The following is a 115343-nucleotide window of genomic DNA, read 5'->3' on the forward strand; positions in this document are numbered from 1 at the left end:
TTCCGAATTTATGACAAATCTGAGGGTAAAACCAAGAATGATTACTTTATGGATATGTTAAGTGAAGTACTTAGTTGGGGTGCAAAGATTCAATTTATTACAGGTGATAGTTGGTATTCATCGACTGGAAATCTAAAAACCATAAGAAAATATGGTATTCGATTTATGTTTGGTATCGACTGTAACCGTAAGGTTTCCCCAGAAAAAGGACAATGGTTTCAACTGCGTTTATTGCCAGATTTTCATCAGGGTCAAGTGGTCTGGCTCAAAGATTTTGGCTTTGTACAATTATTTAAGACTCAGTTAAAAGAACAGCAGAGGTTTTATATTGTGCATCAAGATGAAGATGATTTATTGTCCTTTGAGGGTTTTCATGAATTACATTCAAGTCATTGGAAAATAGAGCAATATCACCGAGTGATTAAACAGGTTTGTCATATTGAAAAGTTTCAAGTAAGACGATCTAAACTGATTTTGAATCATATTTTTGCAGCCTTGATGGCCTACGTCGAGATACAAAAGAACCAGTTTGAGCGGATCTTTGAAAATGTATATCGTTGGCAGAAGAAATTATTTAGACCAATCATCAAAGACTTCATTGATGACTTTATTCTCGATAAAAATCATCTCCTACCACAGAGAATCTATAAATAATAGTGCGTAAGTCCTAAATTCGTTGGCGACTAAAAGGAATGTACCATTATTTGCTTTGATTGCTTCAAGGCGTTCTTTTTTCTGGTGGCTTATTGGGTCTACTCCTTTAGCGAGTTGTTCTCGATATTCCATTGTTTTCAAGCGAGCGTATGCTAAAGTAATTTCGGGATATTGACCGATTGTGAGCATTTTTGCTTTAGTAAGAAATCGGTAGCGATAACGCCAGAATTTGCTACCAGATGGGCGGATTTCTATACAGAGTCCTGAATGATCAGCCACGCGGTATAATTCTTCACGTGGTTTTAAGCTTTTGATTTTAAGATCGTTTAGCATATGTTGTGAGTAACGGTATTTTTGAAAGTGCTTACTCACAATCTTACTCACAAAAATTGGTAATTGCATGTATCACATTGTTATGGAAAGTTAGAATAAAAATATATTTAAATCAATTGGATAGATTGTAATGTAATTTGTATTTAGTGAAGGTTAGATTATTAATTGGCATGATGTAATTAAATCTTCTTCCTAGATTAAAAAAAATCCCTGCTAATGCAGGGATTTTTTTTATTTAGAATTTATAATGACTTATCGAAATAAAATAATCATCCATGTAAAAAATATAATCGCAAGAGAAACAAATTGAGCAGCACTGCCCATGTCTTTTGCATTTTTAGAAAGTTGGTGTTTTTCTAAAGAAATACGATCAACTACAGCTTCAATTGCTGAATTAAATAGTTCAACAATAATTGCAAGCAAACAAACAGACACCATGAGTGCTTGTTCTAGGGCTGAGACATCAACAGAAAAACTGATTGGGATCAAAATTAAATTAAGCAAAAGGACTTGTCTAAAAGCGGCTTCATGGCTAAATGCAGCTTTAAACCCTGCAAGGGAATAGCCTGTTGCATTAAAAATACGTTTGATACCACTTTTGCCTTTGTAGGGAGAGTAAGGCGTCATAATAAAACTGCTTATGAAGAAAACACTACTATTATAAAATTAAAAGTAAGACAGAGGATTGGCAATAAGTCGCATGATTGCATCAAAAATGTAGTGTTTCTCGACATTTTAACTGGAACTTTCAGATTTGATTTGTCAATTTCCTTTGCGCTAAGGATAATAAGCACATACAAATCGATGGAAAGAATTGCATGAAAATTATCGCAGATGAAAATTTGGCATTTACCGATTATTTTTTTGCAGATTTTGCTGAAATACAGCATAAAGCAGGGCGCACCTTGACTCATAATGATGTCCAAGATGCCGATGCACTTTTGGTTCGCTCGGTGACTAAAGTGAATCATGCCTTAATTGATCAGACCAAGCTTCAATTTGTAGGCAGTGCGACAATTGGTACAGATCATCTTGATATTCAAGCTTTGGAACAGCAGCATATTGCATGGAGTAATGCTGCGGGCTGCAATGCGCAAGCCGTTGCTGAATATGTGATTACTGCTTTATTGCATTTGAATATCGACTTATTAGAACAAGAGAAAGCTTTTACATTAGCAATTGTTGGCTTAGGCAATGTAGGGAGTCGACTCGCAGTGATGGCTCAATTGTTGGGCTGGAATGTGATTGGCTATGACCCTTATGTGCAACTCGCTGGCATTGAAAATGTATCCTTTCAGGAGTTGTTAAAACAGGCTGATGCGATTTCAATTCATGTCCCTTTAACCTTAGCTGGTGATTATCCAACACAACATTTGTTTAATGATGCTACGTTTGCTGCAATGAAAGCATCCGCAATTTTGATTAATAGTGCGCGTGGTCCAGTGATTCAACAATCTGCATTGATGAACGATATTAAAAAAAATAATCGTAAAGTTGTCTTGGATGTCTTTGAGTTTGAACCAGAGATTCCAGCGCAATTGCTGGATTTATTGGCTTTAGCCACCCCACATATTGCAGGGTATAGCCTTGAAGGAAAAGCGAGAGGAACACAGATGATTTATGAGGCATTTTGCGATAAATTTTCTTATGAAGCCTCAAAGCGTTTTGAGAGTCAATTGCCTCAGGTGGAACAATATTTCGGGCAGCAGGATTTAAAAGCTGTGCTTAAACAACATCTTACTCAGATTTACGATCTTACTGAAGATGATAAACAATTAAGAGCTTGTGTTCAAAATGCTAAAGTTGAACAAAAAGCATTTGATTTACTTCGTAAAAATTATCCTTTACGCCGTGAATGGGCGGCACACGGTGGACCAAAAGTATGAGCCAAGATATGAAATCCTATCAACCGACTTGTTCTATTGAGGCATTAAAAGCACGTGCAGAGATGTATCAAAAGATTCGTCAGTTTTTTGCTGAGCGTAAGGTATTAGAGGTTGAAACACCTGTTTTGTCTCAAGCTGCTGTAACCGATGTTCATTTGGCATCTGTACAAGTACAACGTCATATTCATGGCAAATTAAATACTCAATACTTACAGACTTCACCTGAATTTCCAATGAAACGTTTATTGGCCAGTGGTAGTGGAGCAATTTATCAAATCTGTAAAGTATTCCGTGATGATGAGCATGGGCGTAAGCATAATAGTGAATTTACCATGCTGGAATGGTATCGACCTGGTTTAGATTTAAAAGGTTTAATGCATGAAACAGCAGATTTACTAGAAGTGTGTTTGGCACATCGTTTTGGTGAAGTCCGTCCGTATATTTTGAGTTATAAGCATGCTTTTCAAGATCGTTTAGGTATTAATCCTTTACAAGCGAATTTAAAGCAACTTAAAGAAACTGCGAATCGTGTAGGACTCAATCTTGATTTAGGAAATGATCGCTTGGGTTATATGGATTTATTGTTTTCGCATTTCGTTGAACCAAGTTTAGGCTTTGATGCACCTGTATTTTTAACTGATTTTCCGCCTGAAATGGCATCGTTGGCTAAGGTGAAAACAGATGAGGATGGTGAATTAGTCGCAGCACGCTTCGAGGTATACATTGAGGGTTTAGAGCTTGCCAATGCCTATGATGAGCTTTTAGATGCCAAAGTTTTAGCTGAACGTTTTGACGCCGATAATATCGAGCGTGCTCAACAAGGATTACCTGTTATTCCAACGGATCAACACTTGTTAGCAGCTTTACCACACATGCCAGAATGCTCAGGGATTGCACTTGGAATTGATCGTTTACTGATGGTTGCGATGAATAAGATGAAAATTGATCAAGTGATTACTTTCCCAGCGGAGATTGCTTAGAAACTTTCATCTTTACATGCTTATAAAAACTGCATCAATAATTGAATTAACTCACTTTGTCGATGCGTTTTGGTTTTCTTGAAAATCGCTTGTAGATGTTTTTTGACAGTATCAGCCTGAATATCGTGTGAGAGAGCAATTTCTTTAGTGGTTTTACCCTCAAGTAATTGCTCACATATTTTGTGTTCTACAGGTGTGAACATAAAAAGCTGAGTACATATTTCTCGTTGATATTTAGGTTTATGTTTTAAACCAGAAAATGTGGCGAGTAAAACTGGACGTAGACCAAAAATCTTGTGTGTTTTTTCTGGACTTAATAAATCCAGTGTTAAGAATAAATGATCATCAATCATCATAATTTTACTGCGTTCAGCGTAGCTTAAGTCATGATGGCGTTTATGTAGGCGTTCTAGCTCAATCAGGTTTAACTCAAATTGTTGTTGGCTACTTTCATTGAATGCAAAACGACGTTGTTTGATTTGGATCAGTTTACTATTTTCCAATAGCTGTTTTGCTTCTGTATTCAATTCAAGAATATCGCCATTCAAATTAATAATCGCAATGGGCTGATTCATTTTTTGAATTAATTGGGACCCGAGTAAGGTCATTGTCGAGTATTCAAAATGATGTCGATATTGTTGAATTTTTTGCTGTAGTATCGGTAATAATTCATAAATCGGTTGTAATTCAGAACAACTCAAAGCACCTCGTTCGGGGCTAGTCAAAAATGAAAGTATGATACAAACTTTATGATCATAAAGAATTTGTATTGCTGAACAAAAACGTAAATTTAGAGGTTTTAATACTTGTTGATAGACTTGAGTTTGAAGAATTTCATCTTCTGTGAAATGTTGAAAACAATGCATCCAACCTTGCATTGGAGCCACTAACATTTTGTTTAAGCGAGGATCATCATCTATATCTAAACGAATTTGTTTTAGTGCGGCTTGTTCAAGTTGATGTTCATCAAAATCAACGCCATGATGAACACTAAAAGATAGCGCTTGTACTTCAAGATCAACGGCGAGTAGTTGAGAGGCTTGTAGATTAAAATGTTGATTCAGTTGTTCTAATAAAATAATCCAATCATCAGCATGCTGCACCTTATTCAAGATTTCCATGACAGTGCTTTGTTGGCTTAGATCCATTCAAAAATCCCATTAAAATAAATAGAATACATTTCCATGTAGTTTATATGGGTTTTGATGAAATGAAATCAGTAACTGAAATATATTCTAGTTTTATTTATACAATTTGATGAGATGAATTATTTGAAAGAAAAAATTGAATAAACTTTATCATTTGATGAAAATGCCTAAGCCCTATCAAAGCCTAGGCGAGATTGAATTTAACAACGTCCTTTTTTAGCCTGTCCTGGAGGACAAAAATCACTATGACCATCATGGTGGTTGTCTGGATCAACAATCACACTGCCATGAGGAGTATGCACGGCACAGGCCGATAAGCTAAATGTGATTAAAGTACTGAAGCAAAGCAGTATTATTTTCATCATTGCATCCCCTTTTTATTGCTTTCCCATTTACTTTAAATTGATCCTCACTTTTCGACTAGCGTAATGACGCATGTTTTTAATAGAGATTTGTATCATTCGACTGTACGTAAAATAGTTCTAAATCCCACATGGGTTGCTGCCAAATCAAATTCTTGTGGATAACGACTACTGTTTCGATAGCGTGCGCAAAAGTTGGAGGCACATAGAAAAGAACCGCCTTTGAGTACATATTGCGTTGCGGTGCTGTTTTGTTGACGAAGTTCCGCATAATTGCCCATGTGCTGATCATGTGCGCCGTGATAAGCAGAAGAGGTCCATTCCCAGACATTACCAATCATATCGAATAACTTAAAAGCATTGGAAGCATAACAGCCGACAGGCGCTACACTTTGGAAATGATCTTCAACCGTATTATCGAAAGGAAATTCACCTTGCCAATAATTGGCTTGTGGATGTTGATGCGTATCTTGTGGCGCTTGGTGTAAAGGAGTATCACTTTTCGAACCTGCTTTGGCGGCATATTCCCATTCTTGCTCTGTAGGTAAGTCCCGACCTAACCAAACGGCATAGTGTTCAGCATCATTTTTAGTGACATAGCGAACAGGTTCAGACGGTAATGGAGGCTGACCCTGAGCACCATTCGGCGTTTTCCATGTGTAATCTGATTTCAGCTGCCACCATTGTTTTGGGTTGTTCACATCAGGTGAAAATACTGCAGCCTGTTTCTGCTTTTCTGCATCAGTGATATAGCCTGTGGCTTTGACAAAACTGGAGAATTGAGCAACTGTCACCTCGGTTTGGTCAATCCAAAAACCTGTTACTTGGCGTTGTGCTTGGCCAAAATTCAATTCATCAGGGTAGGCTAAGTTTGAACCCAGTTGAAATGAACCTTCAGGAATCCAGACCATACCTGCAGTTTTACTGTTTTGCCATGCCTCAGGTAAGCCCGAATACTGTTGGCATTGCTGTAATGAGCCCAATGGAGCTAATGTGCTGTTTTGTGTATGTGATTGAGTGGCAGCAGGCTTAACTTTGCTACAGCCTGTCACGAGGGACAGACTGATCAGTGAAACTAAAATGCATACCCATTTCATTTAAGGAAATATTCCTTAACCCCATTTTGCTGGGTATATTGATTATATACATTTATCAGCTCTTGTAATTTGGCCGGATTATCTTGAGCAAGGTTTTGCGTTTCGCCTCGATCATTTTTGAGGTTATACAATTCCCATGCACCTGTTCCGAGTTCTGATTTACCTTGTAATGCAATTTTCCAGTCCCCTTGACGGGCATATTTACTGCCATGTAATTCATCGGCAAAGCTAAAGTTAACGGGGCGGATCGCTTGCACTTTATTGTCGAGTACAGGTTTCCATGAATAGCCGCTTGGCGTATTGATTTGACGGCCTTTGTATTGACCTTGTGGGACGGCAATATTTGCGTAGTCGAGCACGGTTGGGAACACATCCAAGACTGAGGCAAAACCATGATGCATGGCTTCGGCTTTGCTTTGATAAGGGAGCTTCACAATTGCAGGTGCGGTGGTTGCACCTTCACCTGCAGTATCTTTCCATAGATGGAATGGCGCAGCACTGACTTCTGCCCAACGTGGCCCAACATAGTGATAAGAATTTGATGTTCCTACGTTATTGACGCTGTTATCAAAACCAGCTTCGGCACCGTAATTGCCACGGATAAAGCCTTCTGCACCATTGTCTGAGACAAAGAAGATTAATGTATTGTCATATAGATTATTGCGTTTTAAATATTGAATCACCCGACCGATATTGGCATCCAGATTTTCGACCATGCCTGCATAGATTTCCATTCTGCGTGCTTCTAGCATTTTTTGCTCGGTTGAAAGTTCATTCCACTTGCCATATTTTTGCGGTGCATTTTGCGTGGCAATTGGTTCAGCCGCAGTAAAATTCGCTGGAATTAAGCCAAGCTGTTTTTGACGGGCAATTCGCGCATCGCGAATCACATCATAGCCTGCGTCATAAACACCGCGATAACGATTGCGATATTCAGCGGGTGCTTGTAAAGACCAATGCGGCGCGGTGTAAGCAGCATAGGCAAAGAATGGCTTGCCTGAGTTTTTACCTGACTCGATATAACTGATCAATTTGTCTGTGAAGTAATTGGTAGAGAAGAAATCATCGGGTAAGGATGAAATCGGAACTTGTTTGCCGTCTTCCGTATACGTCGCATTACGCTTATAGGCACTCGGTGCTTGTTTAAAATGTAGGTCTAAGCCTTGCAATAACGTAAATGAGTGATCGAATCCTTTAGCATGTGCGTTGGTTGCATCGGTCAAGCCTAAGTGCCATTTACCGCTGATATAAGTTCGATAGCCATTGTCTTTCAATACTTCTGCAATAGAGAGTGAACGTTCATTTAAATAGCCCTCATAACCGGGTTGACCTTTTAGATGCTCAGGTGTGAGTTCAGCCATTGCACCAATCCCAGCTAGATGATGGTCAGTTCCCGAAATCAATTGTGAGCGTGTCGGTGAGCAGGTCGGGGCAGTATGATAGTCCGTTAAAATACGACCTGCTCGGGTCAGTTCATCAATATTGGGTGTATGAATTTCCCCACCAAAAGCGCCTAAGTCTGAATAGCCTAGGTCATCAGCCATAATGAATAAAATGTTGGGTTGCTTCTTGGTTTCAACCACAGTATTTGAATGATCAGAATCATTGCTGCAAGCTGAAATTGACAAGCTAAATAATGCAATAGAAAGTGTGCTAAAGAGACGATTATGAGACATTAGGATCGACTTAATTTTATAGAAGAATTATGACGAGTTTAGAGCGATGATTTTTATGATAAAAATAATTAAAATTTGATTGTTAATCTTAAAAAAAGAAAAGCCCCAAAAAGGGGCATGTATGATAAAAATTAAAATGGTATTTGAGTGAGTTGATTTAAAAAGTGCGGCAGCACTTTAGGTTCTAATAAAATTGTCATGACCACACCATACGCTGCTCCCCATAAGTGAGCACTATGGTTGATATTTGTGTTGCCTCTTTTGCCAGACCAAATGCTATAAGCGACATATAAAATGGCAAAAATAATGGCTGGAACGGGAATAAAGAAAACGAAAATGAGCTTCCATGGTTGAAACAGAATATAAGCAAATAACACTGCAGAAACAGCACCAGACGCACCTAAACTTGCCCAACGAATATCATGTCGATGTTTTAAATAGCTTGGTAAAATTGCTGCAATTAACCCACCTAGATAAAATAAGACAAAGCCTGTGTCATAAAAAAACTGACGATAAAAGCTTTCAATAATATTGCCAAAGAAGAACAGCGTGATCATGTTAAAGAGTAAATGAGTACCATCAGCATGAACAAAACCATGTGTAATAAAGCGGTCATACTGCCCACGTTGCAGTGCAGGTGGCCAAAAAATTAAACGATTCATCACCGTTTGATTTGAGAAGGCTAACAAGGAAATGGCAACTGTAATGATGATCAGTGTCACAGTATGACTAAAGGGTAGATGTAACATAAATGTTTTAAAATTGATCAGTGTCTCAGCAATAATGCCATTAAAAACTTAATAAACAATGATCTTGCATAGAATTCCTACAAAAATGGTTGATTTTTTTTTATTACACTCCATCTTCGGTTAAGATAACGACATCAGCTTGAGGAATATTGTTATGTCGACTGAGAACACCAACACTGCCATTGCAGAAGAAATCCCAAACCTTTTGATTACTCCATCTGCGCAAGAGTATTTAAGTGATTTATTATCAAAGCAAAATACTCCAGGGATTGGCGTTCGTGTTTTTGTAGAACATCCAGGTACACCGCGTGCAGAATGTTGTATGGCATATAGCGCACCTGATGAAGTAGTACCAACAGACTACAAACAGGAATATCCTGATTTTCCTGCTTATGTTGATGCACCATCCATTCCATATTTATTAGATGCTGTCATTGACTACAACAAAGACCGTTTTGGTGGTCAATTAACTTTCCGTGCACCAAATTCGAAAGTGCCGCGTGTTGGCCCAGATGCGTCAATTGAAGAACGAATTACCTACATTTTACAATCTGAGATCAATCCAGGTTTAGAGGGTCATGGCGGTAATTGTAGTTTAGTCGAAGTGAAAGATGATCCAGAGCATGGTCTTACTGCTGTATTGAAATTTGGTGGTGGTTGCCAAGGTTGCTCAGCAATTGATGTTACCCTTAAACAAGGTGTTGAAACGACTTTACAACAGCATGTCCCAGAATTAAAGCGTGTGGTTGACCAAACTGATCACTCTCAGTCAGAAGGTGCGTACTTCAAGTAATAAAACTTGAAATTTATTGCATTATAAAAGCCCTGAATAGGGCTTTTTTTATTGTTTATTTAATCAAAATTTATTTAATCATTATGTTCCATGAATGTGTGTTCTAAATTAAATAATGAAAATAAAAATAATAATTATTATCATTTATATTGAGTTTTATTGTTTCTTTGTTAGAATCTAGCGTACTTTTTAGCAAATCTTATGATTTATCTTAATGAGGTGGGAATATGTCTAATAAAATAGCACGCCATACATTACTCGCGACTTCAATTCTGAGTGGCATGATGGCGTTTGCATATGCAGCAGAAACTACAGTTAATCAAAGTGGATTGGTTGAAAAATCAAATGAAAATGATGTTGTTAAACTGGAGGCAATTGTTCTAACAGCAGAGGAACAAATTAAACAATCTCTCGGAGTTTCTAAGATCACTGCCGAAGATTTAGAAAAAATTCCAGTACGTAATGATATTTCTGAATACGTTCGTCGTATGCCAGGCGTTAACTTAACAGGGAATAGTGCAACAGGTCAGCGTGGAAATAATCGTCAAATTGATATTCGTGGTATGGGGCCTGAGAATACACTCATTTTGATTGATGGAAAGCCTGTGTCCTCACGTAACTCTGTACGCTATGGTTGGAAAGGAGAGCGTGACACACGGGGAGATTCAAATTGGGTGCCAGTAGAAGCAATCGAGTCTATTGAGGTTTTACGAGGTCCAGCAGCAGCTCGTTATGGTTCTGGAGCGGCGGGTGGTGTAGTCAATATTATTACTAAGAAAGTAACGAATGAGACACATGGCTCCGTTGAGCTATATACCAATCAACCTGAAGATTCCAAAGAAGGCGATTCTACTCGAGCAAGTTTCAATCTAAGTGGTCCAATCATTAAAGACATTTTATCTTATCGTTTATATGGTAATTACAATAAAACTGATGCAGATGCAGTAGATATTAATAAATCAATTGGCAGTCAGGCTGCTGGTCGAGAAGGGGTTAAAAATAAAGATATTGCTGGGCGCTTAGCTTGGCAAGCAACTGATGAACAAACAGTATTGCTTGATATTTCTTCTGGTCGCCAAGGTAATATTTATTCTGGAGACTCTCAATTAAATTCAAATGCAGAAACCGACCCAATTCTTTCTCAACTTATTGGGAAAGAAACCAATACCATGTATCGAGATAGCTTGGCGCTAACTCATGAGGGAGATTGGGATTGGGGCAAAAGTAAATTGGTTGCGCAGTATGATAAAACACGTAATAAAAGACTTCCAGAAGGTTTAGCAGGAAGTGTTGAAGGAAAAATTAATAATTTAAATGATCGTGTTACATCTAAACTAGACACGTTAAGATTAAATGGCGAGCTAAATATTCCACTTGAATATTATCTGCCACAAGCATTGACCTTGGGTGTCGAGTGGGTGGAAGACAAATTCACTGATCAGACCTCTACAACACAAGGTAAGGATCAAAGTGGTGCTGGCTATGGCGATCAGCTTGCTAAAGGTGATCGTAGTAAAATGGAATCACGAATTGCATCGGCATATATTGAAGATAACTTCAAAGTTACAGATATGACCGATGTTGTGGTCGGTTTACGTTTTGATGATCATAGTAAATCAGGCTCAAACTGGAGTCCAAGTTTAAACATAACGCAAAAATTAAATGATCATTTTACTTTGAAAGGGGGGATTGCCAAAGCCTATAAAGCCCCGAATATGTACCAAAATGCTGAAGGTTATTTATTAAGTACCAATGGTAATGGTTGTCCTGCAAATATTGCTTCGCGCTGTTTATTACAAGGTAATGGCGATTTAAAACCAGAAACTTCAATCAACAAAGAAATTGGGATTCAATTCCAAAAAGATGTTGTGAATGCCAGCTTAGCTTGGTTCCGTAATGATTATAAAAATAAGATTGTTGCTGGAACAGACATTGTTGGGACTGTGAATGGTTCAAGTACAAATGCAAACGGAGGGGTTACGCAAACGACTTGGAATATTCTTCGTTGGGATAATACACCAGAGGCATTGATTCAAGGGTTTGAAGGGAGTTTAGGACTAGATTATGGCAATATCCGCTGGACCAACAATTTCACTTATATGATGGACTCTAAGGATAAGAAAACAGGAAATCCTTTGTCACTTGTTCCAAAGTATACGATTAACTCAATTTTCGATTATGACATCACGGATCAATTGGATGTGAATTTTGTTTACACTCAATATGGTCGTCAAAAATCACGTCAATTCGCAGAAAATAGGATTGAAGCAGGTGTGGGTTCAGGTGGTACAAGTAGTGCGATTAAGCCAAGTGATGTAAAAAGTTATAGCTTAGTCGGTTTAAATATGGGCTATAAATTTAACAGCCAATTCAGCACTCGTCTTGGTGTAAGTAATTTATTTGACAAACAAATTTTAAGAGATAGTAATTCAATCAGTCAAACATACAACGAACCAGGTCGGGCTTATTATGCAAGTTTAAAATATTCATTCTAAGCAAACGACGATAAAACAAGGCACTTTAAGTGCCTTGTTTTTTTAGTATTTCATGGACTTGTTCTGAGTAATAAAATTTTTCTAGATGTGCGCGTGCTCGTTGTCTTAAATACCCAGTTTGAATCACTTGCTGTAGCACGGGTGTAAGTAAATTATTCAATTCATTCTGAATTAAATCTTCATCAATATTTAGATCACGCAGTAACAAATCGAAAGTTCTCTCTTGGTTTCTTGCGTACCATGCATAGACCCCATCATGAATCTGCTGTTTCAAGTAAGGCGTTTGGCGAATATGATCCCAAATTTCATGACCTAATCCCACAGTTTGAGGTAGGTCTTGGACTTCAAAGTAATTTCGCAATACTGAAATCGGCATCAGTTTGATTTTATGCCAAAGATTTGCTTGGAAGTGATAGAGCTTGTCATCATTAAAATGTTGATTCAAAACTTTTTCGCTCATTTGGCTAATTTTTAAAATATTCTTTTGCAAATAATGACCAATCGTTTCATTCAGGTTGGAATCCGTAACGGTTTCTAAAACGGATTTTCCCATTTTCATGAAATGTCCTACGCCAGGAACGCGTTTAGACATGACCGAATTATCTAAGTAATCTTGGATGGAGTGTTGTATAAGCTGCGTAATCAAGGCTGAAAAGGCTGGATTATTGACGATAGTTTGAATTAAACGTTGCCGATGTCCAGCTTTTCCTGCGACGTATTGTGCAATTGAGTCGATGGTTAATACAGGCATAACCTCTTCAATTGTGGTGCTATCGTTCAGCGGATGAATCAATGCAAAACGAATATGCTCAGCAATTTGCTCAATGAGAAATGGACTGGCGGGCGTTGCAAGAATTTGCTTTTCGATCAGTTTAAAAATCTGTTCAAATGACCAAATATGTTGTAGCTGTTGCAACCGTAACCAATGATAGAATTGCTTAAACTCATATTGAATGGTTTCTGATTGTGAAAACTCTTGATCTAAAAAATCAAGTTGCGCATCAATTAGCTGTTCTATCATTGGATGTTTAGACATAAAACCTCAAATTCTTACTAAACTTATGGAGATGGTGCAGTTGCAGGCTTTTGTGTCTGGATTTTGCTCAAGAAAGGTAGATATTGTTGAACCACCAATTGATCTGCTTCCAAAATTGGCATATGTCCCACATTATCTAAAATCACAGGTGCTTGCGCATTTTTCAATAATGATTTTAACTCAGGTGCCACTTCGACATTAATAATTTTATCTTGCTTGCCCCATAAAATCAGGGTGGGTGCATCAATTGATTTTGCAAGCAGAGCAAAAGAATCAGGAGTAAACAGTTTATTAAGTGCGATCAATTGATCCACTATTTTTTGAGTTTGCTCAACTTGACCAATCATCATTTTTTCCTGTGCTTGAGCAATTTCTTTTGGAATAAATGGCGGAGCATACATCGCCTGTTGCATCAAGAAATTAAAGTCACCTTTTTTACTGACGATCATGTTTTTCAAATGTTTCGGATCTTTTAGATAAGGCGTTGTTGCTGCTTTGTACACACCAGCAGCATCGACCAAGAATAGGCTTTTCGTTTCAAAAGGATATTGACCTGCGTATAGCATTGCAATCGATCCACCAAGTGAGTGACCTGCAATATGTGCTGGCCCTGTCAAATTTGCGGCTTCGATAAAACGACGTAATTTTTCAGTCACATTAGGAACTGAATAATCAAAGTCTTTAGGAACTTGCGTTTCGCCACTCGCTGGTAAGTCAGGGATAATAACATGGTAATTTGCGGTTAATGCATGTGCGACACGATTCCAGTTATCACGACTACCTGCTAAACCATGAATTAAAATAACAATAGGTTTTCCTGCTTGACCACCTTCACTATATGACCAGCTAATATCTCCTACTTTTAATGTCTTGGTCTGTAAGCCAGCCCAAGCACGTTCTTGTTGTAATACATTTTGGAAACTCATTTCTATTTCAGCAGCTTGAGTAGAACTTACAGCAATTGTTGCTAAGCTGAATGAGAGCAAAGTGGCAGTGATCGTTTTTCGGAATGGTGTTGAAAACAGTGTTTTGGTCATGATTGTTCTATCCTTGATTTATTTTTAAACCAGTTGATTATTGTAGAAGTTTGGAATGCAGTCATTTGCATAATCTACAGATGTATGGAAATTCTTGCCAATAAAATGATTAATTTTCCATTATTTTTCTTGATATCAGGACACTCAATTGTCTGAGAGTTTTTATTTTTGTCAGTGACAATCTAGCATACTCACATTAAACTAGTTTTTCATGTCAATCATAGATGGATGTACGCATGCTCACCGCTCAAGAAGCCTTAGAACGTTTAAAATCTGGTAATGCTCGTTTTGTTAAAGGGGAAATGACCCAGCAAAAATTGCTCACTCACCAAGAGCGTGCTGAAATGGCAAGTGAACAAAATCCTTTTGCTATCGTCTTAGGATGTTCTGATTCTCGAGTGCCTGCGGAAATGGTATTTGATCAGGGGTTAGGTGACTTGTTTGTTATCCGAGTTGCTGGAAATATTGTTGCACCCTCTCAGGTTGGTAGCGTTGAATTTGCTGCTGAACGTTATGATTGTGCTGTGGTTGTTGTATTAGGACATAGTCATTGCGGTGCGATTCAAGCAACGATTGATACACTCAAACATCCGGATCAAGCACCATCTTCAAACTTGATGTCAATCGTAAATCGTGTACGCCCATCTGTTGAAATCTTAATGCAAACTGAGTTAAAGGATGATTTGAAAAAATTGTCTGCGCATGCAGTACGTTCAAATGTATTTGCTTCAGTGAATCAGCTACGTCATGGCTCAGCTGTATTAGAGGGTTTGATTGAAAAAGGCAAAATGATTGTTGTTGGCGCAGAATATTCGCTTGAGACAGGTGAAGTGACATTCTTTGATTTTTAATTAAAATCTCAGACTCTAAAAAATAAGAGGTGCCTAAAGGGCACCTTTTATGTATGGATAAGCTAAATTTAATAGAATAGGTTGAGCTTTAGCATTTGGGTGAATTTGATCGTTTTGAATTAAATTTTTATGTCCAGCGATCCCTTCTAAAAAGAAAGGCAATAGCTTGACCTTATATTGCTGGCTTACAACTTTATAATTTTTTTCAAAAGCGCTGCTATACGCCGTCCCATAATTGGGTGGTATTTTCATGCCAAATAGTAAAACAGAAGCTTTCTGCTTTTGGCTGAGTTGTACCAATTGTGCTAAATTTTTTTGAATCATTTGAGGGGGTTGACCTCGTAAGCCATCATTTCCACCTAACTCAATTACAACAATTTCAGGCTGATAAGTTTGTAATAATTTAGGCAATCTTGCCAAAGCACCACTTGTAGTTTCACCACTGACGCTTGCATTGACCACTTTATGCTGTTTCGGATACTGTTGATCTAAACGCTGTTGTAATAGGTTTACCCAGCCTTGTTTGGCATCTATGCCATAACCTGCACTGAGACTGTCACCCAAAATTAAAATAGTCTTTGCTGATGCGAAAGCGGGTAATGAGCAAATCGTGATGATTCCAAATGTTTTGGATAGCGAAAATAAAACTTTAGATATTTGCATTGCACTTTAAATTTGTCCTAAAGGATACGTGACATGATGCCACAGCCGATTATTTCTGCCCAAAAAGTTACACAAAATATCCACATTAATCAGCAAACATTAACCATCTTAAAAAATATCGATTTAGATATTTATCAGGGGGAACAGATTGCGATTACAGGTCGTTCAGGTTCTGGAAAATCCACTCTATTGGGTATTCTAGCAACACTTGATCGACCAAGTATGGGCGAATTGTGGGTCTGTGGACAAGCGGTGCATACTTTAACTGAAGAGCAGCGTGCTCAGGTTCGTTTAGAAAATATTGGTTTCGTGTTTCAATCTTTTCAGCTTTTACCACAGCTCAGTGCACTCGAAAATGTGATGTTACCCTTACGTCTTCAGCCTGATTTCAATTTTAGGCAAGCTGAAAGTAAGGCATTGCAATGGCTAGAGCGTGTTGGATTAGTTCGCCAAGCACAGCAAACGCCTAAAGTTTTATCGGGTGGTGAGCAACAACGTGTTGCGATTGCTCGAGCCTTAATTGCTGAGCCTAAGATTATTTTTGCAGATGAACCGACAGGTAATCTGGACGGGCAAACCGCAGCAGAAATTGAGCAACTGTTATTTGATTTAAACAAAGAACTCGGAACAACTTTAATCCTTGTAACGCATGATCAAAATTTAGCAGCCTTGTGTCAACGGCATGTCAAATTGCTTGATGGTCAAATCCAAGAAATTGTAAAAGTGCAGGAGGGTGTATGAGTTCAGTTCTCAAACCACTACTTTTGCAAAGTTTCCGCACAGGAGGGTTATATTTACTGATTATTGCCCTGTCTTTAGCTATAAGTGCCACCACCGCATTAAAATTTAGTAATACTCAAGTTCAAAATGCCGTTTCATTGCAAGCTGCCGAAATGCTCGGTGCAGATTTAGTTCTGTCTGATAATGACCCTATCCAATCAAAGTGGGTACAAAATGCCCAACAACTTCATCTAAAACAGACACCTGTCACTTTGTTTGGATCAATGGCACATACCCAAGACCAATTTGTGATGGTCAATGTCAAAGCTGTCGATGAGCATTTTCCACTGCGTGGTAAATTAGAGATTCAACCGAGAGCGAAATCTATTCAACAAGGTGAAGTTTGGTTAAGTCCAAGAGCAATTGATCTGTTAAAAGTAAAACTGGGGGATCAGGTTGCAATTGCTGATGGAAAATTTAAAGTAACAGGCATTATTGAGCATGATTCTAATCAGGAGTTGGGCTTTTCAGGTTTTTCACCGACCGTGATTATTCATCAAGCAGATATTGCGAAAACAAATGCTATTCAGGTTGGGAGTCGGATTGATTATCGATTATTAATGGCAGGTGAGCCAAAACAAGTTGAAACATTTAAGACCATCTTTAAACAAGAAACCAAGCTTGAAGCTGATCCACATAATCAACAAGCAGAGAATAGTGAACAAAGCACACTGAAACTACGTGATGCGAGTCAGTCCAATACCCGTTTGATGAAACCTATTGAAAATCTGGATACCTTTCTACAGCTTGCCAACCTCTTAACCATTCTATTGTGTGGGATTGCGATTGCTTTAACCAGCCAACGTTATGTGCAACAAAATCAGGATCATATTGCTTTGATGCGTTGTCTCGGTGCGAGTAAACGACAGATATTAGTCGCTTATATGATATTGCTTGCGATTGTCAGTGCCTTATCAATTGTGATTGGAAGCTTAATCGGAATCGCGTTGGGATACGGTTTGTTGCAATTGATGTTGCAACTGATTCCACAATTGCAACTCAGCTTTGCTATTGCTGATTTGCTTATGGCATTACCCATTGCAATTTTTACCAGTGTCATGGTGCTGATTGGTTTCATTTTGCCAAGTATTTGGGAATTATTGAATACGCCACCGATTCGTGTCATTCGTCAGCAAGAGCGTTCACGTAAGTCCTACATGATGATGTTTAGTGTCGGTATTGTGAGTTTGGTCATCTTTAGTTTGGTGCTGAGTGATAATTTAAAATTAAGTTTATTGGTCTTATCTGCCATATTAGTACTTTGTGTGACTCTATTTGCTGTGATTTGGTCATTACTGAGAGTAATTAAGCAGTTGAAACATCCCTTATCTGCTTATGTTCGAATCCCACATCAGACAGCCTTGCAAATCACAGCGCTTGCATTAGGTCTCAGCTTAATAACAGTTCTAAGTGTTTTAAGAACGGATTTATTAGAGCGTTGGCAGCAGCAATTGCCTGAAGGTACACCGAATCAGTTTGTCTACGGTCTACCACCATTTGATATGCCACAGTTCAAACAACAGCTTGAGCAGAATAAGTGGCAATCAACACCTCTATATCCCAATATTCGGGGACGCTTGATTGCTAAAAACGGTCAGGCTTTCAGTACTGAACTGATTCAACAAAATAATTCCTTACGCCGTGAATTGAATCTAACTCAAGCGGAGCGTTATCCAAAAGATAATCTGATTACTCAAGGGAACCCAAAGTTCACCCAAGTTGGGCAAGTGTCGGTAGAAGAAAAATTGGCTACTGAATTAGGGATTAAAGTGGGGGATCAACTGAGTTTTAGTTTGCCTGAAGGATCATTGGATGCCAAAGTGATTAACCTACGTTCAGTTGAGTGGGAGAGTTTTAGTCCTAATTTTTTCTTTATTTTTTCGCCCAAAACCATGGATGAAAATGCAGGAAGCTATTTAGGTAGTTTTTATGTCCCTACTGCGGATCAGCCGAAAATGGTACGCTTGATTGAACAATTTACCAATACCGTATTTATTGATGTGGGGCGTGTATTAGATGAAGTGAAACGCTTAATGAATATATTGGTTCAGGTGGTGACAGTACTGGCAATATTGGTTGGTTTGTCAGGTATCTTGGTTTTAATTGCATGTTTGAATGTTTTAATGGATGAGCGCCGTAAAGAAGTGGCGTTATTACGATCTTTTGGTGTCGCAAAAAATAAATTAAAACAGATGCTCAGTTTAGAAATTGGTTTTATTGGCTTGGTGGCAGGAATTGTAGCATGTCTTTTTGCTGAAGTGATTAGTGCGATTGCCAGTTACAAGATGCAAATGGCAATCCAATTTCATCCTGAAATTTGGTTAATTTTACCGCTCAGTATGATGCTGGTATGTATGTTGATTGGTCGATACCGACTCAGTTATTTATGTGATATTCCACCTTTACAAAGTCTGAGAGAAATTAATCAATCTTAAAAGCTTAACTGGTTTTGGCGCAGGATTTCATTCCATAGAGAATTAAGTCCTGTGCTTAACTCATTACAGTAAACATAAAATCCGAGCGTTAATAAACTACCTAAAACCAGTGCAATGATTTGTAAGATAACTCGATGTTGAGTTTTATGACTGAAATACCAAGAGCCTGCAAGTAAAGCACCCATGATCATTCCACCGATATGTGCTGCATTATTAATACCTGAAACAGTAAAACCAAAGGCAAGGTTAATGCCCATAATTAATAATAATGACTTGTTATCTAACCAAAAACGTTGTTGGGGTAAAGGTGGAAATAAAGAAACCGTTGTGAGCGCAGCACCTAAGCCCATCACTGCGCCAGATGCACCAGCACTGATATGTGGCAGTAATTTGGGATCGAAATGTTGTAATAATTCATAGCCGTCACGAATACTGAGATAACTGGAAAGAACGCTACCCATTAAACCCGCGAGAAAATACAGCGCAATATAATAACGACGACCAAAAAGTGGTTCAGCAACACTTCCAAAAATATACAGTGCCCACATATTCAGCATTAAATGGATTAGACCGAAATGGAAAAACATACTGCTAAACAGACGTTCAGGCTGTCCAGAGAAGGTGAGTGGTGTAAAATCTGCTCCCCAAGTAATTGCATCCATAGGGGAAGGGTCGGTAATATTCACACCTGAAAGAATTTGCCAGCCAAATAAACCAACATTGATGGCAATTAATAATGCTGTAAACCACCATATCTGTATTTGCAACTTTTGAGTAATTTGTGGTGGAGTGGTTTCAGTCATATGTTTATGCAAGTTATTACGATATAAAAATAGCTTAGCATGAATTTGTTGCCCAAGGAGTGATGCGCTTTAATGAAAGCCTTTTTAGCACGTGCAGTAATGTTGATTATCGGTATCATTCTTCTCATTCAGCTTTGGATTTTTAGTAGCTTGGTGTGGTGGAGAACGCAGCCTGTTGAAACAACGATGTTTATGCGTTGGGATTACCTGACTGACTTTAAGCCAATTCAACAAGACTGGCGTGATTATGATGATATTAGTGATAACTTTAAGCATGCAATTTTGGCTGCGGAAGATGCCAAATTTATTCATCATCATGGTTTCGATTGGGCTGGGATTCAGTTTGCATTAGAGCGTAATAATGAAAAAGGGGAAGTCGTTGCAGGCGGTTCTACGATTTCTCAACAGCTAGCAAAAAACTTATTCCTTTATAATCAGCGTTCATTTATTCGTAAGGGGCAGGAAGCTGTTGCTACATGGATGATGGAACGTATGTGGTCAAAACGTCGAATTTTAGAGGTTTATATGAATTCGGTCGAGTTTGGTCAAAATATCTATGGTGTTGAAGCTGCTGCACAATTTTATTATGGTAAGAGCTCGAAAAGTTTAACACGTGAGCAAGCTGCTTTTTTAGCTGCTTTACTACCAAATCCTAAGTATTATCAAGACCATCGCAATGATCATAAGTTGCAGTTTCGTAAGCGTGTGATTTTAAGGTATATGAATAGTACACAAATTCCACAATAATTCAGATAAATAAAAAAAAGCTCAATATTTTTGGGCTTTTTTACCAAATTGACATAATTTTGCAGCATACTTAAACCGTGTTTTGATGAATGATAAAGCGACAAGGTTCAGTATGAATACTGCAGTGACGACAACAACGCCAACAGAATATACTTATAATGATCGATATATAAATCGTGAACTTTCTATTCTCGATTTTCATTTACGCGTACTTGAGCAAGCAGTTGATCCTCTCCACCCATTATTAGAAAGAATGAATTTCCTGCTTATTTTTTCAAGAAATTTAGATGAATTTTTTGAAATTCGTGTTGCAGGAATGATGGAGCAATTAACTTTAGGCAATGAAAGTCGTACACCAGATGGTTTGACCCCTAAGCAAGTGCTCGATCAAATTTCTAAAACAGCACATGCTGCGATTGAACGACAATATCGTATTTTAAATGAACAAATTTTACCAAAATTGCGTGAGGAAGATATTTGCTTCTTACGTCGTGGCGAATTGACCCCAGCACAATCTGCATGGATTAAAAAATACTTCCAAGAACAAGTTGCGCCTGTTTTAACACCGATTAGTCTTGATCCAGCACATCCATTTCCACGTTTAGTCAATAAAAGTTTGAACTTTATTGTCACGCTGGAAGGTAAAGATGCTTTTGGTCGTCAGATTGATCTTGCTGTAGTGCCTGCGCCTCGCTCTTTACCTCGTGTGGTTCGTTTACCCGATGAGCTTACGGATGGTAAAGAACATCATGTCATGTTATCTGCGATTATCCATGAACATGTTTCAGATCTATTCCCAGGTATGACGGCAACAGGTTGTTATCAATTCCGTGTGACGCGTAATGCCGATTTAGCCTTAAATGAAGATGTTGAAGATTTAGCAAAAGCTTTAAAAGGTGAGTTAAGTTCACGTCGTTTTGGACGTGCCGTTCGTTTAGAAGTTACGCATAATTGTCCAAAGCATATTTATGAATATTTGTTGGATGAATTTGATTTAGAAGAAGAACAGCTTTATCGCGTAGACGGTCCTGTAAATTTGGCTCGATTACTTTCTAATTTTAAACGTCCACATTTACGCTATGACTCGCATACGCCAGTGGTTCCAAAAGTATTCAAGAAGACTGAAAGTATTTTTGCTGCGATGCAAAAGCAAGACATTTTATTGCATCATCCATTTGAATCATTTGCGCCTGTAATTCAATTATTGCGTGAAGCAGCACGTGATCCGCAAGTTTTGGCAATTAAACAAACACTTTATCGTAGTGGTGCAGATTCAGAAATTGTTCAAGTTCTTGCCGAAGCGGCTCGCAATGGTAAAGAAGTCACTGCTGTGATTGAGTTACGTGCTCGTTTTGATGAAGAATCAAATATTGAAGTTGCAAATGTATTGCAAGAAGCGGGTGCCGTAGTTGTTTATGGCATTGTTGGTTATAAAACGCATGCCAAAATGATTTTAGTGGTACGCCGTGAGAATAATAAATTAGTACGTTATGTACATTTGGGTACAGGGAACTACCATGCCACGAATGCACGTATTTACACCGATTATGGTCTAATGACTACAGATAAAGATTTGTGTGAAGATGTACATCGGATTTTCCAAGAGCTTACGGGCATGGGGAAAATGGCAAAACCGAAAAAGTTATTGCATGCACCATTTACATTACATGCTCAACTAATCAACTATATTGATGAAGAAATTGCGAATGCCAAAGAGGGTAAATCGGCGCAGATTATTGTAAAAGTGAATGCGTTAACCGAAGTCCAACTGATCAATAAATTGTATGAAGCATCGCAAGCAGGTGTACAAATTGATTTAATTATTCGTTCAATTTGTTGCTTACGTCCGGGTCTCCCGAACTTGTCAGAGAATATTCGTGTTCGCTCAATTGTGGGAAGATTCTTGGAACATACACGAGTTTATTATTTTAGTAATAATGGTAATCCTCGTATTTATTGTTCAAGTGCAGATTGGATGGATCGTAATTTATTTAATCGTGTAGAAGCATGTTTCCCGATTGAAGATTCTGCACTGAAAAAGCGTATTTATCAATTAGGTTTAATGAATTATTTAAAAGACAATCAGCAAGCTTGGTTATTACAAGGTGATGGTGTCTGGGATCGCGCTAAACCAGCTCAGGGTGAGGAACCGCACAACGCGCAACACACATTACTTGATGCGATTAAATAAATCTAAAAAACCGACCCTAAGGTCGGTTTTTTGTAAATATAGATTAGTTGGTTTTAATTTCTAAGACCAACTGATTGACTAAATCGGCAGCTTCCAACTCTCTAATTTGTGCTACATTGCTCCCCGCCCAAAATGCGCCATAACTAAAATCTTGGTGGGTATTTGCAATACTCATGAGTTGTTTAGCTAGATCATAAGTATAAGGATAGGCTGGCGTTTGAGGTCGATTTGGTGAGTCAATCAGTATGTGCCAAGTCCCTACTAAACCGCGTGCTGGACGACCTGATAAGCTTGAACTGATCTGTGTAATAGATTGACTGAATAAAGCTTTTCGATAGGCTGCATTCGCATTGGAACTTTTACATTGCACAAATGCCGTACCCAATTGAACAGCAGCAGCACCTAATTTCAACATCGATTTTGCTTGATCACCATTCATAATACCGCCAGCAGCTACGACAGGTAATTTACAATGTGTTGAGAGCAGTTGCACAAGATCACTGGTTTTAATGGCTGCATCAAAAGTTTGATTAAAAATACCTCGGTGTCCTCCAGCTTCAATGCCTTGAGCAATAATAATATCAATACCCGCCGCTTCGATTGCCTGAGCCTCAATGAGATTGGTTGCAGAAACCATGGTGATAATTTCAGCTTGTTTTAAGGCTTCAATTTGATGAGGGTGTGGAATTCCAAAATGAAAACTCACAGCTTTGGGGCGAGTTTCAAGTACAACGTTCAGGAAATCATTATTATCTAAAAAGCTTGGGTAGATACAATCCAATTCAGTCGGAGGTTCTGCTCCGAATTTTTCAAATTCAGGACGAATATAATTAATCCACTGTTGAGCAACTTCTGGATCGAGTTGTTCTGATTGATGGCAGAAAAAATTAACTTGAAAAGGGTGGTCAGTCAGTTCTTGAGTTTTAATAATTTGTTGTTTTGCTGTCTCTGCTGAATTTGCCCCAAGTCCCAAAGAACCTAAAGCACCTTGATTAGAAACTTCAGCAGCAAGCTCTGGTGTTGATACACCAGCCATTGGAGCAAGGAAAATAGGATGTTTTATTTCTAATAATTCTAAAATTGACATGATTTATATACTCTTTAGCTTTTCTATCACCATAACGTAAAAACAAAAAGCCCTGCAAATAATAATCAGTATTTAATTATTGAATACTAATCTTTTAAAATACCGAGTCACACAGAAATTAAATGCCAGTCACATGGAACAATGAGCCGACCCAACTCGAAAATGCCATGGCTAAAATGCCCCATAAGGTAATACGTAGACTACCTTTTAGCATTGATGTTCGAGCAAAATAACTGGATAACGCTCCCAATAATGCGAGTGAGACGATACCTGTAATTAAAACTGAGCGAGCGACCCATGAACTTGGGCTGAGTAAAATGGCAAGCATAGGAAGTACAGCACCACATGAAAAGGAAGCAGCAGAAGAGAGCGCTGCTTGAATCGGATTCGCAGCAGTATTTTCATGTATGCCAATTTCATCACGGGCATGTGCCCCAAGTGCATCATGTTCTGTGAGTTGTATGGCAACTTCATGTGCCAATTCAGGTTTTAGACCTCTCGAAATATAAATTTCAGTCAGTTCTTTCAATTCTGCATGCGGATTTTTTTCAAGTTCAGTTGCTTCAAATTTTAAGTCTGATTTTTCAATATCTTCTTGAGATTTTACCGAAATATATTCTCCAGCCGCCATCGAGGTTGCACCTGAGATCAGTCCAGCAATACAGGTGACCAAGAGTGTTTGCGAACTCGCACCACTGGCTGCCATCCCCATAATTAAACTTGTGACAGAAATAATGCCATCATTTGCGCCGAGCACGGCAGCACGCAGCCATCCTGAGCGTTGTATGACATGAAGTTCTTGATGGTATGACAAAGACATAATGGCTCTCTTTTTATATATGTAAACGTAATTATTGGGGCAAATAGATGAATCATTATGAGCAGAATTTTATGACGATTCATCAACTTAACTTACTTATAAAGTAACTTATTTTAACGATAGCAGCATAGTGATTTAGTTATTATATGTGAATAGTTTAACATTTTTATAGGTGTGAAATTGATTTTGTATAAGCTATCGAGTTGGTATTTTGAGTTGAGATCGGCTTTATTGCACCAATATTTAAAAATGCGCCTGCAACCAATAATAAAATTAAAAAAATCCAACTGCTTCTGTAACTCGCAGGTAACCATTCATAAGCAACGATACCCATAAATATTTGAGCTGCGATAGTCCATAAGATGAGTGCTGATGCTGGATTATTTTGCATAGCTATTTTATTTTAACGAATTCTTTTCTGATTAACTTAACACCATATTAATCTGGTTTTTGATTGTTTTATGTTGTTGGTTTGATGAACTGTTTATTTGTGCGATTAAAAAATGATTACTCAGCAAATTTATAGCCTTGGTGAAGGCTATAAATATGATTTGAAAGCTTCGATCGCGCGTGCTCGGCTAGTTTTAAGATCAACAATTGGTTTCGGATAATTGAGATTTTTTGATAAATATTTTGCATAAGGTTCATGTATGATTTGCGCATCCAAATGCGCAAGTTCTGGTACCCATTTACGAATATAGTCTCCATTGGAATCAAATTTTTGTGATTGACTAATTGGATTAAATACTCGGAAATAAGGGGCAGCATCTGTGCCTGTAGATGCACACCATTGCCATCCACCATTATTTGCCGCTAAGTCACCATCGATTAAATGTTGCATAAACCATTGTTCGCCAATGCGCCAATCAATCAATAGATTTTTAGTTAAAAACATAGCGCAAATCATACGAACTCGATTATGCATCCAACCTGTTGCGAGTAGCTGACGCATACCAGCATCTACAATTGGAATACCTGTTTGCCCTTGTTGCCATTTTTCTAGATTAACTGGATCATCGCGCCAATTGATATTTTGGGTTGCTGCTTTGAAGGGTAAATGTTTGGAGACTTGTTGAAAATCAAATAATATATTTTGATAAAATTCACGCCATAATAATTCATTCAACCATGTTTGTTGTCCTTCGGACTGGATAACAAAATCACCTTGTTGATGTCTAAATGCTGCTTGAATGCACTGACGAATTGAAATAATTCCAATATTTAAATAAGCAGAAAGTTGACTAGTTCCTTTAACCGAAGGGTAGTCCCGTAAAGCGTTATATTGAATAATTCGTTTTTCAACAAACTGATTGAGTAGGTTTTTCGCATGTTTTTCACCCACTCGCCATTCACTCGCATTTTTGTCTTTAATTTTGTCAGCATAGTGATTTTGGATGTGCTGTAAATCTGTTTGGTGTAGCTGACAAAAATCAAACTCTAAGGTTGCTTGGATTTCTGGGATTGGATAACACTGAGGTAAACCGAGTTCCAAGCGCTGATAGCAACTTTTTTTGAAAGCACCAAAAACTTGATAGGGTAGATTCGATTGAGTTCGAATACTTGCAACTGGAAACAGCGTTCGATCTTGAAACAGTATCAGTTGTTTTTTTTGACGATTTAAACTTTGTTGTACTTCATTATCGCGTTTGAGTTCATTGAAGCCAAATTCAATATTGGCATACACATTTTCAAATGGTAATTTTTCTGCGAGATCAACAAAAAACTCCGCAATGTCATCCCAAAGAGACACAGTAAATATGAGTAAAGGGATCTGTAGTTTGGAAAGTTCTGTTTTTAGCTCTAAAAGTTGGCGCAAATAAAAATCAATTTTAATATCCGCATCATCATGACGTTGCCATTGTTCAGGTGACAGAATACAAATCGCTATACATGGACCATTCTGACGGGCATGCCATAAAGCAGCCTGATCACGGACGCGGAGGTCTTGGCGGAACCAGATTAATTGATAAGTATTTGACATAGCAATTCTATAAAGTTCTTTAAAAATTATTATTTATATTTTATAGGTGCTTATGTGAAGAAAAAGCAAAGCCGAAGCTTTGCTTTTTTATCTAATTCAAAAATGAATTAGTGGTGGTGACCACCTGCACCGTGAACATGACCGTGATCTAATTCTTCTTGACTAGCATCACGGATTTCTACGATTTCAACTTCGAAAGTTAAGTCTTGACCAGCAAGAGGGAAGTTTGCATCAACAATAACGTTGTCGCCTTCAACTGCTTTAACAGTTACGATTTGAACGCCATCATCAGTTTGAGCTTGGAATTGCATACCCGCTTGGATATTGTCTACACCTTGGAACATTTGAGCTGGAACTTCTTGTACGAGGTCTGGGTTATATTCGCCATAACCTTCAGCAGCTGGAACAGTTACAGTAAATTTTTCGCCTACTGTTTTACCAAGAAGAGCATTTTCTAAACCTGGAATGATGTTGCCCGCGCCGTGCAAATATGCAAGTGGTTCACCTTGAGATTGATCAAGTGTTTCACCCTCAGCGTTTGTTAAAGTGTAGTGGAATGAAACCACGTGGTTATTTGCAATAGCAGTCATGTTGTTTGATCCATTCAATCAATTTAGGTGTACATCATAAAGTGAAAAATAGATTTTGTTGACTATTTTCCACTTTTTGAAACTATTTCGTTATAAATGGGAACGAAATAGAAAATTTCAACTCAATACAGTTTAATTTTTGGACGTACACGACGTGTCAGAAAATCTTTCATGGTGAGCATTCCTGCTTGAGTATAACCATGAATATTGGCTTGATGTAATCGATACAAAGACACATACATTGTTTTGGCAATAAAACCTTGTACGCTTACATCACCAAGTAATTCTCCAACAGCCTGATTACGGCTTAATGAAACCAAAGAGCCTTTATCACTGAAATTGAACATAGGTTGAGGTGAACCAGATAAACGAGCGGCCATAGCATCTACCAAGAATGTCGCTTGTTGGCTTGCGACCTGTGCACGTGGTCCTAATGGAGGTTGACGTGCATCAAGCTGACAATTTGCACAATCTCCAAAGGCAAAAACATTTGGATCTGAATACGTTTGTAATGTCGCATAGACCATTAAACGATTAATTTTATCGCGTTTAAAATCTGTAAATGATTCTAAAACTTTGGGCGCTTTGACACCTGCCGCCCATACGGTAATGTCTGAATGCAAAACTTGACCGTTGCTAAAATAGACATTTGATTTATCGACTTTTTGCACTTGATGTTGCGTCAGAATGTCGATGCCCATTTTTTGTAATTGTTTCGCGCTATGTGCAGCTGTTTTTTCATTGAGCGCAGGCAAGATACGATCTGAGGCTTCGATCAAAGTAATTTTAACTTGCTTTGGATTAATTTTCTTTAACCCATAACGATAAAAATTCTTCGTGGTTTCAATCAGTTCAGCCGCTAATTCAACACCTGTTGCACCCGCACCCACGATACCAATATTCAAGGCACGTTCAGTTGCTTGGTTTTGCGCTTCAATATAAAGATGGAACAAGTCCTGTTGGAAAATATCGGCTTGTTTGCGACTATCTAAGAAATGACAATTTTCACGTACACCTTCAGTTCCGAAGTCATTTGAAACTGAACCAACAGCTAATATCAGTGTGTCGTAGCTAAGACTCTGAATAACAGGAGTATGTTCTTTAGAAAGTTGAGGAGGTGAAATCGTAATTTTTTTTTGATCTTTATTTACGTTGATTAAGGTTCCAAGGATGAACTCAAAATCATGTTTTTCTGCGTGAGCAAAATAATTGGTTTGTTCTTCGTGAGGATTTAGTGAGCCAGCGGCAATTTCGTGTAGGAGAGGCTTCCATATATGCGTGAGATTTTGGTCGATTAGGGTAATTTTGGCTTTCTTTTTCCTGCCAAAACGTTCACCTAATTGTGTTGCAAGCTCTAAACCACCTGCGCCACCACCCACAATCACAATATGATGTAAGGTTTTGCTCATGATTAACCTAATTATTTTTGTGAAAGGATGGTTGGATTATGCCATCCTTTTTTCAACATTGTATGGTTAATCTTGATAAAAATAGTAGGTTTTTTTATCCTTGATTTAAAGGATAAATTTTGGCAGCTTTGACATCATTTGTTGAAAAAAACGAGAATAAGTTTGCAAACCAAATCATAATTTTTTGAAAAATATTCGCTTCCTCAATTTCCACGTTATTTTCAATTTGTAGGCTACGAATTAACTGATTATTTTGATAAACCGTCACTGTGGCCAAATTCATGACTTGCGTCAATGGTGCTGTTAAATGCTGTTGATTGAGTTTGATATTGACGTGTGTTTTTGTCGTTTCAAGTGGTTCAATGGTTTTGATTTGCTGGTTTGTATCAAGCAAATGTATACGTTGTGTGAGTAAATCAAAACTATTTAAATCAATTGGTGTCGCTTGATCGTATAAAGATGTTGTTACGATAGTGGGTTGTTGAGTTTCAACTTTGAAAATTTTTAAAGTTGATTTGATGACAGGAAGTTCAGCAATTAGCTTTTGCTTTGGAATCACTTCTTCATCGCGTGTGTATGTATACGCTAAATTCATTAATTTATGCGCGACTTCAGCCCGTTTTACCGCACTTGGTGTTCCAAGTACCACTACAATCAAACGACGCTTATCAACATGTGGATTTAGAGTAGGGCGCTCAGCGGTTAAAGCCAAGTTGTAACCTGCCGCCTTGGTATAACCTGTTTTTAAACCATCTGCTGTTGGATCCATTTTTAATGCAAGATTTGTTGCACGGTGGAAACGTTGGTTATAGCTAAAACTTGGCATTTTTGAATAATGTAAATATTCAGGTGTCTCTTTTACGATCGCTTTTGCTAATAGACTTAAATCTGCTGAAGTTGAGTAATGATCTGTCATGGTGATACCCGCAGGATTACTAAAATGGGTATCTTTCATTCCTAAGGCTTGGGCTTCTTTATTCATTCGTGCAACGAACTGTGGAACACCACCTGAAATTTTTTCAGCAAGCGTAACTGCTGCATCATTGGCAGACATGACAATCAATCCTGCTAAAAGTTGATCAACAGAAATTTGTTCACCAGCTTTTAAATACATTTGGGATTCATCCCACATGACCGTGCTCACCACAGGTGTTGCGGTTAATACCTCTTCCTTACGTAATTTACCTGCTTCGATTTCTTTCAAAGCAATATAAGCCACCATCATTTTGGTGAGCGATGCAGGCGAACGTTGAACATGACTATTATGTTCAGCAATGATTTGACCTGATTGAGCATCTACGATCGACCAAGCTTGCGCTTCAACCGTTTCAGGAGCGATATTAAGTAAATTGGCATGTACTAAATTGGCACATAACAGACTAAACAACGTAAAGAGCGAGAGGAGAAATTTCAAGAGAACACCTAGTGCAGCCGATCCAATGGCATGGAAAGCGAAAAAAAGCATGCTATGACTTTTTTGTTGCAGAATCCAGCAACTTTTGCCAACAATTAAGACATCTACGCATGACTTTGTAAAAAAATGCTAAGCTGTGTGAAACTGTTCCTATTTTTATGATCTAAAACTATGTTGCACTATCAAATTGAGTTTGACGATTATCGCCAACATCTTATTCATGTCACACTTCGTTTCCTTGCTAATCCGAACCAAGAACTTTGGTTACCGACATGGATTCCTGGCAGTTATTTGATTCGAGAGTTTTCAAAACATATTGAATCAGTAAAAGCATCTGATGAAGCAGGGCGGTTACTTAGTATTAAGAAAACGGAAAAGAACCGTTGGCAATTATTCAATACAGATCATGAATTGATTACGGTTGAATATGATGTGTATGCTTATGATTTGTCGGTAAGGGGTGCTTATGTTGATCAAACTCGCCTATATGTAAACCCTGCTTGTGTTTGTTTAGGTTTAATCGATCAAGAACAATCACCATGTGAAGTTGAAATTTTCTTACCGCATGAATTAAAACATTTTCAAATTGCAACAGGTTTAACTGCTAAGAGTTTGGTGAAAGGACGCTATACTTTAAAGGCAGATAACTACGATCAGTTGATTGATAGTCCATTTGAGTTGGCAGAGCAAAGCCGTTTTAGCTTTGAAGCAAATGGTATTCCGCATGAGTTTGTGATTTCAGGTAAACACAATACAAATCTAGAGCGGTTACAAACTGATATTCAGCAAATCTGTCAGACTGAAATTAAGATGTTCGGTTCTGCACCCTTTCAAAACTATACCTTTATGACTATGGCAACGGGCAATAGTTATGGCGGTCTAGAGCATTGTAATAGCACCAGTTTGATCACACCACGTGATGATTTGCCGAAAGTAGATGAAGCTGAAGAACCGTCTAAAGATTATCAGCGTTTCTTAGGCTTATGTAGCCATGAATACTTTCATTCATGGTTAGTTAAATTTATCCGTCCTGAAAACTTTACGAATTATGATCTACATAAAGAAGGCTATACGAGCTTATTGTGGATTTTTGAAGGCTTTACTTCTTATTATGATGATTTAATTTTATTACGCAGCGGCGTTATTTCTCAAAAATCCTATCTGGATTTACTTAAAGCACAGATTGAGCGTTATTTGCAAAATCCAGGGCGCTTTATTCAGTCTGTGTCAGAATCAAGTTTTGATGCATGGATTAAATTCTATCGTCAGGATGAAAACTCAAATAATGCAGGAACAAGTTATTACAACAAAGGTAGCTTAGTTGCGCTTTGCTTAGACTTGGGCTTGCGTTTACGTGGTTCAAACTTAGATGCCTTGATGCGCCGTTTGTATGAAAATACCCAAAAGGGCATTCAGGTCAATGAACGCACGATTTTTGAATTGTGTAATGAATTGACTGGGGATAACTGGATTGAACAAATTAATCATTTGATCAATACCACTGATGAATTGCCATTGGATCAACTATTCCCAGAGTTTGGTTTGAGCTATATCGTTAAAAATAACAAAGCATTACCTTTTGGCTTAAAAGTGCTAGATAAAGCTGACGGTGTTATCGTGCAAAATGTTCGCCGTGATAGTGCTGCTGCGCAAGCAGGTTTGTCTGCTAACGATGTCATTATTGCGATTGATGGTATCAAAGCATCAGAAAAGTTGTTGGCGAAGTATGCAAAACAAAAAGGCTCATTTATAGTTTATGCATTCCGTCGCGATGAGCTCCTACAGTTTGAGCTTCATGCTGGAGAGAATCCTCTGAATTCGGTTGAGTTAAAAGTTGAAGATCAAACCAAATTAGAGGTTTGGTTGAAAGGTTGATGCAATTGATAGCGTTGTACGCACCGTTAGCATAAATTATTGTGTGAATGAGGGAACAGATTCAGTTTCCCTCATTTGTATATCAAAATTTTAATTAAGATTTTTGAAAATAATTAGTTACCACGATAAGTTGAGTATCTATAAGGATTTATCAAAAGTGGAATATGATAATGTTCAAGATTGCCATCCACAGAGAAAATTACAGCAACTTCTGGGAAAAATGAGCTTTGCTTATTCTTTTGGAAGCATTCATCTGTTTTAAAAGTGTAAATGAAACTTGAGTCGAATATTCGTACGGACTTAAACAATTTATTATGGTTAAGCATTTTATAAAATATTTGGCAGAAATGAATCTGCAAATAAAATTTTAAAAAATGTAGGGTTTAATCGTACGGAAGTACTCAAGCATTGGTATTTCGTAGCGAAATGTCAATATCACGATATATTACATTGACTGAGAAGTAATCAACGCTGATACTCTCATGTTTTATTTAAGCTAACCGGTTCCTTGGTCACAAAGCGTAAGCTTTATACCATTATTTCGTAGCGAAATGTCAATATCACAAGATATTGCGTTGACTGAGATACGTTGAGGACTGATACTCTCAGACCTTAATCAAGCAAACCGGTTTTAATGGACTGGGCCAAAAGCTCGTTCATGAAAAACTCAACCAAACACAAGGGGCTATATATGGCTGGTGGAAAGTCAAAAATCATTTATACACTGACTGATGAGGCGCCATTGTTGGCGACCTATTCGCTACTGCCGATCATTGAGACCTTTACTAAGCCAGCTGGCATAGAAATTGTCAAGAGTGACATTTCTGTTGCAGCACGTGTGCTTGCGGAATTTTCGGAATACTTAAGCGATGAGCAGAAGGTAAGCAATAACCTTGCTGAGCTTGGTCGCCTTACTCAAGATCCAGATACAAATATCATTAAACTGCCAAATATCAGTGCTTCAGTTGCTCAGTTAACAGCATGTATCAAAGAATTGCAGTCTAAAGGATATGCAATTCCTGATTATCCAGAAAATCCAACAACGGATGAAGAGAAAGAACTTAAGACACGTTACGGTAAATGTCTTGGTTCTGCTGTAAACCCTGTATTACGTGAAGGTAACTCAGATCGTCGTGCGCCTGCTGCTGTAAAAAATTATGCGAAAAAGCATCCTCATTCAATGAGTGAGTGGAAACAATGGTCACAAACGCACGTTTCGCATATGGAAGAAGGTGACTTCTACCATGGCGAGAAATCAATGACACTTGATCGTGCGCGTAATGTGAAGATGGAGTTAATCACGAAGAGCGGTGAGACAATCGTTCTCAAGTCTAAAGTTGAGCTTCAAGATGGTGAAGTGATTGACTCAATGTTCATGAGCAAAAAGGCATTGTGTGACTTCTATGAGAAGCAACTTGATGACTGCCGTGAAGCTGGTATTTTATTTTCATTACACGTAAAAGCGACCATGATGAAAGTTTCACACCCGATCGTTTTCGGTCACTGTGTGAAAATTTACTATAAGGATGCTTTTGAAAAACACAGTAAGTTATTTGATCAGTTAGGTATTAATGTCAACAATGGTATGGCAGGCCTTTATGAAAAGATCGCAACTTTACCAACTTCACTCCGTGAAGAAATCATTGAAGATTTACATGCTTGCCAAGAACATCGCCCAGCATTAGCTATGGTTGATTCAGCGAAAGGGATTGATAACTTCCATTCTCCAAACGACGTGATTGTAGATGCATCTATGCCAGCTATGATTCGTGGTGGTGGTAAAATGTGGGGTGCCGATGGTAAACCCTACGATTGTAAAGCAGTCATGCCTGAATCAACTTTCGCACGTATCTACCAAGAAATGATCAATTTCTGTAAGTGGAATGGTAATTTTGACCCACGTACGATGGGTACAGTACCGAACGTTGGTTTGATGGCGCAAAAAGCTGAAGAATACGGTTCACACGATAAAACATTTGAAATTCCTGAAGCGGGTATTGCGAACATTACTGATTTAGACACTGGTGAAGTGTTGATGTCTCAGAATGTAGAAGAAGGCGATATCTGGCGTATGTGTCAGGTGAAAGATGCACCAATTCGTGACTGGGTAAAACTTGCGGTAAGTCGTGCTCGTAACTCTGGTATGCCTGCGATTTTCTGGCTTGACCCATATCGTCCACACGAAAATGAGTTGATCAAGAAAGTTGAAAAGTATCTAGAAGAACATGATACAGAGGGTCTTGATATCCAAATCATGTCACAAGTGCGTGCAATGCGTTATACGCTTGAACGTGTAGCACGTGGTTTAGACACAATCTCTGTGACTGGTAACATCTTACGTGATTATTTAACTGACTTGTTCCCGATCATGGAATTGGGTACTTCAGCGAAAATGTTATCAATCGTTCCGTTAATGGCGGGCGGTGGTATGTATGAAACAGGTGCAGGTGGTTCAGCGCCGAAGCATGTTCAGCAGTTAGTTGAAGAAAACCACTTACGTTGGGATTCGCTTGGTGAGTTCCTTGCGCTTGCAGTATCTTTAGAAGAGCTTGGTCTTAAAGAAGATAATGCACGTGCGAAGTTACTTGCAGAAACTCTTGATCAAGCAACGGGTAAATTGTTAGATAACGATAAGTCTCCATCTCGTCGTACGGGTGAGCTAGATAACCGCGGTAGCCACTTCTATTTAGCAATGTATTGGGCTGAAGCGCTTGCTGCTCAAAACGAAGATGCTGAATTGAAAGCGAAGTTTGCTCCTCTTGCAAAAGCCTTGGTTGAAAATGAACAAAAAATTCTTGCTGAATTAAGTGAAGTACAGGGTAAAGCAGCTGATATTGGTGGTTACTACGCTGTGGATCCAGTAAAAGTAAATGCAGTAATGCGTCCAAGTTCAACGTTTAATGCTACGCTTGAAACGATTTAAGTTTTAATGCAGAACTAACAAACCTGTTGGTAATGTAAAAATACCGATGCGAAAGCATCGGTTTTTTATTTGATAAATAAGATATTTTTAAATTTGATTGTTTTTTAATGATCTATTTAAATTTAAATAAAACATCAATTTAGAATTAATTTCTTGAGGGTGTATGAATAAGAGAAGTTTAACTATTGGGATTGTTGTTACAGTAATTTGCATTGCAATTATTGTATGTATTTATCTTTTTACTGGCTTAGAGCATCCGAAGTCTTTGAATGAGTTTGGAGATTTCTTAGCTGGTGTTTTTGCACCAGTTGCTTTCTTTTGGTTGATTTTAGGGTATATGCAGCAGGGCAAACAATTAGAGCAAAATACCAAAGCTTTAGAGCAACAAGAAAGAGCACTTCAACTTCAGATTGATGAGATGAGACAAGGGATAAAACAGCAAGTTGAATTAGTTCAACTTCAACGACAACAACTTGATGAACAGCATAGGACGCTCGAACCAAGATTTATTATTTCTCAATCTAAAGTAAATTCTCCTGTATATGGCAGCAGCACAGATCCTAAGATAGATATTAATCATAATGTAGTATTTGTTGTGATCAATTATACTTTAGACAATTTGGGAGGAGATGCTTTTAATTTGAGAATAACTCACCCGAAGACTAATGAGATTTTTGAAAAAATTAGTAACGTAAAAGCATCTACATCTGAAGAAATTAGATTTGAATTAGCGCAATTTCAATTAGATCAATTAAATCAAAAAAAAGAGTTGGAAGATTCATTAGATTTCTTTTATGAATGTAAAAATGGGCGTTCAGTAAAATATGAATTACTTATCCATGTATATCAAACCAACCATCCATTTTATGGTGTAAATCTCTTTTTGAAGAACGTTGATTTGTAAAAAATAAAAATGCATTAATTAAAAAAAGCCCATCTTCATGGGCTTTTATAAGTATCTAAACTTTAACGACCATTACGGCTACGCCCACGAGGTGCTTTAGTATTTGGACGAGTTGTACCATTGGTCTTACGACGTGGTTTCTCACTTTCATCCATTTGCCAAATACGCTTTGTACCTGACTTTTTCTTGTTCGGATCTTTTTTATCACCTTCTTTCTTCTTCTGGTGCATGGGTTTACCGCCCGTGCCGCCTGGTTTTTTAACATACGAGCGAGAACGATACGGTTGATCTTCAGGTAAATCTTTAAAATCAGGATAAAGCAAAGGCTCGATTTCAGTTTGCTCACCTGGTTGTAAACCTAAACGAACCAAATCAATTGCACCAATTTTAGTGCGAATTAAGCGTAAAGTTGGAAAGCCAACCGCCGCTGTCATACGACGTACTTGGCGATTACGACCTTCACAAATTTGTAGCTCAATCCAACTTGTTGGGATGTTAGCGCGATAGCGTACAGGTGGATCTCGGTCCCATAACCATTCTGGCGCATCTACTTTCACTGCATTAGCAGGTAACGTCATGCCATCAGCGAGTTCAACGCCTTTACGCAATTGCTCTAATGCCTCCTCAGTTACATCACCATCGACTTGAGCAAGGTAGGTTTTAAATTTTTTATTTGCAGGATTTGTAATGTATTGATTCAGACCACCATGATCCGTAAGGAACATAAGTCCTTCTGAGTCAAGATCAAGTCTGCCTGCCAGACGTAAATCTGGATCATGAATAAAGTGAGAAAGTGTAAGGTGTGCTTCATCCTCACGGAACTGTGACAAAACGTCGAAAGGTTTGTTGAATACAACTATTTTCATATGAGTATACTGCTTTGGCTATGGGCGGCATCATAACAATAAAGGTTTCTATTTAATGGGAAAATGTTGTTATTTCCCGTATAAATCTCAAAAAAACCTGTTTTGAACTAAACTGTTTCATGCAATAAAAACGAAAGTATGCCATAGAAGGCATAGTGATAATCGCTAAATACATGAGGGAGAACCTGCAAAATGGGTTATCAGAAGATCGTGGTTCCTGCCGATGGTGACAAAATCACAGTAAACGCAGACCTGTCACTGAATGTTCCAAATCATCCAATCATCCCTTTTATTGAAGGTGATGGTATTGGTGTGGATATTACACCAGCTATGAAAGCAGTAGTAGATGCTGCGGTGTTAAAAGCTTACGGTGGCAAACGTTCGATCGAATGGATGGAAGTCTATTGCGGTGAAAAAGCAGATAAAATTTATGGCACTTATATGCCTGAAGAAACCTTCGAAGCTTTACGAGAATTTATTGTTTCGATTAAAGGCCCTTTAACCACACCTGTGGGTGGTGGTATTCGTTCACTGAACGTTGCTTTGCGTCAAGAGCTTGATTTATATGTTTGCGTGCGGCCAGTCCGTTGGTTTGAGGGGGTTCCTTCACCTGTTCAACATCCTGAACTTACGGATATGGTGATTTTCCGCGAAAACTCAGAAGATATTTATGCAGGGATTGAGTGGAAAGCAGATTCAGAAGAAGCTAAAAAAGTGATTAAATTTCTAAAAGAAGAAATGGGCGTAACAAAAATCCGTTTTGATGAAGGCTGTGGAATTGGGATCAAACCTGTTTCTAAAGAAGGGACACAACGTTTAGTACGTAAAGCTATTCAGTTTGCGATAGATAATGATAAACCTTCTGTGACGTTGGTCCACAAAGGTAACATCATGAAATACACCGAAGGTGCATTCAAAGAGTGGGGCTATGAACTCGCAATAGAGCGCTTTGGTGGTGAACTACTTGATGGTGGGCCGTGGGTTAAAATCAAGAATCCTAAAAATGGTAAAGACATCATTATTAAAGATGTGATTGCCGATGCATTCTTACAGCAAATCTTAATGCGTCCAGCAGACTATTCTGTTATTGCGACGCTTAATTTGAATGGTGACTATATTTCTGATGCGCTGGCAGCAGAAGTTGGGGGAATTGGCATTGCACCGGGCGCCAATATTGGCGGTGCGATAGCAGTTTACGAGGCAACACATGGAACAGCACCAAAGTATGCGGGGCAGGATAAGGTTAATCCTGGTTCAATTATTCTTTCTGCTGAAATGATGTTACGTGATATGGGATGGGGCGAAGCTGCTGATTTGATTATCAAAGGTGTTTCTGGTGCAATTGAAGCGAAAACAGTAACGTATGACTTTGAACGATTAATGCCGAATGCAACCCTATTGCGCTGTTCTGAATTTGGTCAAGCCATTATTCAACACATGGAAGATTAAACAAAGCTGAGCTAAAGAGAAGGGTGTTTAAGTAACGCCCTTTTTTGTCGGCATTTTTTTAGTTCTATTATATTGTTTGTTAATATCGTTCTTTCATAGTGTATTTCACATGATTTTTAAACGTATAAATATGCACTGTATCGTAAATTTAGATAAATCTGTATCTATGTTTTATCGGCTAAAAGTTCAAAATAGTTGAAAAATATTTAGAGTCTGTTGCTATGAAAATGTATCAAGTTGATGCTTTTACCCAAGTATTATTTAAAGGCAATCCAGCAGCAGTCATTGTCTTAGATGAATGGTTGGATGAGTATCTCATGCAAAATATTGCATTAGAGAATAATCTTTCTGAAACGGCTTTTGTTAAAAAGATTGATGAGACAAATTATGAAATTCGTTGGTTTTCGCCAACTGATGAGGTCGCTTTTTGTGGACATGCGACACTGGCAAGTGCATTCGTATTATTTAAAGATTTTACAAGAATAAAAACCATTCAATTTCATGTGCGTGAGTTGGGAATTTCTGTCGTTAGCCAAGCAGCAGACGGCAAGATTAAAATGAATTTCCCTATTCGAAAAGCTAAACTTGTATCTGAATATCCTCAGGAACTTCGCGATGGTTTAACCAAGCCATTTAAAGCAGTTTATCTGAATGGTCAGGCGTATATTGTTGAATATGAAACAGTCGCTGATGTATTAAACGAGCAACCTGATTTTGAAAAATTAAAGCAATTAGGCGCATTACGTACCGCAATTACTGCATCTCAACCTGATGTTGCTATTACAGCAAGAGGTGAAGGTCAGTTTGATTGTGTATCTCGCTATTTTGCTCCTGCGATTGGGATTAATGAAGATCCTGTTACGGGTTCGATTCATACCGCAATTGCGCCCTTATGGGCTGAAAAACTTGATCAAACTCAGCTTATCGCATATCAGGCATCAGTTCGAGGTGGGGTTTTAGAGTGTGTTATTGAGTCTGAGGATCGTATTGAAATTTCAGGTTATGCAAAACTGTATATGCAAGCTGAACTGACGATCTAAATTTTAACTAAACCGCTATAAAAACATAGAAAAAAGCTGTTTAAATACACAGCTTTTTTCAAAACATAACTATTAAAAATTTAAACCATTATCTAGTATAGCTTGTTGTTTTTATTTAAATCACCAAAAAACTCGGATAATCTATGTTAATGCGGTTTAAGCAGCTTACTCTCTCACTTTGTTTGATCGGGTTGAGTGCAACGTCTTGGTCTCAGACAGTACTCGTAAAAAGTGAAAAAAATATTGAAGAATACAAATTAGATAATGGTTTCAGAGTTATTCTTGCACCAAATGATAAAGAAAATAAAGTCTATGTAAATACAGTATATTTAACAGGCTCTCTTAACGATCCTAAAGGGAAAAGTGGTCTTGCTCATTTGCTCGAACATTTGGCATTTAAAGGCACACAAAATGTAAAAGGTGAGGAGTTCCAGCGTCGTTTGGACCAATTCACTTTAATGACCAATGCCAGTACCGATTATTACTCAACTAAATATTTAAATATTGTTCGTCCTGAAAAAAATGCACTGAATGAAATTCTATACCTTGAGTCTGAGCGTATGGATAGATTAGTGCTACAAGAAAAATTTGTTCCATCTGAAATCGAAATCGTAAAACGTGAACGTGAAATTCGTATGGATCAACCGTTTGCAGTATTGATGGATCAGATGTGGAAAGCGGCTTATGGCAATCAATATTTAGGTCGATTGCCGATTGGTGATTTGCCTGAATTAAAATCTATAAAAATGAATGAACTAAATCAGTTTTATAGAACATGGTATGCACCAAATAATGCTGTGATGGTCATTTCTGGAAAATTTGATAAATCAGAAGTATTAAATAAAATTGATCAATATTTTAGTCCGATTCCTGCACGTACTGTACCTGCACCTGTTCAAGTTCCAGTCTTAGATTCTAGTAAGATTGAGCAGCGAAAATTCACGGTGCAAAAGGGTAGTGATCTTGCTAAATTCCACATTTATATGAATGGAAAAAATACGCAACTACAACCAGCATTAGCACTTGCACCAGCACTTTATACCATGCAGCCTAGTGGTACGTTGTATAAGAGCATGGTAGAAACAGGATTGAGTACAGCTGTTCAATCAACGACATGGTTGGACCAAGATTTTAATATGGTCTTTATGGGTGCGGTGTATGCGCCGAATCATGATGCAAAGAAAGTTGATGATGCGTTGATTGATGGTGTTGAGAATAGCCAATCATTTACCGACGCAGAATTACAACGTATCAAAACTATTACTCAAAATACCGCTGATACGATTGCAAATGATGCCGTTGCTTTGGGTTCTCGCCTTAGTGATTATGCAGTGTCTTCACACGGACAATGGGATCAATACTTCAAAGATTTACAAGCCATTCAAGATTTAAAATTAAATGATGCCAATCAAACATTAAAACAGTTTTTAGTATCATCGCATCGTATTTCGGGAGATATTCAGCCTACGCCTGAAGATCAAAAGAAAGCGATGACACTCAAGGCACAAGATAAACCTAAAACCTTAGATCAAAGTGCCGAAAAGCCTGAACCTTTGAAAGATGTTGCCATTTATCGACAAGAAGTCACTCAATTTGTCGCACAGTCTGCGCAGCAATTGCAAAAAAATGAGCAAAAAATTCAACGTGGTGAATTAAAGAATGGTATTCGCTATGCTTTATTCCCAACCACAACACGTGATGACAAAACCTATGCCACGATTAGCTTAGATTTTGGTACAGAAAAATCACTGTTTGGTAAAGGAGTGACCTTAGATTTAACCAGTTATTTGATGTTGCGTGGTTCCCAAAAACATACACTGCAAGAAATTACAGATAAAGCGATTGCTGCAAGTGGTGGTGCATCTATCACTTCAAATGGTAATGGTTTAACAATTGGGATTCAGGCAAAAAAAGATAAGTTTGAAGATTTTTTAAACTTTATTATCGATGTGATGAAGCAACCTAAATTTGCACAATCGGAATTTGATTTAGCAAAAAATCAAAGTTTATCTGCATTAGATCGACCTTATACTGAACCTGCTGTAGTCGCATCTATGACTTTGGCAAGATTACTCGAAACCTATCAACCAGGTGATTTGCGTTATCACTTTGAACCAGAGTTTGCGAAGCAGCAGTTAAATGCGGCTACGCAAGCACAGGTGAAGCAATTCTATGATCAATTCTTTGTGACAGATCATGGTCAAATTGCTGTGACAGGTGATTTCGATCCGAAAAAAATGCAAAGCATGCTACAGAAAGCATTTGGACAGTGGAAAACGAAACAGCCGTACCAAAAAATTACTTCTCCTTATGTTTCTTTCAAAGCTGAAAAAGTCCATGCACTATCCGAGCAACGTGAGTTTGGTAGCTATCAAAGTATCCTGACGATTCCAGTAGGGGCTTATCATCAAGATGCTCCCGCACTCATTATCCTTAGCCATATTATGGGTAACTCGCAATTGTCTTCTCGCTTGGCGCAGGAATTACGTGAGAAAAATGCGCTTGTTTATGGATTTGGAAGCAACCTTGATCTAGATTCTGATACAGATAGTGGATCAATTAGTATTACTGCGAATTATACAGCTGGTCGTTCTGATCAAGTTTCTCAATCTGTTCATAAAGTATTAACTGATTTGCTAAGCAAAGGTGTGACTGAACAAGAGGTTGAAGCAGCCAAAGCCGATATTATGAAGAAGCGTGTGACTTCATTAGAAGATGAACGAAATATTCATAGTATGCTTACGGGTCAATTAGAGCGAAATAAAACCTTGATGGATCGTGCTGAACGAGATCAAGCACTTGCAAAGTTGAGTAAGGCAGATGTAGATGCTGTAATTAAAAAATACATCAAATTGGATCAGTTTGTGGAAGTGATGGCTGACCAATATGGTAAAGCCCAAGACTTAAAATAACAGACCAAAAGAAAGCCACCATTAGGTGGCTTTCTTTTTACGTTTAGATTATTCGTGATCGTGTTTATGCGTATGAAAATCTTCATTTTTACGAAAGCGTAAGTAATTTTCAAACTGCTCACAATATTCGTCAAAGTTGTCTTCAAGCATCATTTGAAACTGTTGCAATAAATAAGACATCACCTGTTCTTTGGCATCACGCATTTCATTGCCATCTTTAAAATTATTTGCTGCAACCCACGTATTAAAACGAGCTGTTGCAAATAACATGGCAGCGCTGACTTGTCCGCGTAACTCTTCTGGTTTGGGTTGCTGTCCTTTTTGTGGGCGACAAAACTCATTGGCTTGTTTGATAAATTCATCTGCTCGCTCAAAAAATATCGCATTTAAAGCTTCTTCTTCTGTCACATCAGTGGCATTAATTTTTTGAGACATGATTTTTCCCAACAACAAATAAGACACGATATTATAGACAAAGCCTTGTGGAAACTAAACCTTTGGCTTAATCTAAAATAGCCTAAGTAATTAGAATAATCACTATGCAAGATGCGATTGCAATTCAAAGCCTTAAAACGGATATCGCTTTACTACGTCAACATATTCATCCACCCCAATATTTAGAGCATGTCGAAGGTTTGCCGATTTATTATGGTTTAAAGGACGAGGTCGATGAATACTACCAACAATGGCAACCTTTGATTGAAAGGGCGCAGCAACTCTGTCAGCCTTTTATGGAGGATGATGTCGTTGATGCGATTCATTTACCGAGCCATCTAAATTTGCCACTGTTTTTCTTTCATGTAGATCGTATTCGAATTAATAAAACACGGGCTAAAGAATCTAAGACTTTTCGTGGCGTAGCGGCTTTGCTCGAAAAATGTGGAAAATTTGAGACCGATCAGATTTTTGCGATGCAGGAATGGTTGGGGAGTGATGATACTGCGGCTTTGGTGGCACATCGTGAGTTTATTGATTTACGAACTTATGTCTTTCAACATGGACAAAGTGAATATACGCGTACCCGTTTTTATATGAATGGCGTGATTTTAAGTGTTGAGCCGCATTTTAAATTGGTAGATGCGCGAGATAAGCCACGTAAGCAGCGTAATGATAGTTATAGTGATCCGATTGCTGATAATGGGACATGGAAGATTTTTGGGAAATATCGATAGAATTTGATAGTTTCTTATCCAGTCAAGCTTTTCATCCCCCTCTTTTCAAAGAGGGGTTAGGGGCGATTTACACTGATCAGTATGTGGGTTTGAGTAGAGATTGCTATTTCCAGAAAATATCTTGAGCCGATAAATGCTGTAACTTTTTATTAGCTTTCTTTGCGACATGCGGCTGCTGTGCCTTAACCCAACCTAAAGCAAATAAAAATTGTGATTGTTCTGCTGCCTGTTGTTCAAAGACCTGTTCTGCCACAAAGAGATCATTATAAAAACCTAAATATTCTTGGATTGGTTCTAGTTTATTCAGAAATTGCTGAACCTCTTTTTCAGGATAAAGCCTAGAAATAAAATCGATGCAATAACGCAATTGCTTAATACGCTTACGAGTACGATGTTGTTTTTCAACTGTAAGTGTAGAAAACTGAGTCGCGTCCATTAAAATTTTATGAAAAAGCTTGCTCAAACTTTTAGCCACTTGTTTAGATAATTTTGATTTCGATTTATCTCCACAATATATAAAACTAAATAATGATAAGAATAGCTGTGTTGTTTTAGCTCCGCTGAAAAGCTTGGCGATATTGGAATCTATTTCAGCATCAATAGGAAATTCAAAATCACAGCTTTGTTTTATAAGCGGAATCACAGAATCCTGAATTGCATCGTGATCACGTAATTGCCCCAAAGCCTTAAAAAGTTCTGCTAATTCATTTTCCCAAGTTGGATCAATCTGTGCTGACCAATTTGAAAAATGTTTTAAAGCAGAACGTAAGCGACGCAAGCCGACACGTGCTTGATGAATATGATCGGCTTCAGCAACACCATCGGCAATTGCGGCAGCATTCGGCAATATGTGGTTTAAGGTATTTTCGACGATCAGTTTAAGCGACTGTTCCGCGCTAAGTTCAGATTCTAAATTGAGCTGTTTGGCTTTGGTCGCAGGAGAAACACGTTTGCCAACTGCGAGTAAATTACCACGTTCTGCTTTGCTACGCACATCAAGCCATAATTGATATTTATCTACCCATGTCTTGGTAAAATCAATTAAGTCCTGAGCGGAACCTTGTTTGAGTTCAAATTCAACTTCACAGATTTTCGCCTGATCTTTGCCTGTACGAATTTCGCCATCATCCAGACACACTTCAATCTGTGAATGATTAAACTCAAATACATGATAGCTACGCTGCACATCAGTTTGAAACTGCAATTCTAAATCAGCAGGTGAATCACCCAAGATATCACGCAACACATTTTGAACGGTCTGGTTATGCTGATAAAGCGATAAATCCAGTTCAGGTTCCTGTTCACATTTACCCAATACAATATCTTCTTCAATCCGTTGTAGATGATTTTTACTGGCGGCTTTAAAGGTTTGTACCCAATGCTCACCTTCTTGGCGTAAACGGATAGCGACATAGTTTTTGGCAAGTAAGCGGTCAGCGGTATCATAATATTTGGCTTGGAGCTGAATTTTTTGCGCTTTTTGCTTATTCAATATTTGTAAAACACTTTTTTTCTTAGATTCAGGAAGTTGAAATTTAAGCTCTATTTCCATGATGTTATGACTCCTGAGCGCAAAGAATGATAAATATAAAATGAGTATAACGGGTTGACCTCAAGAATGATTGATGTGTGCTTAAAAAACATGAGGGTTTAACTTGGTAAACTATACATACTCATTAGGAGTTTACCATGAGCAAGAAACAGAAGACTTACACCGCAGAATTTAAAGCTGAAGCCATAAAAGCCATTGAAGAGAACCAAGGTAATGTATCGGAATCCGCTAGACAACTTGGCATTTCAATGCAAACCCTTTCGAACTGGAATAACAAAGCAAAGGCTGGAACTTTAGCAGGTACAAAACAGCTGAAATGGAACATGAGTTTTTAAAAAAGGCAGCAGCGTACTTTGCCAAAGAAAGTCAGTGAGGTACGCCTATATGAAATCGCAAAGCCACTTATTTCCGATTATTTTAATGGCTCGATTACTTCGTGTATCCGTTTTTCGCTTTTATGATTGGCTAAAGCGAGGCATGAGTAAAAGATCAATTCAGCGAAATCAGCAGACAATTTTGGTCAAAATAGCCCATGAAGAAACCAAACAAAGCTATGGCTATGTTCGATTAACCAAGCATTTACAAGCGCAAGGTATCAAAATAAGTACGTATGCTGTGCGCCAAATAAAAAAATCAAATCAGTTGTATTGTAAGCGCCATAAGCGTTTCAAAAGAACCACGAACAGTGATCACAACCGTTCTATTTATGACAATTTACTCAAGCAACAGTTTTCAATGACGAAGCCTAATCTTGCGTGGTCGAGTGACATTACCTACATTTGGACGGCTGAGGGCTGGTTGTACTTGGCAGCTGTCAAAAATCTTTACACGAAACAGGTTGTTGGCTATAGCTTAAATGAGCGCATGACAGCCAAGCTTGTTTGTGATGCATTGAATATGGCTATTCGCAATCAGAAACCTACTAAAGATCTCATTGTACATTCAGACAGAGGCAGCCAATATTGCAGTAATGAATATCGAAACTTACTTGAGAAATTTGATTTTCAGGGTTCAATGAGCAAAAAAGGCGACTGCTTTGATAATGCACCGATAGAGAGTTTCTAGGGCATACTCAAAAATGAACTAGTCCATCATCGCAACTACAAAACAAGGAAAGAAGCCAAAGCGGATATTACAAAATATATAGAGTTATTTTATAACCAGCGAAGAATTCAAAAAGGCTTGGATTTTAAGACACCAAATTAAATGGCAGAAGACTTTTATCGGTTAGCTGCCTAGAATCTCCGAAGTGGAAGTCTCCTGCTAATTCAGCACACATTACTTTAGATGGGCTTTGTTGCATAAATAAATTTTATCCCCATACATGTTAGATGAATACAGAATCAAAAAGCCGATACAAAACAACGAACTGGTCTGAGTACAATCAGGCTTTACGTCAACGGGGTGCTTTCACCATTTGGTTTGATCCCCAAATGCAATGGTCTGCAACACCTACTGGAAAAAAAGGACGTCAACCTACCTACACTGATATAGCAATTCAATTTGCCCTGACGATACGAAACCTGTTCCAACTGGCTTTACGCCAAACACAAGGTTTCATTCAAAGCCTTTTTCAAATGGCTCACCTCGACTGGAATGTTCCAGACTTCTCAACATTGAGTCGGCGAGCAGATAAGCTCCAGCCACTTCTACATAAATCAGCAAAAAATCCACAGGAAGACTTGCATATTTTAGTTGATAGCACAGGGATCAAAGTTACAGGTGATGGGGAATGGGTGCGTAAAAAACATGGCGTAAACCAACATCGTCAATGGCTGAAATTACATCTTGCGACAGATGCAAACAGTGGAGAAATACAAGCGGTTGAAGTCACGACCTGCCAATATGGTGATGCTGAAATGCTCCAACCTCTTTTAGATCAAATTGATGAACCCATTGCATCTGTCAGGTGATGGTGCTTATGACACAGTGAATTGTTATGATGCGATTTTGAAACGGCAAGCAAATGTAATTATCCCTCCTCGTTCCAATGCTGCTTTATGGGCAGAAAATGAAATTGGTAAAGCAAGGAATCATCCAGTACAAAGCTGTTGGGACAGGGGTCAAAAGCAGTGGAAACGAGATATTGGTTATCATCGACGATCTAGAATAGAGGCTAAAATGTTTGCCTTGAAACGACTTGGACAAGGTGTATCTAGTCGATGCTTTAATCGTCAGGTGGTTGACTTGCAAATAAGAGTCGATATTTTGAATAAATTTACTCAACTTGGTACAGCTAAAACGGTGGCTGTTGCATAAATATCTGAAGATTAGAACAACTCTACCTTTCGTCTATTTGTCCAACAAAGCCGATTTATACCTCATTTGGGGAATAGACAGCTCTTAAATTTTCTTTAATGCTAAAGAATGGCAATATAAGCAAGGAGATTGCTATGAAATATTCATTATTAAGTGTTTTAGTTGGAAGTTTATTATTGAGTGGTTGCGGTGGCGGGGAAGAAGAGAGCAAGTCATCAGTAATACAAGAACCGACAAAACCAATTGCTGGGTTAACAGCAAAAAGCTTTATTAGTACAGATAAGCAATCTGCATCTGTACAATTAGAAAGTAAAAATGGTTCAAAATTAGATTATTTGATAGATCAGACAGCGAATGGGAAGATGATTACCCAAGCGGTTACAACAGAAAAAAATGGAACGACAACCCGAACTTTATTTGATCCTTCTGGAAATATTGATCGGATTGTTGATGAAAAGACAGGCAACTTTATTCAATTTTATTGGCAATCAAATCGTTTAATTGTTACGAATCATGATAATAAAGGTGTATATCAAAGCGGCAGTGTGGTGAGTTATGATCAAAATGGTAAATTAGGGATAGCTCCTATTGTTGGAACGCCAAGTTTTACAGGACAAATTGTTGGACAAGTCCAAAGTTCGGACCCAGGTGCGTATACTTTAGTACCTAAAAATCAAATTGATGACTTAAAATTAATTACAGGTGATTTTCAGGCATTACCTGATGAGATGCAGGAAATTATCAAGGCTGATGCTTTAGTTCCTTCTGCAAAAGCGAAAGCAGTAAATAGTTTAGATACTGACAATGCATTTTCGTGGATTAATGAATCGTGGAAAAATAGTTTTGCTGAACAGACTCAACAAAATCGTAGAGGTCTATTGACAGGATTAGTTTTAGGTTCTGCCTGTGCTGGTTTTGTGCCTGGTTGTCAGGCTGTTGGTGTGGCTATTGCAGGAACAAGTGCTGCAATGTTAATAGGTGGTTTTACTGCACAGCAAGGTGGTCTAAGAGTCATTAATGATGTAAATACAGATGTTGGTTTGCCGCCTGTTGCTGAAGGCTTAAATTCCAAACTGAATCGTTTCCGTGATTCATTAATTAATGCTTGGCAACAGGGTACTAATCTGGTTGAGGCAACTAAGGGGGCAATACAAATAATTATTGATAAAGGCTTAGATAAATTGCCTACCTATACAGATGTATTGAGTACATCTTCCACTAGCGTTGTTGCATTACAAAATGAGATAGATAAAGCAACATTGCCTACTGCACAATCTGTTCCTATCGTGAATACGCCAGTATCAGGGATTTTAGCAAATAATAGTGGTCAGACTTATTCTTTGGATGGAACAGTTGGGGTTACGGGGCAAATAAATGTAACAGGACAGCAAAATAATGGCAGCCAGCTTGTAACTTTACAGGGAAATTTAACGAATAATACAGTCACAGGTACATACAAGAATAATGGCGGAGATACAGGGACTATAAGTGGTCAGAATGACACATTAGGTCAATGTGCGACCCAACAACAATCTGGTGGTCAGGGGTCTTTCTCTTATGCTTATAATATGGGGGCTGGCAAGGGTGATGTTTCAGTTTCGTATTCTATGTATAGTATTCCAGACCGCATGGATGTCTTTACACTAAATAGTGATAAAAAAGTTCAAGTATTTACTACCGATGGCTTAGTATCGGGTAATGGTTCAGGAACTTTTCAGGTTGCACCATATACGACTGTTTTTATTAGTATGACAGCACCAAGAAGTGGAACAGTTTGGGATTTTGAACTAACGTGTCCAACTAGTAATAGTTAATTTGATATCTTAAAGATAGGGAGTTTTTTAGAAACTCTCTATCTTTAAAGTGGAGCATGATTTTAGAAATAAAGTTTATCATTTTGATCAATGTGCATCATTTATTACTGTACAAAGTATAAAGTAATTTTGCAGATCTTGCGCCATTAATCCCATTTTTATTAATGACAGTAATCTAATGAAAGAGGCTGAATACTTTGTATAAATATCATATGGCTTTGATGGGTATCTTATGGAGTATTGCTCAAATAAGCTTTGCACAGATAAGCCCCCAACCTCGTATTATTAACGGAAATATAGCATCTGAAGCACAAATTCCTTGGCAAGTTGCACTCATAACTAGTCCTTTAGACCCTTATCAATCCTACATTTGCTCAGGAAGCTTAGTTGCAGATCGTTGGGTGGTGACAGCAGCACATTGTATTGAACCACTCGAAAAACAAAACAGTGATTATTATATTTTGATTGGCGCACAAAATTTACAAAGTATTCAATTAGGACAAATTATTAAAGTTAAAAAGGGGCATATGCATGAGAAATATAATAATCGTATTTATGATAACGATCTTGCACTATTAGAATTGGAAAGTGCTGTCGATTTTATAAAATGTGGTAAAAATTGCCAAACAATCGATATTATTAATCCAACTTTAGAAAAACAAAATGCATTGATTGCGAGTATGACGCAAATTGCAGGGTGGGGCGTATTAGAGGATTGTGACAATAGTCAATCTCTAGTTTGTCAGCATTACGCAGGGCAAATGATGAGAAATCCTGCGCTGTATCCAACCACTTTAAGATATACCACGCTAAAATTAGCCAATTGTCTATCTTCATCATTATATAGCGCGCAACAAATCACTCAGAATATGCTTTGTGCAGAATCACCGATGCAAGACAGTCTTACAGATGCTTGTTATGGTGATAGCGGTGCAGGTTTAACGATAAACAATTTAGAAAAGCCATATCTGCTTGGGATTGCAAGTTGGGGTGTCGGTTGTGCCAAGGTGGGTTATCCTGGTGTTTATACGCGAGTTACAAATTACTCTGATTGGATAAACAACTATCTGCATCCAAGTACTATTCCAGAACAAAAAACTAGCCAAACAAATCAATCAGGTGGTGGAAGTGTCGGTATTTTCATGATTTTATTATTCGTAATATTAGCAATTACACGTGGGCGTTTTATTAAAAGTGCGTAATATTTTTGCTTTATACTTTAATACATGAAATTGATGAGTTTGAACTATGCGCGGTCTTTATCTGATTACCAATGATGATCCCCTCCAATTATTATTAGAAAAATTAGATGTGGCTTTGGCGACGGAGAATATTGCTATTTTACAATATCGCCGTAAAAAAGTGGCAAGAGTAGCTCAACCATCCGAAGTGCAACAAATCAAAGCACTTTGTGAAAAATACCAAGTTCCATTTGTAATTAATGATGATTTAGCTTTGGCAGAACAATTTGGTTTAGGTGTACATCTTGGACAATCTGATGGTGAAATTATCGATGCGACTGCACGTCTACCAGAGGGTGTGATTATTGGGCGCACTTGCTTAAACTCCTTAGAACTGGCTGAAAAGGCAATTGCTGAAGGTGCAACTTATGTGGCCTTTGGCGCAGTCTATGCCACTTCAACTAAACCTGAAGCAGGTAATGTTGGAATTGCAGTCATTCAACAAGCAAAGCAGACGTTTGGAGTACCAATATGTGCCATTGGCGGTTTGACCGTTGAAAATTCCCAAGTGGTCATCGAGGCAGGAGCAAGCCTTTGTGCGGTAATTAGTGATATATTAGGGCGATCAACAGCCGAAATTCCTGCTCGTGTAAATGCATGGGCAAAGTTATTTGCATAATTTTTTGCATCGTTTCGACATTTTATTCTTCGATTCTAGGTTGAGTCTTTTATGAGTTTATCTCCAAAGCAAGAACAGTTATTTAAACAAGCAAATAAACATATTCCAGGTGGTGTCAACTCACCTGTACGTGCATTTAACGGTGTTGGTGGTACGCCTGTCTTTATCGAAAAGGCCAAAGGTGCGTACTTGTGGGATGTTGATGGCAAGCGTTATGTGGATTATGTTGGTTCATGGGGACCAATGATTTTAGGTCATGCACATCCCGATATTATCCAAGCGGTACAAACCGCAGCAGAAGATGGCTTAAGTTTTGGTGCACCAACAGTATATGAAACCACTTTGGCAGACACCATTTGTGAGATTATGCCTTCAATTGAATTGGTACGAATGACCAGTTCAGGAACTGAAGCGACTATGACCGCGATTCGTTTAGCGCGTGGTTATACTGGACGTGACAAAATCGTAAAATTTGAAGGCTGTTACCATGGCCATTCAGATTCGTTATTGGTGAAAGCAGGCTCAGGTTTACTCACTTTAGGTGAAGGTGAGCCAACTTCAAAAGGTGTACCTGCTGATTTTGCAAAACATACCTTAACGTTGCCATATAACAATATTGAAGCTTTAAAAGAATGCTTTAGTAAGTTTGGTCATGAAATTGCAGGGGTCATCATTGAGCCTGTGGCGGGAAATATGAATTTGGTGACGCCAATCGATGGCTTCTTACAAGCGATTCGTGATGTTTGCGATGAGTACAAATCGGTATTCATTATTGATGAAGTGATGACGGGTTTCCGTGTTGCTTTAGGTGGCGCACAATCTGTTTATAAGGTAAAACCAGATTTAACGACTTTAGGAAAAATTATTGGTGCGGGCTTACCTGTCGGTGCTTTCGGTGGTAAACGTGAAATCATGGAATGCATCGCACCTTTAGGCGGTGTTTATCAAGCAGGTACATTGTCAGGGAATCCATTGGCAATGCGTGCTGGTATCGCGATGTTTAAACATCTACGTGAACCTGAATTTTATGACAAGCTTTCGGCACAGTTAGCGAAATTGCTTACAGGTTTACAAGCTGCAGCAGATGAAGCGGGTATTCCATTTAAAACTCAGCAAGTCGGTGGCATGTTCGGTTTGTATTTCACCGATCAAGAGGACATTACCAGCTTTGATTCGATGTTAGCGTGTGATGTTGAAGCATTTAAGAAGTTCTTCCATGGCATGTTAAAGCGTGGTGTGTATTTGGCACCCTCGGCATTTGAAGCTGGATTTATTTCATCTATGCATTCAGATCAAGATATTGCAGAGACCATTCAAGCAGCAAAAGAAACTTTTGCAGAGATGAAGGGCTAAGATATAAAAAGCAAGCACACCACTGAGAGTGCTTGCTTTACAAAAATTACCAATCTCGTGTTGCTATAAGCTCTTCTATATCTGCATCAGCAAACCCGTAAGCACCAGCAATCACATCAAAATCATGCGCAATTGCTTCTCGTGCTGCCGTTTCGATTTCACTTTCTTTTTCCCAAAACTCTTCTTGCAGCTCATTAAATTGGTCAGTTGTTGCATGAGTCAAAACATAGAGTTCTGCCAAAGTTTTGGGCTGTGTTAGCTCAATTTTTTGACAAAGTGCGATGAGAATATTTTCACCTTTTTTCACCAAATCATCAGGGAAGTATGAATCTTCATACATATCTGTTAAGAAAGCATAATTTGCCATTTTCTCATTTTGAAGTTGCATATTTTTCTCTCAATATTTTAAGGTGATTTGATATTTTCTATATAAAAATAGCGAGATAGTAAAATTAAATCGCTAAACTCAATCTTATACTCGCAGTGTTATGTGCAATGCTGACAGGTCAATGTTGGTTTAAGTTACTTTATTTTTTGTAATTTCGATATTTATATCAAATCAAATTTAAAAAACTTTATTTAAAACTATTGAGTTCATGGTGGCATACACCATTTAGAGAAAACGATCAGTATTATTTGGGACTTAAATGTGAGTCATTCTAAAAAATAACCGAGTTAGCTAAAATTTGATTGTAATTTCTCTCCAAGCTTTTTATGATTGCCCGCTTGTTTTCATCCAGTCGTTGGAAGGTACGCTTGAGTAATTTTCTAAATGAACATTTGATTCATCGTGATGAAGATTTTATGGTCATCCATAAACCTGCTGGGCTTCTGACAGTGCCGGGGAAAACACCCGATTTACAAGACTGTTTGATCAATCGTTTATTAAAATTAGAACCGAAAACTTTACTCATTCATCGTTTAGATCGAGATACCTCAGGCATTTTGGTGTTTGGTTTATCCAAATTTGGACAGAGCAAAATTTCACGTCAATTCCAAGACCGTCAAACCTCAAAAATTTATCAAGCTTTGGTTGCTGGTCATTTAGAGGGTCAGGGCACAGTTGATATTCCTGTGATTTATGATCCAAGTCGTCCGCCATTACATATCGCTGATGCAGCACATCACAAACCTGCATTAACCGAATGGCAAGCCATTGAGCATTTCGAAATTCAAGGACAAGCAGTAACCCGAGTTAAATTGATTCCGATTACAGGCCGTTCACACCAACTTCGTGTGCATATGCAATATCTAGGTCATCCAATACTAGGAGATACCTTATATGCAACTCCTGAACAGCAACAGCTTTATGCACGTTTGTGTCTTCATGCAACACAACTTAGCTTCACTCATCCTAAAACAGGCACTCAACTCAGTTTTGACTACCCAGTGCCGTTTTAATCGTATTTTTTTTATCAAACTAGATGTAAAGCGCGATATTTCAGTCAGCTTTATGTCAAAATATTGAGCTTATTTGGTGATTCATTTTCACCATAATACCAAATTTAAAACTACATAAAGTAGCTTAAACTTTCATCAGTTTAAGGCATACAATATGTGGGCTAACATGAAAAAAGGTGGAATAAATTGCAGCAGTTTGCTATTGGTCAACGTTGGTTATCAGATACAGAAACTGAACTAGGTTTAGGCGTTCTTATTGATGTGGATGAACGTTCTATCAGCATTTTATTCCCCAAAAGTGATGAAACTCGTGTCTATGCACGTAACAATGCACCTTTATCTCGTATCATTTTCAATGTAAACGATGAAGTGCAAGATCAAGAAGGCACCAAGTGGATTGTTGAAGCAATCGAAGATCGTCATGGCGTGCTGCGTTATGATGTCGTTCGTAGCCTAGAAAATGGCGAACAAGAACGTAAGTCATTGAACGAAACCCGTATCGGTGCACAAATTCAGCTATCAAAACCTTTAGAGCGTTTGTTAGCGAGCCAAATTGATTATAAAGAATGGTATGACCTTCGTATTGAAGCAATGTTATTGCAAGCGAAAATGTATACCAGTCCTTTACGTGGTTTTTTAGGTGCGCGTGTTGGCTTGATTCCTCACCAGCTTTATATCGCACACGAAGTGGGTAAACGTTTTGCACCACGCGTATTGTTAGCAGATGAAGTCGGTCTTGGTAAAACTATTGAAGCGGGTCTCATTATCCACCAACAACTGAAAACAGGTCGTTCAGAACGTATCCTGATTTTAGTACCTGATTCATTACAGTATCAGTGGATGATTGAAATGCGTCGTCGTTTCAATTTGCAATTCTCCCTGTTTGATTTAACACGTACCGCTTCGATCAAAGAACATGATCCTGATCTCAACCCATTCCTGACTGAGCAATGCATTATTGCCAGTGTCGATTTAATGGTTGACCATGATGATTTGCGTGAGCAAGCAGTCGAAGCAGGTTTTGATTTACTTGTAGTCGATGAAGCACACCATTTAATGTGGAGTGAAGAAGAAGGTGGTAATGATCGTTATGATCTTGTCGAAGAGTTGGCTGAACAAACAGCGGGTGTCTTACTTCTTACGGCAACGCCTGAACAACTCGGTGTTGAAAGTCATTTTGCACGTTTACGTTTACTTGATCCTCAACGTTTTAGTAGTTTGGATCGTTTCCTTGACGAAGAAGAACAATATCAGCAAACAGCTAAAGTGGCTGAAGTCTTAATGTCAGATGAAGCACTGACTGAAGAACATCTTGCTGCTCTGGATGGCTTATTGGGTCATCGTATTGATGATCAGCCTGAACAGCGTATGCGTGCGATTCACGAGTTGTTAGACCGTCACGGTACTGGTCGTATTTTATTCCGTAACACACGTGAAGCGATTCAAGGTTTCCCAGGTCGTGATTGCCAGCCAGCGCCTTTACCAGCACCAGAAGACTGGTCATTTGATGGCAAAATGCGAGAGCAAATGTGGCCAGAAGAAGGTCAACTCGATGGTGCTTGGATGGAAAATGATCCTCGTGTGCCATGGTTGATGGAAGTTCTACGCAAAGATTTAAAACATAAAAAAGTCTTGTTGATTGCACGTAGTGGACCAGTAGTTGAAGCACTTGAAAATGTATTGCGTTTACATGCAGGTATTCGTACTGCCATGTTCCATGAGGGCATGAGCTTATTGGAACGTGACCAAGCTGCGGCATACTTTGCCGAAGACAGTTACGGTGCTCAGATTCTTCTCTGTTCGGAAATTGGTTCAGAAGGACGTAACTTCCAGTTTGCCAGTGACTTGATCCTATTTGATTTACCTGCAAACCCTGACGTACTTGAACAACGTATTGGTCGTTTAGATCGTATTGGTCAGGAAAATCGCATTCAAATTCACGTGCCATATTTGATCGGTACAGCGCAAGAGCGTATGTTCCGTTGGTATAATGAAGCATTGAATATTTTCAGCAGTATTTCTCCGACGGCGCAAACGCTGCAAGAGAACTTTATTGTTGAATTGAAAGACTGTTTATTGGCTGATCAAGGTCAGACGTTTGAGGATTTACTTGAAGAAGTGAATGTACAACGACAAGCTTTGGAAGCTGAGTTACAAGCGGGTCGTGATCGTTTGCTTGAGTACAACTCTTGTCGCCCAGTCGTTGCGCAGGGCATTGTACAAGCACTTGAAGACTATGATGACAACACGACTTTGCCAATGTTTGTGAAGCGTTTCATGTCATCGACCAATATTGACTTTGATGAGCAAAGCAATGGTACGGTGATCATCAAACCAACGGATCAAATGCAAGTTCAAGGCATTACCTTGGACGAAGAAGGCATGACAGCAACTTTCTATCGTGATCAGGCTCAAATCCGTGAAGATGCACAATATTTGACCTTGGAACACCCATTTATTGAAAGTGTGATGGAAATGATCCGCACACAATCATTTGGTAGTACTAACGTTGCATTACTCAAATCGAATGCGTTAAAACAAGGTTCGGTCTTACTCGAAGTTTGGTTTAAGGTCGATGTAGTTGCACCAAAAGGGTTGAACTTACCGTCAAGTTTGCCTAAGCAATTGATTCGCGTATTACTGAGTGAAACAGGTCAAGATTTATCTGCCAAGATCGATCCAAGTATTTTACGCCCATATTTGCATCATCTCGATGGCAATAGCTGCCGTCAAGTTGTGAAAGCTCGTCGTGATGTAATTGAACAGCGTTACGCACAAGCTTTAGATATTGCCAAAACCTCGTTGCCTGAATTGATGCAACAAGCCAAAGAGCATTATGGCAGCAAATGGCAATATGAAATTGACCGTTTAACTTATCTTAAGCAATTTAACCCAAGTATTCGTCAAGATGAAATTGAGCGTTTACAAAAGTTCCAGAAAGAGGGTCTAAGCTTATTAGATGGTCTTTCTGTGACTCCAGAAGCGATTCAAGTCTTAGTTGTAGTTAAACCATAATTACGACTGATGTAATAAGAAAGAGGACCAATCGTCCTCTTTTTTATATCGTGAATATACTTAATTTTGATCGATATTGGCTTCTAAGAACCATAAATATTGATCCAGATCTTCGAGTGCTGCATGGATAATATCTTCAGAGATTGGATCTTTAATTTGCTCGATTGTATCTCGAAGATGATTTGCAACGACACCATAACGATCAGCCAGCTCTTTTAAGTGATCTTGCACTGCATGGATTGCAATAGGATAAGGCTTAAGATGCGAACTTTCAGCAACCGTTTGGGTTGTTCCGAGCGCTGTTCCACCAATCTGTACCGCACGCTCTGCGACATTGTCTAAATGGGTGATCAATGAAGTACGGAACATATCTAACATTTCATGTACCGCAATAAAATTACTACCCCGCATATTCCAATGCGCTTGTTTGGTAAGCAATGATAGATCAATAAGATTTGCAAGAATTTGATTTAAAATTTTAACGGTGGCTTCTTTGATAGAATCATCTAAATTATTACGAGTATATACTTTCAAAGCCGCTGCTGAAGAATTCATAGTTACCTCATTCAATTATAATGTAATGAAACATCGTGAATAAAAACCATTCTGTTCTAGCTTAAGTGCAGAATGCCTGAATGAATGTTTTAATTCGCAAGGCTTTTGTAATTTTCCTTATCATCATTTTTCTTTTTATTACTTTGCTAAATCAGTCGCAATGATAAATTGATCTATTGAATCTGAATAGCCTGAATATAATTCAGATCAAACCAGCATCTTTGCATTCTAATTTAATGTAAGCGTAAAAAATCGGTGCAACGATTAAGCCACTTAATCCGAAAATCGATTCAAAAATGAGCATAGCCAAAAGTACTTCCCATGCACTTGCATTAATTTTTGTACCAATGATTTTTGCATTTACGAAATATTCAAGTTTATGAATGATGACTAAATATGCTAAAGCGATGGCTGCTACTGAGAGTGAAATGGTTAAGCCAGCCATAATAATTAAAGTATTAGAAATTAAGTTACCAATAATAGGTAAAAGACCAAAAATGAAGGTCAAAATAGTCAGTGTTTTAGCAAAAGGTAAATGGATATGGAATAGAGGCAAAACGATAAAAACAAAAATGATAAATAGTGCTGTATTGATTAAAGAGATTTTTACTTGAGCAAAGACGACATTTTTAAATGAAATCGAAAGCTTCTGAATACGATGTAAAATAGCAGCTTTAAAGACAGGTTGTGGTGCGTGCTGCTTAAAGTTCTGAATTGAAACCAAGATACCTACAATTAAACCGATCAGCATGGTCGTTAAGTTATGCAGAATATCGGTACCTGTATTTTTAACAATCGAAATATTATTCTTGATGAAGGACAAAATCTGATTCTTGATATCTGCAACACTATGAGGAAGATAACCAGGGACATATTGACTCATTTCAGCTTGGAATTTAATGAGAGTTTGATCAATCTTAAAGTTAAACGAGTTAAGACCTGTTCCTTTTAAATCATAGATCACAAAGCTAATTAAACTAGTAATAAAAAATCCAATCAAAAATGTGGTCAAAATTCCAAGAATAATACTGATAAAGATACGCGCACGTTGTCCATCAATATGTTTTTCAACAATTGAGCTTAGACTGTTAATAATTTCGAAAATCAAGAAACCTGCAAAAAAACTAGGCAACAAATGCAGGGGAATGACCATCATTAAAAATAAAAACATCAGAATAAAACTGGCGATGATACTTTGACGGTCATTGAGAAGGATCATGATCTGTATGCCTAAATTTGCTTATAGTTATGATAAATGACAAAGATATATCCCAAATGAAGATAGTCTATGCTGATGAAATTGCTTAATCAATTTCCATTTTATCGAAATGACGGGCACCTTCTAAAATCATACGAATCATTACCATGGTTTGCTCTGCAACGTCAGTTCGTTGTTCAGCAGGTAAATCAATCACTTTTGCACCCATATTGAATACCAATTGGGTAATCGCTTTAGCTGCAATGTCAGCATGACTGATTTTACTATTATTCATTTGTTCTAGGCGAATCAGGTCTTCTTGTAATTCTTGCTGAAAGAAATTTAGCTGACGGTCTACAGCGAGTTTATATGAGGTTGAGCCCGTATATCCTTCGCGTAATAATAAGCTGAGATAACCTTCATCGGCATCGAGCTGTTGAATGAAAACTTCAACTGAACTTCGAATAATGCTTTGCTGCATAGATGCCTGCAAACGCGCTTCGCGAATGATTTTACGTAATACCAAACCTGCACGATCGATGAGAGCGATAGCTAGTTCATCAATATCTTTAAAATGTCGATAAAAACTATTCGGTGCAATGCCTGCTTCACGTGCTACTTCACGTAAGCTCAAAGATGCAATACTTTTTTGTGGGCCAATTAAATTCAGTGTCGCCTGAAAAAGTTCTTCTTTGGTAATGGTTGCTTTTCTACCAACCGAACGTACAGGAGATTTCATAGCAATGACATCTTGTTCATTTAGTGAGTCATGACCGAGCGGTAAAAAAGTAGAAGATTGAACCATTATTTTCAAAATATAAGTAAGCTACTCGGGATTATAGCGATTGTCTGACTACTTGGGAAATGTAAATTCCTATACGAATATATATACAAATATATATACATATGTATAATAATTAAAAATGATCAGAGTTCCCGCTCATGCAAGCAGTCGAAAAGAGAATTTCTCTATTCAATTCAATAGCCCAAAGCGTAATTACGAACCATGATGCCAATTTTTGGCTACAAAAAATCAATCCACTGTGGTCTTTGAATCAATCACTCGCTAAAGTTGTAAAAAAACAAACGGTAGCTAAAGATACGGTAAGTCTTATTCTGCAATGCAATCGTCATGTACAACGCGGCGCAGCAGGACAACATCATCCTATCACTGTTGAAATAGCAGGGCGTCATTACGAACGCACGTATAGCTTGATGCAATTAGATGCAGATCATCTCTGTTTAACTGTCAAAAAAGTTGATCAAGGTTTGGTGAGTTCATGGTTGGTTGAGCAAGCTAAAGTAGGGGATATTGTCTATTTAGGGCAACCTTATGGCGATATGCAGCAGCATATTCAAACTCCTAACCTGTTATTACTTGCAGCAGGTAGCGGCATTACGCCGATGCTGAGCCTGATCGAAAGTTTGAGTCAAATCAAACAGTTTTCGACGACATCTGTACAGTTGATGTATTGGGTGAAAACTCAGGCCGATGCAGCCTATGCTGAATATTTCAAAGAAACAGCGGAAAACTTTCCTCATTTCAGTTATCAAATTTTTTATACCCAAGAACAAGATCAACGTTTGAACCAGAGTTATGTTGATCAAATTTCAGCTTTAAATGAAACCACTGTATATGCCTGTGGTCCATCGGGTTTTGTGAGTACAGCAGAAAAATTATTTTCTTGTGCTGCTTTGCTTCAAACTGAGGCTTTTAGTTTAAGCCAATTTGATGTGGATGCTTCGGAAACTGGTTTTATAAATGTGAGATTGACTCAATCGAACAAAACGGTTGCGATACCTAAAGGGCAATCCATTCTTTTTAGTTTAGAACATCAAGGGATTAAACCTAATCATGGTTGTCGTATGGGCATTTGTAATAAATGCGCCTGCACTAAAGCGCAAGGCTCAACGAAGAATTTGTTGAATGGTTCAGCGAATCATGAACCAGCTCAACTATTAAAAATTTGTGTAAATTCCGCTCAGTCTGATCTAGTGATTGATCTATAAATGAGAAATTAATTATGAATATGCCTGTTAAAATTGAATATTTTAAAAATCCTAAAAATCGTGATTTAACTGCTTCAGAATTAGAAGCTTTTGCTCGAGAATTAGATCAGATCAAGCAAGAAGTATTAGATGACTTAGGCGAAAAAGATGCGAAGTATATTCGCCGTGTTTATTCCTCAATCCGTTATAGCAGCTTACTCGGACGAGCTTTGTTGTTTGCAGGATGGTTTCCACCAGCATGGTTGTTAGGAACGGGGCTATTGGGTTTTGCCAAAATTATGGAAAACATGGAGTTAGGTCATAATGTGATGCATGGACAATATGACTGGATGAATGATCCAAAATTTAATGGTCAGACTTACGAATGGGATACCGTTGGAACCTCAGATAATTGGCGTCAAACGCATAACTACAAACATCATACTTATACCAATGTGAAAGGTATGGATGATGATGTGGGTTATGGTGTATTTCGTTTATTTCCCGAACAACGTTGGACAAAGTTTACTTTAATTCAACCGATTTATATTGTGCCATTCAGCTTATTATTCCAGTGGGGAGTTGCGATTCAAAATCTTGAACTCGGCAAAGTGATTTATAAGCGTAAATCAATGACGCAATTTAAACGAGAATGGCAACCAGCACAGAAAAAAATAGCGAAGCAACTTTTTAAAGATTATGTGTTTTTCCCATTGATTGCAGGGCCATCGGCAATCCCTGTTTTTACTGGAAATCTGGTTGCCAATGGTATTCGGAATATCTGGACATTCAGTATTATTTTCTGTGGTCACTTTACCAAAGATGCAGAAGTGTTTCCTAAAACAGTGCTGCAAGATGAAAGCCGTGGGCATTGGTATATGCGCCAGATTCGTGGTTCATCCAATTTGACTGGCTCGGAAGCATTTCATATTTTGACGGGACATTTGAGCCATCAAATTGAACATCATTTGTTCCCAGATATTCCCGCTCGCCGCTATCGTCAAATTGCACCGAAAGTTGAAGTGGTTTGTAAAAAATATGGTTTGAATTACAACAATGCCAGCTTTGTAAAGCAATTTGGTGAAGTTGTCGGACGTATTTTTAAATATGCCTTGCCGTTAAAAAAATAAATGTTAGGGGAGCGTATGCGATACGCTCCTACGATTTTATTTAAACTGAATCGACCCATTGGCACTGACAGTAATTTTCGATTCACCAGCCGCCATGTCTTGTGCTGGAGCTGCCTCAGCCATCGCAAATTTTGCCATACCGCCACGCATCATCGGTTGTGGGAAGTAGTTGCTGGTATTCAGGTTTAAACTGACCAGATTATATTGCGTTTTATTCCAAGCCTGAGTAATCGCTTGTGCACGTTGCTGAAAGTTTTTAGAAGCTTCAATCATCAGTTCATTTTCAACTTTTTTACGTTGTTCGTCAGATACGCTAAAACTAATCGATTGAGTCTGAAAGCTCTGTTGAAGTTCACTAATCAACTGGCTTGCTGCTTTAAAGTCTTTACTTTCAATTTGGATTTCTGCGCGCGCTCGCCATTCTTTTAACTTATTATTATCATTGTCATAAATAGGGTAAGTGCTTTGAGCACCTGTTTCGACTTTTACTTGTGTGTATTTACGTGAAATAGCTTGCGCTTGATTCATTAATTGATTGATTTGATTCGAAAGCTCTGCGGGTTGCTTATTGCTTCTTTCAATATAAAGCACAGCACGCATTTCATCATTGGCAACTTGGCGTGCTGCATCTGCTTGGATATTCACAATATTATAGTTCAAGTTTTCAGTCTCATGAGCAAAAAGGCTTGGGCTAAGTGCAGCTCCGATCATTAATGTTGTAAGTGCTAAAGTACGCATAAAAAATTCCTTAAAATTTGGTATTAAACATTTATTTTTACAACTTTCATATTAAAAAGAACTGATGTTGAACTTCTGCAGATTTTGTGGTGTCTTTGTAATATATTAACAGTGTTTTGCAACAGGAAAATTAATTAAAAAATATTTAAAATTAAATAACTAACTTTAAGTATTTGACCATTTATCTAAAAAAATTAAGGCTGTTAAAAAAAGCTTACTTTCTTTCGCTTGTCACATAGTATGATGATAATTCATCATAGTTATTGGAATGAAGCATTTTTTCAATACTATTAGATGAATGTCAGGCATAAAAAGAGTTTATTTTATTTCAAAATTAGGTATCATCTCGCACCTAGTTGAAAGATATAAAACCTTGTGTCTGCACTAGATTCTAAAAAGCACCGAGTCAAACGACCGCAAGTCACCAGACTTATTTCTTTTACCCATATCAGAGATGGTAATTCGATATGAGCGTTACTTCCGTAAACCCTGCCGCTAATGCATCCAACGAATATTATTTGACTCGCCAAAGTCAGATGGAATCAAATGTTCGTAGTTATCCACGTAAATTACCGTTAGCGATAGCGAAAGCACAGGGCTGCTGGGTTACAGATGTTGAGGGTACTCAATACCTCGACTGTTTAGCTGGGGCAGGAACATTGGCTTTAGGTCATAATCATCCTGCGGTGATTCAAAGTATTCAAGATACATTGGCAAGTGGCTTGCCTTTGCATACTTTAGACTTAACGACTCCTTTAAAAGATGCTTTTACTGAAGCACTTTTGGCTTACTTGCCAGGCGGTAAAGAAGAATATTGCCTACAATTCTGTGGACCATCTGGTGCAGATGCTACAGAAGCGGCGATTAAACTCGCTAAAACATATACTGGTCGTAGTTCTGTGATCAGTTTTTCAGGTGGATACCACGGTATGACTCATGGTTCATTGTCTATGACAGGTAACTTGAGTGCTAAAAATGCCGTGAATGGTCTTATGCCTGGCGTTCAGTTTATGCCATATCCACATGAGTATCGTTGCCCACTTGGTTTAGGTGGTGAAGCGGGTGTTGATGCTTTGACTTACTTCTTTGAAAATTTCATCGAAGATGTTGAAAGTGGTGTAACGAAACCTGCTGCTGTGATTCTTGAAGCAATTCAAGGAGAAGGCGGTGTCGTAACTGCACCTGTTAAGTGGTTACAAAAAATTCGTGAAGTGACTGAAAAGCACAACATCGTTTTAATTTTAGACGAAGTTCAAGCTGGTTTTGCACGTTCAGGTAAAATGTTTGCCTTTGAACATGCAGGTATCGAGCCTGATGTTGTGGTGATGTCAAAAGCTGTAGGTGGTGGTTTACCATTAGCCGTGCTTGGTATTAAGCGTAAGTTTGATGCTTGGCAGCCAGCAGGTCACACGGGTACGTTCCGTGGCAATCAGTTGGCCATGGGTACAGGTTTAATGGTTCTAAAAACTATTTCTGAACAAAACCTAGCTCAAAATGCGCAAGAGCGTGGTGACTTCTTACAAGCTGAATTCAAAAAGTTAGCTCAAGAATTCCCATGTATCGGTAATGTCCGTGGTCGTGGTTTGATGATCGGCGTTGAAATCGTTGATGAGCGTAAACCAGCTGACCATATGGGTTCACTTCCTGCTGATGCACAATTGGCTGCGGCAATTCAAACCGCGTGTTTCAACAACAAGTTATTGCTTGAGAAAGGTGGTCGTAACGGTACTGTAATTCGTTTACTTTGCCCACTTATCATCAATCAAGATGAATGTGTTGAAGTGGTTGCACGCTTCAAAAAAGCGATTGCAGAAGCTTTAAAAGCAGTACGAGGCTAATCCATGGTTGATTTTGCAGAACATCGTAAAGCGTTACTCTGCAATGATGCACAATCCATTGCTGACTATCAGTCAGCAATGGGCGAAGCGGTTAAAGCCGTTTCAGCATGGTTGCAAAATGATAAAATGTACACAGGTGGAAGTATTAAAGATTTGCGTGCAGCAATTTCTTTTAATCCATCAAAAGAAGGTTTAGGTGTACAACAATCATTACAACGTATGGTTGAGCTTTTCCTCAACAAAAGTTTAAAAGTACATCATCCACACTCACTTGCACATTTGCATTGCCCAACGATGGTGATGAGCCAAATTGCGGAAGTGTTAATCAATGCAACCAACCAATCTATGGATTCCTGGGATCAAAGCCCTGCGGGTTCATTGATGGAAGTTCAACTTATTGATTGGTTACGCCAAAAAGTGGGCTATGGCGCAGGTCAAGCAGGTGTGTTCACTTCTGGTGGTACACAGTCAAACTTGATGGGTGTGTTACTGGCGCGTGACTGGTGCATCTCAAAAAACTGGCAAGACGAAAACGGCAAGCCGTGGTCAGTTCAGCGTGATGGTATTCCTGCAGAAGCAATGAAAAACGTCAAAGTCATTTGTTCTGAAAATGCACACTTCTCTGTGCAAAAGAACATGGCAATGATGGGTATGGGCTTCCAGTCTGTTGTCACTGTTCCTGTGAATGAAAATGCACAGATGGATGTAGATGCGCTAGAAAAAACCATGGCACATCTTCAGGCTGAAGGCAAAATCGTAGCATGTGTGGTAGCGACAGCAGGTACAACCGATGCGGGTGCGATTGATCCGCTTAAGAAGATCCGTGAAATTACCACCAAGTATGGTTCATGGATGCATATTGATGCGGCTTGGGGTGGTGCACTGATTCTTTCCAATGACCATCGTGCAATGTTAGATGGTATTGAATTATCCGACTCAATCACACTTGATTTCCATAAGCATTATTTCCAAAGCATTAGCTGTGGCGCTTTCTTGTTGAAAGACGAAGCAAACTATCGCTTTATGCATTATGAAGCAGAATATTTAAACTCTGCTTATGATGAAGAACATGGTGTACCTAACCTTGTATCTAAATCATTACAAACGACACGTCGTTTCGATGCATTGAAATTATGGATGACAGTTGAAGCATTAGGCGAAGAGCTTTATGGTTCAATGATTGATCATGGTGTGAAACTTACACGTGAAGTTGCTGACTATATTAAAGCAACAGCGGGTCTTGAATTGTTGGTTGAACCACAATTCGCTTCAGTTCTGTTCCGTGTAGTACCAGAAGCTTATCCTGCTGAATTTATCGATAGCTTAAACCAAAACGTGGCAGATGAATTGTTTGCTCGTGGCGAAGCGAATATTGGTGTAACCAAAGTGGGTAATGTTCAATCATTGAAGATGACCACTTTAAGCCCAGTTGCAACGCTTGAAAACGTTCAAAACTTGCTTGCACTTGTGTTGGCAGAGGCTGATCGTATTAAAGATGCAATTGCTGCAGGAACTTATGTTCCAGCGATTGACTAATCGATTTGCTTTCTAAGAGAAAGGCACATTCATGTGCCTTTTTTATTTTTTAGTCTGTGAGATTGAGCTTAGAAAGATTTAGTTCATATGAATATACCTTTCATTTAATCTCAAGTAATTTTCGGAATAGCTTTAGATAGACGTGTAAATGGCTATTGGAAACCTGATTTTATTTCATTTAGAACCAAGTCGACGGATTAAAACTAATATTACATAGACATTTGTCATATAGTTTTCATTACTAAGGCTGTCAAATTTGTATTTCTAGTTTGATTTCTTATATGTCGTGTTTTAAGTAAAAAATTATAAATTACAATCATTAAGATAATTTTCTTTTGCTATTTTTATCAAAAAATTCATTTCTTTATGACTGAAAATTTTCAAATAAAAAATGATCATCATAAAAGCGTCATAAAGTTGTCACTTAATTGTCATATTATCTCCTCAAAATGCAGTTAACTAAAGTACAACACTTGAATTAAAAAGAGTTGTAAATCAAATTGTATAAATGAGAGAAAACAGAATGCGCTTAAATCCACGTCATATCGCAATTGCATTAGCTGTATCTGGAGTAGCCGTAGCAACAACTGCGAATGCAGCTCGTGATACGATTCAAATCGCTGGTTCTTCAACTGTATTACCATATGCAAGTATTGTTGCTGAAGACTTTGGGAATACCTTCCCGCAATTTAAAGCACCCGTTGTTGGTTCAGGTGGTACTTCAGGTGGTTTAAAGCAATTCTGTCAAGGTGTTGGCGATAATACCATCGATATTGCAAACGCTTCACGTAAAATTAAAGATTCTGAGCTTGCTGCATGTAAAAAAGCAGGCGTAAATCAAGTTCAAGAAATCAAAATTGGTTATGACGGTATTGTATTTGCGTCTAACTCAAGAAAGGGTGCTTATAACTTAGATCCAGTACATGTATTTACTGCATTAGCTGCACAGCTTCCTTCAGGTGGTAAATTGGTTCCAAACCCATATACACGATGGAACCAAATTGATGATGACTTACCAAATGAACCGATTACTTTAGTTATTCCAGCAACAAACCATGGTACGCGTGAAGTGTTCCAAGAAAAAATGGTTGAAGCGGGTTGTGAATCATTTGCTTATTTCAAAAACTTAGATAAAGAAGCTCAGAAAAAAGCGTGCTCTACATTCCGTAAAGATGGTCGCGTAATCGAAATCGCTGGTGACTATACAGAAACTCTTGCTCGTTTAAAAACTTCTCCTAATGCAGTGGGCGTATTTGGTTTAGGTTTCTATGACCAAAACCGCGATAAATTACGTGTTGCGACAGTAAATGGTGTATTACCTTCTGAGAAAACAGTTTTAAGTGGTCAATACCCAGTATCTCGTGCACTTTACTTCTATGTGAAAGGCGAGCATTTAAAATCAATTAAAGGTTTACCGCAATACGTAGAATATTTCTTAAATAAGAAAGCTTCTGGTAAAGGTTCTAAATTAGAAAAAGCTGGCTTGATCAGTATGAGCGATAAAGAACGTGCAAAAGTTCTAGCTGATTTCAAAGCGGGTAAAACAGTTAAGTAATATTGTTAAAAGGGAGGCTGGTGCGACTTAGGTTCATCAGCCTTTTTGTCTAACTAAGTTTTTTCAAATGATGAAAATTGAGAAAACAGTGGAGATTACATGAATCTGCTACTTATCGGTGTGTTATTAGCCCTTGTGGCAATTGCATATCAAATCGGGCTGAGCAAAAGCCGTAACCTAGCAGGTAAGGGAAACAACTCAGCAACTTTGCATTCACGTCCAGGTTATTATGGTGCGTTGGTCGCTTTGTGGTGTGGTGTTCCTGCTTTTTTAATTTTGATCATTTGGAATTTGGTCGAACCAAGTGTCCTTCAACATATTATTTTTAACAATATTCCAGCATCGGTCAGTGCAACTTTAGATGAAGCAAGCCGTGAGGTTTTAATCGATCGTGTTCAAGCGATTGCGTCTGGTTTTGGGGTTACAGATCATCCAGCAGCTTATGAGCTAGCAGCTGCACAACAACTTGCTAAATTTGAAACCATAGGTTCTTTTGCAAAATTGGCAATCGTAATTAGTGCTGGTTTAGCAGGTTTAGTTTGGGCAAAACGTCATGTGAGTCAGCAATTTCGTGCTCGTAATCATGTTGAAAAAGCCATTAATGTTGGTTTGATCCTATGTTCTGGTGTAGCGATTCTCACAACGATTGGTATTGTACTGTCAATGTTGAGTGAAGCATTACATTTTTTCCGTTTTGTTAGTCCAGCAGATTTTTTCTTTGGCACAGAATGGAATCCAGGTTTTAGCACGTCAGGTAATGCAGAGGGAAGTTACGGTATCTTGCCATTAATTTGGGGTACTTTAATGGTCAGTGGTATTGCGTTATTAGTTGCAGTACCAGTGGGATTGATGATTGCGATTTATCTAGCTGAATATGCATCTCCAAACTTACGCTCTTGGGCAAAACCAACAATTGAAGTATTAGCGGGTATTCCAACCATCGTTTATGGTGTATTTGCTTTAATGGTCATTGGTCCATTCTTCAAAATGATTGGTGAAAGTGTTGGTATTGATATTAATGCAACAAGTGCACTGACTGCGGGTTTTGTCATGGGGATTATGATCATCCCATTTGTTTCATCGCTTTCAGATGACATTATTACTCAAGTTCCTCGCGCGTTACGTGATGGTTCATTGGGTTTAGGTGCAACCAAATCAGAAACGATTCGCCAAGTTGTATTACCAGCAGCATTACCGGGTATTACAGGGGCATTTCTACTTGCAGTGTCTCGTGCCGTAGGTGAAACCATGATTGTGGTACTTGCAGCAGGGAACAGTCCATTATTGCATGCAAATCCATTTGAAGCGGTTTCAACAGTGACTGTAACCATTGTTAAACAGTTAACTGGTGATACAGATTTTGCGAGTCCACAAGCATTAGTGGCATTTGCACTTGGTTTAACTTTGTTTGTGATTACTTTGGGTTTAAACATTATTGCACTATATATCGTGCGCAAATATCGTGAGCAATACGAATGAGTTCAAATACATCTCCTCTGGATCAGAACGTATTTGATCCACAAGTAGCTGCTGAACAACGTGAGCAGCGTAAAGCAATCATTCAAAGCTCTCTAGCAAAGCGTCATCGTAAAGAAAAGGCATTTCGCTTTGCAGGTTTCTCTGCGGTGATGATTGGTCTTGCATTTGTTGCTTTACTGTTCGTTAGTATTTTAGCAAAAGGTTTGCCTTCATTTTGGCAAAATAGTATGACCGTTCCTGTGTATTTTGATCCTGCAATTATTAATGTAGGAGCAAAGCCAAAGCAGACTGCTGGTGAGACACCTGCTCATTTTGAAGAGCGCTTTGTGGCTTGGCAAACTGAAATGGGCATGGTGGATTGGGACGCACTTATTGTTAATGGTATTGTGGCTAAAGATCCAGCACTTGAGTCACAACGTGATTATTTGAATAGTTTGTACACGAGTTCAGAAGCCTATCGTTTACGTGACATGGTGCTTGAGAATCCAGCATTAATTGGTACTAAAGAAGAGATTAAATTCTTAGCGGACGCCAATGTGGATGTGTGGTTAGCAGGTAATATTGATCGTTCTTTACCAGATGACCAACAGCAGCTTGATCCAGAAGTTCGTCAACTTGCAGATAAACTAAAAGCAAATGGTATTATTGAAAATACATTTAATACGAATTTATTTATCAGTCCAGACTCTCGTAGCTCACCAGCAACCAGTGGTTTAGCGGGCGCGTTTATGGGTTCGTTATTCATGATGTTGATTGTAATCTTGATTTCAATTCCAATCGGGGTTGCAAGTGCGATTTATCTTGAAGAATTTGCGCCTAAAAACATCATGACTGACATCATTGAAGTCAATATCAACAATTTGGCTGCTGTACCTTCGATTGTATTTGGTCTACTCGGCGCGGCGATTTTTATTGGTTGGATGCATTTACCATTGTCTGCACCGTTGGTTGGTGGTCTGGTACTCAGTCTCATGACTTTACCAACCGTGATTATTACCACACGTGCTTCATTAAAAGCTGTGCCACCTTCAATTCGTCAGGCAGCGCTTGGCTTAGGTGCATCAAAAGTTCAAACAGTGTTCCATCACGTATTACCATTGGCATTACCGGGTATCATGACAGGATCAATTATTGGTGTTGCACATGCTTTGGGTGAAACCGCACCATTACTATTAATTGGTATGAGTGCTTTCGTTGCGAGTGTTCCAGCTACGCCACTGGATCAGGCAACAGCCTTACCTGTACAAGTTTATTTATGGCAGGGAAATGAGTTACGTAACTTCTTTGAAGGACGTACTGCTGCTGCGATTATTGTGTTACTTGCATTAATGATTGGTTTAAATAGCCTTGCAATTTGGCTTCGTAAGAAATTTGAAGTGCGTTGGTAGTTGAGGAGAGTACAATGAATACGATTGATATTATGAACGCCGTAGAAAAGGATAAGTCAGTGAATCCACAGCAAACAGAATTTACTTCATCTGAAGCGCCAGTTCAGCAATCGAATACTGCGTTTGTTTCTCAGTTTGAAACAGCTTCATCGAATAAAAAGCCAAAAGTAAATGATGTGAAAATCAGTACCAAAGATGTTCATGTTTATTATGGTGAAACTGAAGCAATCAAAGGTATTGATATCGATATTTATCAAAATGAAGTGATTGCATTTATTGGACCATCGGGTTGTGGTAAGTCAACATTCCTGCGTACCTTAAACCGTATGAATGACACGATTGACAGTTGTCGCGTGACTGGTAAAGTAACACTCGATAACCAAGATATTTACGATCCAAATCTTGATGTAGTGTTGCTGCGTGCTCAAGTGGGTATGGTATTCCAAAAGCCAAATCCATTCCCGAAATCAATTTTTGATAACGTTGCTTACGGACCAAAACTGCATGGTTTAGCACGTGATAAATATGACTTAGAAGAAATTGTTGAAAACAGCCTACGTAAGGCAGGCCTGTGGGATGAGGTGAAAGATCGTCTCAGCCAACCTGGTACTGGTTTATCTGGTGGTCAGCAACAGCGTTTATGTATTGCACGTACCATTGCTGTAAGTCCAGAAGTCATCTTAATGGATGAACCATGTTCAGCACTGGATCCAATTGCGACCGCAAAAATTGAAGAGTTGATTTCAGAACTTTCTGAACAATATACCATTGCAATCGTAACTCACTCGATGCAACAAGCTGCACGTGTATCTGATCGTACTGCTTACTTCCATTTAGGTGATTTGATCGAAGTCAATTCAACTGAAAAAGTCTTTACTCAGCCTGATCATCAATTGACTGAAGCTTATATTACGGGTCGTTTTGGTTGATTCTTGCTGAATAAATTAAAGAGCCTTCGGGCTCTTTTTTTATGAGATAGATGAAAATGAATCTATTTTGCAAAATCACTATTGAATTTTTATTCAACAGGCCACATCTTAGTCGAATAAAGCCGAACTTATAGAGCACTTACTTTATGTTATTCCATTTACCTAAATTTCCTGCTGAAATTCGTATTAGTCATTTAAATGCGCGTGTGAATGAACAAAGAAAAAGAATTGCACAAACAACAGCATCTCGTTTGGAATTACTACAACTCGTTCAACAACTTGCTAAAGAAGCAAAGATTCGAAAAAAAAATGATCAAAAAATTTATGTGCTTGACTTTAAAGGTGATGTGCAAGCATCTGCGGTAGATACTATTCGTGAAGAAATTACTTTAATTTTAGCAACTGCAAAAGCAGGGCATGACCGTGTCGTTGTACGTTTAGAAAGCCCTGGTGGTATGGTTCATGGTTATGGTCTAGCTGCTGCTCAATTGGTTCGTTTACGTGATGCCGGTTTTAATGTCACGATTTGTGTGGATAAAGTCGCTGCAAGTGGCGGTTATATGATGGCATGTATTGCCAATGAAATTATTTCTGCTCCTTTTGCGGTTGTAGGTTCGATAGGAGTGGTTGCTCAAGTTCCAAACTTCAATCGTTTATTGAAGCAACATAATGTTGATTTCGAGCTGTATACTGCGGGCGAATACAAACGTACTGTGACGATGTTTGGTGAGAATACGCCAGAAGGTAAAGCGAAATTTGAAGAAGAGTTACAACAAACCCATTCTTTATTTAAGCACTTTGTTGAGAAGTATCGTCCACAATTAGATGTTGCTAAGGTTGCAACAGGTGAGCACTGGTACGGTGAAGATGCACGTGAATTAAATCTGGTTGATAAATTGCAAACCTCTGATGAATATTTGTTAAGCCTATTACCAAAACATGATGTGTATGTGATCAATACCCGTAAGCGCCCAACTTTTGGTGAAAAGCTAGGGTTGCAGGCGGCACAAATGGCTGAAACTCTGATTCCAACGCTGATGGGTAAAATCGCTGATAGTCTCGCCAAGGCAAACAGCACGTTGGTTCAGATGCGTGACCCTAATTTTTAATCAATTTGTCCTGATCAAAGAAAAGCACCTGTTTAAGGTGCTTTTCTTTTGCTTTTGCCTAAATAGAGCAGCCCTGTAAAGATTGATCCGATTGTGGCCAGAAACATATCCTTGTGTGCATCCCACATATCTCCCTGCTGTCCATTATAGTTTTCTGCATCTTCAGGCGATAAACCAATGGATAGTCCCCATTCGAGCAACTCATAGAGCATACTGGAAGCCATCACAAACTGGATCACCAGCAGGAACAAAGTCAATGGTTTTGCGGTAGGAAACCAGACCTGAAAACAACGGAGAAAAAATGGGTAAAGCAATAATCCATAAGCAAAATGCACCAGTCGATCATACATGTTGCGAGACCAGCCCATCACCTGATTCAGGTCAAAATGAAATAGGGACTTTAACCATTCATTGTAAGGCACATAGGAGTACAAATAATGTGCCGCAACAATATGGATGAAAAGGAAAAGCAGGTACAAGCAAAAACTGGAAAAATTGATGCCTATTTTTTTCATGCTGATGATCAGCACAACCAGCATAAACACGGTGCCCACCTGATGCAGGAGATAGGACTCAAGCTCAAGCGGCTGTATGCTGGCAATTGCCACGGCAAGGGCGATGACCCCAAGCGCAATATAATGTTTTAAACCAAGTTGTTTTTCAATCATGCTGCATCCGAGAAGAAAAAATCATCAGGCAGGTTGATTTATCATTGTTCGGTTGAAACTGGTATTAAAGGTGACGCTGCAACCCCACCAAGCGCCTGACAAGCCTGTAGATAGAGCTGGTACTTTTGTTGTACAACTTCATCGAGTGGAATGTCAAACAGGTCTTCACCATTTTTATACTGTTCAATATAGGTGCTGGCTTTGTCCTTGTTTGCGGCAAGGGTCTGTTGATAAAAATTGGTAATGGAAGAGGTGGCAAGCTGGCTGGTCTCCACGTTGCTACACTGGAAACGCTGTAAAAATTTTTCAGCACGTTTGACTTCACTTGATTGTCCAAATACACATCCTGTTAATTGGGCAATCACAATCAGCACGCATAAGATCTTCATGATATTTAGAATAAAAATTTTTAAAGATTGTTATTGTATATAGAATTTATTCTGTAAATAAATTAATTATGTCTAATATAAGCAATTAAATGACTTAAATAGTGTGGCATAAAATCCAGTTTTGAGATGAAGCGCATATTTTTTTCTATATATTTGATTTTAATCATGTAATATAATTGGGAAAACAAAAATGAAAAATTTATCCTATTTTATCTTATTTTTCTCCTGTGCCTGTCATGCAGGGGATTATAATTTTTTTACAGAGGTCAATGATGATACTGAAGAAATGTTTGACTCTGCCTATCCACAGCAAGAGAAAACAGATTATTCAATCTTGCATAATCTGTTTTTCCAAGATGATCGTTGGCGTGTTTATAACTATACCGCTTACCAAACCAATCAATTTAATCAAAAGATGTTAACGGGAGATACGAGCAATCTCTCTTTAGATGATTTTTCGATTTCACTTGGATACGGTATGGTGTATCAATTGAATAAAAATAATCGGATTGGTTATGAATATCTTTCCAGTTTTCCATTTGATCGGGGCCGATTAATTCGATTATTTTGGTTGCGCATTTTTTAAGATTTTTTCTGGTATAAACCCGCTCTGACAATTCCTGCTTTGGTTTCTTTAATTTTTTGCCAACTAGATGGAAGTTTTAATTGAGATAATTCTCGATCTGCCTCTACATAAATAAAGGCATTTTCCGTAATAATAGGATCAGCTAATTCAGCAAGTTCTTCCCATAATTCTAGGTCGTAGGGGGGGTCTAAAAAAACAACCTCAAAATAAGTATTTAATTGCTTTAATGCTTGCTGTGCAGTGAGTGTTAGTAGCTGACAATTTTCTGCTTTTAGCAATTGAATGTTTTCTTTTAAAAAGCGAGCTTGAATCGGGTTGGGTTCGATCATGACGACTTTTGCAGCGCCGCGTGATAAAGCTTCAAATGCTAGCGCACCAGAGCCGCTACATAAATCTAAAACTTGTGAATTTTGTATATCCCACATGAGCCAATTAAATAATGTCTCTCTTACTCGATCTGGTGTCGGACGTAAACCTTCAATGCTAGCGAATGGTAGCGTTCTACGTTTCCAATCACCACCGATGATACGTAATTGATTTTTCATTACTCAGTGACTCCATCATTAGAATGAGAAGCAGTAGTAGTTGTAACTGAACTTGCTGCTGGTGTAGATGCAGGTGAATCAGAACTACTTGGTAGTTCACCGGGCTTAATACCAGCAGTCATTAAACCGCCACTCACTTGATGGTTGGCTGGACGAATAGGATTATTTTTACGAGTGACTAGCCAGTAATCAAAGACTGGACGTGCAAGTTGAGCCGCTGATCCGCCATGTTTACCATTTTCCCAAACGACAGCAATTGCGATTTGAGGATTATCCGCTGGTGCAAAGCCAACAAATAAACCGTGATCCCATTGTCGGGAGGAAAGAGCGGCTTCATTATAACGTTTGCCCTGAGCAATACTTTTGACCTGAGCTGTACCTGTTTTACCTGCAATAGAATATTGTAATCCGCCCTTAATACCACGCCCCGTTCCAGATTGAATCACGTCTATCATGGCTGCATGCATGTTAAGCCAATCTTGCTCTGTACCATTAAATTGAATTTTACCGTCAGGAGCATTGTGCACAGAATATTTTTTTGCGCCTTTATTATCACGTAAAACGTGAGGTGTAACGTGAGCGCCTTTGTTCGCAGTAATTGCTACAGCCATCGCAAGTTGTAATGGGGTAGCAGTAAATGCGCCTTGTCCAATACTCACAGAAATCGTTTCACCTTTTAACCATTTCGATTTGCGTGTACGCATTTTCCAGTCTGGACTTGGATATAAACCTGTGCTTTCACTTGGTAAATCTACACCTGTTTTTGCGCCGAAGCCAAATTGTCGCATCCAGTCATTCATTTTTTCGATACCCATACGATAAGACAAGATATAAAAATAGGTATCACAAGATACAACTTCGGCTTTATGTAAATTTACAGCACCATGACCTGTCTTTTTATGATCACGGAAGCGGTGGCTATCTCCTGGTAAATTAAAATAACCAGGATCAGAAATTGCTGTGCCCCAATCGACGAGTCCGTAATGAATTCCGCCAAGTCCGAACATCGGCTTAATTGTCGAACCCGGTGGATAAACGCCTTGTACGGCACGGTTATAAAGTGGTTGGTCTAAGTTGTCACGTAAACCACTATAATCTTTTGAACTGATACCTGTAACAAATAAATTTGGATTAAAACTTGGGCTAGATACCAGTGCTAAAATTTCTCCAGTTCGAGGATCCATGGCTACAATTGCACCACGACGATCTGCCAACTGTTGAGCTGCAATGGTTTGAAGACCATAATCTATCGATAAATAAAGATCATTTCCACGCGTTGGGTTTTGACGACCTAAATGACGGAGTACATTACCATGTGCATCGGCTTCAACGGATTCATAACCTGGTGTTCCATGTAATAACTCTTCATAGCTTTTTTCTGCACCAATTTTTCCAATCAGGTTGGTACCTGCATATAAATCTTTATCAATAGATTTTAATTCTTTGTCATTAATTCGCCCCACATAACCGATCACATGGGCAAACAATTCGCCATGAGGATAGTAACGTGTCATTTGTGTTTCAATTTTCACACCCGGGAAGTCGTATTTAACTTCGCTGAATTTCGCAATATCTGCCTCAGTCAGATTTAACTTGATGGCAATTCTTTCCGTTTTACGTGCAGTTTTTACGCGACTTTTAAAACGATCGACATCTTCTTGGGTTAAGCTCAGTATTGGAATTAAACGTGCAATGGTTCCATCAATATCTGTGACATCTGTACGACTGAGTGTTGCTGTAAAAACAGGATAATTATCCGCTAAGAGTACGCCATTGCGATCATAAATATAACCACGTGCGGGTGGAAGAGGCTGTAAACGAATTCGGTTTTTATCAGAGGCTGTTGTAAAGTCGTCGTAATGAATAATCTGTAAATATGCATAACGGCAAATTAATAAAAGTAGAAAAGTAGCGACGACTAATATAGCAAAGAAGATTCGACCCTTGTAAATGCGCTTTTCTTGCTGCATGTTTTTTAAAGGAAAGTGCTGTTTCATAGGGTGTCGACTTAAATTACAAGGGAGAAAATATAAAAGGCGCGCTATTTTAACGTAAGTTGCATGATCATACTGTAGTATTTTCAATACATCATCTGAATGATGATGCGACAGTTTTTGACTTTGCAGACATTAAAATTGTAGGGACTTGTATATTAGATGCAAAATAATTCTGTTAAAGTCTGAAGCTGTTTGAAATAGGATTGTCTAAGATACACTCTTAGGGAAAATGGAGAAAATAATGAAAAAATCTTACCTTTTACTAGCGGTTTTAGCATTCAACGGCGTTGTCCATGCTGAAGAAAATCCATATATGCCTGAAGCAAAATTAAAAGGGGCAAAAGACGTAGCAACTTGGAATATTGGTGCTGGTTTTACTAAAAAATTACTACATGCCAATCTTGAATGGGTAAATCCATACGGTATTGCTTATGCAAAAGTAGGCGCTTTTTTAAATGATGATAATGAACCTGGTGCGCAAATTGGCTTTCGTTATCCATATCATTTAACAGGTACAGATAAAAATGGTTATTACCTTGGTCTTTATGCTGGTCATATAGATAGTAAAAACTATGGCGGTAAACAAAAAGGGAATTTAGGTGTTGGTACTGATTTAGCATTTGTTTGGTTGAATAGTGACCGAATTAGTACATTTAGTGTGGGAGCGGGACTGCGTGACAAGATAGAAGATGGAAATGGGAAGACTGTAAAAAAAGCAGAGCCTGTTTTTCAGATTTCTTACACGTTAAGTTTTGGCTTATAGGGGCGTGACTGATTGTTCATTCTTTTATAGGTCTTAATGTATCAATAATTCTGAGAGTCATGCATGTTTGATTACGTCAATGAATTGTGGCAGATTTTTTTAAATCGGCCTGACCATCTGGCGGTCCTAAGTATTATTCCAGTGACAGCCCTAGTAACATGGGCTCATGTATGGATGGCTTTAAAAATGGTGTTTTACCCAATTAATTTTTGGGGATTCCATTTAGGACCATTACCTGTAGGTTGGCAGGGGATTGTGCCGCGTAAAGCAGGGCGTATTTCGGGCATCATTACCGATAATACATTATCTAAGTTGGGTTCATTGCGTGAGTTTTTAGAGGCAATGGATCCAGAAGATATGGCAATGATCATTGGTGAGCAAGTTGGTTTTGAGCTTGAACACTTAATTGATGAAGTCATGGTTGATCGTAATGCGGTGTTGTGGGAGAACTTACCATACTCGATTAAACGTCGAATTTATGCGCAAGCCCATAAACAGTTGCCAAATACATTAAAAGAACTTGTGACTGAGCTGACCATGAACGTCGAGTCACTTGTGGACATGCGGGAAATGGTGGTCAGCCAAATGGAAGGTGATCGCCGTTTAATGGTACGTATGTTCCTTAAAGTTGGTCAGAAAGAAATTAATTTTATTTGGCATATCAGTGCGTTAATTGGAATGTTCTTTGGGATTTTCCAAATGATCGTTTGGTTTGTGGTACCGTGGCATTGGACCGTTCCTTTTTGGGCATCAATCTGGGGCTTTTTAACAAACTGGATTGCGATTTGGATGGTATTTAACCCAATTGAACCGCATTATATCCGTTACCCACAGATTTTCCGTTTGACCAAAGACCGTAAGTTTCCATGGATCGTTCCTGTGCTAAGGATTGGTACATATAACGTTCAAGGTGCATTTATGAAACGCCAAGAGGAAGTTTCAGATGTATTTGCAAGCGTGGTAACTGAAGATTTAATTACTCTGAAATCCATCATGACTGAAATGATGTATGGTAGTAAAAAAGATAAAACTCGTCGGATTGTCAAGCGCCATATTAATGAAATTATGGAAACTCCATTGGTCAGAACTTCACTGCAACTTTCATTAGGGCCAAGAGAATATGCTAGACTCAAGACCGACTTGATTGATCGCTCAATTGAAATTACTATGGGTCCAGTATGTGACCCAGCTCTGAATGCAAGTCGTGCGCAGAAGATCTTTCAAATGTTTAGAGACCGCATCCGTGAACTAACACCGAAAGAGTTCCAGAATTTATTGCGACCTGCGTTCCAAGAAGATGAGTGGATCCTAATTGTATTGGGTGGTGTGACTGGTTTTTTTGCAGGTTTAATCCACTTATTTGTTGCTTTCTTATAATTAATTTGATGTTGGTTGAGCAATAAATCTGTATCATATTGCTCAATTTAAGATTTATTGTTTTTAAATGAGGATGTTCTTTTATGCGCATTATTTTACTCGGACCACCTGGGGCAGGTAAAGGTACTCAAGCTCAGTTGATCTGTAAGCGCTACAATATCCCACAAATTTCAACCGGTGATATGCTCCGTGCTGCAATTCGTGAAGGAACTGAACTAGGTCTTAAAGCTAAAAGTGTTATGGAGTCTGGTGGTTTAGTATCAGACGAACTCATTATTGGTTTGGTTCAAGAGCGTATTGCTCAACCAGATTGTGTGAACGGTTGTATTTTTGACGGTTTCCCACGTACGATTCCACAAGCCGAAGCTTTGGAAACGGCGGGTATTTCAATTGATCATGTGATCGAAATTGATGTTCCGGATGAAGAGATTGTTCAACGTCTTTCAGGTCGTCGTCAGCACCCAGCTTCTGGTCGTGTTTATCACCTTGTTTATAATCCACCTAAAGTAGAAGGTAAGGATGATGAAACTGGTGAAGACTTGGTACAACGTCCAGATGATCAAGAAGAAACGATTCGTAAGCGTTTAGGTTCATATCATAGTGAAACTGAACAATTAGTAGGTTTTTATCAAGGTCGTGCTGCTTCAGGTGAAGATGCACCAACTTATGATAAATTGAATGGCTTACGTGCAATCGAAGAAGTTCAAAAAGAATTATTTGCTATTTTAGATAAATAATTTAGTTTTGATAGAACTGTCTTATGTAGCCATAAGACAGTTTTTTTATACCTATAATTATCTACGACATAAAATGTCGCTATGTCAGATTAAATGATATAAAAACTAAACAAAAAACGTTATATTTCATTCAAGCGTACAATTTAAAAATACTGAAACTTAGAATTATTTTAAAGGGTTAACTATGTTGCTGACGATTCAATCTGATCAAGTCGAGCAAATTATTCCAGATGCAAGTTCGGCAAAATCAGCCAAGAAACTCGCAAAATTTGAAGCATGGAACAATATCTCGGGTTCGACTGATCAGTGGATTTGGGGAGAAATTCAGGGTAGTGCGATTTATCAAAGCGCAGTTTTTTTACCTGAACTTAAATGCGAATGTAGTTGTCCAAGTTTTAAACGACCTTGTAAACATGCTTTAGCATTATTGTTTGTCTATACCGAGTATCAAGATAAATTTACTGTGCAATCAGATGAACAAAGCATACCTGATCGAGTACAAAAATGGCGAGATAAAAAAACTAAAACACTTGAAAAGAAAGAAAACAAGATTGATAAACCGATTGATGAAGAAGCACGTGCGAAACGCCAATTGGCACGTGAGAAAAAAATGGATGCAGGCATTGAGGCATTACAAACATGGTTGAATGATATTGTCACGATGGGGCTTGGGAGATTACGTCAGCAACAACATGAAAAGTTCCGCGATATTCAAAGTCGTTTGGTCGATGCTCAAGTTGCAGGTTTAGTTAGTTATTTAGATGAGTTTTCGAGTGCGCTGTATCAAAGCAATTGGCAAATGCAGAGTTCATTTTGGTTAGCTAAATTACAAACAGCCGTTCATTTATGGCAAAACCGTCAACAGCTCAAACCAGAACTATATGAAGAATTAAAACAGCTTTTTGGTGTGAATTTACCAACTGATGCGTGGGATAACATATCCGCTCAGATACTTCATATTTATGCCTTAGGACAAGTAACTCAGGAGTTGGTCAATACCCGTGGACGTTATCGTCGTCAATGGCTGTGGGATAGTCAAAATTTACGCGACTATTTGCTATTAGATTTTGAAATTCCACCTTATTCGAACTTTGGCTTAACGTTGCCTTTCCAAAAACAACTGGCTCTAAATGCCAAACTTTATCCAGTGGTAAGCCAACAACGTCTTCGTTTAGAAGATAATTTAATGTCATTCAATGATTTGAGCCTAACGCTGGTTGCGCCAAAAGGCTTTGAAAATTTTGATCAAGCATTTACTCAGTATGCGAATGGATTAAAACAATATCCTTTGCAGCTAGTACGCTTTTTCTGGCTAGAGCAATTGCGTTTGGTCAAGCAGGATAAAGTAATTTATTTGGTCGATCAGGATCAAAAAATGTGTGAAATTGAGATTAAACAATTTGTTGAGTTATGGTTTTTAGTGGGGAATGAGCCATTTAGTGCAGGCGTTGAATGGAATGGATTGCAACTTAAACTGGTGAGTATTTGGCAAGGAGGGCACTTTGAATGTCTTTAAGCACATCATACAGTGAGTTTAATCAGCAGTTATTACTCAAACTGACGCTAGGGCAGCAGTTTAAACAGACTGTAAAAGTACCGAATGAATTGCAAGTCTATGCACCTAAACAGATTGATTCAGCTCAAGATTTATTGGTCTTGAATCAATATTGGGTGCTGATGCAACAAGCAGGTTATCAAGCACAAGGTGTATCTGAAACCTTACAAAAGAATATTGCTGAGAATGATCAGATAGAAAATGAAAAGCAATTGGATAATCAACTTGTGCAAATTTTGAAATGGGTTGTTGCACAAGAGTCGCCATTTTTATATCAAGATTGGGTTATTCAAATTTTCAAACTTGCTCAACTACAGCAGCGAGTGATTCCTCGTTATTTGGTGTTGAAAGTTTTACCACTATGTCGAAGCCCAGTGTTATTGGCATCAGTCTTACCAGAGTTTGCATTTCAGGGCGATGTGACAACGCGTTTGGATGATGCAAAAAGGGTGTGGAAATATGTGAAGCAACAAGACGCAGCGCCCTTGATCCGTCAATTACAAAAATCAAAAAGTAGCGAATGGTCTTTGTTGATGAGCCAATTATGTGGTCAATTGCCGAACTTTATTCATCAACATATAGCAGAGTTTTGGTCACAATCGATTCAGAGAAATCATTTGCAAAGTCATGCTGAAAGTCTTGTGATGTATAACATGCCAGTCACTCAATTTGAAGCTTTATACCAGCATGTAAAAACATTAGAACCACAGAATGCAGCGACAGTAAGTAGTAATGCTGCATTAGCTTTCTATTTATATTATCAAGATAATGCACTTTATAACGAAGTTATGGCGTTAATGCGTGCGTGTTTGAGCTACGATACCCAAGCTAAAAAAGTTAAATTCAACATTAACTTAGATCAAGATGATGCACTCAATGATTATGGCTTTTTTGATCGAGAAGCTAATTTGGTTGAAAGTCGTAAAAGTTTAAAAACAGCTTACCAAAGTGCTCAAGTCGAGCAAGCTTATCAGGCATTTTGTGCAAGTTCACAGGGTGTACTTTATCTCAAAAGAATTTTAATCCAATTGCCACTTGCGTATTGGTTAGAATTATTTGGTACTTGGGATCATTTACTTTCATTGCATTCACAGCAAAAAGATTCACTTTGGAGTGCGTTTATTGTGTGTTGTTATCGAGAGCAACGACATGATTTAGCCTTATGGTTTTACCAACATCAAGTCAAATGGTGTGAAGCTGTAACGACATCAAGTGGGAACATGTTTGAACGTGAGTTATTCTTTACTTTGCTAGACCAAGAACCAGCAACTGGATTGTTATTAAAGCAACTTGAATCCCATTACCAAAATCAAGATTTAGAACATTTTTGGTTGTTGTTTCAGCGTGCTAAGGCGCTGCATGATGTTCAAAATATCTCAGAAATGGCAGTCGTATTATTACAACATGCATATGCGAACTTAGATTTGCAGCAGGATCAGAAGAAATTTGCACTATTAAAAGAGCAGGCTCAATGGTTGATTTTGCAAGCTTATCCAATCGACATCAGTAGTTTACAAGCTCTTTTTTCTATTTCTGAATGGAAACAGCTCATTCAATTGAATCAGTACAAACAAAAACTTATTGCTTAATGATCAAGAAATCATAAATTAGGATAATCAACATGTCTCAACAAGTTTTACGTGCGCGTGCAGAACAACAGTTTTCTCATGAATTAGATGCATTAAAAGCACATGACAGTTTAGTAAAACCTCCACAATGGCAACTTTCGCCTAAAGCAGTCGTAGATTACTTATTGGGTACAACACTGCCAGATGGAACAGAAATTTCACCAAAATATATTGGTAATCGCCGTTTGATGGAAATTGCTGTTGCGACATTGGCGACTGATCGTGCCTTGTTGTTATTAGGCGTACCAGGCACAGCAAAATCATGGGTATCAGAACATTTAGCAGCGGCGATTTCAGGTAATAGTGCTTTATTGATTCAAGGTACGGCAGGTACGAGCGAAGATACTCTACGTTATAGTTGGAATTATGCCCAACTTTTATCCAAAGGTCCGAGTGAAGATGCTTTGGTGAAAAGCCCGATGTTACGTGCGATGCAAGAAGGCAAGATCGCACGTGTGGAGGAACTGACTCGTATTCCTGCCGATGTACAAGATACGTTGATTACTTTACTTTCAGAGAAAAATTTACCTGTTCCTGAGTTAGGAATTGAGTATCAAGCGGTACAAGGTTTTAGTGTGATTGCCACCGCCAATAATCGTGATAAAGGGGTGAATGAACTCTCCTCTGCGTTAAAGCGTCGTTTTAATACGGTAATTTTACCGCCGCCTGCTACGATTGCTGAGGAAATAGAAATCGTACAAAAACGCGTTCAATCTTTGGGCAAGAGTTTACAACTACCTGAGATTCAGCCTTTGGATGCTCAAATTCAAAAACTGGTGACGATTTTTAGAGAGCTGCGTCATGGGCAAACCTTAGATGGCAAGCAAAAGCTCAAAACCACCACAGGAACTTTATCAACGGCTGAAGCCATTTCAGTGATGAGTCATGGTTGGGTGATGGCAGGGCATTTTGGTTCGGGCAATCTCACTGATCATGAGTTGGCGGCAGGTCTGCAAGGTGCAGTATTAAAAGATCCTGTGCAAGATATCGTACCTTGGAAAGAATATGTTGAAACGGTGATTAAACAACGTGAGGGTTGGCAAGACCTGTATCGTGCTTGTCGTGATTTAGAATAAAACCAAATAATAAAAACCTCATCCCAATCTTCTCCTTGAAAGGGAGAAGCTGTGATCGGAATAAAGGATAAAAAATGCTGCATATTCTCGGTATTCGTCATCATGGGCCAGGTTCGGCGCGTAGTGTCTGTAATGCTTTGGCTTCGATTCAACCTGATTGTATTTTGATTGAAGGACCACCTGATGCCAATGCAGTCATTGCTCAATTGCAACATGCAGATTTTAAGCCGCCTGTGGCGTTGTTGTTGAATACCCCTGTACAAAAAGAAGTGCGATCACAGGCAGTATTCTATCCTTTTGCTGAATTTTCGCCTGAGTGGCAAGCTTTGCAATATGCGTTGCGTCAGCAAATTGCAGTAGAGTTTATGGATCTGCCTTTGCAACATCGTTTTGCGTTGGAAAAACAATGGGCAGAGCAACGTTTACAGCAAGCTTCAGCAGACGAGCAAGAGATTGAGTCTAATCAGCAAGGTGATGTTGAGCCAGAACAGAATTTGGAACAGCATTATCTTTCGATTCGCCGAGATCCAATTCAATTGTTGGCAGAGCAGGCAGGCTATCAAGACAGCGAACGTTTTTGGGAGCATTTGGTCGAACAGCAGCCACACGCTGGACAAATGTTTGCCGCAATTAGTGATGCCATGGCAGCTTTACGTGATTATTTGCTAAGCCAGCAACCTGAAAATTATAGTAGTGAAGACCAACTGCTAGAGCAGTATCGCGAAGCCTACATGCGCAAAGTGATCAAGCAGGCACAAAAGCAAGGCTACCAAAATATTGTGGTGATTTGTGGTGCATGGCATGCACCTGTATTGGCGGATTTAAAAGCGCAAAATAAAGCAGATACCACCTTGCTCAAAGGCTTACCTAAAGTCAAAGTTGATGCTGCATGGATTGCATGGACACATGGGCGTTTGAGCAGGGACAATGGCTATGGTGCAGGTGTACAAGCGGTTGGATGGTATACCCATCTTTGGAAGCATTACCAACAAGCCTTAGATGCAGAGGTTGATGGCGAAAAAATTACGATTGATTGGTTAAGCAAATTTGCCCATGCCTTACGCCAAGCAGGTCATGATGCTTCTAGTGCTCAGATTATTGATGCGGTACAACTGATTCAATCTTTATTGCAATTACGTGGACGACGTATTCCTGATTTGGAAGATTTATTTGAGGCAATTCGTTCGGTCTTAAATCACGGCTTAGATATTCCGCAACCGATTTTAGCTAAATTGCTTGAAGACGAGCAATTGGGGCAAGTGCCTGATGAGTTGATTGAATTGCCCATTCAAAAAGACTTTTTACAGCAAGTAAAGCATTTTCGCTTGAAACTCGAAGCACCGCATCGTGACATTAGTCTGGATTTACGTGAAGCCTTCGACTTGGCAAAAAGTCAATTTTTACATTGCGTGAAATTACTGGGTCTCGCTTGGGCAGAGTTAGCTGGTGCAGGCTCAAAGCAAGGTAACTTTAAAGAAGTTTGGCAGTTGTCTTGGCAGCCTGAAACTAGTTTATATCTGAATGAAATGTCGTTGTGGGGAAATAGCATTCATCTTGCCACACAAAGTTATGTCGAACATCAGATTAGACAATGTGAAGATGTGGCGCAAATTGCGCAACTGATCGAGAGCATTTTATTGTCTGGTTTGGATCAAAGCCTAAATTTGGCTTTGGATAAATTGAATGAGCTCACCACTCAGCATCAAGACCCAAGCATTATTTTGGCAACATTAAAGCCGCTTATTACGGCAATTCGTTATGGCAGTGTGCGCCAATTTTCAATGCAACATTTACATCAAGTGGTAGAACATTTAGCGATTCGTTTGATGTTGAGTTTGCCAAGTTATTGTGTACAACTGAATGCCGAAATGGCTCAGCAATTTGCCCAACAACTACAAACTTTATATGAGCTTTTAGAACAATTACAACAAGATGAATTGTTACGGCTCTGGCAAGAGACCTTACATCAGTTATTGCAGTTGGAACATATGCAAGGTTATTTGCATGGTTGTTGTGTGCGTTTAGCTCGAGAACAGCAGTTGATTGATGTGGAGCAAACACAGGGATTTCTATCTCGTGCTTTATCGCTTGGGCAGACGGCGGATTATAGTGCAGCTTGGTTTGAAGGTTTCTTGACCCATCAAGCTTTGTTATTGATTCATGAGCAAAGTCTTTGGGACACCGTGAGCCAATGGGTCAATAAATTAAAAGAGCAGCAATTCATTGAGTTATTGCCAATTTTGGCCAGAACAGCTTCAAGTTTTAGCCCTGCTGAAGCACAGCAATTAATTCAGAAAGTGACGCAAAAATCGACCGCAGTCAAACAAGAGGTCGGTACTTTAGATATTGCACGTGCTCAAACGGTATTAGATGAAATTTACGCATACTTACAGCCTGTTGCTGTCGAGGTTTAAGTGATGAATATGAATGAAGAACTGATCACTTTAGAGCAACCTGACCTTGCGGAACAAGAACGACGTTGGCGATTAATTTTAGGGCAAGTCCCAAATTCGACTTCGCATTTACCGAATTGGTCGGTGCAAGATACCAAAATGCAAGAATGTCTGAATGAGCTTTATCAGGCACAACAGCCTAATCGCCGTGGTGGTTTGGGGTATTCTAGTCCTAGAGTGGCACAATGGTTAGGGGATATTCGCCAGTATTTCCCATCTTCTGTGGTAAAAGTTATTCAAAAAGATGCTTTAGAGCGTTTGAATTTACAACAAATGTTGTTAGAGCCTGAATTGTTGGCAAGTGTAGAAGTCGATATTCATTTAGTTTCTACCTTAATTTCACTCAATCATTTGATGCCTGAAAAAACCAAAGAAACCGCGCGCATCGTGGTACGTCAGTTGGTAGAGCAGCTTGAAAACCGTCTAAAACAACCATTACAGCAAGCGATTCGAGGCAGTATTAATCGCTCAGCGCATACACGCCGTCCTAAACGCATGCAAGACATTAACTGGAAGCGCACCATTCAGTCCAATTTGAAACATTGGCAGGAAGATTTTAAAACGATTATTCCACATGAGTTACATGGGCATCCACGTCAACAAACGGCTTTAAAAGACATTGTACTCTGTGTTGATCAGAGTGGTTCGATGGCACCTTCCGTGATTTATTCCAGTGTTTTTGCGGCAGTGATGGCAAGTATTCGTGCAGTCAGTACACAAATGATCGTGTTTGATACGGAGCTAGCCGATTTAACCCCTTTGCTCGAAGATCCTGTGGATGTGTTGTTCGGCACACAGTTGGGTGGGGGAACCGATATTGCTAAAGCAATTAAATACTGTCGTAGTAAAATCACTCGCCCAGAAGATACCATTTTTATTCTTATCAGTGATTTGTGTGAAGGTGGAGATGCTAAGCAAATGCTCAAGCAAGTGGCTGAAATACTAGATAGTGGGGTGCAAGTCATTACGCTACTGGCATTGTCTGATGACGGTGCACCTTGGTACGATACTCAACATGCACAGATCTTTGCGGATATGGGGATTCCAACGTTTGCTTGCACACCTGATCAGTTCCCAGAGCTGATGGCAACTGCAATTGAAAAACGAGATATTCATGCATGGTATGCAACCCAGCAAAATCTGACATAATAGAACATGAAGATGAAGTTTCGGTATGCAAGTCGAAACGTGTCAGCTGATTGAGGATACTTCGTTGCTGAAAATTATTTTGATTGTGGTGGTAATTTTAAGTTTAGCTTTACTGTTGTTTTTATTGTATCAAAGTCAAAAAATGCTGCGCCATGTGCAGAAACAACAGGCTTTGGAAAATAAGAAAAATGGTCGAGAACGTCAGCTACACCCCAAATTACAGCAGCCTAAAAAACCTCAGGATTAACTGAGGTTTTTTGTTGGAATTGTTTTTACGGCTCCAAATTCAAAACGATCAGGCCAGTTGCAGACATCGGATACGATACATTCAGCACATTTAGGTTTACGTGCGATACAACAATAACGTCCATGCAAGATCAGCCAATGATGAGCATCAATAATAAACTCTTTAGGAATAACCTTAATTAATCGATCTTCGACTTCTAAAACATTTTTACCTACTGCCAAACCAGTACGATTGCCAACACGGAAAATATGGGTATCGACTGCCATAGTAGGGTGGCCAAAGGCGGTATTGAGCACGACGTTTGCCGTTTTACGCCCTACACCCGGTAAAGCTTCTAGTTCTTTTCGCGTTTCTGGAATTTGTCCTTGATATTGATCAACCAAAATCTGACAAGTTTTGATCACATTTTCAGCTTTAGCGTTATATAAGCCAATTGTCTTAATATATTCTTTTAAGCCATCAACCCCAAGACTTAAAATAGCTTGTGCAGTATTGGCAACGGCATAGAGTTTATCAGTCGCTTTGTTGACACTGACATCGGTTGCTTGCGCAGAAAGCAAAACAGCAATCAGTAACTCAAAAGGAGAGTTATAGTTCAGCTCAGTTTGGGGATGTGGTCTTTGCGTACGTAAACGTTCAAAAAAAGTCTGAATTTGTTTTTTGGTCATATTTTTGACAGGCATTTAGATTCCCTGTAATTCATTTAAACGTTGTTGTAAATCAAGTAATTGTGTTTGCTTGGATTCATCTGCACGTACACTTAACTGCTTTTCTAACTTTTTGATTTGCGTTCTAATTTTCGCAAGTTCAATTGTCGTTTTTGCATCTAATACAGGATTTTCTTTTGGTTTATCCATGAGTGTGATCAAGGGTACATTGTTAAGTGCTTGAGAAAATTGAGCAAAAAATTCGGTATCAATTTCAGCACGAACAATCGGTCCTTTACGACTCAAACGACGTTTTTCTTCTCGTTGAATATGCGCATAGTAACGATGTCTTAGATCATCTTGTTCAAGAGTACGTTGTTGAACTGTAGGTAATGGATTGGAATCTTCGACCAGATCAATACAATCTACAGGACAGGGTGGAATACATAACTCACAACCTGTACATAGATCAGTCAAGATACTATGCATTAATTTTCCGCTACCGATAATGGCATCAACAGGGCAGGCACTAATACATTTAGTACACCCGATACATTCATCTTCACGAATTATCGCTTTCATTTGTTGCGGTCGACCATCTGCTTGAATATCCCAAACACTCGGTTCCGCAATCATTGTTGGTCTTTTTAATAATGCTGCAAGTGCATCTGCAACGGGTTGCCCACCAGGAACGCATTTGTTTGCATCTTCACCTTCCACGATCGACTTCGCATAAGGTAAACAACCATCACGATGTCCACATAAACCACATTGCGTTTGTGGTAAAAGTTGGTCTACTTGAACGATAAGAGAGAGTTGTTGTGCTGAAACTGACATGAAAGAAGATAGGATAAAAACAATGTCGTTATTATAGCAAAGAATAGTTTAATCGGCGGCAATCGTTGCTTAAATCTACTTTTTATAGATTTTTATTTTTGCAATTTTATAGTGCTAATATTGTTTTATTTTAGTGCTAAATCTTGTATTTCGAATGATTTCTAATGCCTTATTACTAGGTTAAATGCTTATTTAAGCTATTTTTTTGAATATTTATTATAAAAATAATGAATATTTTTTAAAGTAAGATATTGATTTAAAATAATAAAAAATATTATTTATGAAGATTGGGTTGAGAGTTGATCATAAAGGGTATTAAATGTGTTTAATATTCTATTTTGGTGCATTTTTTGCACTAAATTAAATCACTATCTGGGGGTGAGAGTTGAAATACGATAGCTTAAATGATTTCTTGGAGTATGTTAAAGCTAGAGATCCATATCAACCTGAGTTTTTACAAGCAGTAGAAGAGGTCATGACGAGTTTATGGCCTTTTATACAGAAAAATCCTAAATACGCTCAATACGGTTTGTTAGAGCGTTTGGTTGAGCCTGAACGTGTTATTCAGTTTCGTGTATCGTGGATGGATGACCAAGGTCAAACTCATGTAAATCGAGCTTTTCGGATTCAATTTAATTCAGCGATTGGGCCATTTAAAGGTGGCATGCGTTTTCATCCTTCAGTAAATTTATCGATTTTAAAATTTTTGGGTTTTGAGCAAACTTTTAAAAATGCATTAACGACTCTCCCTATGGGGGGTGGTAAAGGTGGTTCAGACTTTGATCCAAAAGGAAAGTCAGAAGCTGAAATTATGCGTTTTTGCCAAGCGTTAATGTTGGAGTTATATCGTCATTTAGGTTCAGATACCGATATTCCAGCAGGTGATATCGGGGTTGGTGGTCGTGAAGTAGGCTTCATGGCGGGGATGATGAAAAAGCTGAGTAATGATACGGCTTGTGTTTTTACGGGCAAAGGTATTTCTTTTGGCGGAAGTTTAATGCGTCCAGAAGCGACTGGTTATGGCACTGTTTATTTTGCTGAAGAAATGCTGAAAACTCGTGGTGATAGCTTTGCAGGAAAAACGGTTTCGATTTCGGGTTCGGGAAATGTAGCGCAATTTGCCGCTGAAAAAGCTATGTTTTTGGGTGCAAAAGTGGTGACTCTGTCAGATTCGAATGGCACTGTTTTTGTAAAAAATGGTTTTACTGATGCATTACTTGCCGAAGTGATGGAGCTGAAAAATATCAAGCGTGGACGTATTTCAGAGTTTGCATCGAAGCATGGTTTTGAATATTTTGAGGGTAAAACCCCTTGGCATATTCCTGTTGATATTGCATTACCTTGTGCCACTCAAAATGAGCTAGGTGCAGAAGATGCAAAATTATTACTAGAAAATGGTGTGATGTGTGTTGCAGAAGGAGCCAACATGCCATCTACCTTGGACGCAGTTGAACAATTTATCGCAGCTAAGATTTTGTATGCACCAGGTAAAGCATCAAATGCGGGCGGAGTTGCAACTTCTGGTCTTGAGATGTCTCAAAATGCGTTACGTTTTGGTTGGACACATGGTGAAGTTGATGAACGCTTACATGCCATCATGAAAGATATTCATGCCAATTGCTTAAAATATGGGACCAAAGAAGATGGTACTGTCAATTATGTTGATGGTGCAAATATTGCTGGTTTCGTCAAAGTAGCAGATGCCATTCTTGCGCAGGGTATTTATTAAGGGTCTCCTAAACTCCCGCTTTAATAAAGATGGGATTTCCATAAAAAATCCGATGTTGAAAAACATCGGATTTTTTTAACTGGCTAAAATTATGGTTTTTTCACGATTTCTTGTTCAACGACCATATCTAACACATCTGCAATACTTGATTGATCGGCAGCAGGGTTTTTAATGTCGAAACGTTTAACTCGAACGATCACACGTTGGTTTGGATTATGTTCAAAACCTTCGATTTGACCATAGTAAAGTGACCAATTTTTATCAGCGTATGTTTTGATGCCTTTATCGTCATATTTAATTTCACGAACTTGCATACAAGTTTGTGGTGCTACACCCGTACATGATTTAGTTTGTGGTGAAATTTCGAGGAAAACTATTTTAGCTTCAGACTGGTATTTTGCTTCAGCTGTCATTTTACCAAGGAACGTATATTTTTGACCTTTACTATCAGTTATCGTCAAGATCGCTTGATCATTTTGGGTACTGAGTGTGAAAGGAACTTTTTTCTCACTAAAAATATCAGCAGATAAGCGTTCTTGTTGCATTAAATCATCCGCACACGCCATCATTGTTGATGCCAGTGGTGAGGTTACAATGGTATTACCTTCAACTTTCCAAGTCCCGCCTTGATTATTACAACCAGTTTGAATAGATAATCGTTGATTATCATCGAAAGATAAAACTAAAGGTTTTGATGCTTTTGAACCTTGATAAGTCCAATTATATTCAGTTAAATTTTTTGCTGCTGTTGTATTAATTTGAGAAATAACATTATCAGTTACATTTTGTACAGTTTGGCACGCCATCAAAGAAAGCGGTAATAAGGCAACAGCTAAATATTTAATTTTCATAGTCAAACAACAGTAAATAAATAACAGTCATTAGCTTAAAGTATTCTTAAAAAAATAAAATGTAATCAGTTTATGGATTAAGTTCGTTAAATATATCTATTTGTAAATTTAAGAAAATTGATTAGGTAAAAGGCTTACCCAAATATAAGTAAGCCATTTGAAAAGTCTGATGTTTGGTTTTTAATCAAAACGATAAATATCCATACCTAATGATCCCATTGAAAAACTACTATGCACGATACTAAAACGATGACCTGTTCCCATTGCAAAGAATAATGGTGCAAAATGTTCAAGGGTAGGATGATTTCGTTGCACGTAGGGTAAAGATGGCCAGTCAAGTACAGCGTCATAATCTTGATGATTTAGTTTACTAACTACACTATTCCGAAATGTGCTTGCCCATATTGGAACTTCAGCATCTGCATGCCATGAAAGTTCAGAGAGATTATGGGTAATGCTACCAGAGCCAATTAATAAAATTTGTTGTTCACGTAAAGGTGCTAAAACTTGCCCGATTTTGTAAATCTGGTCAGCATTCATTTCGATGGGTAAGGAAATTTCAATCACAGGAATATCTGCTTTTGGATACATATGTAATAAAGGCATCCATACACCGTGATCTCGTGGTCGTGTGCTATTTGCATGTGCAGGAATATCTGCTTCTGCAAATAGAGTCAGTATTTCCTCAGCAAGTTTTGGAGCGCCCGCAGCAGGATAACGGATCTCATAAAGTTCAGGGGGGAAACCACGAAAATCATGCCACGTTTGAGCTCGAGTTGATGTACTCACTTCTAGCGCTTGGCTTTCCCAATGAGCAGACATCACAATAATTGCTTGGGGTTTTGGTAAATTATTGCTTAAACGATGCAATGCAGGACCCACTTGTTCAGGATCAAGTGCAAGCATGGGAGAACCATGAGAAATAAATAACCCGGGTAAAGTCTGGAAATTCATAGATAAGCACCTGATTGGAAATACATCATTATCGTGACAAATTCATGAGAACAATGACAGCCCTTAAACATCAACAGATTGTTCTATAATCAGAACAATTTTAAGCACGATGATAAGGATGATTATGATTGATACTCATCGCTCTATAAAGTTGTTCAATCAGTAGAATACGAACCATGGGATGTGGCATTGTCAATTTAGAAAGAGACCAATGCCAAGCTGCTGCTTTACGAACTGCGTCTGAATGTCCATCAGGACCACCAATCGCAAGAGCAATATCATTGCCTTCAAGCATCCATTGTTTCATGGTATCTGCCAATTTTTCTGTACTGAGTTCTCGACCACCTACTTCTAAGGCAATTAACGTTTCATTGGGTTTAAGTGCATTTAAAATACTATCGCCTTCAATTTGACAATATTTTAAAATATCTGCCTCAGAGTCATTTTTCCCACGTTTCGCCATAGGCAGCTCAATCACCTGAGTCTGTACAAAGGGCTGGATACGTTTGAAGTAATCTTCAAAGCCAGTGAGTACCCAGGCAGGCATTTTTTGACCAATGGTGAGAATACGAATTTTCATAGGATGGTTTAAATCGATAGATTCAGCACATTATAAATGCTGCTGGTTGTCATGGGATGGTGCAAACGGGTTATCTTGTCATAAAAGATACAAAATAGCGGATTATTCTCTTCATAAAAAACGCAGCTCAACATGCGTATGAGCTGCGATCAAAGTGCCATCTGTCTGGAGTTCAGATGGCACTAAAATGAGTTCATGAGTCAAGTTTGGCCTTTGTTTTATAGACTCCATTTCATTATGCAATATACTGGTTATTTTTCAACCAAAATATGTAACAAAAAAAGAGAGCCGAAGCTCTCTTTAATTTTTTTCAAGGATTAGTGACGTGCAGCCTTTGCTTCTTCCACTGGTTTTACAATCGGTGTTTTCGGCAAAGGTTTTGGTGTATCCGTCAAAGCCAAAGGCAGGATTTCATCAATGCTTTTCACAGCCTTGATTTCCAAGCCTTCCTTAACATTGTCTGGAATCTCAGCCAAGTCACGGACGTTATCCTGTGGAATGAAGACCAGCTTGATTCCACCACGGTGTGCCGCAAGAAGCTTTTCTTTCAAGCCACCAATACGCATCGCACGGCCGCCAAGACTTGTTTCACCTGTCATGGCAATGTCTGGACGAATCGGAATACCTGTAAATGCCGATACAAGGGCAGTGGTCAGTGCCAAACCAGCCGATGGGCCATCTTTTGGTGTTGCACCTTCAGGTAAGTGAACATGGACATCAGTTTCATCGAAACGAGATGATTCAATTCCCAATTCATCCGCACGTGTACGAACCACGGTCATTGCTGCGGTAATTGATTCTTTCATTACATCACCGAGTGAACCTGTGGTAATGAATTTACCTTTACCTTTTACGGCTGCAACTTCAATGGTCAGTAACTCACCACCCACCGAAGTCCACGCCAGACCATTGACACGACCCACTTGCGCTTCATCCTCAGCAACACCAAAGTCAAACTTGTGTGGACCCAGATATTCTGGAAGATTTGCAGAAGTCACATCAACCTGTAGGTTTTTAGACTTCTTGCTCACCGCCTCTTTTACAACTTTACGTGCAATTTTAGACACTTCACGTTCAAGGCTACGCACACCAGCTTCACGTGTATAACGTTGTACGATGTCGCGAATGGCTTCTTCGTGAACAGTCAATTCTTTTGCACGTAGACCATTGTTTTTAATCGCTTTTGGAACAAGGTAACGTTCAGCAATATTTACTTTCTCATCTTCGGTATAACCCGGTAGACGAATGACTTCCATACGGTCAAGCAATGCTTCAGGAATATTCATGCTGTTAGCCGTACAGATGAACATGACTTCTGAAAGATCAAGATCAAGATCTAAATAATGATCGTTGAACTTACTGTTTTGTGATGGATCAAGTACTTCCAATAATGCTGATGCAGGATCGCCACGGTAGTCTTGTGCCATCTTGTCAATTTCGTCGAGTAAGAACAGTGGGTTCTTCACGCCAACTTTTGTTAAAGATTGTACAATTTTACCCGGCATCGCACCAATATAAGTACGACGGTGACCACGGATCTCAGCTTCATCACGTACACCACCAAGCGCCATGCGAACAAACTCACGACCTGTTGCTTTAGCAACAGACTCACCAAGTGATGTTTTACCCACACCTGGAGGACCAACTAGACAAAGAATAGGACCACGGAGTTTTTTCACACGAGATTGCACTGCAAGATATTCAACAATACGATCTTTGACGTCATCTAAGCCGTAGTGATCTTCATCAAGAATCTCTTGTGCTTTCGCTAAGTTAATGCTGACTTTGCTCGCCTTATTCCAAGGTGTATCTAAAATGACTTCTAGATAGTTACGAACAACTGCAGCTTCGCTCGATGCAGGTTGCATCGCTTTCAGTTTGCGAAACTCAGCTTCAGCTTTTTTGCGTACATGTTCAGGCAAATCTGCTTCAGCAAGACGTTTTTCAATTTCCGCAACGTCATCTTCAGCACCGCCGTTCATATCAGAAAGTTCACGTTGAATAACTTTCATTTTTTCATTTAGAAAGTATTCTCGTTGATTCTTTTCCATCTGACGTTTAACACTGTCATGCAACGTTTGTTCAATTTGCTGTTCAGCAGATTGATTCATCAAGTAGCTCATCAACTCTTGCAAATGCGCTTCAAACTCGTCGTGCTCTAAAAACTTTTGTTTCACTTCGATATTTAAAGGTACACGAGTTGCAACAAAGAACATTAATTGTAATAAGTCTTCGATTTTATTTGCTGCTGCAACAAGTTCACGTGCATTACGTAATTTCGCTTCAGCATATTGAGCGAATAGGGTACGCAATTCGTTTAAGCGAGTTGCTTGAGCTTCCTTATCCAATGGTAATGTAATTGGACTGAGACTGTGCTCGGCAGTCAAGTATTCTTCACCATCAATGATACGCTCTAATTTAGAACGATGCAGACCTTCAATCAGTACTTTAATGCAGTTTTCATCATTTTCATGATTTACGACTTGTACGATTTTAGCCACAGTTCCATATTGATAGAGGTTATCGTGATCAATTTCTTCTGTAAGCGAATCTTTTTGCGCAACTACAAATACTAAATTGTCACCGTTACGAGCCACATCCACTGCATTGATCGATTTTTCACGACCCACAAATAGCGCAATTTGCATGTGTGGATAGACCACAACATCACGTAATGCTAAGAGTGGTAATACACTTGGAACCTGTGGCTCTAAGCTTGATTCATTATTTAAAATATATTCAGACATGGGCACTCCTAATGAGTGACAACGGTGTTGCCATGTTTTTTATAGTGATGTGCATTTCAAAAATTACAAGGGTTTTTACTTAGAAAATATTAAAAAAAGACTAAATTGGTTGGTTTTTTTCTAAAAAATATTAGAACAATAAGGTTAAGGCTTGAAAATATAGAATTTTTTAGGTGTTAGTAAGCCATGAATCGGTTGATCCCATTTTTGTCTGGGTAAAGTTTGATCAATATATTGAAATGTATGAGCGAGACCCAAACGAAAAGGTCGATGCGGCGCACTTGACAAAGTACGATCATAAAAACCACCTCCCATGCCGATTCTTGTCCCTAAGTGATCACAGGCAAGTAAAGGCATAATTAAAATATCCAAAATGGAAATATGATGACCGCGACTTGCCATGGGTTCTTTCATCCCGAGTGGATGATGGGAAAAACGTTTATTTAAATATTGACTGGAGCTGATTTTTACCCATACAAGTTCTTGATTCATCGTGCAGATCATGGGTAAGTAAACGAGTTTTTTGTGTTTAAAACAAAGTTGAATGAGTTTGTGAGTGTGCACTTCGCCAAAAGCATGAAGATATAATCCAACGCTTTTTGCAAACTTGAATTGAGGTATTGATCTGAGGCGATTTAAAGCGTCTTGCTCACTTTTTTTATGTTCAAAGCGATTCACTCGTTTTCTTTTTAAACGGATATCTTTTCTGAGTACATGTAAATCACTATTCATCGTATTCAAAATATAATAAAGCCTCGAGAATCATACTTGATTTAAGTGTGCTTAAGTATCTAAATAAATTGAAGTTCTAATCTTGTTGGTTAGTTCTGGATTCTGACAATTCAAAGTAATCACACAGCTGTAGCACTAGACTTAATCAGTGTGCTGTCAAAAATAAGAATAAAATAACAAATTTTGGTTTTATGTGGCAAAAATATCACAAATTGCGTAAAAAGTACTCTATAATCTTGCTGTGAAAATTGCAAATACTTGGTTATTTCACATATTTAAACAATTAAAAGGAATATTTTAGCGCTATGAATGAATGGGGTGTTTTATTTCATTCGTTACGATATTCACTGTGTCACTTTATAAAAATATTGAAAAGACCATAGGGTAATGTTTAGAGGGAAAAAGTATGTTTGATTCAAAAAATGTAATTGTCTTAGATCAAATGCTTATCTTAACTAAAGAAGGTAAAAATGATTTGGTTTATCACAATGATACGCTGTTGAAAGTAATGATGATCTCTAATCAGCATCTCATCGTCGCCGATGATTACCAAACCAGTTTCTTATTGAAACAGAAGGATGAAAATGTGATTTGGTCATTTATCTAATGTTATGTACTTTTTTGATTAGTATTGATTCAACTGTCTAGATTGATTGATGGAATTTATTGTTTGAGTTCCATCAATATTGGGCAACATTCATTTTCTGTCGTTTTACACTCGTGTAACCATGTGGAAAGTCTTTGCTTAAGACCCATAAGTTCCTGAATTCTTTGATCGATCTTGCTCAATCGTTGTTCAATAACATGTCTCACTTGGATGCGATCTTCTAAATTCAATGTGAGTAATTCTTTAATTTCATTCAGTTGTAATCCAGCATCCTTCGCTTTCTGAATAAAGCTCAAGGTCTCTAAGTCTTGCTGACTATAATGTCGGTAACTTTGAGTACTCTCAGGTATTCGCATTAAGCCTATACGTTGATAATAACGAATGGTTTCGACATTAACGTGGCAGGATTTTGCTAGTTTTCCGATTGTAAGGTTCATTTTCTCATACCTTTGTTGGGATAGTGAAAAAGCACTTGACTCTGTACCTAGGTACAGACTTTATCCTAGTCCTATCGACAAAGAAAAGATAGGTGTCGTCATGACTCAACAACCATCTTCATGCTGTTCTAAAAATGAAGTACCGCTTGTGTACGAATATATTGATCCTGTTTGTGGTATGACAGTCGCTGAAAATTCGCAGCACTATTTTGATTATCTAGGTATCCGCTATTTATTCTGTTCAGCAGGTTGCCAACAGAAATTCAGCTCAAAACCTGAAAATTATTTAAAATCAGATCAAGATCTAAAATTAATATCATCTTGCTGTGCTAAGCAGTCTCAACAAAAAGTAGGTTCATGTTGTGAAAGTGAATCAGAGCAAGCTATTGAATTAGCTCAAACATCTTCTTGTTGTAAGCCTAAGCCAACGAAGCAAAAACTAAGTTCATGTTGTGGCCCTAAACCAGAAGTAGCATCTATTCAAGATGAAGCTAAAAAATCTTCTTCTTGTTGTGGTGGAAAGCATGATCATTCAAGTGAAAGCAATTTAGTTGATACAGAGATTGATCCTGTTTGTGGTATGTCAGTCAAAACCACGACAGATTTAAAAACAGATTATCAAGGTAAAACCTATTATTTTTGTAACCCATCTTGCTTAGATAAATTTAAAAATGATCCTGAATTTTATCTAATTCCCGCTGATCAGCGTCCAGTTCCCGAGGGAGCAATGGACATGGATTATACCTGTCCAATGGATCCTGAAATTGTACAAAAAGGGCCAGGAACTTGCCCAATTTGTGGGATGGCACTTGAGCCGATGCAACCCACTTTGGATGATGGACCAAATCCTGAGTTAGTAGATTTTAGTCGACGTTTTTGGACTACATCACCTTTGAGTTTGTTGGTGATGATCTTAGCCATGGGTTCACATGTTCATGCCTTTATTTCGCCACATATTCAGCCGTGGATTGAGCTTCTTTTAAGTTTGCCTGTGGTGTTATGGGCGGGTTATCCCATTTTACAACGTTGCTGGGTGTCTTATAAAACAGGACATCTGAATATGTGGAGTTTGATTGGTGTTGGGGTACTTGCAGCATTTATTTATAGTGTGATTGCAACCATTTTCCCATCACTCATTCCAGTTGAGGCGAAAACAGAGCATGGTGTCGCTGTGTATTTTGAAGCAGCTTGTATGATTGTTTCATTGAGCTTGTTGGGTCAAATTTTAGAACTAAAAGCACGCTCACAAACAGCAAATTCATTAAAAGCTTTACTTCGTTTACAACCTGCTAAAGCGAAACTTGTGCAGCATGATCAAGTTGTTGACGTGGATATAGCGATGGTCAAACAAGGTGATATTTTGCAAATATCATCGGGTGAGCAAATTCCATTAGATGGTCTAGTCGTTGATGGAAAGACCTATGTTGATGAATCCATGATGACGGGTGAGCCTGTTCCTGTGAAAAAGGAAAAAGATGACCGAGTGATTGGCGGGACAATTAATCAACAAGGCGCTATTCGAATCCAAACCACTGCTGTGGGTACGAACACGACATTAGCCAAAATGATCCAAACTGTCGCTGATGCGCAACGCTCCAAAGCACCATTGCAACGAATTGCAGATGTGGTTGCAAAATATTTTGTGATCGCCGTACTCAGTATCAGTGTGCTGACTTTTATTGCGTGGATGGTATTTGGGAAAGCACAGTTTGATTTGGCTTTAATGTGTGCAGTTGCTGTTTTGATTATTGCTTGTCCATGTGCTCTTGGCTTGGCAACGCCAATGTCAGTGATGGCAACCACGGGTCGAGCAGCTCAAAAAGGTGTGCTGTTTAAAGATGCAGAAGCAATTGAAGCCTTAAGCAAGGTCAATACCCTGATTATTGATAAAACAGGAACATTGACCGAGGGTAAGCCAAGTTTAAAAGAGATTCGGTCTTTATCTGAAGCGTATAGCCAGACACAAATTGAGTTATGGATTGCATCAATTGAACAATATTCGACACATCCAATTGCACAGACATTAACTAAACTGGTTGATCCAAATCAATTGCTCAATGTTTCTGATTTTGAAGATGTCACAGGCTTTGGTGTGAAAGGAAACATTGATCACCAGACCCTGTATATTGGCAGTCAGAAGCTTATTGAACAGTTGGCGTTGACCTTAGATGCTGATTTAATCCATGAGTTGGATCAAAAACGTGCACAAGGCGATGTGTTTAGTTTTTTGATGTCAGAACAAGAAGTGATTGCCTATATTTCGATTCATGATGCAATCAAACAAAATGCCAAAACTTTGATTGATCAACTACATGCTGATGGAATTGAAGTAATTATGGCAACTGGTGATCATCAGAAAAATGCAAATATGGTTGCAGATGCTTTAGGTATTAAAACAGTCTATGCCAATCTTGATCCTAAGCAAAAACTTGAAATTGTGAAACAAGCACAAGCTCAGGGAAAAATTGTGGCAATGGCTGGCGACGGTATCAACGATGCACCAGCACTGGCGCAGGCGAATGTTGGTATTGCGATGGGAACAGGAACAGATATTGCCAAGCAAACAGCGCAAGTGACTTTAGTTAAAGGGGACATTCAAGGGGTTGCACAAGCAGTTCATATGGCAAAATTAGGGGTAAAAAATATGAAGCAAAATCTTGCATTCTCTTTTGTTTATAATGGATTAGGTGTGCCTGTTGCAGCAGGTTTATTTTATCCACTAACAGGATTATTGCTCACACCAATGTTTGCTGCTATAGCAATGTCATTAAGCTCGCTCTCTGTTGTGGTGAATGCTTTACGTTTGAATAAATCATAATTCATTTTAAGAAAAATAAAGCCCCTATTCTCATAAATTGAGAGTAGGGGCTTTATTTTGACCCAACTTACATCATCAACATATAACTGAGCATTCATTCATCGCGGAAATATTGCCATTTGGTTTGATCCTGCTACGCAATGGTATGCTCCATCAAAAGGCAAACAAGGGCGAAATCAAACCTACTCCGATGCAGCCATCCAACGCTGCATCCTTATGAACTATTATAAAAAAGATTTAGAAAATTTAATGGGGATTAATTTAACAGTATAAATTCTATTCAAAATAAATAGTTTATTAAAAAATACTTGAGGTGAAATCATTATTTTTATAATTAAAAAAGTTGCTCCAGAGATGCCGCTGCATAGTCGTTACCCTGAACCCGATGAGTTCAAGGTGGAGGTGACGCATACTTACTGGGTTTCCTACTCGGGGTAGGCATACACTCAAAATATACAGGACACATCCATAAATTTAAGTATCGGCAGGGGACTAGACGTACTGGCGAACACCCTAGAGACAGTTTTAGTATAACCGATCTTTACACGATGACAATCGCTACTTGTAAAGATAATTATTAATTGATGAGGCTTTGTGCAATTTTACTCAACAGTTTGTTCGACATCTTCCAAGATGGTTTGAAGTAGGCGTTCACAGTGAGCATATTCCTGCAAAGATTTATTCAAACTAAACACATCTTGTGCCATCTGTAACGCAACCATAATGACTAACTTATTGTGTTCTACACGAGGAGCGTTACGTCGCATATCCTGAAACTTTTGATTCAGTAGTTCAGCTGCACGCTCTAATTCTTCACGTTTATCTTCAGTGGTATTTAAGCGAAAAGTCTGTTCAATTAAACGAAGTTCTACTGTCACTTGTTCACTCATGATCAGTTTTCCTCTTGTGTTTCAGCATTTGGGTGGGCAAGTTGCTGAATCTCTTGTGCATGTTGATCCTGTGCTGTACCAAGAACAGCCAGACGCTGGATAATCGCCTCAACTTTAGATTTTGCCAACTCATTTTTTTGTAGCAAACGATCACGGTCCTGCTGCAAGTCCTGAATTTCCTGCTGACTATGACGTTGCTGTACTTGTAATTTCTCTTTATTTACACGTAAGTCATTACGCTCAGCTAAAATCTCTTGGAAGCGGTTTTTTAAATCAGTGGTGCTTTTCTCTAAGCGGCTATAACGTTCCGCTAAAGTTGTTGCATCTTGATTCAGTTGTTTAAATTGATCTTGTAACTGAGACAATTGTTCAGTTAAGTTATCAACTTCTTCCTGCTTTTGCGTGATGATGCTATTTTTCTGCACAACTTGTGCATGATGATCAGTTTCAGCGAGTTGTTTAGCCTCAGTAAGCGAAGTATTCTCTCGCTCTAAATGATGTAAGCGTGTTTTTAAAACACCAATATGCGCTTGTAGACGCTGTAATTGTTCTAACATAACGAAGGTCGCACAGAGTTGCAATCAAAGGTAATATATACAGCAGTATAGAGATTGGATAAACGAATGCAAGACGATATTTCAGGTTGGACGGAATGGAATGCCCATTTTGATGGGATTGAAGAAATTTCAAGCCCAAGTGAGTTACATGGTTTACTCACAGGTATAGTTTGTGTCACACAAGCGCCAACCACCGATGAATGGTCACAAATTTTAAACACCCTCAACGTGCCAGCTTTACAGTCAGAAGCACTCGAAAGTTTAACGGATGAAGCAGAAGATGTTTCTCATGCTTTGTCAGATGATGAATTAGATTATTTGCCTATGCTTCCAGATGATAGCCATTTGCTTGTAGATCGTGTGCAAGCTTTAGCTGATTGGTGCGCAGGCGTAGTCCTCGGTTTTGGTTTGGCTTCAGGTCATATTCGTGGTGAAGAACAAGAGCTGATTGAACATTTACAAGATGTTGCAGCTGTTGAGTTTGAAGACTCCGATAATGATGAAGAGGGTGAAGAAAGCTATCAGGAATTGTATGAGTTTGTACGTTTGATTCCTGTGAGCTTATCGATTGGTCGTAAAAAGATTGCTGTCGCTGAAAGTTCATTATTGAAAAACTTTCATGCCAAAAGCAGAAATCAAGATAATCAGGCGACTGATCCGCAAACGGTTGTCGAAATGTTTACCCCGCATCGTCCGAGTTAACTCGGGCGGTGCCTTAAGCTCTTATAAATAAAGATACTTACAATCATTCATCTTCATCAGAAGGACAATATGAAATTAAGTCAAGCCGATTTCAAACAACGTCGTGATCTTCTTGCTAAACAAATAGGCAGTAATAGCATTGCAATTATTGCGACTCGAGCAGAAATGTATCGTAATCGTGATGCGGATTATAAATATCGTGCAGACAGTAGTTTTTATTATCTAACTGGATTTGCAGAGCCAGAAGCGGTTGCAATCATTGAAACTTTTGAAGAGGGTGAGGAATATAGTTATAGCTTGTTCTGCCGTGAACGTAATCGTGAAATGGAAATCTGGAATGGCTATCGTGCTGGGATTGATGGTGCGATTGAAATCTATGATGCAGATGAAGCGTATGCAATTGATCTGCTCGATGAAGAAATTATCGACAAGTTGTTAAATAAACAGCGTCTTTACTATCGTATTGGCCAAAATGCGGAATTTGATGCACGTGTCAGCCAATGGATTCAAAAGGCAGATGCACAACAACGTCGTGGTGGCGCTGCACCCGCTGAAGTAGTTCAGTTAGACCGTATTGTTGATGAAATGCGCTTGAAAAAATCAGCAAAAGAAATTGAATTGATGCAGATCGCATCGAATATCAGTGCTGAAGCGCATACCCGTGCCATGCAAAGCGTAAAACCGAATGTGATGGAGTATGCACTTGAAGCAGAACTCAATTATATCTTTGGTAAAAATGGTTGTGTACCTGCTTATAACAGCATTGTCGGTGGTGGTGAAAATGCTTGTATCTTGCATTATGTTGAAAATAACAAGCCATTAAACGATGGCGATTTGGTCTTGATTGATGCAGCATGTGAATATGAGTTTTATGCATCGGATATTACGCGGACTTTCCCTGTAAATGGCAAATTTAGTCCTGAACAGAAAGCACTTTATAATATTGTTTTAGATGCTCAATTGGCTGCCATTGATGCAACTCGTATTGGCAATCACTATAAATATCCACATGAAGTGGCTGTCAAGATTTTAACTCAAGGTTTGGTTGATCTTGGGTTGCTGAGTGGCAATGTGGATGAGTTGGTTGAGAGTGAAGCATTCCGTCAATTCTTTATGCATGGAACTGGGCATTGGCTCGGTATGGACGTGCATGATGTCGGTGCGTACAAGACTGGCGAAGATTGGCGTGCTTATGAAGCAGGTATGGTGGTCACTGTTGAACCTGGTTTATATGTTGCACCCGATGATGAAACAGTTGATGCAAAATGGCGGGGTATCGGCATTCGTATCGAGGATGATATTGTTGTGACTGAAAGTGGTCCATTGGTTTTGACCAAAAATGTGGTGAAAACTGTTGAAGAAATTGAGCAATTAATGGCTAGTTAAGTCAGAAATATTGATCTAAAGGTTTATTCTAGGATAAGCCTTTTTTATTTGTCGAATTAAAATAAAACACAGACCAAACAAAGTACAAATTCCATTGCTGATTTAAGTTAGAGTAAGATAGTCTCCAAACATTAAGTCATGAAAAACTGATAAGGAATAATATTATGCAGCAACAAGTCATCATTGTCGGTGGGGGTATGGTTGGACTCAGCCTTGCCTTAATGTTGGCAAAATCTAATATCGCAGTAAAGTTATTAGAAGCTGTGAAATATCCAAATTACGATGACGAGAACGCTTCCCCTTATCATTCTAGCTTTGATGCGCGTAACACCGCATTGTCACGCCGCAGCGTACAGATTTATCAAAAATTGGGTTTGTGGGAAGCCTTACAACAACATGCAACACCAATTCTACAAGTGCATATCACAGAGCAAGGCAGCTTTGGTAAGGCACGCCTAGTTGCTGAACAAGAAAAAGTAGAAAGCTTTGGGCAAGTGATTGAAAACGCATGGTTGGGTCGTGTGTTGCTGACACAAGTTCGTCAACAGGCTTTGATTGAGTTGATTGATGGTGTGCAAGTCACTGCATTGACGCAAGATACAGACCATGTGCAAATCGAAGCGATGCGCAATGGTGAATATATCCATTCCTTAAAATCCAAGTTGGTGATTGCGGCTGATGGTCGTGATTCATTTTGTCGCCAAGCCATTGGGGTAGGTGTCGATGAACATGATTATGATCAAGTCGCCATCGTCACCACGGTTCAAACTTCTAAGCCACATCAACAGGTTGGCTTTGAACGTTTTAGTGCTTTAGGGCCATTGGCACTTTTGCCTTTGCCAGGTGAATACCGCCGTTCAGTGGTGTGGCCTGTGAAGAAAGGCACTGAAGCAGAATGGTTGGGTGAAGAAAATGATCAACATTTCCTTGATGCCTTACAGGAAACCTATGGTGATCGTGCTGGAAAATTTGAAAAAACAGGTAAACGTTTTAGCTATCCATTGGCTCAGGTTTTGGCAAATAAGCAAGCCGTTGGGCGTGTGGTGTTGATGGGTAATGCCGCACATACCATCCATCCAGTTGCAGGGCAAGGTTTTAACCTATGTCTACGTGATGCAGATGTGTTGGTTCGTTTCTTGATGGAGCAATTGGCGAAGTCAGATGATATTGGCAATCCTGATAATTTATTGGCTTATGAACAAGCACGCTTAACTGATCAGCAAAGGGTGATTAAGTTCTGTGATTCAGTGGTACGTGGTTTTAGTAATCAAAATCCAATTCTCAAGTTATTACGTAATACTGGACTGATTGCATTTGATATGATTCCGGGTGTTAAACCTTTGGTTGCTAACTATGCGATGGGATTAAAAGCATGAGTGAGCTGTTAGATGTTGTGATTGTTGGCGGTGGCTTAGTCGGTGGTCTAACCGCTTTATTGCTAGCCCAAGGTGGGGTGCAAGCGACGGTGCTTGATGCTGCGCCTGTGCTAGATCAAGAAAAGACATTGGCAGTCATGAATCCTCGAGTATTGGCACTGAGTCAGGCGACGATTCACTTACTTAAAACAGTCGATGTTTGGGATGATTTAGCACGTCAAATGCCCTATTCAGGCATGCAAGTCTGGAATAAAAATGGCTATGGTGAAATTAATTTTGGCCATGCATCTGAACAGCAACCTCAATCAGATCAGGCTTTGGGTTCGATGGTTGAGCCAAGTGTCTTGAATGTTGCGATTCAACAAAAAATGCTGCAACAACTCAAAGACTATCGCACTCAAGTCAAAGTGATTCGGATTGAGCAGATTCCACAAGGTTGGTCAATTCAATTGGCGGATGGCACAGTACTAAAAACCAAGTTGCTGATTGGTGCAGATGGTGCGAACTCTTTTGTTCGTGAGCAAGCCTATATCGATTTAGATGTACTGGATTACAAACAGGCTGCCATCAGTTGCGCGATTAAAACCACACAACCGAATCAATATGTGGCTCGTCAAATTTTCCTACCGACAGGTCCACTGGCATATTTACCAATGGCGAGTTTGGATGCACAAGAGAATGGTTATTGGCAGTCGATTGTCTGGACTTTACCCGATGATTATGCCGATGAATATTCGGCATTAAATGATCAAGACTTTATGCGCTTACTGACTCAAGAAAGTCTGCAAATGTTGGGAAAAGTAGTTGCGGTTCGTTCTAGAGCACAGTTTCCACTAAAAGCTCGCGCAGCGCAGCGTTATATTAAATCTGGTTTAGCCTTGATTGGCGATGCAGCACATGTGATTCATCCTTTGGCTGGTCAAGGTGTAAATATTGGCTGTCTGGATGCTGCGGTATTGTGTGATGTTCTACTGCACGATTTAAAACGTGGTGTGTGGGCCAATGAGCAAACGTTATTGCGCTATGAACACCAACGTAAAGGTCAGAATGATGCCATGATGCACAGTATGTCCGCAATTGGTTGGTTGGAAAGTTCAGAATTATTTCCGTTTGTTTGGGCACGGAACTTTGGCCTAAAACAAGTTGAACAATTCGATTGGTTTAAAGATCGCTTTATGCGACAAGCGAATGGATTAGGGGCTTTACAGCACACTCGTTATGCTTGCTAAAAAACAGTAGATATTTTTTAAACAATCATTTATAAATCAGAGTGAATTTGGTTATAAAAAGCACAATTTAATGAATATTTTGCTTTGATAAATGAGAAGAGCTTGTTAAATTTCATCAAGTTCTGATGACCAAATAACGATGATGAGAGTTTAGTCATTGTGGGGAGAGTAATATGACGGAAATGAATGATTACGACGAAAACACTGAAGATTCTGCGGTAGACGATGAAGAAGCGAAAGCTGCAGAAAGTGGTGCGGATAGCGAAGAGTCAAGTGTCAATGACGCAGATTTGGCTGAAGCAGAAACCTTAACAGTGACTGCTAAACAGAAACAACGCCAAGCTCTAGAAGATGAGGTTGCAGCGTTTTTGGCACGTGGTGGGCGTATTACCGAAGTTCCACCGGGTGAGACCCACGAATAAGCTGAAAAGATTTAAAAGCATCACGACTGTGGTGCTTTTTGATATTGATGTGATTTGTGTCCACATTACAGTGCTTTAAGAATCCCACATTGTGCATTCTGGAGAGTATTGATGCCTTATCCATTCCATGAAGGCAGCAATATGTGTTTGGTATGCTTATTTCTTGTTTCTGGAAAGATGCTGTAAATAGAATTCAATATCTTCCTCTCGATAGCCCAGCAATTGACCAATTCTTCGCTCAAGCTCTGGTACAAATCCTGCTTTCGGTTGATTGAGGGATAGTTCAATGACCGATATCAATTCATCCACTTGCTCTATTGCAACATCCTTATAAATAAGAATATTTTCCATTTGTATATTGGGGATGCGAGTTGTAGTGGCCTTGGTTCGGGATTTTAAAATGCCTGATTCAAGATAAGGCAAAAACTCATCAGGAATGCCTTCATAAAAAAAGGCAATTGGTTTTTCACCAGAAAGCAGCAATTCAAGTTCTCTGCCTTCATGGGGACCTAACATGGGTAATGAGTCTATAGCCATTTCCTACGTATCTTTTTAAGTATTATTTATTATCTTGAGTCAATTCCAAAGCACGTTGATAAGCAACTTTCTTTTTGATACCTGTCAAATCAGCAGCCAATTGAGATGCTGCCTTGACTGATAAATCTTGTAATAAGCGTTTTAGCAACTCATCTAGTTTATCCTGCGCCATGTCTTTTTCAGCAGTGGCACCACCCACCACAACTACAATTTCACCTTTCTCTTGGTTGTGATCATTTTCAATAAAAGTGACCAATTCTTTTAAAGTCATTTTTTTAATAGTTTCAAAGGTCTTTGTGATTTCACGAGCAAAACCTACAGGTCGATCTTCACCAAATACCTCAGCCATATTTTTTACACTGTCTAAAATACGATGTGGCGCTTCATAGAAAATGAGTGTTTGTGTCTCATCTTTTAGTTTTTCAAGTTGGCTAATTCGTTGTGAAGCCTTTGACGGTAAGAAACCTTCAAAACTAAAGCGATCACTTGGTAAACCTACAGCACTCAATGCTGCAATTGCAGCACAGGCACCTGGTACTGGAATGACGCGGATCTTATGTTCTTGTGCTGCGCGTACTAACTTAAATCCAGGGTCACTAATTAACGGTGTTCCTGCATCACTAATCAGAGCAATACTTTCACCATTTAACATTCTTTGTATAAGTTGATCAATTTTGTTACTTTCATTGTGATCATGGCATGCTGTTAACGGTGTTGAGATATTATAGTGTTTAAATAATTGAGCAGATTGACGAGTGTCTTCTGCCGCAACCACCGATACAGACTTTAAAATATCAATCGCACGAAAGGTCATGTCATCTAAGTGCCCAATCGGGGTTGCTACAACAAATAATTGAGCACTCATAAAAGGTAACTCCCTCATGTATTACAAAAAATATTGTTTGCTGCTAGGTTTGGCAGCGCTTGTAAGTCCTGTATATGCGGACATACTCGTGATTCTACCTGAATCGGGTACGATGGCGCGAGCGAGTCAAAGCATTAAATCATCATTTTCAGAAAGATCGCATCAAAAAGCTTTTTATCGTTCGAGAAACAGGAACTGAGTTAGCAACAGAACTTTTGCTTTCTGCACTAAAGGATCAATTTTCATCAGAAATAGAATTTGTTGATGTAGTACCACAAAAACGATCAAATAAAGAAGGGGTATTATTGTTAGGGAGTCACCATTGGTTGGAACAATTAGGTACATTACCCGAAAAGAATATTTACGTCACACCGATGAGTATTGAGCAGGGACAATCTATTCCAATTGGTTTAAGTTTTGTGATACACCCGCGCTATATAATGGGCAATGGGCAGATTTAATCGAAGCCTATAAGAAACAACCAGAAACAATGGCATTTCAACGTTTATTAGCTTTTGGAGGAGATGCTTGGACGATAAGTCAACAGTGCTTGGAGCAAACTGGATAGGTGCAGTTCTCTTTTGTTGGGCGCACAGGTGTAATTGAATTAAAAGACCGTAAAATCTACAGGCAGCCGTATTGTTACAGGCAGCAGAAAAATAGCATTGAAATTTTAAAATAAGATATGGGCACAATGGAACAACACAAACATCTTTTGGGACAATGGGCAGAACAGACGGCATTGCTATTTTTACAGTCCCAGCAGTATCAATATGTCAATAAAAACTACCATTCACGTTTTGGAGAAATTGACCTGATTGTCAAACGTGGAAATGAGCTGGTTTTTGTGGAGGTGAAAGCCCGTTCCGCAGGCAGTTATGCAGGGGCCTGTGAAGTGATTTCGTATTCACAGCAACGTAAGATTATTAAGACGGCACAGTTCTTTTTACAAAGATATCCCAATTATTACAATTTTGACTGTCGTTTTGATGTGATCTGTTTTGATTTTCCACAGAAACTTGCAAAAACAGTACAACCAGATTTTTCCAAATTGAAGTATGATCAGCAATGGATTAAACATGCGTTTACTTTGGATTGAGATACGGTTGAGTCATTTCAAGACAAGTGCAGTAGATTGAACAAGTTAGTGGATAGGGAGTCTTGCCAAGTGTTGAAACGTTTAACGATGACGTTGGTTTGCGTTGCAAGTTTATCGGGATGTGCGAGTTTTATTTCTGGTGGAACAGGATCGGCGCCTGTTGGTACAAGCAGTGGTGAACGTAGTCTAGGGCAGGTTTTTATTGATTCTTCAATCAAGCGTACTGCAAATATCAACCTATACAAACTAGACCATCGCTTTAAGCAGTCACGCATCAATATTGAAAGTTTTCATAGTAATGTTTTATTAACAGGGCAAGTTCCTGATCCTTATTTGAAACAATTAGCAGAAGACAATTTAAGAGCGATGAGTGATGTAAAAGCTGTGCATAACTACATTACTGTTGGTGATAAAGTAAATTACAACACGATTATGCAGGACTCTACTGTGACTGCAAATACTCGTGGTTTGCTAATGAGAGCACCTGTTGTATCTGACAGTAAAGTATTAGTTCATACTGAAAATGGCATCCTTTATGTGATGGGGCGTTTAAATACTGCTGAGATAAGAGACTTAGATGATGTCTTACAAAAAGTTGGTAATGTGAGTAAAATCGTGACACTGATTGATAATATTGATCAACCATCTGGAACGGTAGCAAGTGCTACAGCAGCAACACCGATGATTGGTGGTGCTTCAACACAACCTTTAGTTGAAACTCCAGTTGCAATTGATCCTGATCAGACTGAACCAGCGACTATTACTCCGACTAAACCCTAATCTATGAAGCAACTTATTCAACAAGTACAAGAAAATGTTATACGGGCGAAAAACTTTTATCAGGAATTTCGCCTGTATGATTTAGCAAGCTATTCGATGAATTATCTGACGCCAAAGGATACTTTTGAAAAAGAAGAACATCTTGCTTATGGATTAAAAGCCAGAAATCGACTGGATCTTTATCGAACCAAGAATCCAAAGAAACAAAAACCTTTGATTGTTTTTGTACATGGTGGATCATGGCAACATGGTAATAAGAGAGATTATTTATTCATTGGCGAAACCTTTGCTCGAGAAGGTTTTGATGTTGCTGTTATTAATTATCAACTCGCTCCAGAGAATATCTTTCCAGCATTTGTCGATGATCTAGCGCAAGCGATTCATTATTTGAATCAAAATAAAGTTAAATTGAATATTTCAACCGATAACATCATTTTGATGGGACATTCTGCGGGTGCCTTTAATGTGATGTCTGTGGTGTATTCTGCTCAGCCTCAGCAATTTAAATATACAGATAATATTAAGGCAATTGTGGGTTTGGCTGGCCCGTATCATTTTGACTATAAAGATGATCCTTTATCTGAACATGCATTTGATCCAAAAATATCGTACCAACAAGTGATGCCGTATTATTTTATTAATCCGAATAAGATTAAACATTATCTATTGATGGCTGAGAATGATCAGTTGGTTGGTAATCATAATAGTTTTGATCTTGATAAGGCATTAAGAGAAAAGGGTAATCATAGCCATGTGATGATTATTCCTAAGACTGGACATATTACCATTGTGGCGACTTTGGCCAGTTTTGCAAGTCATTACTTCAAAACCAAGCGAACGATTTTGCATTTCTTAGATGAAGCTTTAGAAGATTAAATAAAAAAAGCATCTTGATTAAGATGCTTTTTTATTCTCAACGATTTGCATAATCATTGCATGTGCAATACTACCTTTAAATGGAATTTCAGGTAGTTGATCAAACTTAAAGAATTGAGCCTCGCTAATTTCTTCCACTTGTAATTGAATATCACCTGAATCATATTCAGCATGAAAAGCAATCATTAAATTACTTGGAAATGGCCACGGTTGGCTCGACATATAACGAATATTTTTCAGTTTTAAACCGACTTCTTCAAAAGCTTCTCGTTGTACAGCTTCTTCTAATGTTTCACCGACTTCAACAAATCCGGCAATTAGCCCGTACATATTACTTTTATTATGCGCCGATTTTGCAAGTAAGATTTCATCATCACCTTTGGTAATTATTGTAATAATACAAGGTTGAACGCGAGGATATTGATGATAGCCACAAGCTGGGCAAACCATTGCGTATTCTTTGGCGTGAATTTCAGTCATATGACCGCAATGGCTACAGAATTTATGATTACGTCGCCATTCTAATAGTTGGACTGCTCGACTGGCTTGAAGAAATTCTGTAGTTGACCATGACTGAATCAGTTCACGGATTGGAACGAGCTGATAGCCATCGGGAATGGCTTCATTTTCAAGTAGATCACGCGCAATAACGTGATCATTATGATTCAAGGGTAAATCACTTGCTAACTTTTCAACTTCTGGCAGTTGAAGATTTTGGTCGACTAGCAGTTTTTGGTGTTGAAAAATATAAGCAAGTGATAGTTGAGTCATTATGCGGCTATGTTTTGTAATTGCTGACTGCTTGATAATGCCACATCAAACATAGATTGCAATACAGGTTGCTTATTGTTTAGGTTATCAACGAGTAAATCTAAACCAGCAACAACATTTAGAATGCAGTTAATTTGCTCAGCATCAATCGCTTCGTTCTGATTCAAACGATGCTGTGCAAAATGTGCTGCACCTAACAGTGCAGTTTGTTGAGCAGAGCTACCTAAGAATAACGCAGCGCCTGATAACTCATTTAGATATACAGGAAGGGCTTCTAATGTATTAGATGTTGGATCTTGTACATACGAACTTAAGGTTTGAGTCAATGTTTCAATCAAAGTCTTAGTTTCAGTCAACAATGCTCGATGAGCTTCATCTAAACGATCTAAAGAAATTTGCATATTGTTGACGCGTAATTGTAAACGACTGGAAGTGTAATTACGCTCTAAGATACCGATTGAATTCATCGATGCCAAAATGCTATTCATTAAATGTTGAATAGAAGTTGCATCAGTTAATGTATTCGGTTGACTCAATTTTTCAGCTTGCTGAGTTAATTCTTTAGCTGCTTCATTTAAGTTAAGTACCTTAAATACATTAGAAAGTTGAGTTAACTTTTGCTGTAGTTCTTGGGTTTTTTCAGCCGACATATTTTGATGGTTATACTCAATTTCATTACGAATTTGAGCCATTTCATTTGTTATTAATTGACTGATTGTATGTACCGTTTCATAGTCAGGACCGTATAAATGACGACTCAAAACTTGAAGTTGAGTATCACTGAGTAATTCATCACCAATGTTCAATTGTTGACGAATATGTTGTGATAAATCATCTTCTTGACTGATGCAGATCGTCAAAATATCTGCCAAATCAGCAATACTGTTTTGATAAGTTGTTGGTTGAGCCAAGAATTTTGCAATATTCGTTTCGATTTGAATAAGGGTACGTAAACGTGCTTCTGTAATCAAAAGCTCATCAATATGCCCTAAGCCTACATTGACCAATTGCCAATATTGTTGGCTCGGTAGATTGTTAGCTAAACCTGCAAGGTAAACACCAACGAGTTTAATTCCTTGTAAATCGATAGGAGATTCACTTTGTTTAATCAGCTTGTTTAAGCATAATTTATAAAGTTGGTGGATATACTTCGATTGTTCCAAACTTGGTGCTTGTGGCAAATTAAAGTTTGGTGTCATGAAATCCAGTAACGGTTGAAGCGTTTGACCTTCTTTAGTAATTGGCTTGCCTAAAGCTTTCTCCAAGCGATTAAGCGTATCAATTAAGAACTGAGGTACTTTGACTTCACGTAAACAAATAAACTCAATATAGCGTTTTAACATCGTTGTACCTTCACTGAGAGCAACGATATCGCTAGTTTTAATTTGTTGCGGTTGAGCCATGATTTGGCGCATAAGCTCAGCTGAATATTGAGTGATTTGTGCTAAATGAGGCATATCAATTAATGCAAGTACTTGTGTGCACTGTTCGAACTGATTAAGTGCGTCATCAATACCAAAAGGCAATGATTGTTCTTCGGCAAGCGTATTGACTGCTGTCTCCACCAATTTAATCGAATTGTCGATCTCATTTTTTATTATTAATAATGCAGTTGGGTCGAAATGAATCGAGGTTTGGTAAGACATATGACCTACACCTTTCCTAAGTTGTTATATCCATGAACCTCCTAGAATAGGAGGCAAAATCATTAACAGTTAATATAACTTAAGTTTGAAAACTTGAAATACAAAAAATTACGCTCAACAGCAAATTTATTTTGCAAAAAGGCAAGCGCTTCCATGTTTTTGCTCAAATTGTTTGACCCAAGTCTCATGTTCATTTAGTTCATGTTCTGATGGATAGATAATTGGTAAATCTACTTCGATACGAGAACGAGTGGTTTTATTTTGGTTTTGTTCATTTTGTGAAAGGGCATCCATATCAAAAGAAACTTGTCCACCCGTCATTGCGAGATAAACATCAGCCAAAATTTCAGCATCGAGTAACGCACCATGGAAGGTACGATCACGTGCAGGAATTTCATAACGGCGAACTAAAGCGTCTAAAGAGTTCTTTTGCCCAGGATGTTTATTTTTAGCTAAAGCCAGTGTATCTGTAACTTCGCAAACATCAGATAATAATGGCAGACCAACACGTTTGAACTCCATATTTAGGAAATTCATATCGAATGTCGCGTTATGCGCAATAATTTCAGCGCCTTGTAAAAAATTAAACAGTGTGTCGGCAATTTCTGCGTATTTAGGTTTATCTTGCAAAAACTCATCGCTGATACCGTGAATATCCTCAGAGTCACCTACAGGTTTTTCTGGATTGATATAAATATGAATTGAGCTTCCTGTAAGTTTACGATTGATCATTTCAATCGCACCAACCTCAATAATACGGTCACCATCTTGGAAATAGAAACCTGTAGTTTCGGTATCCAGAATAAGTTGGCGAGGGCCTTGTAAGTGTACTTTTGCCTCAGTAATAACAATCTGAGGGTGAACTGTCGTTGTTGATGTATTTGGGCTTATTGAGTGACTCATTACAGCTACATCAGGCTTAATTTCCTCGATACTGATCTCTTCGACTTCTTCAACCAAGTTATCAATATCTTCATCAAGGTCGAGACCAAATGGGTCATCTAATAACCAGTCAGATTCAGGCTTTTTTGTATCAGCGTTAGCCTGCACGAGAGATTTCATTTGTTGAGCCGTTTGTTCGGCACCGAGATTGGCCAATTGATCAGCCATTTCATTACCAGCATGTCCAGCATGCCCTTTGATCCAATTCCATTCAATTTTTCGGTTAGCGCAAACAGCATCCAACTTTTTCCATAAATCAGGATTTTTAACATCTTTCCAATTTTTCTTTTTCCAACCATGAATCCATTCAGTAATACCTTGTTTAACGTAATTGGAATCAGTCCAAATAATCAGATGTGCGTCTGTAGGGCAAAAACTTACACCTTCAATCGCAGCTTGCAGTTCCATTCTGTTATTGGTTGTTTCAGGTTCTCCGCCACAAAGTTTATGTTCACCTTGTTCGGTAATGATATATGCACCCCAACCACCTAAACCTGGATTGCCTTTACATGCGCCATCAACATAAAGTGTGATTGTTTGAGACATAGTTAAACCTAAAGTTAAAAGTTTGTGTTGTATTACGAGATTACATTCATAAAAAATGATGTTTTATTTGAATGTATATGGCTAGAGTTTAGCACTCTAGCTAGATAAGTTATATTTTAAAGCTTAATTCTGGTGTTGAGCGGTTACAAAACTCATATTTTTTAATTTCTTGTAACATTTCCATGCAAATCACGTTAAATTATTGCCTTGTCTAAGTGACATGCTTTACTACAATGGCAAATCAAAGAAATAAACTAGCGTGAGTTGACTGGAAGTTTTTATGTATAAATCGAACACATTGGTGCTGCAAACATCTGCAACATCATTATTCAAAATCACTGTACTCACTTCTGCTCTAACTGCGTTGGGAATTACGACAGGTTGTTCCTCAACACCACAATCAAACAAAGTATCATCAACTAAGCAAGTTGGTTCAGGTTATTTAGATGCAAGTAGTTTAGATTCTTTAGAAGATTTATTATCAGCTACTGATATGCGCGCTGTTGAAGGTGATCGTTTATTGGTACTGAAACACGGTGATGTGTGGAAGCGAATGACGGTTGGATTCAAAATGGATTTAAACCATTGGGATTCTCGTATTGAAGCACAACGTAGTTGGTTTATTTCTCGTCAACCATATTTAGATCGCTTAAGCGCGCGTGCCAGTCGTTATTTGTATCATACGGTTAAAGAAGCTGAACGCCGTGGTATGCCAACCGAATTGGCTTTACTTCCTGTTATTGAAAGTTCTTAC

At 38.6% G+C, this 115343-nt stretch carries 96 protein-coding genes, 1 other RNA gene and 8 pseudogenes (1 of these 105 running past the window's edge); 58 read left to right on the plus strand and 47 right to left on the minus strand.

The window, feature by feature from the left end:
* A pseudogene (locus HYG88_RS02615) lies at nt 1-654 on the plus strand (IS701-like element ISAba11 family transposase); the annotation flags it as partial.
* A gap of 15 nt (nt 655-669) precedes the next feature.
* Here the strand turns inward: HYG88_RS02615 and HYG88_RS02620 are convergent.
* A pseudogene (locus tag HYG88_RS02620) lies at nt 670-987 on the minus strand (Arm DNA-binding domain-containing protein); the annotation flags it as partial.
* A 252-nt stretch (nt 988-1239) separates the two neighbouring features.
* A complete protein-coding gene (locus HYG88_RS02625) occupies nt 1240-1614 on the minus strand; it encodes a diacylglycerol kinase (RefSeq protein ID WP_005158085.1) in 375 nt (124 codons plus the stop codon).
* A 191-nt stretch (nt 1615-1805) separates the two neighbouring features.
* Here HYG88_RS02625 and HYG88_RS02630 point away from each other — a divergent pair, with 191 nt between their 5' ends.
* Together HYG88_RS02630 and epmA are read left to right on the plus strand one after the other, a co-directional pair.
* Complete coding sequence (locus HYG88_RS02630; RefSeq protein ID WP_178882539.1) at nt 1806-2873, plus strand: 4-phosphoerythronate dehydrogenase; 1068 nt, start codon at nt 1806-1808, stop codon at nt 2871-2873.
* On the plus strand, nt 2870-3853 hold the full coding sequence (epmA, locus tag HYG88_RS02635) for an EF-P lysine aminoacylase EpmA (RefSeq protein WP_178882540.1): 984 nt from the start codon (nt 2870-2872) through the stop codon (nt 3851-3853). The genes HYG88_RS02630 and epmA overlap by 4 nt, the downstream gene beginning before the upstream one ends.
* 20 nt (nt 3854-3873) lie before the next feature.
* Here the strand turns inward: epmA and HYG88_RS02640 are convergent, their stop codons facing one another.
* From HYG88_RS02640 to HYG88_RS02660, 5 genes are all read right to left on the minus strand, one after another.
* Nucleotides 3874-5001 (minus strand): helix-turn-helix transcriptional regulator, encoded by a 1128-nt coding sequence (locus HYG88_RS02640; RefSeq protein ID WP_005158079.1) that lies wholly within the window; start codon nt 4999-5001, stop codon nt 3874-3876.
* A gap of 200 nt (nt 5002-5201) precedes the next feature.
* Nucleotides 5202-5363, minus strand: coding sequence for a hypothetical protein (locus HYG88_RS02645; RefSeq protein WP_087536989.1), 162 nt, complete (start codon nt 5361-5363; stop codon nt 5202-5204).
* A 95-nt stretch (nt 5364-5458) separates the two neighbouring features.
* Complete coding sequence (locus HYG88_RS02650; protein WP_005158059.1) at nt 5459-6460, minus strand: SUMF1/EgtB/PvdO family nonheme iron enzyme; 1002 nt, start codon at nt 6458-6460, stop codon at nt 5459-5461.
* A complete protein-coding gene (locus tag HYG88_RS02655) occupies nt 6457-8136 on the minus strand; it encodes an arylsulfatase (RefSeq protein ID WP_178882541.1) in 1680 nt (559 codons plus the stop codon). The genes HYG88_RS02650 and HYG88_RS02655 overlap by 4 nt, the downstream gene beginning before the upstream one ends.
* A 131-nt stretch (nt 8137-8267) precedes the next feature.
* Nucleotides 8268-8885 carry a rhomboid family intramembrane serine protease gene (locus HYG88_RS02660; RefSeq protein ID WP_004663327.1) on the minus strand — a complete coding sequence of 206 codons (618 nt, stop codon included), beginning with the start codon at nt 8883-8885 and terminating at the stop codon, nt 8268-8270.
* Nucleotides 8886-9039: 154 nt separating this feature from the next.
* On the opposite strand from HYG88_RS02660, the gene nfuA reads away from it, so the two are divergent.
* Both nfuA and HYG88_RS02670 read left to right on the plus strand, forming a co-directional pair.
* Nucleotides 9040-9678, plus strand: coding sequence for a Fe-S biogenesis protein NfuA (gene nfuA, locus HYG88_RS02665; RefSeq protein ID WP_004663326.1), 639 nt, complete (start codon nt 9040-9042; stop codon nt 9676-9678).
* A 227-nt stretch (nt 9679-9905) separates the two neighbouring features.
* Complete coding sequence (locus HYG88_RS02670) at nt 9906-12173, plus strand: TonB-dependent siderophore receptor (RefSeq protein WP_178882542.1); 2268 nt, start codon at nt 9906-9908, stop codon at nt 12171-12173.
* 25 nt (nt 12174-12198) lie between these two features.
* Here the strand turns inward: HYG88_RS02670 and HYG88_RS02675 are convergent, their stop codons facing one another.
* Both HYG88_RS02675 and HYG88_RS02680 read right to left on the minus strand, forming a co-directional pair.
* Nucleotides 12199-13209 carry a hypothetical protein gene (locus tag HYG88_RS02675; protein WP_005158053.1) on the minus strand — a complete coding sequence of 337 codons (1011 nt, stop codon included), beginning with the start codon at nt 13207-13209 and terminating at the stop codon, nt 12199-12201.
* A 23-nt stretch (nt 13210-13232) separates the two neighbouring features.
* A complete protein-coding gene (locus HYG88_RS02680) occupies nt 13233-14246 on the minus strand; it encodes an alpha/beta fold hydrolase (protein ID WP_005158052.1) in 1014 nt (337 codons plus the stop codon).
* Nucleotides 14247-14482: 236 nt separating this feature from the next.
* On the opposite strand from HYG88_RS02680, the gene HYG88_RS02685 reads away from it, so the two are divergent.
* Nucleotides 14483-15097 carry a carbonic anhydrase gene (locus tag HYG88_RS02685; protein ID WP_005158051.1) on the plus strand — a complete coding sequence of 205 codons (615 nt, stop codon included), beginning with the start codon at nt 14483-14485 and terminating at the stop codon, nt 15095-15097.
* Between the two features lie 33 nt (nt 15098-15130).
* Here the strand turns inward: HYG88_RS02685 and HYG88_RS02690 are convergent, their stop codons facing one another.
* Nucleotides 15131-15760 carry an arylesterase gene (locus HYG88_RS02690; RefSeq protein WP_005158050.1) on the minus strand — a complete coding sequence of 210 codons (630 nt, stop codon included), beginning with the start codon at nt 15758-15760 and terminating at the stop codon, nt 15131-15133.
* Nucleotides 15761-15796: 36 nt separating this feature from the next.
* Here HYG88_RS02690 and HYG88_RS02695 point away from each other — a divergent pair, with 36 nt between their 5' ends.
* Both HYG88_RS02695 and HYG88_RS02700 read left to right on the plus strand, forming a co-directional pair.
* Nucleotides 15797-16501, plus strand: coding sequence for an ABC transporter ATP-binding protein (locus tag HYG88_RS02695; RefSeq protein WP_034602655.1), 705 nt, complete (start codon nt 15797-15799; stop codon nt 16499-16501).
* Entirely contained in the window at nt 16498-18975 is a 2478-nt protein-coding gene (locus tag HYG88_RS02700) for an ABC transporter permease (protein ID WP_005158033.1), read from the plus strand. Before HYG88_RS02695 ends, HYG88_RS02700 begins: the two co-directional genes overlap by 4 nt.
* On the opposite strand, the gene HYG88_RS02705 is transcribed toward HYG88_RS02700, so the two are convergent.
* Entirely contained in the window at nt 18972-19778 is an 807-nt protein-coding gene (locus tag HYG88_RS02705; RefSeq protein WP_005158030.1) for a rhomboid family intramembrane serine protease, read from the minus strand. The genes HYG88_RS02700 and HYG88_RS02705 overlap by 4 nt on opposite strands.
* A 72-nt stretch (nt 19779-19850) precedes the next feature.
* Between HYG88_RS02705 and mtgA the strand changes: the two genes are divergently transcribed.
* On the plus strand, nt 19851-20525 hold the full coding sequence (gene mtgA, locus HYG88_RS02710) for a monofunctional biosynthetic peptidoglycan transglycosylase (RefSeq protein WP_004663315.1): 675 nt from the start codon (nt 19851-19853) through the stop codon (nt 20523-20525).
* 112 nt (nt 20526-20637) lie between these two features.
* Nucleotides 20638-22716 (plus strand): polyphosphate kinase 1, encoded by a 2079-nt coding sequence (gene ppk1, locus HYG88_RS02715; protein ID WP_178882543.1) that lies wholly within the window; start codon nt 20638-20640, stop codon nt 22714-22716.
* A 43-nt stretch (nt 22717-22759) separates the two neighbouring features.
* Here ppk1 and HYG88_RS02720 read toward each other — a convergent pair whose 3' ends face one another.
* From HYG88_RS02720 to HYG88_RS02750, 7 genes and pseudogenes are all read right to left on the minus strand, one after another.
* A complete protein-coding gene (locus HYG88_RS02720) occupies nt 22760-23803 on the minus strand; it encodes a nitronate monooxygenase family protein (protein WP_178882544.1) in 1044 nt (347 codons plus the stop codon).
* 118 nt (nt 23804-23921) lie between these two features.
* Nucleotides 23922-24623 (minus strand): VIT family protein, encoded by a 702-nt coding sequence (locus HYG88_RS02725; protein ID WP_178882545.1) that lies wholly within the window; start codon nt 24621-24623, stop codon nt 23922-23924.
* Nucleotides 24624-24858: 235 nt separating this feature from the next.
* Nucleotides 24859-25014, minus strand: a pseudogene (locus HYG88_RS02730) (hypothetical protein); the annotation flags it as partial.
* Nucleotides 25015-25161: 147 nt separating this feature from the next.
* A complete protein-coding gene (locus HYG88_RS02735; protein ID WP_178882546.1) occupies nt 25162-26604 on the minus strand; it encodes a deoxyribodipyrimidine photo-lyase in 1443 nt (480 codons plus the stop codon).
* Between the two features lie 107 nt (nt 26605-26711).
* Complete coding sequence (locus tag HYG88_RS02740) at nt 26712-27194, minus strand: peptidylprolyl isomerase (RefSeq protein WP_005217679.1); 483 nt, start codon at nt 27192-27194, stop codon at nt 26712-26714.
* Between the two features lie 122 nt (nt 27195-27316).
* Nucleotides 27317-28603 (minus strand): NAD(P)/FAD-dependent oxidoreductase, encoded by a 1287-nt coding sequence (locus HYG88_RS02745; RefSeq protein ID WP_178882547.1) that lies wholly within the window; start codon nt 28601-28603, stop codon nt 27317-27319.
* Nucleotides 28604-28697: 94 nt separating this feature from the next.
* The gene (locus HYG88_RS02750) at nt 28698-30017 is read right to left on the minus strand and encodes a D-alanyl-D-alanine carboxypeptidase PBP6B (protein ID WP_087545520.1); all 1320 of its coding nucleotides are present in this window, start codon (nt 30015-30017) and stop codon (nt 28698-28700) included.
* A gap of 171 nt (nt 30018-30188) precedes the next feature.
* On the opposite strand from HYG88_RS02750, the gene HYG88_RS02755 reads away from it, so the two are divergent.
* Complete coding sequence (locus tag HYG88_RS02755; protein WP_005158001.1) at nt 30189-31892, plus strand: M61 family metallopeptidase; 1704 nt, start codon at nt 30189-30191, stop codon at nt 31890-31892.
* Nucleotides 31893-32005: 113 nt separating this feature from the next.
* Here HYG88_RS02755 and HYG88_RS02760 read toward each other — a convergent pair whose 3' ends face one another.
* Nucleotides 32006-32218 (minus strand): hydroxyisourate hydrolase, encoded by a 213-nt coding sequence (locus HYG88_RS02760; RefSeq protein WP_372616325.1) that lies wholly within the window; start codon nt 32216-32218, stop codon nt 32006-32008.
* Nucleotides 32219-32583: 365 nt separating this feature from the next.
* Between HYG88_RS02760 and HYG88_RS02765 the strand changes: the two genes are divergently transcribed.
* Both HYG88_RS02765 and HYG88_RS02770 read left to right on the plus strand, forming a co-directional pair.
* Nucleotides 32584-34815 (plus strand): NADP-dependent isocitrate dehydrogenase, encoded by a 2232-nt coding sequence (locus HYG88_RS02765; RefSeq protein WP_178882548.1) that lies wholly within the window; start codon nt 32584-32586, stop codon nt 34813-34815.
* Between the two features lie 163 nt (nt 34816-34978).
* Nucleotides 34979-35719 (plus strand): hypothetical protein, encoded by a 741-nt coding sequence (locus HYG88_RS02770; protein WP_005157992.1) that lies wholly within the window; start codon nt 34979-34981, stop codon nt 35717-35719.
* Nucleotides 35720-35781: 62 nt separating this feature from the next.
* On the opposite strand, the gene HYG88_RS02775 is transcribed toward HYG88_RS02770, so the two are convergent.
* Nucleotides 35782-36585 (minus strand): pseudouridine synthase, encoded by an 804-nt coding sequence (locus HYG88_RS02775; RefSeq protein WP_005157989.1) that lies wholly within the window; start codon nt 36583-36585, stop codon nt 35782-35784.
* A gap of 192 nt (nt 36586-36777) precedes the next feature.
* Between HYG88_RS02775 and icd the strand changes: the two genes are divergently transcribed.
* From icd to HYG88_RS02790, 3 genes are all read left to right on the plus strand, one after another.
* On the plus strand, nt 36778-38034 hold the full coding sequence (icd, locus tag HYG88_RS02780) for an NADP-dependent isocitrate dehydrogenase (protein ID WP_005157986.1): 1257 nt from the start codon (nt 36778-36780) through the stop codon (nt 38032-38034).
* A gap of 221 nt (nt 38035-38255) precedes the next feature.
* On the plus strand, nt 38256-39074 hold the full coding sequence (locus HYG88_RS02785) for a PhzF family phenazine biosynthesis protein (RefSeq protein WP_178882549.1): 819 nt from the start codon (nt 38256-38258) through the stop codon (nt 39072-39074).
* 143 nt (nt 39075-39217) lie between these two features.
* Nucleotides 39218-41986 (plus strand): pitrilysin family protein, encoded by a 2769-nt coding sequence (locus tag HYG88_RS02790; protein WP_178882550.1) that lies wholly within the window; start codon nt 39218-39220, stop codon nt 41984-41986.
* A gap of 48 nt (nt 41987-42034) precedes the next feature.
* Here the strand turns inward: HYG88_RS02790 and HYG88_RS02795 are convergent, their stop codons facing one another.
* Nucleotides 42035-42421, minus strand: a complete 387-nt coding sequence (locus HYG88_RS02795) for a DUF3144 domain-containing protein (protein ID WP_005217661.1) — start codon at nt 42419-42421, stop codon at nt 42035-42037.
* Nucleotides 42422-42525: 104 nt separating this feature from the next.
* Here HYG88_RS02795 and HYG88_RS02800 point away from each other — a divergent pair, with 104 nt between their 5' ends.
* Nucleotides 42526-43158, plus strand: a complete 633-nt coding sequence (locus HYG88_RS02800; RefSeq protein ID WP_005157974.1) for a hypothetical protein — start codon at nt 42526-42528, stop codon at nt 43156-43158.
* A gap of 103 nt (nt 43159-43261) precedes the next feature.
* On the opposite strand, the gene HYG88_RS02805 is transcribed toward HYG88_RS02800, so the two are convergent.
* Entirely contained in the window at nt 43262-44710 is a 1449-nt protein-coding gene (locus HYG88_RS02805; protein WP_005157971.1) for a CYTH and CHAD domain-containing protein, read from the minus strand.
* A 137-nt stretch (nt 44711-44847) separates the two neighbouring features.
* Between HYG88_RS02805 and HYG88_RS02810 the strand changes: the two are divergent.
* From HYG88_RS02810 to hemL, 6 genes and pseudogenes are all read left to right on the plus strand, one after another.
* Nucleotides 44848-45916, plus strand: a pseudogene (locus HYG88_RS02810) (IS3 family transposase).
* A gap of 125 nt (nt 45917-46041) precedes the next feature.
* Nucleotides 46042-46969: pseudogene (locus tag HYG88_RS02815) on the plus strand (IS5 family transposase).
* Nucleotides 46970-47103: 134 nt separating this feature from the next.
* Entirely contained in the window at nt 47104-48783 is a 1680-nt protein-coding gene (locus tag HYG88_RS02820) for a hypothetical protein (RefSeq protein WP_087548168.1), read from the plus strand.
* A 197-nt stretch (nt 48784-48980) separates the two neighbouring features.
* Nucleotides 48981-49985, plus strand: a complete 1005-nt coding sequence (locus tag HYG88_RS02825; RefSeq protein WP_256731040.1) for a serine protease — start codon at nt 48981-48983, stop codon at nt 49983-49985.
* A 46-nt stretch (nt 49986-50031) separates the two neighbouring features.
* Complete coding sequence (gene thiE, locus HYG88_RS02830; protein ID WP_005157951.1) at nt 50032-50643, plus strand: thiamine phosphate synthase; 612 nt, start codon at nt 50032-50034, stop codon at nt 50641-50643.
* Between the two features lie 51 nt (nt 50644-50694).
* Complete coding sequence (gene hemL / locus HYG88_RS02835; RefSeq protein WP_178882551.1) at nt 50695-51996, plus strand: glutamate-1-semialdehyde 2,1-aminomutase; 1302 nt, start codon at nt 50695-50697, stop codon at nt 51994-51996.
* A gap of 46 nt (nt 51997-52042) precedes the next feature.
* Here hemL and HYG88_RS02840 read toward each other — a convergent pair whose 3' ends face one another.
* Nucleotides 52043-52384 carry a DUF5713 family protein gene (locus HYG88_RS02840; RefSeq protein ID WP_178882552.1) on the minus strand — a complete coding sequence of 114 codons (342 nt, stop codon included), beginning with the start codon at nt 52382-52384 and terminating at the stop codon, nt 52043-52045.
* 368 nt (nt 52385-52752) lie between these two features.
* Between HYG88_RS02840 and HYG88_RS02845 the strand changes: the two genes are divergently transcribed.
* The gene (locus HYG88_RS02845) at nt 52753-53397 is read left to right on the plus strand and encodes an RluA family pseudouridine synthase (protein WP_178882553.1); all 645 of its coding nucleotides are present in this window, start codon (nt 52753-52755) and stop codon (nt 53395-53397) included.
* Nucleotides 53398-53583: 186 nt separating this feature from the next.
* Nucleotides 53584-56412: an RNA polymerase-associated protein RapA gene (gene rapA, locus HYG88_RS02850; protein WP_178882554.1), complete on the plus strand. Its 2829-nt coding sequence runs from the start codon at nt 53584-53586 to the stop codon at nt 56410-56412.
* A gap of 60 nt (nt 56413-56472) precedes the next feature.
* Here rapA and dps read toward each other — a convergent pair whose 3' ends face one another.
* From dps to fabR, 3 genes are all read right to left on the minus strand, one after another.
* Entirely contained in the window at nt 56473-56967 is a 495-nt protein-coding gene (dps, locus tag HYG88_RS02855) for a DNA starvation/stationary phase protection protein Dps (protein ID WP_005157937.1), read from the minus strand.
* A 202-nt stretch (nt 56968-57169) separates the two neighbouring features.
* Nucleotides 57170-58186, minus strand: coding sequence for an AI-2E family transporter (locus HYG88_RS02860; protein WP_005157935.1), 1017 nt, complete (start codon nt 58184-58186; stop codon nt 57170-57172).
* A gap of 85 nt (nt 58187-58271) precedes the next feature.
* The gene (gene fabR, locus HYG88_RS02865; protein ID WP_005157932.1) at nt 58272-58970 is read right to left on the minus strand and encodes an HTH-type transcriptional repressor FabR; all 699 of its coding nucleotides are present in this window, start codon (nt 58968-58970) and stop codon (nt 58272-58274) included.
* Between the two features lie 137 nt (nt 58971-59107).
* On the opposite strand from fabR, the gene HYG88_RS02870 reads away from it, so the two are divergent.
* A complete protein-coding gene (locus HYG88_RS02870; RefSeq protein WP_005157929.1) occupies nt 59108-60175 on the plus strand; it encodes a ferredoxin reductase in 1068 nt (355 codons plus the stop codon).
* 14 nt (nt 60176-60189) lie between these two features.
* Entirely contained in the window at nt 60190-61284 is a 1095-nt protein-coding gene (locus HYG88_RS02875; protein ID WP_178882555.1) for an acyl-CoA desaturase, read from the plus strand.
* A 36-nt stretch (nt 61285-61320) separates the two neighbouring features.
* On the opposite strand, the gene HYG88_RS02880 is transcribed toward HYG88_RS02875, so the two are convergent.
* Entirely contained in the window at nt 61321-62022 is a 702-nt protein-coding gene (locus tag HYG88_RS02880) for an SIMPL domain-containing protein (protein ID WP_178882556.1), read from the minus strand.
* A 467-nt stretch (nt 62023-62489) separates the two neighbouring features.
* Between HYG88_RS02880 and HYG88_RS02885 the strand changes: the two genes are divergently transcribed.
* The 7 genes from HYG88_RS02885 (at nt 62490) to sohB (ending at nt 71856) form a co-directional block, all read left to right on the plus strand.
* Nucleotides 62490-63860, plus strand: coding sequence for a diaminobutyrate--2-oxoglutarate transaminase (locus HYG88_RS02885; RefSeq protein ID WP_004755817.1), 1371 nt, complete (start codon nt 62490-62492; stop codon nt 63858-63860).
* Between the two features lie 3 nt (nt 63861-63863).
* Nucleotides 63864-65396, plus strand: a complete 1533-nt coding sequence (locus tag HYG88_RS02890) for an aspartate aminotransferase family protein (RefSeq protein ID WP_005157918.1) — start codon at nt 63864-63866, stop codon at nt 65394-65396.
* A 523-nt stretch (nt 65397-65919) separates the two neighbouring features.
* A complete protein-coding gene (locus HYG88_RS02895; protein WP_005157915.1) occupies nt 65920-66951 on the plus strand; it encodes a substrate-binding domain-containing protein in 1032 nt (343 codons plus the stop codon).
* 99 nt (nt 66952-67050) lie between these two features.
* The gene (gene pstC, locus HYG88_RS02900) at nt 67051-68430 is read left to right on the plus strand and encodes a phosphate ABC transporter permease subunit PstC (protein WP_178882557.1); all 1380 of its coding nucleotides are present in this window, start codon (nt 67051-67053) and stop codon (nt 68428-68430) included.
* Nucleotides 68427-69818: a phosphate ABC transporter permease PstA gene (gene pstA, locus HYG88_RS02905; RefSeq protein WP_178882558.1), complete on the plus strand. Its 1392-nt coding sequence runs from the start codon at nt 68427-68429 to the stop codon at nt 69816-69818. The genes pstC and pstA overlap by 4 nt, the downstream gene beginning before the upstream one ends.
* Nucleotides 69819-69832: 14 nt before the next feature.
* Nucleotides 69833-70747, plus strand: coding sequence for a phosphate ABC transporter ATP-binding protein PstB (gene pstB / locus HYG88_RS02910; protein ID WP_218647826.1), 915 nt, complete (start codon nt 69833-69835; stop codon nt 70745-70747).
* 146 nt (nt 70748-70893) lie between these two features.
* Nucleotides 70894-71856 carry a protease SohB gene (gene sohB / locus HYG88_RS02915; RefSeq protein ID WP_178882559.1) on the plus strand — a complete coding sequence of 321 codons (963 nt, stop codon included), beginning with the start codon at nt 70894-70896 and terminating at the stop codon, nt 71854-71856.
* A 32-nt stretch (nt 71857-71888) separates the two neighbouring features.
* Here the strand turns inward: sohB and HYG88_RS02920 are convergent, their stop codons facing one another.
* Both HYG88_RS02920 and HYG88_RS02925 read right to left on the minus strand, forming a co-directional pair.
* Nucleotides 71889-72524 (minus strand): DUF2238 domain-containing protein, encoded by a 636-nt coding sequence (locus HYG88_RS02920; protein WP_005157906.1) that lies wholly within the window; start codon nt 72522-72524, stop codon nt 71889-71891.
* A 41-nt stretch (nt 72525-72565) separates the two neighbouring features.
* Nucleotides 72566-72913: a hypothetical protein gene (locus tag HYG88_RS02925; RefSeq protein WP_178882560.1), complete on the minus strand. Its 348-nt coding sequence runs from the start codon at nt 72911-72913 to the stop codon at nt 72566-72568.
* A 190-nt stretch (nt 72914-73103) separates the two neighbouring features.
* On the opposite strand from HYG88_RS02925, the gene HYG88_RS02930 reads away from it, so the two are divergent.
* Nucleotides 73104-73499 carry a hypothetical protein gene (locus HYG88_RS02930; protein ID WP_178882561.1) on the plus strand — a complete coding sequence of 132 codons (396 nt, stop codon included), beginning with the start codon at nt 73104-73106 and terminating at the stop codon, nt 73497-73499.
* Here the strand turns inward: HYG88_RS02930 and rsmD are convergent.
* Together rsmD and mrdA are read right to left on the minus strand one after the other, a co-directional pair.
* Nucleotides 73496-74044 (minus strand): 16S rRNA (guanine(966)-N(2))-methyltransferase RsmD, encoded by a 549-nt coding sequence (rsmD, locus tag HYG88_RS02935; RefSeq protein WP_178882562.1) that lies wholly within the window; start codon nt 74042-74044, stop codon nt 73496-73498. The two genes, HYG88_RS02930 and rsmD, sit on opposite strands and share 4 nt — an antisense overlap.
* Complete coding sequence (gene mrdA, locus HYG88_RS02940; RefSeq protein WP_178882563.1) at nt 74044-76041, minus strand: penicillin-binding protein 2; 1998 nt, start codon at nt 76039-76041, stop codon at nt 74044-74046. The genes rsmD and mrdA overlap by 1 nt, the downstream gene beginning before the upstream one ends.
* A 241-nt stretch (nt 76042-76282) precedes the next feature.
* On the opposite strand from mrdA, the gene HYG88_RS02945 reads away from it, so the two are divergent.
* From HYG88_RS02945 to HYG88_RS02985, 9 genes are all read left to right on the plus strand, one after another.
* On the plus strand, nt 76283-76804 hold the full coding sequence (locus HYG88_RS02945; RefSeq protein ID WP_178882564.1) for a hypothetical protein: 522 nt from the start codon (nt 76283-76285) through the stop codon (nt 76802-76804).
* 63 nt (nt 76805-76867) lie between these two features.
* Nucleotides 76868-78181, plus strand: a complete 1314-nt coding sequence (locus HYG88_RS02950; protein ID WP_005157894.1) for a hypothetical protein — start codon at nt 76868-76870, stop codon at nt 78179-78181.
* 83 nt (nt 78182-78264) lie between these two features.
* The gene (gene adk / locus HYG88_RS02955) at nt 78265-78918 is read left to right on the plus strand and encodes an adenylate kinase (protein WP_178882565.1); all 654 of its coding nucleotides are present in this window, start codon (nt 78265-78267) and stop codon (nt 78916-78918) included.
* 184 nt (nt 78919-79102) lie between these two features.
* Nucleotides 79103-80434 (plus strand): SWIM zinc finger domain-containing protein, encoded by a 1332-nt coding sequence (locus HYG88_RS02960; protein ID WP_178882566.1) that lies wholly within the window; start codon nt 79103-79105, stop codon nt 80432-80434.
* Nucleotides 80425-82062 carry a hypothetical protein gene (locus tag HYG88_RS02965; protein ID WP_178882567.1) on the plus strand — a complete coding sequence of 546 codons (1638 nt, stop codon included), beginning with the start codon at nt 80425-80427 and terminating at the stop codon, nt 82060-82062. The genes HYG88_RS02960 and HYG88_RS02965 overlap by 10 nt, the downstream gene beginning before the upstream one ends.
* A 32-nt stretch (nt 82063-82094) precedes the next feature.
* A complete protein-coding gene (locus HYG88_RS02970) occupies nt 82095-83177 on the plus strand; it encodes an AAA family ATPase (RefSeq protein ID WP_178882568.1) in 1083 nt (360 codons plus the stop codon).
* 74 nt (nt 83178-83251) lie between these two features.
* Nucleotides 83252-85591: a DUF5682 family protein gene (locus HYG88_RS02975; RefSeq protein WP_178882569.1), complete on the plus strand. Its 2340-nt coding sequence runs from the start codon at nt 83252-83254 to the stop codon at nt 85589-85591.
* 3 nt (nt 85592-85594) lie between these two features.
* The gene (locus HYG88_RS02980) at nt 85595-86779 is read left to right on the plus strand and encodes a VWA domain-containing protein (protein WP_178882570.1); all 1185 of its coding nucleotides are present in this window, start codon (nt 85595-85597) and stop codon (nt 86777-86779) included.
* A gap of 64 nt (nt 86780-86843) precedes the next feature.
* The gene (locus HYG88_RS02985) at nt 86844-87026 is read left to right on the plus strand and encodes a hypothetical protein (protein ID WP_178882600.1); all 183 of its coding nucleotides are present in this window, start codon (nt 86844-86846) and stop codon (nt 87024-87026) included.
* Here HYG88_RS02985 and nth read toward each other — a convergent pair.
* Together nth and HYG88_RS02995 are read right to left on the minus strand one after the other, a co-directional pair.
* Nucleotides 87023-87709: an endonuclease III gene (gene nth, locus HYG88_RS02990; protein WP_178882571.1), complete on the minus strand. Its 687-nt coding sequence runs from the start codon at nt 87707-87709 to the stop codon at nt 87023-87025. The genes HYG88_RS02985 and nth overlap by 4 nt on opposite strands.
* The gene (locus HYG88_RS02995) at nt 87710-88510 is read right to left on the minus strand and encodes an RnfABCDGE type electron transport complex subunit B (RefSeq protein ID WP_005157878.1); all 801 of its coding nucleotides are present in this window, start codon (nt 88508-88510) and stop codon (nt 87710-87712) included.
* Between the two features lie 345 nt (nt 88511-88855).
* On the opposite strand from HYG88_RS02995, the pseudogene gdhA reads away from it, so the two are divergent.
* Nucleotides 88856-90239 (plus strand): annotated as a pseudogene (gdhA, locus tag HYG88_RS03000) (NADP-specific glutamate dehydrogenase).
* 89 nt (nt 90240-90328) lie between these two features.
* Here the strand turns inward: gdhA and HYG88_RS03005 are convergent.
* The 5 genes from HYG88_RS03005 to HYG88_RS03025 all read right to left on the minus strand — a co-directional run bounded on the left by HYG88_RS03005 (nt 90329) and on the right by HYG88_RS03025 (nt 96103).
* Entirely contained in the window at nt 90329-91090 is a 762-nt protein-coding gene (locus HYG88_RS03005) for an META and DUF4377 domain-containing protein (protein ID WP_178882572.1), read from the minus strand.
* A 180-nt stretch (nt 91091-91270) separates the two neighbouring features.
* Nucleotides 91271-92044, minus strand: a complete 774-nt coding sequence (locus tag HYG88_RS03010) for a class III extradiol ring-cleavage dioxygenase (protein WP_178882573.1) — start codon at nt 92042-92044, stop codon at nt 91271-91273.
* A 100-nt stretch (nt 92045-92144) separates the two neighbouring features.
* Nucleotides 92145-92624 (minus strand): 23S rRNA (pseudouridine(1915)-N(3))-methyltransferase RlmH, encoded by a 480-nt coding sequence (rlmH, locus tag HYG88_RS03015; protein WP_004663191.1) that lies wholly within the window; start codon nt 92622-92624, stop codon nt 92145-92147.
* Between the two features lie 317 nt (nt 92625-92941).
* Entirely contained in the window at nt 92942-95371 is a 2430-nt protein-coding gene (gene lon / locus HYG88_RS03020; protein ID WP_178882574.1) for an endopeptidase La, read from the minus strand.
* A 144-nt stretch (nt 95372-95515) separates the two neighbouring features.
* Entirely contained in the window at nt 95516-96103 is a 588-nt protein-coding gene (locus HYG88_RS03025) for a 5-formyltetrahydrofolate cyclo-ligase (protein WP_178882575.1), read from the minus strand.
* A 406-nt stretch (nt 96104-96509) separates the two neighbouring features.
* On the opposite strand from HYG88_RS03025, the gene HYG88_RS03030 reads away from it, so the two are divergent.
* The gene (locus tag HYG88_RS03030) at nt 96510-96710 is read left to right on the plus strand and encodes a hypothetical protein (RefSeq protein WP_004663186.1); all 201 of its coding nucleotides are present in this window, start codon (nt 96510-96512) and stop codon (nt 96708-96710) included.
* A gap of 56 nt (nt 96711-96766) precedes the next feature.
* Here HYG88_RS03030 and HYG88_RS03035 read toward each other — a convergent pair whose 3' ends face one another.
* Nucleotides 96767-97147 (minus strand): MerR family transcriptional regulator, encoded by a 381-nt coding sequence (locus tag HYG88_RS03035; protein WP_004663184.1) that lies wholly within the window; start codon nt 97145-97147, stop codon nt 96767-96769.
* A 100-nt stretch (nt 97148-97247) separates the two neighbouring features.
* On the opposite strand from HYG88_RS03035, the gene HYG88_RS03040 reads away from it, so the two are divergent.
* Together HYG88_RS03040 and HYG88_RS03045 are read left to right on the plus strand one after the other, a co-directional pair.
* Entirely contained in the window at nt 97248-99965 is a 2718-nt protein-coding gene (locus tag HYG88_RS03040; RefSeq protein ID WP_178882576.1) for a heavy metal translocating P-type ATPase, read from the plus strand.
* A 90-nt stretch (nt 99966-100055) separates the two neighbouring features.
* Nucleotides 100056-100184, plus strand: a pseudogene (locus HYG88_RS03045) (transposase); the annotation flags it as partial.
* A 122-nt stretch (nt 100185-100306) separates the two neighbouring features.
* Here HYG88_RS03045 and ssrS read toward each other — a convergent pair.
* The 3 genes from ssrS to HYG88_RS03060 all read right to left on the minus strand — a co-directional run bounded on the left by ssrS (nt 100307) and on the right by HYG88_RS03060 (nt 101412).
* A non-coding RNA gene (ssrS, locus tag HYG88_RS03050) (6S RNA) lies at nt 100307-100488 on the minus strand.
* 79 nt (nt 100489-100567) lie between these two features.
* A complete protein-coding gene (locus HYG88_RS03055) occupies nt 100568-100855 on the minus strand; it encodes a cell division protein ZapA (RefSeq protein WP_004912439.1) in 288 nt (95 codons plus the stop codon).
* 2 nt (nt 100856-100857) lie between these two features.
* Nucleotides 100858-101412 (minus strand): hypothetical protein, encoded by a 555-nt coding sequence (locus HYG88_RS03060; RefSeq protein ID WP_005157850.1) that lies wholly within the window; start codon nt 101410-101412, stop codon nt 100858-100860.
* Between the two features lie 66 nt (nt 101413-101478).
* Here HYG88_RS03060 and HYG88_RS03065 point away from each other — a divergent pair, with 66 nt between their 5' ends.
* The 5 genes from HYG88_RS03065 to HYG88_RS03085 all read left to right on the plus strand — a co-directional run bounded on the left by HYG88_RS03065 (nt 101479) and on the right by HYG88_RS03085 (nt 106527).
* Entirely contained in the window at nt 101479-102114 is a 636-nt protein-coding gene (locus HYG88_RS03065; protein WP_005157848.1) for a UPF0149 family protein, read from the plus strand.
* A 69-nt stretch (nt 102115-102183) separates the two neighbouring features.
* Entirely contained in the window at nt 102184-103500 is a 1317-nt protein-coding gene (pepP, locus tag HYG88_RS03070; RefSeq protein WP_005157846.1) for a Xaa-Pro aminopeptidase, read from the plus strand.
* 164 nt (nt 103501-103664) lie between these two features.
* Entirely contained in the window at nt 103665-104876 is a 1212-nt protein-coding gene (gene ubiH / locus HYG88_RS03075; protein ID WP_178882577.1) for a 2-octaprenyl-6-methoxyphenyl hydroxylase, read from the plus strand.
* Nucleotides 104873-106105: an FAD-dependent monooxygenase gene (locus HYG88_RS03080; protein ID WP_178882578.1), complete on the plus strand. Its 1233-nt coding sequence runs from the start codon at nt 104873-104875 to the stop codon at nt 106103-106105. The genes ubiH and HYG88_RS03080 overlap by 4 nt, the downstream gene beginning before the upstream one ends.
* 173 nt (nt 106106-106278) lie before the next feature.
* Nucleotides 106279-106527: a hypothetical protein gene (locus HYG88_RS03085; RefSeq protein WP_087546662.1), complete on the plus strand. Its 249-nt coding sequence runs from the start codon at nt 106279-106281 to the stop codon at nt 106525-106527.
* 156 nt (nt 106528-106683) lie between these two features.
* Here the strand turns inward: HYG88_RS03085 and HYG88_RS03090 are convergent, their stop codons facing one another.
* Both HYG88_RS03090 and rsmI read right to left on the minus strand, forming a co-directional pair.
* Entirely contained in the window at nt 106684-107064 is a 381-nt protein-coding gene (locus tag HYG88_RS03090; protein ID WP_087546663.1) for a hemin receptor, read from the minus strand.
* Between the two features lie 22 nt (nt 107065-107086).
* Nucleotides 107087-107929: a 16S rRNA (cytidine(1402)-2'-O)-methyltransferase gene (gene rsmI, locus HYG88_RS03095; RefSeq protein WP_087546771.1), complete on the minus strand. Its 843-nt coding sequence runs from the start codon at nt 107927-107929 to the stop codon at nt 107087-107089.
* Nucleotides 107930-107945: 16 nt separating this feature from the next.
* On the opposite strand from rsmI, the pseudogene HYG88_RS03100 reads away from it, so the two are divergent.
* From HYG88_RS03100 to HYG88_RS03115, 4 genes and pseudogenes are all read left to right on the plus strand, one after another.
* Nucleotides 107946-108611: pseudogene (locus HYG88_RS03100) on the plus strand (hypothetical protein).
* A 12-nt stretch (nt 108612-108623) separates the two neighbouring features.
* A complete protein-coding gene (locus HYG88_RS03105) occupies nt 108624-109028 on the plus strand; it encodes a YraN family protein (protein ID WP_087536259.1) in 405 nt (134 codons plus the stop codon).
* A 69-nt stretch (nt 109029-109097) separates the two neighbouring features.
* Nucleotides 109098-109808, plus strand: coding sequence for a BON domain-containing protein (locus HYG88_RS03110; RefSeq protein ID WP_178882579.1), 711 nt, complete (start codon nt 109098-109100; stop codon nt 109806-109808).
* 3 nt (nt 109809-109811) lie between these two features.
* Nucleotides 109812-110684, plus strand: coding sequence for an alpha/beta hydrolase (locus HYG88_RS03115; RefSeq protein ID WP_178882580.1), 873 nt, complete (start codon nt 109812-109814; stop codon nt 110682-110684).
* Nucleotides 110685-110702: 18 nt separating this feature from the next.
* On the opposite strand, the gene nudC is transcribed toward HYG88_RS03115, so the two are convergent.
* The 3 genes from nudC to dnaQ form a co-directional block, all read right to left on the minus strand.
* Nucleotides 110703-111455, minus strand: a complete 753-nt coding sequence (gene nudC / locus HYG88_RS03120) for an NAD(+) diphosphatase (RefSeq protein ID WP_005157794.1) — start codon at nt 111453-111455, stop codon at nt 110703-110705.
* The gene (locus HYG88_RS03125; protein WP_178882581.1) at nt 111455-113101 is read right to left on the minus strand and encodes a chemotaxis protein; all 1647 of its coding nucleotides are present in this window, start codon (nt 113099-113101) and stop codon (nt 111455-111457) included. The genes nudC and HYG88_RS03125 overlap by 1 nt, the downstream gene beginning before the upstream one ends.
* 126 nt (nt 113102-113227) lie before the next feature.
* Entirely contained in the window at nt 113228-114589 is a 1362-nt protein-coding gene (dnaQ, locus tag HYG88_RS03130; protein WP_005157782.1) for a DNA polymerase III subunit epsilon, read from the minus strand.
* 280 nt (nt 114590-114869) lie between these two features.
* On the opposite strand from dnaQ, the gene HYG88_RS03135 reads away from it, so the two are divergent.
* A protein-coding gene (locus HYG88_RS03135) for a LysM peptidoglycan-binding domain-containing protein (protein WP_178882582.1) crosses the window boundary here: on the plus strand, nt 114870-115343 show its beginning. The gene runs 2817 nt beyond the window's last position; the window shows 474 of its 3291 coding nt (coding positions 1-474); it begins with the start codon at nt 114870-114872; its stop codon lies off the right edge, out of view.

Source organism: Acinetobacter sp. SwsAc4 (assembly GCF_013391535.1).
GTDB lineage: Bacteria > Pseudomonadota > Gammaproteobacteria > Pseudomonadales > Moraxellaceae > Acinetobacter.

Bases quoted from the DNA above. Each gene is read 5' to 3' on its own strand.
- HYG88_RS02625 (WP_005158085.1), bottom strand. From the start codon at position 1,614: ATGACGCCTTACTCTCCCTACAAAGGCAAAAGTGGTATCAAACGTATT.
- HYG88_RS02630 (WP_178882539.1), top strand. From the start codon at position 1,806: ATGAAAATTATCGCAGATGAAAATTTGGCATTTACCGATTATTTTTTT.
- epmA (WP_178882540.1), top strand. From the start codon at position 2,870: ATGAGCCAAGATATGAAATCCTATCAACCGACTTGTTCTATTGAGGCA.
- HYG88_RS02640 (WP_005158079.1), bottom strand. From the start codon at position 5,001: ATGGATCTAAGCCAACAAAGCACTGTCATGGAAATCTTGAATAAGGTG.
- HYG88_RS02645 (WP_087536989.1), bottom strand. From the start codon at position 5,363: ATGAAAATAATACTGCTTTGCTTCAGTACTTTAATCACATTTAGCTTA.
- HYG88_RS02650 (WP_005158059.1), bottom strand. From the start codon at position 6,460: ATGAAATGGGTATGCATTTTAGTTTCACTGATCAGTCTGTCCCTCGTG.
- HYG88_RS02655 (WP_178882541.1), bottom strand. From the start codon at position 8,136: ATGTCTCATAATCGTCTCTTTAGCACACTTTCTATTGCATTATTTAGC.
- HYG88_RS02660 (WP_004663327.1), bottom strand. From the start codon at position 8,885: ATGTTACATCTACCCTTTAGTCATACTGTGACACTGATCATCATTACA.
- nfuA (WP_004663326.1), top strand. From the start codon at position 9,040: ATGTCGACTGAGAACACCAACACTGCCATTGCAGAAGAAATCCCAAAC.
- HYG88_RS02670 (WP_178882542.1), top strand. From the start codon at position 9,906: ATGTCTAATAAAATAGCACGCCATACATTACTCGCGACTTCAATTCTG.
- HYG88_RS02675 (WP_005158053.1), bottom strand. From the start codon at position 13,209: ATGTCTAAACATCCAATGATAGAACAGCTAATTGATGCGCAACTTGAT.
- HYG88_RS02680 (WP_005158052.1), bottom strand. From the start codon at position 14,246: ATGACCAAAACACTGTTTTCAACACCATTCCGAAAAACGATCACTGCC.
- HYG88_RS02685 (WP_005158051.1), top strand. From the start codon at position 14,483: ATGCTCACCGCTCAAGAAGCCTTAGAACGTTTAAAATCTGGTAATGCT.
- HYG88_RS02690 (WP_005158050.1), bottom strand. From the start codon at position 15,760: ATGCAAATATCTAAAGTTTTATTTTCGCTATCCAAAACATTTGGAATC.
- HYG88_RS02695 (WP_034602655.1), top strand. From the start codon at position 15,797: ATGCCACAGCCGATTATTTCTGCCCAAAAAGTTACACAAAATATCCAC.
- HYG88_RS02700 (WP_005158033.1), top strand. From the start codon at position 16,498: ATGAGTTCAGTTCTCAAACCACTACTTTTGCAAAGTTTCCGCACAGGA.
- HYG88_RS02705 (WP_005158030.1), bottom strand. From the start codon at position 19,778: ATGACTGAAACCACTCCACCACAAATTACTCAAAAGTTGCAAATACAG.
- mtgA (WP_004663315.1), top strand. From the start codon at position 19,851: ATGAAAGCCTTTTTAGCACGTGCAGTAATGTTGATTATCGGTATCATT.
- ppk1 (WP_178882543.1), top strand. From the start codon at position 20,638: ATGAATACTGCAGTGACGACAACAACGCCAACAGAATATACTTATAAT.
- HYG88_RS02720 (WP_178882544.1), bottom strand. From the start codon at position 23,803: ATGTCAATTTTAGAATTATTAGAAATAAAACATCCTATTTTCCTTGCT.
- HYG88_RS02725 (WP_178882545.1), bottom strand. From the start codon at position 24,623: ATGTCTTTGTCATACCATCAAGAACTTCATGTCATACAACGCTCAGGA.
- HYG88_RS02735 (WP_178882546.1), bottom strand. From the start codon at position 26,604: ATGTCAAATACTTATCAATTAATCTGGTTCCGCCAAGACCTCCGCGTC.
- HYG88_RS02740 (WP_005217679.1), bottom strand. From the start codon at position 27,194: ATGACTGCTATTGCAAATAACCACGTGGTTTCATTCCACTACACTTTA.
- HYG88_RS02745 (WP_178882547.1), bottom strand. From the start codon at position 28,603: ATGAGCAAAACCTTACATCATATTGTGATTGTGGGTGGTGGCGCAGGT.
- HYG88_RS02755 (WP_005158001.1), top strand. From the start codon at position 30,189: ATGTTGCACTATCAAATTGAGTTTGACGATTATCGCCAACATCTTATT.
- HYG88_RS02760 (WP_372616325.1), bottom strand. From the start codon at position 32,218: ATGCTTAACCATAATAAATTGTTTAAGTCCGTACGAATATTCGACTCA.
- HYG88_RS02765 (WP_178882548.1), top strand. From the start codon at position 32,584: ATGGCTGGTGGAAAGTCAAAAATCATTTATACACTGACTGATGAGGCG.
- HYG88_RS02770 (WP_005157992.1), top strand. From the start codon at position 34,979: ATGAATAAGAGAAGTTTAACTATTGGGATTGTTGTTACAGTAATTTGC.
- HYG88_RS02775 (WP_005157989.1), bottom strand. From the start codon at position 36,585: ATGAAAATAGTTGTATTCAACAAACCTTTCGACGTTTTGTCACAGTTC.
- icd (WP_005157986.1), top strand. From the start codon at position 36,778: ATGGGTTATCAGAAGATCGTGGTTCCTGCCGATGGTGACAAAATCACA.
- HYG88_RS02785 (WP_178882549.1), top strand. From the start codon at position 38,256: ATGAAAATGTATCAAGTTGATGCTTTTACCCAAGTATTATTTAAAGGC.
- HYG88_RS02790 (WP_178882550.1), top strand. From the start codon at position 39,218: ATGTTAATGCGGTTTAAGCAGCTTACTCTCTCACTTTGTTTGATCGGG.
- HYG88_RS02795 (WP_005217661.1), bottom strand. From the start codon at position 42,421: ATGTCTCAAAAAATTAATGCCACTGATGTGACAGAAGAAGAAGCTTTA.
- HYG88_RS02800 (WP_005157974.1), top strand. From the start codon at position 42,526: ATGCAAGATGCGATTGCAATTCAAAGCCTTAAAACGGATATCGCTTTA.
- HYG88_RS02805 (WP_005157971.1), bottom strand. From the start codon at position 44,710: ATGGAAATAGAGCTTAAATTTCAACTTCCTGAATCTAAGAAAAAAAGT.
- HYG88_RS02820 (WP_087548168.1), top strand. From the start codon at position 47,104: ATGAAATATTCATTATTAAGTGTTTTAGTTGGAAGTTTATTATTGAGT.
- thiE (WP_005157951.1), top strand. From the start codon at position 50,032: ATGCGCGGTCTTTATCTGATTACCAATGATGATCCCCTCCAATTATTA.
- hemL (WP_178882551.1), top strand. From the start codon at position 50,695: ATGAGTTTATCTCCAAAGCAAGAACAGTTATTTAAACAAGCAAATAAA.
- HYG88_RS02840 (WP_178882552.1), bottom strand. From the start codon at position 52,384: ATGCAACTTCAAAATGAGAAAATGGCAAATTATGCTTTCTTAACAGAT.
- dps (WP_005157937.1), bottom strand. From the start codon at position 56,967: ATGAATTCTTCAGCAGCGGCTTTGAAAGTATATACTCGTAATAATTTA.
- HYG88_RS02860 (WP_005157935.1), bottom strand. From the start codon at position 58,186: ATGATCCTTCTCAATGACCGTCAAAGTATCATCGCCAGTTTTATTCTG.
- fabR (WP_005157932.1), bottom strand. From the start codon at position 58,970: ATGGTTCAATCTTCTACTTTTTTACCGCTCGGTCATGACTCACTAAAT.
- HYG88_RS02870 (WP_005157929.1), top strand. From the start codon at position 59,108: ATGCAAGCAGTCGAAAAGAGAATTTCTCTATTCAATTCAATAGCCCAA.
- HYG88_RS02875 (WP_178882555.1), top strand. From the start codon at position 60,190: ATGAATATGCCTGTTAAAATTGAATATTTTAAAAATCCTAAAAATCGT.
- HYG88_RS02880 (WP_178882556.1), bottom strand. From the start codon at position 62,022: ATGCGTACTTTAGCACTTACAACATTAATGATCGGAGCTGCACTTAGC.
- HYG88_RS02885 (WP_004755817.1), top strand. From the start codon at position 62,490: ATGAGCGTTACTTCCGTAAACCCTGCCGCTAATGCATCCAACGAATAT.
- HYG88_RS02890 (WP_005157918.1), top strand. From the start codon at position 63,864: ATGGTTGATTTTGCAGAACATCGTAAAGCGTTACTCTGCAATGATGCA.
- HYG88_RS02895 (WP_005157915.1), top strand. From the start codon at position 65,920: ATGCGCTTAAATCCACGTCATATCGCAATTGCATTAGCTGTATCTGGA.
- pstC (WP_178882557.1), top strand. From the start codon at position 67,051: ATGAATCTGCTACTTATCGGTGTGTTATTAGCCCTTGTGGCAATTGCA.
- pstA (WP_178882558.1), top strand. From the start codon at position 68,427: ATGAGTTCAAATACATCTCCTCTGGATCAGAACGTATTTGATCCACAA.
- pstB (WP_218647826.1), top strand. From the start codon at position 69,833: ATGAATACGATTGATATTATGAACGCCGTAGAAAAGGATAAGTCAGTG.
- sohB (WP_178882559.1), top strand. From the start codon at position 70,894: ATGTTATTCCATTTACCTAAATTTCCTGCTGAAATTCGTATTAGTCAT.
- HYG88_RS02920 (WP_005157906.1), bottom strand. From the start codon at position 72,524: ATGATTGAAAAACAACTTGGTTTAAAACATTATATTGCGCTTGGGGTC.
- HYG88_RS02925 (WP_178882560.1), bottom strand. From the start codon at position 72,913: ATGAAGATCTTATGCGTGCTGATTGTGATTGCCCAATTAACAGGATGT.
- HYG88_RS02930 (WP_178882561.1), top strand. From the start codon at position 73,104: ATGAAAAATTTATCCTATTTTATCTTATTTTTCTCCTGTGCCTGTCAT.
- rsmD (WP_178882562.1), bottom strand. From the start codon at position 74,044: ATGAAAAATCAATTACGTATCATCGGTGGTGATTGGAAACGTAGAACG.
- mrdA (WP_178882563.1), bottom strand. From the start codon at position 76,041: ATGAAACAGCACTTTCCTTTAAAAAACATGCAGCAAGAAAAGCGCATT.
- HYG88_RS02945 (WP_178882564.1), top strand. From the start codon at position 76,283: ATGAAAAAATCTTACCTTTTACTAGCGGTTTTAGCATTCAACGGCGTT.
- HYG88_RS02950 (WP_005157894.1), top strand. From the start codon at position 76,868: ATGTTTGATTACGTCAATGAATTGTGGCAGATTTTTTTAAATCGGCCT.
- adk (WP_178882565.1), top strand. From the start codon at position 78,265: ATGCGCATTATTTTACTCGGACCACCTGGGGCAGGTAAAGGTACTCAA.
- HYG88_RS02960 (WP_178882566.1), top strand. From the start codon at position 79,103: ATGTTGCTGACGATTCAATCTGATCAAGTCGAGCAAATTATTCCAGAT.
- HYG88_RS02965 (WP_178882567.1), top strand. From the start codon at position 80,425: ATGTCTTTAAGCACATCATACAGTGAGTTTAATCAGCAGTTATTACTC.
- HYG88_RS02970 (WP_178882568.1), top strand. From the start codon at position 82,095: ATGTCTCAACAAGTTTTACGTGCGCGTGCAGAACAACAGTTTTCTCAT.
- HYG88_RS02975 (WP_178882569.1), top strand. From the start codon at position 83,252: ATGCTGCATATTCTCGGTATTCGTCATCATGGGCCAGGTTCGGCGCGT.
- HYG88_RS02980 (WP_178882570.1), top strand. From the start codon at position 85,595: ATGAATATGAATGAAGAACTGATCACTTTAGAGCAACCTGACCTTGCG.
- nth (WP_178882571.1), bottom strand. From the start codon at position 87,709: ATGCCTGTCAAAAATATGACCAAAAAACAAATTCAGACTTTTTTTGAA.
- HYG88_RS02995 (WP_005157878.1), bottom strand. From the start codon at position 88,510: ATGTCAGTTTCAGCACAACAACTCTCTCTTATCGTTCAAGTAGACCAA.
- HYG88_RS03005 (WP_178882572.1), bottom strand. From the start codon at position 91,090: ATGAAAATTAAATATTTAGCTGTTGCCTTATTACCGCTTTCTTTGATG.
- HYG88_RS03010 (WP_178882573.1), bottom strand. From the start codon at position 92,044: ATGAATTTCCAGACTTTACCCGGGTTATTTATTTCTCATGGTTCTCCC.
- rlmH (WP_004663191.1), bottom strand. From the start codon at position 92,624: ATGAAAATTCGTATTCTCACCATTGGTCAAAAAATGCCTGCCTGGGTA.
- lon (WP_178882574.1), bottom strand. From the start codon at position 95,371: ATGTCTGAATATATTTTAAATAATGAATCAAGCTTAGAGCCACAGGTT.
- HYG88_RS03025 (WP_178882575.1), bottom strand. From the start codon at position 96,103: ATGAATAGTGATTTACATGTACTCAGAAAAGATATCCGTTTAAAAAGA.
- HYG88_RS03030 (WP_004663186.1), top strand. From the start codon at position 96,510: ATGTTTGATTCAAAAAATGTAATTGTCTTAGATCAAATGCTTATCTTA.
- HYG88_RS03035 (WP_004663184.1), bottom strand. From the start codon at position 97,147: ATGAACCTTACAATCGGAAAACTAGCAAAATCCTGCCACGTTAATGTC.
- HYG88_RS03040 (WP_178882576.1), top strand. From the start codon at position 97,248: ATGACTCAACAACCATCTTCATGCTGTTCTAAAAATGAAGTACCGCTT.
- HYG88_RS03055 (WP_004912439.1), bottom strand. From the start codon at position 100,855: ATGAGTGAACAAGTGACAGTAGAACTTCGTTTAATTGAACAGACTTTT.
- HYG88_RS03060 (WP_005157850.1), bottom strand. From the start codon at position 101,412: ATGTTAGAACAATTACAGCGTCTACAAGCGCATATTGGTGTTTTAAAA.
- HYG88_RS03065 (WP_005157848.1), top strand. From the start codon at position 101,479: ATGCAAGACGATATTTCAGGTTGGACGGAATGGAATGCCCATTTTGAT.
- pepP (WP_005157846.1), top strand. From the start codon at position 102,184: ATGAAATTAAGTCAAGCCGATTTCAAACAACGTCGTGATCTTCTTGCT.
- ubiH (WP_178882577.1), top strand. From the start codon at position 103,665: ATGCAGCAACAAGTCATCATTGTCGGTGGGGGTATGGTTGGACTCAGC.
- HYG88_RS03080 (WP_178882578.1), top strand. From the start codon at position 104,873: ATGAGTGAGCTGTTAGATGTTGTGATTGTTGGCGGTGGCTTAGTCGGT.
- HYG88_RS03085 (WP_087546662.1), top strand. From the start codon at position 106,279: ATGACGGAAATGAATGATTACGACGAAAACACTGAAGATTCTGCGGTA.
- HYG88_RS03090 (WP_087546663.1), bottom strand. From the start codon at position 107,064: ATGGCTATAGACTCATTACCCATGTTAGGTCCCCATGAAGGCAGAGAA.
- rsmI (WP_087546771.1), bottom strand. From the start codon at position 107,929: ATGAGTGCTCAATTATTTGTTGTAGCAACCCCGATTGGGCACTTAGAT.
- HYG88_RS03105 (WP_087536259.1), top strand. From the start codon at position 108,624: ATGGAACAACACAAACATCTTTTGGGACAATGGGCAGAACAGACGGCA.
- HYG88_RS03115 (WP_178882580.1), top strand. From the start codon at position 109,812: ATGAAGCAACTTATTCAACAAGTACAAGAAAATGTTATACGGGCGAAA.
- nudC (WP_005157794.1), bottom strand. From the start codon at position 111,455: ATGACTCAACTATCACTTGCTTATATTTTTCAACACCAAAAACTGCTA.
- HYG88_RS03125 (WP_178882581.1), bottom strand. From the start codon at position 113,101: ATGTCTTACCAAACCTCGATTCATTTCGACCCAACTGCATTATTAATA.
- dnaQ (WP_005157782.1), bottom strand. From the start codon at position 114,589: ATGTCTCAAACAATCACACTTTATGTTGATGGCGCATGTAAAGGCAAT.